64 protein-coding genes and 1 riboswitch (1 of these 65 cut by a window edge) are annotated in these 81,590 nt (G+C 72.4%); of the genes, 49 read left to right on the forward strand and 15 right to left on the reverse strand.

Annotation, left to right across the window (positions count from 1 at the left end; translation table 11 throughout):
* From ACZ4UB_RS22550 to ACZ4UB_RS22580, 7 genes are all read left to right on the forward strand, one after another.
* Positions 1-2,211: the 3' portion of a vitamin B12-dependent ribonucleotide reductase gene (locus tag ACZ4UB_RS22550; RefSeq protein ID WP_354381389.1), read on the forward strand. It extends 678 nt beyond the left edge of the window; only the last 2,211 of its 2,889 coding nucleotides appear in the window; the start codon falls outside the window, past its left edge; the stop codon is at positions 2,209-2,211.
* 183 nt (positions 2,212-2,394) lie between these two features.
* Positions 2,395-3,117, forward strand: coding sequence for a DUF6215 domain-containing protein (locus ACZ4UB_RS22555; protein WP_468072563.1), 723 nt, complete (start codon positions 2,395-2,397; stop codon positions 3,115-3,117).
* Positions 3,118-3,201: 84 nt separating this feature from the next.
* Positions 3,202-4,032 carry an arylamine N-acetyltransferase family protein gene (locus ACZ4UB_RS22560; RefSeq protein ID WP_468072565.1) on the forward strand — a complete coding sequence of 277 codons (831 nt, stop codon included), beginning with the start codon at positions 3,202-3,204 and terminating at the stop codon, positions 4,030-4,032.
* A gap of 33 nt (positions 4,033-4,065) precedes the next feature.
* The gene (locus ACZ4UB_RS22565; RefSeq protein ID WP_354381392.1) at positions 4,066-4,671 is read left to right on the forward strand and encodes a YdbC family protein; all 606 of its coding nucleotides are present in this window, start codon (positions 4,066-4,068) and stop codon (positions 4,669-4,671) included.
* Positions 4,672-4,777: 106 nt separating this feature from the next.
* The gene (locus ACZ4UB_RS22570) at positions 4,778-5,437 is read left to right on the forward strand and encodes a histidine phosphatase family protein (protein WP_354381393.1); all 660 of its coding nucleotides are present in this window, start codon (positions 4,778-4,780) and stop codon (positions 5,435-5,437) included.
* 11 nt (positions 5,438-5,448) lie between these two features.
* Positions 5,449-6,360, forward strand: a complete 912-nt coding sequence (locus ACZ4UB_RS22575; RefSeq protein ID WP_468072568.1) for an ADP-ribosylglycohydrolase family protein — start codon at positions 5,449-5,451, stop codon at positions 6,358-6,360.
* 204 nt (positions 6,361-6,564) lie between these two features.
* Positions 6,565-8,214, forward strand: a complete 1,650-nt coding sequence (locus ACZ4UB_RS22580; protein WP_468072570.1) for a DUF4153 domain-containing protein — start codon at positions 6,565-6,567, stop codon at positions 8,212-8,214.
* A gap of 85 nt (positions 8,215-8,299) precedes the next feature.
* Here the strand turns inward: ACZ4UB_RS22580 and ACZ4UB_RS22585 are convergent, their stop codons facing one another.
* Positions 8,300-9,853 (reverse strand): MFS transporter, encoded by a 1,554-nt coding sequence (locus ACZ4UB_RS22585; RefSeq protein ID WP_468072572.1) that lies wholly within the window; start codon positions 9,851-9,853, stop codon positions 8,300-8,302.
* A 141-nt stretch (positions 9,854-9,994) separates the two neighbouring features.
* On the opposite strand from ACZ4UB_RS22585, the gene ACZ4UB_RS22590 reads away from it, so the two are divergent.
* The 3 genes from ACZ4UB_RS22590 to ACZ4UB_RS22600 are packed head-to-tail and all read left to right on the forward strand — an operon-like array spanning position 9,995 to position 12,105.
* Complete coding sequence (locus tag ACZ4UB_RS22590; RefSeq protein WP_468072662.1) at positions 9,995-10,597, forward strand: TetR/AcrR family transcriptional regulator; 603 nt, start codon at positions 9,995-9,997, stop codon at positions 10,595-10,597.
* A gap of 57 nt (positions 10,598-10,654) precedes the next feature.
* The gene (locus ACZ4UB_RS22595) at positions 10,655-11,365 is read left to right on the forward strand and encodes a ribonuclease HII (RefSeq protein WP_354381397.1); all 711 of its coding nucleotides are present in this window, start codon (positions 10,655-10,657) and stop codon (positions 11,363-11,365) included.
* A 59-nt stretch (positions 11,366-11,424) separates the two neighbouring features.
* Complete coding sequence (locus ACZ4UB_RS22600; protein ID WP_354381398.1) at positions 11,425-12,105, forward strand: hypothetical protein; 681 nt, start codon at positions 11,425-11,427, stop codon at positions 12,103-12,105.
* A gap of 153 nt (positions 12,106-12,258) precedes the next feature.
* On the opposite strand, the gene ACZ4UB_RS22605 is transcribed toward ACZ4UB_RS22600, so the two are convergent.
* Positions 12,259-12,888 (reverse strand): hypothetical protein, encoded by a 630-nt coding sequence (locus tag ACZ4UB_RS22605; protein ID WP_354381399.1) that lies wholly within the window; start codon positions 12,886-12,888, stop codon positions 12,259-12,261.
* 213 nt (positions 12,889-13,101) lie between these two features.
* Complete coding sequence (locus ACZ4UB_RS22610; RefSeq protein ID WP_468072575.1) at positions 13,102-15,261, reverse strand: RecQ family ATP-dependent DNA helicase; 2,160 nt, start codon at positions 15,259-15,261, stop codon at positions 13,102-13,104.
* A 111-nt stretch (positions 15,262-15,372) separates the two neighbouring features.
* Between ACZ4UB_RS22610 and ACZ4UB_RS22615 the strand changes: the two genes are divergently transcribed.
* The 7 genes from ACZ4UB_RS22615 to ACZ4UB_RS22645 all read left to right on the forward strand — a co-directional run bounded on the left by ACZ4UB_RS22615 (position 15,373) and on the right by ACZ4UB_RS22645 (position 25,676).
* On the forward strand, positions 15,373-16,683 hold the full coding sequence (locus ACZ4UB_RS22615; RefSeq protein ID WP_468072577.1) for a DUF4192 domain-containing protein: 1,311 nt from the start codon (positions 15,373-15,375) through the stop codon (positions 16,681-16,683).
* Positions 16,684-16,946: 263 nt separating this feature from the next.
* Positions 16,947-18,914, forward strand: coding sequence for an amylo-alpha-1,6-glucosidase (locus ACZ4UB_RS22620; protein ID WP_468072579.1), 1,968 nt, complete (start codon positions 16,947-16,949; stop codon positions 18,912-18,914).
* A gap of 92 nt (positions 18,915-19,006) precedes the next feature.
* The gene (locus ACZ4UB_RS22625; RefSeq protein ID WP_354381403.1) at positions 19,007-19,756 is read left to right on the forward strand and encodes an NUDIX hydrolase; all 750 of its coding nucleotides are present in this window, start codon (positions 19,007-19,009) and stop codon (positions 19,754-19,756) included.
* A 107-nt stretch (positions 19,757-19,863) separates the two neighbouring features.
* Positions 19,864-21,654, forward strand: coding sequence for an ATP-binding cassette domain-containing protein (locus ACZ4UB_RS22630; protein WP_468072581.1), 1,791 nt, complete (start codon positions 19,864-19,866; stop codon positions 21,652-21,654).
* Positions 21,655-21,791: 137 nt separating this feature from the next.
* Positions 21,792-22,733: a FadR/GntR family transcriptional regulator gene (locus tag ACZ4UB_RS22635; protein ID WP_354381405.1), complete on the forward strand. Its 942-nt coding sequence runs from the start codon at positions 21,792-21,794 to the stop codon at positions 22,731-22,733.
* 391 nt (positions 22,734-23,124) lie between these two features.
* A complete protein-coding gene (locus ACZ4UB_RS22640) occupies positions 23,125-24,729 on the forward strand; it encodes an RNA polymerase sigma factor (protein WP_468072583.1) in 1,605 nt (534 codons plus the stop codon).
* Positions 24,730-24,836: 107 nt separating this feature from the next.
* Positions 24,837-25,676 carry a S1 family peptidase gene (locus ACZ4UB_RS22645; protein ID WP_468072585.1) on the forward strand — a complete coding sequence of 280 codons (840 nt, stop codon included), beginning with the start codon at positions 24,837-24,839 and terminating at the stop codon, positions 25,674-25,676.
* Positions 25,677-25,799: 123 nt separating this feature from the next.
* Here ACZ4UB_RS22645 and ACZ4UB_RS22650 read toward each other — a convergent pair whose 3' ends face one another.
* Positions 25,800-26,033 carry a DUF7455 domain-containing protein gene (locus ACZ4UB_RS22650; RefSeq protein ID WP_385778219.1) on the reverse strand — a complete coding sequence of 78 codons (234 nt, stop codon included), beginning with the start codon at positions 26,031-26,033 and terminating at the stop codon, positions 25,800-25,802.
* 443 nt (positions 26,034-26,476) lie between these two features.
* Between ACZ4UB_RS22650 and ACZ4UB_RS22655 the strand changes: the two genes are divergently transcribed.
* The 3 genes from ACZ4UB_RS22655 to ACZ4UB_RS22665 all read left to right on the forward strand — a co-directional run bounded on the left by ACZ4UB_RS22655 (position 26,477) and on the right by ACZ4UB_RS22665 (position 30,879).
* Entirely contained in the window at positions 26,477-28,597 is a 2,121-nt protein-coding gene (locus tag ACZ4UB_RS22655; protein WP_354381408.1) for a DNA gyrase/topoisomerase IV subunit B, read from the forward strand.
* Positions 28,598-28,771: 174 nt separating this feature from the next.
* Entirely contained in the window at positions 28,772-29,290 is a 519-nt protein-coding gene (locus tag ACZ4UB_RS22660) for a DUF485 domain-containing protein (RefSeq protein ID WP_468072588.1), read from the forward strand.
* Positions 29,287-30,879, forward strand: coding sequence for a solute symporter family protein (locus ACZ4UB_RS22665; protein WP_468072590.1), 1,593 nt, complete (start codon positions 29,287-29,289; stop codon positions 30,877-30,879). Before ACZ4UB_RS22660 ends, ACZ4UB_RS22665 begins: the two co-directional genes overlap by 4 nt.
* Before the next feature lie 33 nt (positions 30,880-30,912).
* Here the strand turns inward: ACZ4UB_RS22665 and ACZ4UB_RS22670 are convergent, their stop codons facing one another.
* Both ACZ4UB_RS22670 and ACZ4UB_RS22675 read right to left on the reverse strand, forming a co-directional pair.
* Complete coding sequence (locus tag ACZ4UB_RS22670; RefSeq protein WP_468072592.1) at positions 30,913-31,623, reverse strand: response regulator; 711 nt, start codon at positions 31,621-31,623, stop codon at positions 30,913-30,915.
* Positions 31,620-33,251: an ATP-binding protein gene (locus tag ACZ4UB_RS22675; protein WP_468072594.1), complete on the reverse strand. Its 1,632-nt coding sequence runs from the start codon at positions 33,249-33,251 to the stop codon at positions 31,620-31,622. Before ACZ4UB_RS22675 ends, ACZ4UB_RS22670 begins: the two co-directional genes overlap by 4 nt.
* Positions 33,252-33,466: 215 nt before the next feature.
* On the opposite strand from ACZ4UB_RS22675, the gene ACZ4UB_RS22680 reads away from it, so the two are divergent.
* The 7 genes from ACZ4UB_RS22680 to ACZ4UB_RS22710 all read left to right on the forward strand — a co-directional run bounded on the left by ACZ4UB_RS22680 (position 33,467) and on the right by ACZ4UB_RS22710 (position 46,562).
* Positions 33,467-37,753, forward strand: coding sequence for a discoidin domain-containing protein (locus tag ACZ4UB_RS22680; protein ID WP_468072596.1), 4,287 nt, complete (start codon positions 33,467-33,469; stop codon positions 37,751-37,753).
* A 67-nt stretch (positions 37,754-37,820) separates the two neighbouring features.
* Entirely contained in the window at positions 37,821-38,831 is a 1,011-nt protein-coding gene (locus ACZ4UB_RS22685; protein ID WP_385778233.1) for a LacI family DNA-binding transcriptional regulator, read from the forward strand.
* Positions 38,832-39,043: 212 nt separating this feature from the next.
* The gene (locus tag ACZ4UB_RS22690) at positions 39,044-40,447 is read left to right on the forward strand and encodes an ABC transporter substrate-binding protein (protein WP_468072598.1); all 1,404 of its coding nucleotides are present in this window, start codon (positions 39,044-39,046) and stop codon (positions 40,445-40,447) included.
* Between the two features lie 85 nt (positions 40,448-40,532).
* On the forward strand, positions 40,533-41,438 hold the full coding sequence (locus tag ACZ4UB_RS22695; RefSeq protein ID WP_468072600.1) for a carbohydrate ABC transporter permease: 906 nt from the start codon (positions 40,533-40,535) through the stop codon (positions 41,436-41,438).
* Between the two features lie 90 nt (positions 41,439-41,528).
* On the forward strand, positions 41,529-42,404 hold the full coding sequence (locus ACZ4UB_RS22700; protein ID WP_468072602.1) for a carbohydrate ABC transporter permease: 876 nt from the start codon (positions 41,529-41,531) through the stop codon (positions 42,402-42,404).
* A 38-nt stretch (positions 42,405-42,442) separates the two neighbouring features.
* On the forward strand, positions 42,443-44,047 hold the full coding sequence (locus ACZ4UB_RS22705) for a glycoside hydrolase family 13 protein (RefSeq protein WP_468072604.1): 1,605 nt from the start codon (positions 42,443-42,445) through the stop codon (positions 44,045-44,047).
* A gap of 82 nt (positions 44,048-44,129) precedes the next feature.
* The gene (locus ACZ4UB_RS22710) at positions 44,130-46,562 is read left to right on the forward strand and encodes a discoidin domain-containing protein (protein ID WP_468072606.1); all 2,433 of its coding nucleotides are present in this window, start codon (positions 44,130-44,132) and stop codon (positions 46,560-46,562) included.
* A 24-nt stretch (positions 46,563-46,586) separates the two neighbouring features.
* On the opposite strand, the gene ACZ4UB_RS22715 is transcribed toward ACZ4UB_RS22710, so the two are convergent.
* The gene (locus ACZ4UB_RS22715) at positions 46,587-47,849 is read right to left on the reverse strand and encodes a citrate synthase (RefSeq protein WP_468072608.1); all 1,263 of its coding nucleotides are present in this window, start codon (positions 47,847-47,849) and stop codon (positions 46,587-46,589) included.
* 70 nt (positions 47,850-47,919) lie between these two features.
* Between ACZ4UB_RS22715 and ACZ4UB_RS22720 the strand changes: the two genes are divergently transcribed.
* Positions 47,920-49,113 (forward strand): citrate synthase/methylcitrate synthase, encoded by a 1,194-nt coding sequence (locus ACZ4UB_RS22720; RefSeq protein ID WP_468072610.1) that lies wholly within the window; start codon positions 47,920-47,922, stop codon positions 49,111-49,113.
* 24 nt (positions 49,114-49,137) lie between these two features.
* Complete coding sequence (locus ACZ4UB_RS22725; protein ID WP_468072612.1) at positions 49,138-50,241, forward strand: CobW family GTP-binding protein; 1,104 nt, start codon at positions 49,138-49,140, stop codon at positions 50,239-50,241.
* A 43-nt stretch (positions 50,242-50,284) separates the two neighbouring features.
* On the opposite strand, the gene ACZ4UB_RS22730 is transcribed toward ACZ4UB_RS22725, so the two are convergent.
* Positions 50,285-52,744: a DNA gyrase/topoisomerase IV subunit A gene (locus ACZ4UB_RS22730; protein ID WP_468072614.1), complete on the reverse strand. Its 2,460-nt coding sequence runs from the start codon at positions 52,742-52,744 to the stop codon at positions 50,285-50,287.
* 187 nt (positions 52,745-52,931) lie between these two features.
* Here ACZ4UB_RS22730 and ACZ4UB_RS22735 point away from each other — a divergent pair, with 187 nt between their 5' ends.
* The 4 genes from ACZ4UB_RS22735 (at position 52,932) to ACZ4UB_RS22750 (ending at position 57,759) form a co-directional block, all read left to right on the forward strand.
* Positions 52,932-54,284 (forward strand): M16 family metallopeptidase, encoded by a 1,353-nt coding sequence (locus tag ACZ4UB_RS22735; RefSeq protein WP_354381424.1) that lies wholly within the window; start codon positions 52,932-52,934, stop codon positions 54,282-54,284.
* 20 nt (positions 54,285-54,304) lie between these two features.
* Positions 54,305-55,672: a M16 family metallopeptidase gene (locus ACZ4UB_RS22740; RefSeq protein WP_468072664.1), complete on the forward strand. Its 1,368-nt coding sequence runs from the start codon at positions 54,305-54,307 to the stop codon at positions 55,670-55,672.
* Positions 55,673-55,932: 260 nt separating this feature from the next.
* Positions 55,933-56,089: riboswitch (cyclic di-AMP (ydaO/yuaA leader) on the forward strand.
* A gap of 12 nt (positions 56,090-56,101) precedes the next feature.
* A complete protein-coding gene (locus ACZ4UB_RS22745) occupies positions 56,102-56,905 on the forward strand; it encodes a M23 family metallopeptidase (RefSeq protein ID WP_468072616.1) in 804 nt (267 codons plus the stop codon).
* A 188-nt stretch (positions 56,906-57,093) separates the two neighbouring features.
* The gene (locus ACZ4UB_RS22750) at positions 57,094-57,759 is read left to right on the forward strand and encodes a GntR family transcriptional regulator (protein ID WP_354381426.1); all 666 of its coding nucleotides are present in this window, start codon (positions 57,094-57,096) and stop codon (positions 57,757-57,759) included.
* A 167-nt stretch (positions 57,760-57,926) separates the two neighbouring features.
* Here ACZ4UB_RS22750 and ACZ4UB_RS22755 read toward each other — a convergent pair whose 3' ends face one another.
* Positions 57,927-58,208, reverse strand: a complete 282-nt coding sequence (locus tag ACZ4UB_RS22755) for an HPr family phosphocarrier protein (RefSeq protein WP_351049747.1) — start codon at positions 58,206-58,208, stop codon at positions 57,927-57,929.
* A gap of 207 nt (positions 58,209-58,415) precedes the next feature.
* On the opposite strand from ACZ4UB_RS22755, the gene ACZ4UB_RS22760 reads away from it, so the two are divergent.
* The 5 genes from ACZ4UB_RS22760 (at position 58,416) to ACZ4UB_RS22780 (ending at position 65,135) form a co-directional block, all read left to right on the forward strand.
* Positions 58,416-61,565: a bifunctional acetate--CoA ligase family protein/GNAT family N-acetyltransferase gene (locus tag ACZ4UB_RS22760; protein WP_468072618.1), complete on the forward strand. Its 3,150-nt coding sequence runs from the start codon at positions 58,416-58,418 to the stop codon at positions 61,563-61,565.
* A 59-nt stretch (positions 61,566-61,624) separates the two neighbouring features.
* A complete protein-coding gene (locus tag ACZ4UB_RS22765; protein WP_354381428.1) occupies positions 61,625-62,233 on the forward strand; it encodes a DUF5998 family protein in 609 nt (202 codons plus the stop codon).
* The gene (locus ACZ4UB_RS22770) at positions 62,233-63,438 is read left to right on the forward strand and encodes an alkaline phosphatase family protein (protein ID WP_468072620.1); all 1,206 of its coding nucleotides are present in this window, start codon (positions 62,233-62,235) and stop codon (positions 63,436-63,438) included. The genes ACZ4UB_RS22765 and ACZ4UB_RS22770 overlap by 1 nt, the downstream gene beginning before the upstream one ends.
* A gap of 108 nt (positions 63,439-63,546) precedes the next feature.
* Positions 63,547-64,197 carry a thymidine kinase gene (locus tag ACZ4UB_RS22775; protein ID WP_354381430.1) on the forward strand — a complete coding sequence of 217 codons (651 nt, stop codon included), beginning with the start codon at positions 63,547-63,549 and terminating at the stop codon, positions 64,195-64,197.
* 176 nt (positions 64,198-64,373) lie between these two features.
* The gene (locus ACZ4UB_RS22780) at positions 64,374-65,135 is read left to right on the forward strand and encodes a hypothetical protein (RefSeq protein WP_468072622.1); all 762 of its coding nucleotides are present in this window, start codon (positions 64,374-64,376) and stop codon (positions 65,133-65,135) included.
* Here ACZ4UB_RS22780 and ACZ4UB_RS22785 read toward each other — a convergent pair.
* Positions 65,101-65,889, reverse strand: coding sequence for a VOC family protein (locus ACZ4UB_RS22785; protein ID WP_468072624.1), 789 nt, complete (start codon positions 65,887-65,889; stop codon positions 65,101-65,103). The two genes, ACZ4UB_RS22780 and ACZ4UB_RS22785, sit on opposite strands and share 35 nt — an antisense overlap.
* 183 nt (positions 65,890-66,072) lie before the next feature.
* On the opposite strand from ACZ4UB_RS22785, the gene ACZ4UB_RS22790 reads away from it, so the two are divergent.
* Positions 66,073-66,939, forward strand: a complete 867-nt coding sequence (locus tag ACZ4UB_RS22790) for a sulfurtransferase (RefSeq protein WP_468072626.1) — start codon at positions 66,073-66,075, stop codon at positions 66,937-66,939.
* A 671-nt stretch (positions 66,940-67,610) separates the two neighbouring features.
* On the opposite strand, the gene sepH is transcribed toward ACZ4UB_RS22790, so the two are convergent.
* Complete coding sequence (gene sepH / locus ACZ4UB_RS22795) at positions 67,611-68,648, reverse strand: septation protein SepH (RefSeq protein WP_354381436.1); 1,038 nt, start codon at positions 68,646-68,648, stop codon at positions 67,611-67,613.
* 528 nt (positions 68,649-69,176) lie between these two features.
* On the opposite strand from sepH, the gene ACZ4UB_RS22800 reads away from it, so the two are divergent.
* Positions 69,177-70,124 carry a hypothetical protein gene (locus tag ACZ4UB_RS22800; RefSeq protein WP_468072628.1) on the forward strand — a complete coding sequence of 316 codons (948 nt, stop codon included), beginning with the start codon at positions 69,177-69,179 and terminating at the stop codon, positions 70,122-70,124.
* Between the two features lie 7 nt (positions 70,125-70,131).
* Here the strand turns inward: ACZ4UB_RS22800 and ACZ4UB_RS22805 are convergent, their stop codons facing one another.
* Together ACZ4UB_RS22805 and ACZ4UB_RS22810 are read right to left on the reverse strand one after the other, a co-directional pair.
* A complete protein-coding gene (locus tag ACZ4UB_RS22805) occupies positions 70,132-71,499 on the reverse strand; it encodes a D-arabinono-1,4-lactone oxidase (protein ID WP_468072630.1) in 1,368 nt (455 codons plus the stop codon).
* Positions 71,420-72,703 (reverse strand): MFS transporter, encoded by a 1,284-nt coding sequence (locus ACZ4UB_RS22810; protein ID WP_468072632.1) that lies wholly within the window; start codon positions 72,701-72,703, stop codon positions 71,420-71,422. Before ACZ4UB_RS22810 ends, ACZ4UB_RS22805 begins: the two co-directional genes overlap by 80 nt.
* Before the next feature lie 171 nt (positions 72,704-72,874).
* On the opposite strand from ACZ4UB_RS22810, the gene ACZ4UB_RS22815 reads away from it, so the two are divergent.
* Both ACZ4UB_RS22815 and ACZ4UB_RS22820 read left to right on the forward strand, forming a co-directional pair.
* Positions 72,875-74,062, forward strand: coding sequence for a ferrochelatase (locus ACZ4UB_RS22815; RefSeq protein ID WP_468072634.1), 1,188 nt, complete (start codon positions 72,875-72,877; stop codon positions 74,060-74,062).
* Between the two features lie 10 nt (positions 74,063-74,072).
* Positions 74,073-74,897 carry an inositol monophosphatase family protein gene (locus ACZ4UB_RS22820; RefSeq protein WP_468072636.1) on the forward strand — a complete coding sequence of 275 codons (825 nt, stop codon included), beginning with the start codon at positions 74,073-74,075 and terminating at the stop codon, positions 74,895-74,897.
* A gap of 137 nt (positions 74,898-75,034) precedes the next feature.
* On the opposite strand, the gene ACZ4UB_RS22825 is transcribed toward ACZ4UB_RS22820, so the two are convergent.
* Positions 75,035-75,214, reverse strand: coding sequence for a hypothetical protein (locus tag ACZ4UB_RS22825; RefSeq protein WP_354381442.1), 180 nt, complete (start codon positions 75,212-75,214; stop codon positions 75,035-75,037).
* A gap of 246 nt (positions 75,215-75,460) precedes the next feature.
* On the opposite strand from ACZ4UB_RS22825, the gene ACZ4UB_RS22830 reads away from it, so the two are divergent.
* The 4 genes from ACZ4UB_RS22830 to ACZ4UB_RS22845 all read left to right on the forward strand — a co-directional run bounded on the left by ACZ4UB_RS22830 (position 75,461) and on the right by ACZ4UB_RS22845 (position 78,979).
* Positions 75,461-76,114, forward strand: coding sequence for a response regulator transcription factor (locus ACZ4UB_RS22830; protein WP_283449645.1), 654 nt, complete (start codon positions 75,461-75,463; stop codon positions 76,112-76,114).
* Positions 76,115-76,119: 5 nt separating this feature from the next.
* Entirely contained in the window at positions 76,120-77,367 is a 1,248-nt protein-coding gene (locus tag ACZ4UB_RS22835) for a sensor histidine kinase (RefSeq protein ID WP_399261711.1), read from the forward strand.
* Positions 77,368-77,750: 383 nt separating this feature from the next.
* On the forward strand, positions 77,751-78,047 hold the full coding sequence (locus ACZ4UB_RS22840) for a DUF4193 domain-containing protein (RefSeq protein ID WP_283449648.1): 297 nt from the start codon (positions 77,751-77,753) through the stop codon (positions 78,045-78,047).
* 11 nt (positions 78,048-78,058) lie between these two features.
* Positions 78,059-78,979, forward strand: coding sequence for a hypothetical protein (locus tag ACZ4UB_RS22845; protein ID WP_468072638.1), 921 nt, complete (start codon positions 78,059-78,061; stop codon positions 78,977-78,979).
* Between the two features lie 82 nt (positions 78,980-79,061).
* Here the strand turns inward: ACZ4UB_RS22845 and ACZ4UB_RS22850 are convergent, their stop codons facing one another.
* Positions 79,062-79,517, reverse strand: a complete 456-nt coding sequence (locus tag ACZ4UB_RS22850) for a DUF3093 domain-containing protein (protein WP_468072640.1) — start codon at positions 79,515-79,517, stop codon at positions 79,062-79,064.
* Positions 79,518-79,575: 58 nt separating this feature from the next.
* Here ACZ4UB_RS22850 and ACZ4UB_RS22855 point away from each other — a divergent pair, with 58 nt between their 5' ends.
* The 3 genes from ACZ4UB_RS22855 to ACZ4UB_RS22865 are packed head-to-tail and all read left to right on the forward strand — an operon-like array spanning position 79,576 to position 81,474.
* Positions 79,576-80,160 carry a PaaI family thioesterase gene (locus ACZ4UB_RS22855; protein WP_468072642.1) on the forward strand — a complete coding sequence of 195 codons (585 nt, stop codon included), beginning with the start codon at positions 79,576-79,578 and terminating at the stop codon, positions 80,158-80,160.
* Positions 80,160-80,696, forward strand: coding sequence for a dUTP diphosphatase (gene dut, locus ACZ4UB_RS22860; RefSeq protein WP_385778296.1), 537 nt, complete (start codon positions 80,160-80,162; stop codon positions 80,694-80,696). The genes ACZ4UB_RS22855 and dut overlap by 1 nt, the downstream gene beginning before the upstream one ends.
* A gap of 1 nt (position 80,697) precedes the next feature.
* Entirely contained in the window at positions 80,698-81,474 is a 777-nt protein-coding gene (locus ACZ4UB_RS22865) for a DUF3710 domain-containing protein (protein ID WP_354381448.1), read from the forward strand.
* Positions 81,475-81,590 lie beyond the last annotated feature (116 nt).

The raw sequence follows: 81,590 nt of genomic DNA on the forward strand, positions 1-81,590 counted from the left end.
ATCAAGTCGGGCGGCGCCACCCGTCGCGCGGCCAAGATGGTCGTCCTGGACGTGGACCACCCGGACGTCGAGGACTTCATCGCGACCAAGGTGAAGGAAGAGGAGAAGATCCGCGCCCTGCGCGACGCGGGCTTCGACATGGACCTGGGCGGCGACGACATCACGTCCGTCCAGTACCAGAACGCCAACAACTCCGTCCGTGTGAACGACGAGTTCATGACGGCCGTCGAGAACGGCACCGAGTTCGGCCTGCGCGCCCGCATGACCGGCGAGGTCATCGAGAAGGTCGACGCCAAGGCGCTCTTCCGCAAGCTGGCCGAGGCCGCGTGGGCCTGCGCCGACCCGGGCATCCAGTACGACGGTGTGATCAACAACTGGCACACCTGCCCCGAGTCCGGCCGCATCACCGCGTCGAACCCGTGCAGCGAGTACATGCACCTGGACAACACGTCCTGCAACCTCGCCTCGCTCAACCTGATGAAGTTCCTGAGCGACGACGGCAAGGGCAACCAGTCCTTCGACGCCGAGCGCTTCGCCAAGGTCGTCGAGCTGGTCATCACGGCGATGGACATCTCCATCTGCTTCGCGGACTTCCCGACGCAGAAGATCGGCGAGAACACCCGCGCCTTCCGCCAGCTGGGCATCGGCTACGCCAACCTCGGCGCCCTGCTGATGGCCACCGGCCACGCGTACGACTCGGACGGCGGCCGCACCCTCGCCGCCTCGATCACCTCGCTGATGACCGGTACGGCGTACAAGCGCTCCGCCGAGCTGGCCGCGATCGTCGGCCCGTACGACGGTTACGCCCGCAACGCCGAGTCGCACAAGCGCGTCATGAAGCAGCACGCCGACGCCAACGCCGTCGCGCCGCGCACCGAGGACCTGGACAACTCGATCTGGGCCGCGGCCACCGAGGCCTGGCAGGACGTCCTGCGCCTCGGCGAGAAGAACGGCTTCCGCAACGCGCAGGCCTCCGTGCTCGCGCCGACCGGCACCATCGGTCTCGCGATGTCCTGTGACACCACGGGCGTCGAGCCGGACCTGGCCCTGGTCAAGTTCAAGAAGCTCGTCGGCGGCGGCTCGATGCAGATCGTCAACGGCACCGTCCCGCAGGCCCTGCGCCGCCTGGGTTACCAGGAGGAGCAGATCGAGGCGATCGTCGCCCACATCGCCGAACACGGTGTGGTCGTGGACGCCCCCGGCCTCAAGCTCGAGCACTACTCGGTCTTCGACTGCGCGATGGGCGAGCGTTCCATCTCCGCGATGGGCCACGTCCGGATGATGGCCGCGATCCAGCCGTGGATCTCCGGCGCGATCTCCAAGACGGTCAACATGCCGGAGACGGCGACCGTCGAAGAGATCGAGGAGATCTACTTCGAGGCCTGGAAGCTCGGCGTCAAGGCGCTCGCGATCTACCGCGACAACTGCAAGGTCGGCCAGCCCCTCTCCGCCAAGAAGAAGGAAGAGGAGAAGGTCGAGGTCACCGCGAAGGCCGAGGAGACCATCCGCACGGCGGTCGAGAAGGTCATCGAGTACCGCCCGGTCCGCAAGCGCCTGCCCAAGGGCCGCCCGGGCATCACCACCTCCTTCACGGTCGGTGGCGCCGAGGGGTACATGACGGCGAACTCCTACCCCGACGACGGTCTGGGCGAGGTCTTCCTGAAGATGTCCAAGCAGGGTTCCACCCTCGCGGGCATGATGGACGCCTTCTCCATCGCGGTCTCGGTCGGCCTGCAGTACGGCGTCCCGCTGGAGACGTACGTCGCGAAGTTCACGAACATGCGCTTCGAGCCGGCCGGCATGACGGACGACCCGGACGTGCGGATGGCGCAGTCGATCGTCGACTACATCTTCCGCCGCGTGGCGCTCGACTTCCTGCCCTTCGAGACCCGCTCCGCCCTCGGCATCCACTCCGCCGAAGAGCGTCAGCGTCACCTCGACACCGGTTCGTACGAGCCGCTCGAAGAGGAGCTGGACACGGAGTCCCTGACTCCGGCGGCCCCGCTCACGGTCGTCCCGGCCGCCCCGAAGCCGGTCGCGATCGTGGAGGTGCCCGCCCCCAAGCAGGCGCACTCGAACGCGGAGCTGGTCGAGATGCAGCTCGGCGTGAGCGCCGACGCACCGCTCTGCTTCTCCTGCGGGACGAAGATGCAGCGCGCCGGTTCCTGCTACATCTGCGAGGGCTGCGGCTCGACCAGCGGTTGCAGCTGACCGGTGATCGCGGCCCCCGCGGGACGCGGGGCGCCACGGAGCGCGTGACATAGCTGTTCAGGGCGGTGGAGCCAGCCAGGCTCCACCGCCCTCGGCGTTTTCCCGTACCGAGTTACCGGACGGTATTTTTATCTGTTCCCCGGGAAACGATCACCGGTTAGGCTCCACCGGCGCGCAACTGGCGTGAACGTCGAGGTGGGGGACGCGGGGGACATGGTCGAGGAAAGTGCCGGATCCAAGAAGGGCATGAGCGCGGGGGCTCAGGCAGTGGCCGCCGTGGTGGTGGTCGGGGGACTCGTGGGGGTCCTGTGGAGCGTGCAGAACGCGGCCGGGAACACGGCCGACGCGAACAAGCCGGCGCGCTGTTCGCCTTCGCGCAGCGCCGCGCCCGCGGCGCCGCAGGTCTCCGGCGCGCAGATGTGTACGGCGCTGAACCGGCCCGACCTGGCCGTATTGCTCGGAACGCCGGGCGAGCAGCCGGTGACCGCCTGGGGCAACGACGGCGTGATCGACCGGCCCGACGGCACCAAGAAGGTCAGCCCCTCGGCGGACGTCCAGTTGAAGACCCACCACGTGAAGCTCTCCTCGTCCGGGGACCGGATGCAGGTGGCCCAACTGGCCGACCTCCTCGGCGGCGGCGTACAGAAGCAGACCGTCCTCGGGCACGCGGCGCTCTTCTCCTCGGACCGGACGCTGTCCCTCACCTTCAACGCGGGCGGCGGCAAGAGCAGCGCGGCACCCGGCGTCATGGCCCGCACCCTGTTGGTCGCCAAGGACGGCAAGGACAGCGGCGGCTCCTTCGAGCTCGTCGTCTGGCGGCAGGACGGGCAGCTGCCCGACGACCCGATGCTGCTCCGGCTCGCGGAGCAGCTGCTCCCGACGGTCCCGGGGTGGAGCGCCGCCTGACCGGGTCAGGTGCGGCGCCAGTGGCATCGTGTGTGCGTGGGGGCGTACCGGACGGGCGCCTTCGGACCGAGGGACGGGGGAGACATGTGGAGCGGTGACGAACTGGATCTGGACGCCTATCTGGCGCGGATCGGGTACGTGGGGGAACTCCGGCCGGACCTCGACACGTTGTTCGGGGTGCACCGGGCCCACACCGCCGCCATCCCCTTCGAGAGCCTGGACGTCCTGCTCGGCCACCCCATCGCGCTCGACGTCAAGAGCATCGAGGACAAGCTCGTGCGCAGCCGCCGCGGCGGGTACTGCTACGAGCAGAACACGCTGCTCGCCGCCGCCCTGGAGCGGATCGGTTTCACCGTCGCCGGGCGCGGCGCGCGCAACAGGACCCGCGGTGACGCGCTCCTGCCCGTCACCCATGCCGTCCTCGTCGTCACCGTGGACGGTGAACCCTGGCTGTGCGACGCGGGGTTCGGCCTCCAGGGGCCGCGCGAGCCCGTCCCGCTGGGCCGGCCGGGCGCCGTGGTGTCCCAGGGGGAGTGGTCGTACGCCGTGCGCGAGGAGGCCGACGGCGTGCTCGTCCTGACCTTCCTGCGCGAGGGTGCCTGGCGGGACCTGTACGCCTTCGGCCCGCAGCCGACCCACCCGGTCGACTACGTCCTGATGAACCACTACAGCTCCTCCCACCCCCGGTCCGCCTTCATCGGGCAGCTCGTCGTCCACCGGCCCGGGGTGCCGGGAGCCGTCCACCGGCTCTCCCTGGTCCGGGGCGAGTTCACGACGCTCCACCCCGACGGGCGGACGGAGCGCCACCCGGTCGCGCCCGACGAGCTGACCGCGCTCCTCGACCAGGAGTTCGGGATCCGGCTGTCCGATCGGGACGCGGGCGAACTGGTACGGATCTACCGGGCCGAGTACTGACCCGGGCCGCGCCGGGCACCGTACGATGGCGCGGTGCTGGTCAAGTGGATTCGCTGCACGGTGACGGACCGACGCGGGTTCGAACGGGGGCAGCGCAAATGGGCGGGGCTGCCGGGTGAACCCGGATTCCGGGGGCAGGGCGGCGGCTGGAGCCGGGGCCGGCAAGGCGTCGCGCACGTCTTCGCGTTCTGGGAGAGCCGTTCCTTCTACGACTCCTTCATGGCGCGCTCGTACGACCGGCTGGCCGCGGCCCAGCACGGCACCTACACCAACCCCCGGGTCACCCTCTTCGACCACCGCTTCGACGTGAAGACCGGCTTCGAACCGCGCTTCACCGACGCCGACGTGGTACGCGTGGCGCACTGCCGGGTGCGGGAGGGGCGGACCGAGCACTTCGCGCTCATGCAGGAGAAGGTGTGGAATCCGGCCATGGCGGGCTCGCCCGGGATGCTGCGCGGGCTCTTCGGAGAGGCGCCCGGGCGGGAATTCCTGGTGCTGTCCATGTGGCACGCGGCGGCCGAGCACGGCAAGTACCGCCAGGAGCGGGTCGAGCGGCTCTCCCTGCGGGCGCAGACCGAGGCCGACGTCGAGGCGCTGACCGGCGACGTCGTGGACCTGGAACCGTCGTGGACCGTCTGAGCCCGGCGCCCGTATGACGGTGTGACCTTAGGAATGTCGCCATGACCACATGCGTGATCGGCGCGCTCCGCTCGTCCGACGGCGATGGCCGGATTAGGGTCGTGGAATGGCACGACCGCGGCGCATCGTCCTCGTCCGGCACGGGGAATCGGAGGGCAATGCCGACGACTCGGTGTACGAACGGGAGCCCGACCACGCCCTGCGGATGACCCGCACCGGGCACGAGCAGGCCGCCGCCACGGGCGAGCGGCTGCGGGCCCTCTTCGGCGACGAGCCGATCAGCGCGTACCTCTCGCCCTACCGGCGCACCCTGCAGACCTTCCGCGACCTGAGGCTCGACCCGGGCCGGGTACGGGTGCGGGAAGAACCGAGGCTGCGCGAGCAGGACTGGGGCAACTGGCAGGACCGTGACGACGTCCGGCTCCAGAAGGCCTATCGGGACGCCTACGGGCACTTCTTCTACCGCTTTGCGCAGGGCGAGTCGGGGGCCGACGTCTACGACCGGGTCGGATCCTTCTTGGAGAGCCTCTACCGCAGCTTCGAGGCCCCGGACCATCCGCCGAACGTGCTGCTGGTGACCCACGGGCTGACCATGCGGCTGTTCTGCATGCGCTGGTTCCACTGGTCGGTGGCCGAGTTCGAGTGCCTGTCCAACCCCCCGAACGGCGACTTCCGGGTCCTGCGGCTGGGGGACGACGGCCGCTACCGGATGGACCGCCCATTTGAACGGTGGACCACACCCGAGCCCTACGACCTGGACGGCTAGAGTGACCCGCGATGACCCCTGAACCCGCTTCCGACCGGCGCTACGCACGCGCCTTGGCCAGCCTCCGCGGGCTGGCACTGGGTGACGCGCTGGGCTCCCAGTTCTTCGTCCCCGTCAACTACCCGCTGCTCAAGAGGCGCGAGCTGCCGTCCGGGCCCTGGCAGTGGACCGATGACACCGAGATGGCCTGCTCGGTCGCCGCCGTCCTCGCCGTGCACGGGCGGATCGACCAGGACGCGCTGGCCACCTCCTTCGCCGAACACCACGACTTCGACCGCGGCTACGGGCCCGCGGTCAACCGCATGCTGCGGCTCGTGCGCGAGGGCCAGGACTGGCGCGAGCTGTCCTCGGCCCTCTTCAACGGGCAGGGCTCGTGGGGCAACGGCGCCGCGATGCGCATCGCCCCGCTCGGCGCCTGGTACGCAGACGACCCGGAGCAGGCCACCCACCAGGCGGAGATCTCCGCCTACACCACCCACCAGCACCGCGAGGCCGTGTGCGGGGCGATGGCGGTCGCCGCGGCGGCGGCGCTGGCGGCGGCGCCGGCCGGACCGCCGACGCCCGGAGAGCTGTTGGACGGGGTGATCGCGCTGGTGCCGCGCAGCGCGGTCGGCGCCGGTCTGCGCCGCGCGCGCGGCATGCTGGACTACGCCGACGCCACCACCGTCGCGGCGGTGCTGGGCTGCGGGCGCCGCACCAGTGCCCACGACACCGTGCCCTTCGCCCTGTGGTCGGCCGCCCGCTCGTTGCAGGACTACGAGCACGCCTTCTGGACGACCGCGCAGGTCGGCGGCGACGTGGACACGACCTGCGCCATCGTCGGAGGGGTGCTGGGCGCGCGCGGCGACGAGGCGCTGCCCGCGGACTGGCTGGCGCGGACGGAGCCCCTGCCCGCGTGGCTCCCGGAAGCCGCGGCGCGCTGAGCGCGACGCGGGTAGGGGTGCGAAACCGGCGCGGAGCCGGCGCGGAGCCGGTAAATCCGCTTCCGTGCGGGGCCGTTGAGGATTGTCACGGTCCTGCCACAGGAGCCTCCCCGATCGACTGAAAGTGCACGTCAGGCCCCTACTCTGACCGCTTCGCCGTCCCCGCGCCGCGTGCGCGGCGGGCGGTTGTCGGGAGGGGATCCAATGACAGAGAACGACGCCGCCAGGGCCGAAGGGGCCGAGGGAGCAGCAGCGCCGCCGACCGTGCAGCAGGCCAGGGCGGCGCAGCACTGGGAACGGCAGCGGTACTGGGAGGCCCAGCAGGCCGCCCGCCAAGCGGAGCGTCTGGCCAGGAAGCAGGCCAGGAACGATGGTTGGGCCAGGGCGCTGCGGCCCGCCGAACTGGCGCCGATCCGCACCGGCACCCTGATCGCCGCCCTGGTGAGCGGTGTCGCCGCGGCCCTGCTGCTCGGTGACGGGGTCGGTCCCGGGCTGCTGATCGCCGCCGTACCCGCCGTGGCCGCGGCCGGCGTCGCCGCGCGCGCCGCGGGGCGTCGGCCGCGCCCCTGGACCCTGGTGTGGGCGGTCGGCAGCCTCGCGCTGCTCGTCGTACCGGCGCTGCGGGAATCGGCCTGGCCGTCCACCCTGGCGATCCTGGCCGCGATCGGGCTCGGCGCCCTCGCCCTCTTCGGCAGCCGGACCTGGCTCGGGGTGCTGCTCAGCCCGCTCGGCTTCCTCGAAGCGGCGCCGACGGGGGTCGGCTGGGCGTGGCGGGGGCTGCTGGCGCGCCGCAGCGGGAACCGCCGGAACTGGTGGCCCGTTGTCAAGGCAGCGGGCGTGGGGCTCGCCCTGCTGGTGGTCTTCGGCGCACTGTTCGCGTCCGCCGACGCGGCTTTCGCCGACGTCCTCGGCGGGCTGGTCCCCGAAGTGTCCGCCGGGGACGGTCCGGTGCGGGTGCTGCTCTTCGCGCTGGGTGCGGTCGTGGCGCTCGCGGCCGCCCGCGCGGCCGGGGCGCCGCTGCGCTGGGACCGGGTCACGCTCGCCCCGGGAAAGCCCCGGTCCCGGGTGGAGTGGGCCCTTCCGCTGGTGCTGCTCAATCTGCTCTTCGCGGGCTTCATCGGCGTCCAGCTCGCCGTCCTCCTCGGCGGCTACGACAAGGTGAAGGAGCGCACGGGCCTGCTCCCCGCCGAGTACGCCCGACAGGGCTTCTGGCAGCTGCTGTGGGCCACCGTGCTCACCCTGATCGTGATCGCCCTCGCGCTGCGTTGGGCTCCGCGGTCGGGCCCCGGGGACCGGCGGCTCGTGCGCGGGGTGCTGGGGGTGCTGTGCCTGCTCACCCTGGTGGTGGTCGCTTCCGCGGTGCGCCGCATGGACTTCTACGTGGACGCCTTCGGGCTGACCAGGCTGCGGGTCTCGGTCGTCACGATGGAGTTGTGGCTCGGGGTGGTGATCGCACTGATCGTCGCGGCCGGCGTCTTCGGTGCGCGGTGGCTGCCCCGGGCCGTGATGGCGAGCGCGGGGGCGACCGTACTGGCCTTCGGCCTGCTGTCGCCGGACGGGATGATCGCGGAGAGCAACGTGAGCCGATTCGAGAAGCAGCACAAGATCGACCTCGCCTACTTCCAGTCCCTCTCCGCGGACGCCGTCCCGGCACTGGACCGGCTGCCCGAGCCCCAGCGGTCCTGCGCGCTCCGCGGGATCAACGACGACCTGGCCGATGCGGGCGAGGTCCCCTGGTACGCGATGAGCCTGGGTGACCGCAGGGCCCGGGAGATCCTGCGGGAGCGTCCGGTGAAGGCCTCGTACGAGACGTGCGCGGCGCTGCGGACGTTCGCGTCCCGGTCCGCCGGCTGATCCGCCGGCCGATCGACAGCCGGTGGCCGACCGGCGGGGGACCGTACGCGCGATCGGTGCGTACGGTCCCCCCCCGGGGGCGGGTTCAGGCCGCCGGGCCGGCCTCCGCGGCCGCGCCGCTCAGGGCTTCCAGGTCGCTCTTGCGCACCCGGATCACCAGCGTCGCCGAGAGCAGGGCCAGGGCGGCCATGGCCACGGCGGCGATGAACGCCGTCGAGATGCCCTGGGCCAGCACCTCGTGCCCCCAGGCTCCGGGGAGGCGGCCGGTCTCCTTGAACGCCGCCAGCTGATCGGGGTCGGCGTGGGCCAGGAAGTCCGGGACCTGCTTCTCGGCCTCGGTGCGGCTCGCGGTGCCGAAGACGGTGACCAGGATGGAGAGGCCGAGCGAGCCGCCCACCTGCTGGCTGGCGTTGAGCAGGCCGGACGCCGCGCCCGCCTCCTTGGGGGCCACTCCGGAGACGGCGGTCAGGGTGAGGGTGACGAAGTTGAGGCCCATGCCGAAGCCGAAGAGGAGCATCGGGCCGAGCACGCCGGACACGTACGAGGAATCCGTCCGGATGAAGGTCAGCCAGGCCAGACCGCAGCCGACCAGCGTGGAGCCGAGGACCATGAAGGGCTTGGGCCCGAAGCGCGGCAGGAGGCGCTGGGAGAGACCGGCCGCGGTGACGATCGCGACGGTCACCGGGAGGAAGGCGAAGCCGGACCTGATCGGGCTGAAGTCCAGGACGTTCTGCACGAACTGCACGATGAAGAAGAACATCCCGAACATCGCCGCGGCCAGGCTGAGCATGATCAAGTAAGTGCCGGCGCGGTTGCGGTCGGCGAACATCCGCAGCGGGGTGATCGGTTCGCGCGCCCGGGACTCGACGAGGGCGAAGAGCGCGAGCAGGACGACGGCGGTGGCGAAGGAGCCGAGGGTCAGGGCGTCGCGCCAGCCGTTCTCGGAGGCCCGGATGAAGCCGTAGACGAGCGAGGCCATGCCGCCGGTGGAGGTGAGCGCACCCGCGAGGTCGAAGCGGCCGGGGTGGCGTTCGGATTCGGTGATGTACAGCGGGGCGAGGACCGCGATCAGCGCGCCGATGGGGACGTTGACGAAGAGCACCCAGCGCCAGTCGAGCCACTCGGTGAGCATGCCGCCGGTGAGCAGGCCGATGGCGCCGCCGCCCGCGGAAACGGCGGCGAACACTCCGAAGGCCCGGTTGCGCTCGGGTCCTTCGGCGAAGGTCGTGGTGATCAGGGCCAGCGCGGTGGGGGAGGCGATGGCTCCGCCGACGCCCTGGAGGGCGCGGGCGGCCAGGAGCTGCCAGGGTTCCTGGGCGAAGCCGCCGAGCAGGGAGGCCAGGGTGAAGAGCAGGATTCCGGCCATGAACACGCGGCGCCGGCCCAGGATGTCGCCGGCCCGTCCACCGAGCAGCAACAGGCCGCCGAAGGTCAGGGTGTAGGAGCTCAGCACCCACGAGAGGTCGGTGGTGGAGAAGGACAGGGCTTCCTGGATGTGCGGGAGGGCGATGTTCACGATGGTGGCGTCGAGGACCACCATGAGCTGGCACGCCGCGATGACGGCCAGTGCCACTCCGGGCCGCCCCTCGCGGTGGGCGGCGCCCGGTATCCGAGGCTTGGCGAGTTGCGGACTTGTCACTGAGGATCCCCCCAAAGTGAAATAGTGAACGCATTCGTTCACTGCGGGTCCACGGTAGGAGCTGCGATCTAGTGAACGCAAGCGTTCACTAAGGCTGAAAACGTGTGCGACCGGTGCGTGGGCCGGGTGGAGGTGGCGACGGTGGTGGGTTCGCGCTGGTCGGTGGAGCCGCAGGGTCGTAGGCGGGGGCCGGAGCTGGATTCGGCGATCCTCGACGCGGCCCTGGAGCAGTTGAGCACCGTCGGCTGGAACGGGCTCACGATGGAAGGGGTCGCCGCGCGGGCCCGTACGGGCAAGGCCGCCGTCTATCGGCGCTGGCCCTCGAAGGCGGACCTGGTCGCGGACGTGCTGCGGGCCGGGCTTCCGCCGCTCGGCGAGATCCCGGACCACGGGTCCGTCCGCGAGGAGCTCGTCGTGCTGTGTCGGGGGATGCGGGACGCGATGACTTCCCGCGCCGGAACCGCTCTTCGCTCCGTTCTTCACGAATGCGACACCGCGAGCGCCGATCGCTTCCATGAGCTGATCAGGACCGGATTCACCGAGCCCTCCCGTCGACGCTTCGAGGACCTTGTGCAGCGCGGAATCGCAAGGGGTGACGTCCGGTCGGACGCCACCGGAGAGTTCGTCGCCGATGTCATTCCGGCTGTCATGATGTACCGATCGAAGGTGTGCGGGAGCGAATGGGGGGACCAAGACATCCGGGAAATGATCGACCAGGTGCTGGTACCGCTGCTCACCACGTGAGCCAGGGCCGGCCCGGGGTGTGCAGGCGGCGCCGGGCGGCGTAACCTTGCTGGCGCCATGCCGTACGAAGCACCCACACACACCGTCGAACGCTCCCTCCGCGCAACCACCGGCGCCAAGGTCGTAGCCGGGGTCGACGAAGTCGGACGAGGCGCCTGGGCCGGGCCCGTCACCGTGTGCGCGGCCGTCACCGGTCTGCGTCGCCCGCCCGAAGGTCTCACCGACTCCAAGCTGATCACCCCCAAGCGCCGCGACCAGCTCGCCGTCGCTCTGGAGGACTGGGTGACGGCGCACGCCCTCGGGCACGCCTCCCCGGAGGAGATCGACGAGCTCGGGATGACCGCCGCGCTGCGGCTCGCGGCGGTGCGCGCCCTGGAGGCCCTGCCGGTGCGGCCCGACGCGGTGATCCTCGACGGCAAGCACGACTACCTCGGCCCGCCCTGGCGGGTCCGTACGGTGATCAAGGGCGACCAGTCCTGCGTCGCCGTCGCCGCGGCCTCGGTCATCGCCAAGGTGTGGCGCGACCGGATGATGGCCGAACTCGGTGAACCGGGTGACGGCATCGAGGACTTCGCCTTCGGCTCCAACGCCGGATACCCCTCGCCCGTGCACCGGGCGGCGCTGGAGGAGCGGGGGCCGACCGCGTACCACCGGCTCTCGTGGTCCTACCTCGACGCGCTGCCGCAGTGGCGTCACCTCAAGAAGGTGCGACGCAGCGAGGAATCGCTAGAACTGGAAAACGGAGGCCAGCTCGGCTTCGAATTCTGATCGCACTCATGTGCAGCCCACCGGTACCTTTCGCACCGGTGTTTGATAGATGTCAACTCATGCCTCTCACCCACGAGGAGCCTCAGATTCACGAGAGTGCCCAGGGTCCCCGCGTCACGCCGGCCGCGAGCCGCACCGCGCAGACCCCCCGCCCCGTACCTGGTCCGCGTCCCGTCGCCGTACCTCGGCCCGGGCGTCCCGGTCCCTCACCCGCAGCGGCGAGCCGCGCGGGCGGTACCCCCAGGCCCGCTCCGCCCGCCCCGCGCGTGCCGCAGCAGGCCACCCCCGGAACCCCGTCCGTCACCCCGGCCGCGCCCGCGGCCCCCACCGCACCGTCGGTCTCCGCCGCGGTGCCGCAGATCCAGCTGATCCCGGCCTCGGCCGAGGGCGCGCTGGACGCGGCCGAAGAGGCCGTGGACCTGCTGCTCGACACCGGCCGTGCGCCGGGCGACATCCTGGTGCTCACCAGCGGCGACCCGCACCCGTGGGCAGCGCACGAGCTGTCCTTCGGTGAGAGCGCGTACTGGGCCCAGCAGGGCCACCGGGACGACGTCTTCTACGCGGACGTGGCGCAGGTGCAGCGCGCCGACGCCCGCCCCGTCGTGGTCTTCGCCGTCAACGGCGGACCGGCCGACGCGATCGTGGCGGCCCTGCCGGCCGCGCTCGCGCGTGCCGGTGCGCTGCTGGTCGTCTGCGGCGACCCGGAGCTGATCAACTCGGTTCTGGGCGCGGGCGTCTGACGTCCCGCACCCACCGTGGGCGAGCAGCGGGGCGGGCCGTCGGCCGGCCCCGCTGAACCCCGCGGCGAAGGGCCCACGGGCCCTCGCGCCGCGGGGCCCACGGCCGTTGCGATCCGGTTCGCGCCGTGCCGGGCCGTGTCGCGCCTCGGGGTCTCAGCGGGCCGCGGTCCGGCGCAGGACCTCGGCCGCGCCCCCGCCGCTGCGCAGGGTCAGCGGCGTCGGATCCGGGACGATCTCGCCGATGCGCAGCGGCCGGGAGTCCGCACTGGGCCGGCGTCCGCCGCGACCTTCACCGAGGACCTGCCAGCCGCCCTGCGTGAGCGTGATGTACGCGCCGCAGCGCAGCCCGTGCAGGGTGCAGGCGTCCCGCAACCCCCACATCCAGGCCCCGTCCTCCTCGGTCCACCGTTCGTCGCCGTCGCGGCAGTAGAGCAGCACCGCCGTGCGCACCGGAGTCCGTCTGCGCAGGTCGTGCGGGAGCACCCGGCGCAGTCGCGCCAACAGCGCGTTGCGGTATTCCCAGCCGTCCGCCGAGCCGGCGCGCTGGACGAACGAGGCGCTGGCCACCAACCGTTCCTCGGGCCCGAGTACGGCGATCACCGCGGTCGAGGGCACCGGGCTGTGCCGGGCGTGCAGTCCGCTGACGATCTCGCGCGGATTGCGCAGCAGGGGGATCCCGGCGGCGGTCCACTCATCGGCTTCCAACAGTCTGCCGTGCCGGCTGGCGCCGCCGATCGCGAGGGTCGACGAGGTGGTCGTGGGCGGGGCGAATCCGAAGGTCACGGTCCTCCCTTCGGGTACGCGCGCTGGTGATGGGCACGGCCGGAGTGCGGGCGCGCCACAGGGCGGCCCTCGAGAGCGCCGACGAGCCGAGCGGGAACACAATTCTCGCGCGGCCCGCGAGCATGCGGCAACGAGCAATTGCCGCCGCGGACCGTAATTGGCTGGTATGCCGTCCATATCCTTGCCCCGCCACGCCGGCGATGACGCATCCGGTCACGGCTGGACGGCCAGTACCAGCGGAAACACCTCCTTCGCACCGGCCCGCCGGAGCAGTCGGGCCGCGACGGCGAGGGTCCACCCGCTCTCCGCGCGGTCGTCCACGAGGAGCACCGGGCCGGGGGCCTCCTCGAGCCTCGCAGCGAGCGCCGGGGGGACGGTCAAGGCCTGGTGGAGTCCGCGCACGCGCTGGGCGCTGTTGGAGGAGGGCAGCCCGAACTCCGGTACCTGGTCGGTGTACTCGAGCGCTCCCAGCAGGGGCATCCGCCCGACCTCGGCGATCCGCGCGGCCAGCGAACCGATCAGCAGGGGCTTGCTCCGCGAGGGAAGCGAGACCACGCCCACGGGGCGCGCGGGCGCGCCCGGCGCCCCGGAAGCCCAGCCGCCGGGTCCCCGTGCCCAGTCGGCGAGCACGGCCACCACGGCCTGGGCGACATCGTCCGGAATCGGTTGGTCGGGCGTCTGCGGCGCCAGCATCGGGCGCAGCCGGTTGCCCCACCCGATGTCGGAGAGCCGGCCGAGGGCCCGGCCCGTCGAGGCCTGCTCGCCCGCGGGGATGCGCCCCTTGAGGTCCACCCCGACGGCCGCCAGACCGGTCGGCCACATCTTGCGCGGGTCCAACTCCACGCCCGGGCGGCCCAGCTCGCCCCGCGCGGTGTCCAGCGCCTTCGAGGACACCTCCACGGTGAAGCGGGCGCCCGCGCAGTTGTCGCAGCGGCCGCAGGGGGCGGCCTCCTCGTCGTCCAGCTGGCGCCGCAGGAACTCCATCCGGCAGCCGGTGGACGCCGCGTAGTCGCGCATCGCCTGCTGCTCGGCGGAGCGCTGGCGGGCCACCCACGCGTACCGCTCCGCGTCGTAGGTCCAGGGCTCGCCCGTCGAGGTCCAGCCGCCCTTCACGCGGTGCACCGCGCCGTCCACGTCGAGGACCTTGAGCATGGTCTCCAGCCGGGTCCGGCGCAGGTCGACCAGGGGTTCCAGGGCGGGCAGCGACAGCGGCCGCCCCGCCTGGGCCAGCACGTCCAAGGTGCGGCGGACCTGCTCCTCCGGCGGGAAGGCCACCGACGCGAAGTACTGCCAGATCGCCTCGTCCTCGCGGCCCGGGAGCAGCAGCACCTCGGCGTGCTCCACCCCGCGGCCGGCGCGACCGACCTGCTGGTAGTAGGCGATCGGCGACGAGGGCGATCCCAGGTGCACCACGAAGCCGAGGTCGGGCTTGTCGAAGCCCATGCCCAGGGCCGAGGTCGCCACCAGCGCCTTGACCCGGTTGGCCTGGAGGTCGTTCTCGGCCTGCTCGCGGTCGGCGTTCTCCGTCTTGCCCGTGTAGGAGGAGACGGTGTGCCCCCGGTGCCGGAGGTACGCCGTCACCTCCTCGGCGGCGGCCACGGTCAGCGTGTAGATGATCCCGGAACCCGGCAGCTCGCCCAGGTGGTCCGCGAGCCAGGCCAGCCGGTGCGCGGCGTCGGGCAGCGCCAGAACGGCCAGGCTCAGGCTCTCCCGGTCCAGCGGGCCGCGCAGCACCAGCGCGTCCGTGCCCGCCCCCGTGCCCAGTTGCTCGGCGACGTCGGCGGTCACCCGGGCGTTGGCCGTGGCCGTCGTCGCGAGCACCGGGACGCCGGGCGGCAGGTCCGCGAGCATCGTGCGCAGGCGCCGGTAGTCGGGCCGGAAGTCGTGTCCCCAGTCCGAGATGCAGTGCGCCTCGTCCACCACCAGGAGCCCGGTGGCGGCGGACAGCTTGGGGAGGACCTGGTCGCGGAAGTCGGGGTTGTTGAGCCGCTCCGGACTCACCAACAGGACGTCCACCTCGCCCGCGGCGACCTCGGCCTGGATCCCCTCCCACTCCTCGGGGTTGGCGGAATTGATGGTGCGGGCGCGGATCCCGGCACGGGCGGCGGCCTCGACCTGGTTGCGCATCAGCGCCAGCAGCGGCGAGACGATCACGGTGGGTCCGGCTCCGCTCGCCCGCAGCAGCGAGGTCGCGACGAAGTACACGGCGGACTTGCCCCAGCCCGTGCGCTGGACCACCAGGGCCCGGCGCTTGTGCGCGACCAGGGCCTCGATGGCCCGCCACTGGTCCTCGCGCAGCCGAGCGGTGCCCGTCGGATCGCCGACGAGACGGGCGAGTACGGAATCGGCGGAAGACCTCAGGTCAGGGTTCATGCCCCCATGCAACCCGATGCCTGTGACATCGCGCCAATGCCGCTCCTGGGCCTGTGGATAAAGTTATCCACAGGGGTTTCCCGATCCGGCCGTGCACGGGACCGTCGAGCCATGACGAAGAACCAGAAACCACGCGACCCGTCCGGTAGCGAGCCCCGCAAGGCGGCGGCCCGCAAGCCTTCCATCAACCACGCGGTGCTCCCCGCCGGGCCGGCCGGCCTGGCGGCCACCGAACCACAGATCACCCTGCGCAGTCCCGCCGAGCTGGCGGACGCGCTGCCCTACCTGCTCGGCTTCCACCCGACCGACTCCCTCGTCATGGTCGCCCTGCACGGCGAGGGCGGCCGCTTCGGAGGCCGATTGAGGGTGGGCATCCCCGCCGACCCGGGGGAGTGGGAGGACACCGCCCGTCAGGTCGCCGACTGCCTGGTGCACGGCAGCGAGCGGCGCGGAGCGAAGCCCGACAGCATCGTGCTCTTCCTGTGCCAGGACCCGCGGGGCGAGGAGAGCGGGCAGCGCGTCATGACCCGGCTGCGCCCGCTCGCCCAGCGCATCCGCATCGCCTGCGGGGCACTGGACGTGCCCGTGCTGGAGGCCCTGTGCGTCTCCGCCGGCCGGTACTGGTCCTACTGCTGCCCCGACGCGCGGTGCTGCCCGGGCGAGGGCACCTCCCTGACCGCGCCGGGCACCTCCGTCATGGCGGCGGCCGCGACCTATGCCGGACTCCGGGTACGGGGTTCGCTCCAGGAGATCGAGGGCCGCCTGGCACCGCTGCGCGGGTCCTTCGCCGACGAGCAGGAGAAGGCCCTGGACCTGGCCGCCACCGCCCTCGTGCCGAAGATCCTGGACGGAGCCACCCGGGAGGAGGTGGGGGCGGACACCCTGGAGCTGGCGCGGACGCTGATGCGGCGGCTCGCCCTCGCCCCGCCCGCCGACGGCGGCCCCTGCGCCGAGGACTGGGACGACGCGCTCCTCGGGCACGGCGAGGCGGCCTCCCTCATCCTCGGCCTCCAGGACCGTGAGATCAGGGACATCGCCGCGGAGTGGATGGAGGACGAGGAGGCGGCCCCCGCGCTGCGTCTGTGGCGCGCCCTCGCCCGCCGCTGCGTCGGCGCCTACCGCGAGCACGCGGCCGCCCCGCTGACGCTGGCCGGCTGGGTCTCGTGGTCCACCGGGGACGAGCCGACCGCCCGCATCGCACTCGGGTTGGCGCTGCGCGCCGATGCCGACTACCGCTTCGCCCAACTGCTCCACCACGCCTGCAACGAAGGCATCGACCCGGAAGGGCTGCGGGAGTGCCTGCGCGCCGAACGGGGACGGCGAGAGCCCCGCCGCAAGCGGGCCGCCGCCGTCACGCGGCCGCCCGGCCGGCCCCGGGCCGGCCGCCGGGCCCCGCGCAGCAGGGCGGGGAGCGAGCAGTGAACCGCCACCGTGCCCCGCGGCGGCGCGGAGCCCTGCACGGGGCGGCCCGCGCAGCGCCCTACGCGGTGGCGGCGCGGCGCGCGGCGCACCGCTGGATCGGTGCGGTGAGCGCCGCGCTGCGCCCCCGAAGAGGCGTCACACGGGCGCAGCCGCCCCCGTGGCCCGTGTCCCGGGCGGGGGTGAGGGCGTTCAGCTGTGGGGTGGCGGGGCCCTGGTCGCGCCGCCGCCCTGCGAAAACGACCGGAGCGCAGACAAGGCGACGCATGTCCCACCCCGTTCCCCCCGCCCGACGGCCCGAGTTGCCGCCCGTGCACGGCGCCCTCATCTGCGTCGCCGCGCCCTGTCTCGTCATCTCGCCCGAGCACGGACAGTTGACCGGCCACGGGATCGACGGGATCTACCGTTCGGGCCGCCGGCTGCTGTCCCGCTGCGTGCTGCGCATCGGCGGCCGTGACCCGGTCGCCGTGCAGGGCCGCAGCCTCGGGGCGGACCGGGCCTCCTTCACCGCGACCGTCCGCATCGGGGCCGAGCCCGGACCGGACCCGGACATCGGGGTGGAGCGGATCCGCCACGCCGACGGCACGGAGCGGATCACCCTGCGCAGCTACACCGCGCGCCGAGTGCGGTTGCCCGTGGAGATCTCGCTCGCCACGGATCTGGCGGAGCTGGCCGCGATCGCCGCCGGGCGGGGCGGGCCCGAGCTGCCCGCCGCGGTGCACGCCGGGGGCCTGCGCTGGAGTGCCGGCCCGGCCCAGGCGGTGACCACGGCGGAGCCCGCCCCCGACGACGCGCTCGCCGCGACCGGCATGCTGCGCTGGCAGCTGGAACTGGCCCCCGGAGAGTCGCGCACCATCGAACTGCGCACGTCCCAGGACCGCGGCGGGAGAGCTCCGGCCGGACAGGTCGCCAACCCCCTCGCCCCGGCCCGCGCCGAGTGCGACGACCCCCGCGTCGACCTCTGGTTGCGCACCGGTCTCGACGACCTGGGCGCCCTGCTGCTCAGGGATTCCGAGGACCCCTCGGACGCCTACGCGGCGGCCGGTGTTCCCTGGCGGTGCGGGCTCGCGCCGGCCGAGTCGCTCTGGGCGGCCCGGATGGCGCTGCCGCTCGGCACGGGGCTCGCCGCCTCGACCCTGCGCGTCCTGGCCCGGACGCAGGAGAGCGGGAAGGGACCCGGAGCCGGGAAGATCCCCGGACCGCTGCGGGGCGCGGGCCCGCAGCTGCCGCCCGGCTGCACCGGTACGGAGGCCACCTTGGCCTTCCCCGTCGTGCTGGCCGAGGCGCGGCGATGGGGGCTGCCGGAGCCCGAGGTGGAGCGGCTGCTGCCGACCGCGGAGCGGTGTCTGGGCTGGCTGCGCGGGGCGTTGTCCGAGGACGGGTTCCTCGCGGACCCCGACCCGGGTCCGCGCCGCTGCGAGACGCAGGCCCATGCCCATCGGGCCGCCCTGCTCGGCGCGGACCTGCTGGAGGGGTGCGGTCGGCCCGGCGCCGAGGAGTGGCGCGAGTGGGCCGCCGCCCTGCGGATCCGGTTCGCGGACGCCTTCTGGCTCGACGGTCCGGACGGCGGGCGGCCCGCGGCCGCCCTGCATCCCGACGGGCGCCCCCTGCCCCGGCTGACCGGAGCCGCGGCGCACCTGCTGGACACCGGTCTCCTCGGTGGGGGCCGGCTGGCCCCCGGCTTGCTGGACCGGATCCGGAGCGAGCAGGTGGCCCGGCTGCTGGGGGCGCCCCCCATGGACTCCGGTTGGGGGCTGCGCAGCATGGCGGTGCGGGAGCCGGGGCACAACCCGTTCGGTCACCACTCGGGCGCCGTGCGGGCGTACGAGAGCGCCGTCGCGGTGGCTGGTCTGGCGGGCGCCGGCTTCGAGAAGGAGGCGGCAGGGCTGCTGCGGGGCCTGCTCGACGCGGCCGAGTGCTTCGGGTACCGGCTGCCCGAGATGTACGCGGCCGAGCAGCGCACGGCGGGCAGCGCCCCGCTGCCGCACCCGGCCGCCTGCCGCCCGGCCGCGGTGGCGGCGGCCGCCGCGATCCATGTACTGACCGCCCTGGCCGGCATCCGCCCCGACGCCCCGGCGGGCACCGTGGCGCTGGCGCCGCTGCCGGGCGCTCCGCTGGGGGAGCTGCGGCTCTCCGGGCTCCGGGTCGCGGGGGAACCGTTCGCGGTCCGGGTCAGTCGGTTGGGCCTGGGAATGGTGGAGGAGGCCTCCGATGCGCTCCAGCTCGGCGTCTGAGCCGCCTCCTTCGCGCCGGCCCGTCACGGAGAAGTGGGGTCCGGGATCACCAAAGCGGTGTTTATCGTCAGGCAGACGACTATGATCGCGGCATGTCGCCCTACGACCCGTCGGCCTTCCCGCCCTTTGCCGTCACCGTCGACCTGGTCGTGCTCACCGTGCGCCGCCACGCGCTCTGCGCGCTGGTCGTACGACGGGGTGAGCAGCCGTTCCAGGGCCGATGGGCGTTGCCCGGCGGATTCGTCCGCGGGGACGAGGACCTGGCGACCGCGGCGGCCAGGGAACTCTCCGAGGAGACCGGACTCTGCGCCCAGGAGTCGGCCGCGAACGGCGACGGGGTCCACGGCGCGCATCTGGAACAGCTCGCCACCTACGGCGACCCCCGGCGGGACCCGCGCATGCGGGTGGTCAGCGTGGCGCATCTGGTGCTGGCACCCGACTTGCCCGCGCCCCGGGCCGGAGGCGATGCCAACAGCGCGCGCTGGGCGCCCGTGGACGAGCTGCTCGCCGCCGCCGAGGAGGTGCCCGCGGGGCTCGCCTTCGACCACACGCGGATCCTGGCCGACGGCGTGGAGCGGGCCCGGTCGAAGATCGAGTACTCCTCGCTGGCCACGGCGTTCTGCCCGCCCGAGTTCACCGTCGGCGAGCTGCGCCGGGTGTACGAGGCGGTCTGGGGCGTGGCCCTGGACCCGCGAAACTTCCACCGCAAGGTCACCGGCACCCCCGGGTTCCTGGTCCCCGCCGGAGGGACGACGACCCGTCAGGGCGGCCGCCCCGCGCAGTTGTTCAGGGCGGGCGGGGCCACCCTGCTCAACCCGCCGATGCTGCGCCCGGAAGTCTGACGGCCCGGCAGTAGCCGGCCCGGCTTCGCGGCAAATCGGACATATCGCGTTATCTTGCTTGTGGTATTCACACTGCCCCACAGTGGTCTCACCCTGCGAGGGAAGCGATGCTCCAGGCCATCGGACTCACCAGTGCACCCCGTCGAGACCTCCCGCCCCTGGTCGACGACCTCACCTTCGAGGCCCGCCCCGGGCAGGTGACCGCCCTGCTGGGCGCGACCGGTTCCGGCAAGACCACTGCGCTACGACTCATGCTCGAACTCGAACCCGGCCGCGGCGTCACCTACTTCCGCGGCCGCCCCCTGCACCGGATCGCACATCCGGGGCGCGAGGTCGGCGTCCTGCTCGGCGACGTGCCCGGACACCCCGCGCGCACGGTCCGCGGACAGCTGCGGATGCTCTGCGCCGCCGCCGGGGTCTCGCCCTCCCGGGCGGACATCATGCTGGACGTCGTGGGCATCTCGGGTCTGCGCGACCAGCGACTCGGCTCGCTCTCGCTCGGGATGGACCGCCGGGTCGGACTCGCCGCCGCCCTGCTGGCCGATCCGTGCACCCTGCTCCTCGACCGGCCCGCCGCGGGACTCTCGCCGCGCGAGCGGAACTGGCTGCACGGGCTGCTGCGCGGGCACGCCGCCCTCGGCGGGGCCGTGCTGTTCACCACGGACGACGCCAAGGAAGCCGCGCGCAGCGCCGACCGGGTGGTCAGCATCGAAGCGGGCCGCCTGGTGGCCGACCAGGAGGCCGCCGACTTCGCCCGGACCCGGCTGCGCCCCAGGGTGGCCGTCCGGACCCCGCACGCGGCCCGCCTGGCCGACGTGTTGGGCCGGGAGGCCCGGGCGGCCCGGCGGACGGTGGAGATCGTCGAGGAGAGCGGCAGCCGCCTCTCGGTCTACGGGAGCAACTGCGCCGAGGTCGGCGAGGCCGCCTTCCGGCACGGCGTGCTCGTCCACCAGCTGGCCGACGAGACCGGCGACAGCGGATCCCCGGTACCCCGCGCGCGCACCGCCGCCTCCCCGGACGCCGGCCCGGACGCCCGCGCGGGGTCGACGGACGGACCGGCGGGTGCCCCCGCCGCCCAGCGGCGCCGCTCCGGCGCCACCCGGCCCCCCTCACCCGTTCGGCGCGTGGGCGGGCCCCTGCGGCCGCTGCGCTACGAGCTGCGCCGGGTCTTCGGCACCGCCACCCCGCTCCTGACGGCGGCCCTCGTGGCGGTCACCTCCGTGGTCACCGCCCTGCTGCTCGCCCGGATCGGCGGAACTCCGCAGAACCGGCTGCTCGCCGCCTGGCCCGCGCTGCTGCCGCTGCCCCCGGCCGCCCTCGGCGCCGGACTGCTCGGCGCCCTGGCCTTCGGTGAGGAGTACCGCTACCCCGCGCTCGCCGCCGACCGCGGCACCGTGCCCCGCAGGCTGGGCCTGCTCGTCGCCAAGCTCGGTGTCTGCGGGGTGCTCGCCCTGCTCCTGGGCGCCCTCGCGGTCATCGTCGACGGGGCCGCCCTCGCTCTGGTCTTCGACCGGGGTCCGCTGCGGCCCCCCGCGCAGTGGGTCGCCCCGGCGGCGGCGTGGGCCGGGCTGCTCGTCGGCTGCGCCTGGGCCGGCGTGCTCGCCTCCGCCGTGTTCCGCTCCGCGCTGGCGGGCCTGGGCGCGGTGGTCTCCGTACCGGTGCTCGTCGTACCGCTGGTGCGCAAGGCGCTCGACGGGCCGTCCGCCTACCCGGCGTCCGGCCTCGCGGGTCGGCTGCGCGGTCTGTCCTGGGCGCAGTGGCCCCCGGAGGCCGACCGGCTCGTGCTCGGCGCGCTGCGGATCATGGCCCAACCCGTGGGCACCGCCTTGGTGTTGTCGCTGGTGGTCCTGTTGTGCGCCTATGGGTTCACCGGACTGCGCGGCAGGGTCCGTTGGTGACCGGTGTGGGGCGAGGTGGCGACGTCGGGAGACCGCCTGAGTCCGCTTCACTCGAACCGGATCGCAACTCCCCGTAAAAGGCCCGGTTCTTTACGATAAGTCGTCAATTGCGTAGGTGGCACCGATCACCCTTTCGTGTGCTTTTCACCAAAGACCTCAAGGGTCGCCGGGACACGGCCGACAAAGGATTCGTGAGTACCCTTGCGCACACCATGATGACCGCCGCCCGCCACGCCGACACCGGCCTCGCCGGCCCGGGCGAACTCGACCGTTACCCCTTTGCCGAGGCCTCCGGCACCGACCGCGTGGGCGTACCCCATTGGGACGGAGCCGACGTCGAGTTGAGCCGGGCGGGCCGTCGTACGGCGGGCAGCCGCGGCCGCGGGCTGCATGGCCAACTCGTCCAACAGCTCGGCCAGATGATCGTCTCCGGTGACCTCGGAGCGGACCGCCCGCTGGTACCCGAGGAGATCGGCCAGCGTTTCGAGGTCTCCCGCACGGTCGTTCGCGAATCGCTGCGGGTCCTGGAGGCCAAGGGCCTCGTCAGCGCCCGCCCCAACGTCGGCACCCGGGTCCGCCCCGTCGCCGACTGGAACCTGCTCGACCCCGACATCATCGAGTGGCGTGCCTACGGTCCGCAGCGCGACGACCAGCGCCGCGAGCTGAACGAGATGCGCTGGACCATCGAGCCCCTCGCCGCCCGTCTCGCGGCCGGACACGGCCGCCCGGACGTCCAGCAGCGGCTCGCGGACATGGTCGAGATCATGGGCCACGCCCTCGGTCAGGGTGACGGGATCACCTTCGCCCGCGCCGACAACGAATTCCACGCGCTGCTCATCCAGGTCGCGGGGAACCGGATGCTGGAACACCTCTCGGGCATCGTCTCCTCCGCCCTCCAGGTGTCCGGCAATCCGATCACCGCCTGCGACCGGCCGAGCGAGACCGGCGTCGCGCACCACGCGCGGATGGTGGAGGCGCTCGCTGCGGGTGACGCCACGGGCGCGGAGGCGGCCATGCGCCAGCTCCTGACGGTCCATCCGGAAGTCGAGCGGGTGGTCCCCGCGCCGCGCGAGCACTGAGGCGCCGGTCGGGCGGACAGCGGCGAGCGCGGGGTGGACGCAGGTCGCCGGGCCCGGTCGGGTCCGGCGACACCGGTGTCCGGGACGGCCGCGAACTCGGTCGTCCGCGACCGGATGACCGGCGGAACCGGTTACCCGTGACCGAACGACCGGCATGGGAACACGCGGGATGTGACTCGGGCCACGAAGATTGGGCGTAACGCTCTGCGAGGTCACGCGATGACCTAAGAGGTGATGGCCGACGGAAGGAACACAGCAGCCGTTCCCGGTGCTGTGCAGCTCCCCAGGCTGTTCCTTGCGCCGCCGGCCGGTCCCCCGTCGGTGGTCGTCGGCTCCGGTTCAGGACCAGGCCGGGGTCGGAAGCCGTTCCCACCGTTCCGAGAGGTTGTTCGTGTCGGCCAGCACATCCCGTACGCTCCCGCCGGAGATCGCCGAGTCGGATTCCGTGATGGCGCTCATCGAGCGGGGCAAGGCCGAGGGGCAGATCGCCGGCGATGACGTGCGTCGGGCCTTCGAGGCTGACCAGATTCCGCCAACCCAGTGGAAGAATGTTCTGCGCAGCCTCAACCAGATTCTCGAGGAAGAGGGTGTGACGCTGATGGTCAGTGCCGCGGAGTCGCCCAAGCGCCCTCGGAAGAGCGTTCCGGCGAAGAGCCCCGCCAAGCGGACGGCCACGAAGACGGTCACGGCGGCGCAGGCGGCGGTCGCCCCCGTCGCCGGCACGGCCCCCGCGGCCGGGGCGGGCGACCTGGAGGAGCCGCAGGCGCTCGCGGAGGGAACCGGGCCCGAGACCGGGTCCGAGGCCGAGGCCGGGGTCGAGCCCCCCGCCCCCGTCAAGAAGGCCGCGGCGAAGAAGACCGCCGCCAAGAAGACCGCGGCCAAGAAGACCACCGCGAAGAAGACCGCGGCCAAGAAGACGGCGGCCAAGAAGGACGGCGACGACGCGGGCGAGGACGAGGCCGCCGAGGGCGCTCCCGGCGCGGCCAAGGGCGAGGAAGGCGAAGAGGAGGAGGGCGGCGAGAACAAGGGTTTCGTGCTCTCCGACGACGAGGACGACGCCCCCGCCCAGCAGGTCGCGGTCGCGGGAGCCACCGCCGACCCGGTCAAGGACTACCTCAAGCAGATCGGCAAGGTCCCCCTCCTCAACGCCGAGCAGGAGGTGGAGCTGGCCAAGCGGATCGAGGCGGGCCTCTTCGGCGAGGACAAGCTGGCGAACTCGGACAAGCTCGCCCCCAAGCTCAAGCGCGAGCTGGAGATCATCGCCGAGGACGGGCGTCGGGCCAAGAACCACCTGCTGGAGGCCAACCTCCGCCTCGTGGTCTCGCTGGCCAAGCGCTACACCGGCCGCGGCATGCTCTTCCTGGACCTGATCCAGGAGGGCAACCTGGGTCTGATCCGCGCGGTGGAGAAGTTCGACTACACCAAGGGCTACAAGTTCTCCACCTACGCCACGTGGTGGATCCGCCAGGCGATCACCCGCGCCATGGCCGACCAGGCCCGCACCATCCGCATCCCGGTGCACATGGTCGAAGTGATCAACAAGCTCGCCCGCGTGCAGCGCCAGATGCTCCAGGACCTGGGCCGCGAGCCCACCCCGGAGGAGCTGGCCAAGGAACTCGACATGACCCCCGAGAAGGTCATCGAGGTCCAGAAGTACGGCCGCGAGCCGATCTCCCTGCACACCCCGCTCGGCGAGGACGGCGACAGCGAGTTCGGTGACCTCATCGAGGACTCCGAGGCGGTCGTCCCGGCCGACGCGGTCTCCTTCACGCTCCTGCAGGAACAGCTGCACTCGGTGCTCGACACACTGAGCGAGCGCGAGGCGGGCGTGGTGTCGATGCGCTTCGGCCTCACCGACGGTCAGCCGAAGACCCTCGACGAGATCGGCAAGGTGTACGGCGTCACGCGCGAGCGGATCCGTCAGATCGAGTCCAAGACGATGTCGAAGCTCCGCCACCCGTCGCGCTCGCAGGTGCTGCGCGACTACCTGGACTAGTCCTACCAGCGGGTACGGGGTCGTACCGGTGGCCGCGCGCGGGTGCGCGCGGCCACCGGTCATTCCACTCTGGGTGCAGTCATGTCCACACAGAGTCAGGAGGCCCTATGCGTCGTCCCTTTGCCCGAGCCATGGCAGGTGCGCTGACCCTCGTGGCGGGCGCGGGCGTGGCCCCGCTGGCCCAGGCGCCCCGTGCCCTCGCGGACGGAGTGGTGATCGGCGGGCAGCCCGCGAAGGTGGCGGACAGTCCCTGGGTGGTGGCCCTGGCCAGCCGTGACCGGTTCGGGCGTACGCGGGCCGGACAGTTCTGCGGGGGCGTGGTCGTCGGCCCGACCAAGGTGCTCACCGCGGCGCACTGCCTGGGCGAGAACGTGCTGGGCGGCCCCGTGCAGTCGGTGTCCGACTTCGTGGTGATCGCCGGCCGGACCGAGCTGAACGCGGGCGACGGCCGGGAGATCGCGGTCAGCGGCGCCCGGGTGAACCCCGCCTACGACCCCTTCACCAATGCCGGGGACATCGCCGTACTGGAGCTGCGCGAGGCCGTGCCCGCCGGGTACGTCCTGCCGATGGCCGCCGGCGGGCATCCGGGCTACGCCCCCGGTGCGGACGCGACCGTATACGGCTGGGGGGACACGAGCGGCTTCGGTGACTACGCGTACGCACTGCAGGCCGCCCGGGTGAAGGTGCTGGCGGACGAGGACTGCGCCCGCGCCTACCCCGGCGACGCGGACGGTCAGTACCAGGCGACCACGATGGTCTGCGCGGGGGCCAGGGAAGGCGGCAGGGATGCCTGTCAGGGGGACAGCGGGGGGCCTCTGGTGGCCCAGGGCAAGCTCATCGGGCTGGTGTCCTGGGGGCGCGGCTGCGGGCGCGCTGACAGCCCCGGGGTGTACACGCGGATCGCCCCGCTGATCGGCTTCGTCGGCGAGGCGGGGCGGCGGGGCTGAGACGGCCCGCCCGCGGGCGGGCCGGGACATGAGGACGGGCGGTCCCCCTGGGTCTCAGGGGTACCGCCCGTTGACCGGCATGCGCCGGTCCTGGCTCGTCGGGATGCGAGGTATAGGCCTGTGTCAGCGGTCCTCGGGGTCGGCCACCGTGGCCGGAGCGGTCGTAAGCCGCTCAGTCTCATCCTGTATTTCCGCGGCGATCTTCTTGAGTTCCGGCTCGAACTTACGCCCGTGGTGGGCGCAGAAGAGCAGTTCACCGCCGCTCAGCAGGACGACGCGCAGGTATGCCTGGGCGCCGCAACGGTCGCATCGATCAGCGGCCGTCAGCGGGGTCGCGGGTGTCAGAACAGTAGTCACGTCGCCTCTTCTCTAGCTCGACGAGCTGTCGTACCAGGGTCAACATCCAACCAGGCCGAAAACGTTCCCGCTCGCGGCTTTTCCTCGAAACTTCCTTCCGAAGCTGGCCGGCTGTTGCCGGTTGGCGGCGAAGGAGCCGTATTGCATTGCTTTACGGTTTCGCGTTGTCTGTCGTTGCTTCTTGCAGGTTCAGCCCTCTCCGGCGAAGGCCGGTTGTTCATGAGGACGTGCCCGAACCCTAAATGGTTCATGCCTGGAAGGGAACGTGATGTTTGCTTCACTCCAACGAGCGATCGAACATCCGTGCGGGCCTGTACTAGGCTGAAGGATCACGAGGGTGGCGTTACATAGGCTCTACCAGGCCTCGATACCCTCTGACCGACACCCGAGCCACCCCTGCGCCCGACCGGGCCAGAAAAGAAATTCAGCGAGGAGCGAACTGCGTGACCGCCGACACGTCCGTGCCTTCCAGCGCGCTGCTGTCCGGAGCAGACCGGGACGGTTCCAACTACACCGCGCGGCACCTGCTCGTCCTCGAGGGCCTCGAGGCCGTCCGCAAGCGCCCCGGCATGTATATCGGGTCCACGGACAGCCGTGGCCTCATGCACTGCCTGTGGGAGATCATCGACAATTCCGTCGATGAGGCCCTGGGCGGCTACTGCGACCACATCGAGGTGATCCTCCACGAGGACGCCTCCGTCGAGGTCCGCGACAACGGCCGTGGCATCCCGGTCGACGTCGAGCCGAAGACGGGCCTGTCCGGCGTCGAGGTCGTGATGACCAAGCTGCACGCCGGTGGAAAGTTCGGCGGGGGCTCGTACGCGGCCTCCGGCGGCCTGCACGGCGTCGGCGCCTCCGTGGTGAACGCGCTCTCCGCCCGCCTCGACGTCGAGGTCGACCGCAACGGCTCCACGCACGCGATCAGCTTCCGCCGCGGCGTGCCGGGGATGTTCACCGAGCAGGGTCCCGACAGCCCCTTCGACCCGGCCAACGGCCTGCGCAAGGGCAAGCGCGTCACCAAGGGCCGCACCGGCACCCGCATCCGCTACTGGGCGGACCGGCAGATCTTCCTCAAGGACGCCAAGCTCACCCTGGACACGCTGTACCAGCGCGCCCGCCAGACCGCCTTCCTCGTCCCCGGCCTGACCATCGTCGTCCGTGACGAGCGGGCGCTGGAGGGGGCCGGCAAGACGGAGGAGACCTTCCGCTTCGACGGGGGCATCAGCGAGTTCTGCGACTACCTCGCCCAGGACAAGGCCGCCTGCGACGTCCTGCGACTGACCGGCTCGGGCACCTTCAAGGAGACCGTGCCGGTCCTGGACGACCGCGGCCACATGACCCCCACCGAGGTCACCCGCGAGCTGGGCGTCGACATCGCCCTGCGCTGGGGCACCGGCTACGAGACCAACATCAAGTCCTTCGTCAACATCATCGCCACGCCCAAGGGCGGCACCCACATCTCCGGCTTCGAGCGCTCGGTCACCAAGACGGTGAACGAGGTGCTGCGCTCGGCGAAGCTGCTGCGCGTGGCCGAGGACGACGTGGTCAAGGACGACGCGATGGAGGGCATGACGGCCGTCGTGACCGTCCGGCTCGCCGAACCCCAGTTCGAAGGTCAGACCAAGGAGGTCCTCGGGACCTCGGCCGCCACCCGGATCGTCGCCGCGGTGGTCGCCAAGGAGCTCAAGGCGTTCCTGACCTCGACCAAGCGTGACGACAAGCAGCAGGCGCGCTCCGTGATGGAGAAGATCGTCGCGGCGGCGCGGACCCGGATCGCGGCCCGCCAGCACAAGGAGGCGCAGCGCCGCAAGACCGCGCTGGAGTCCTCCTCGCTGCCCGCGAAGCTCGCCGACTGCCGCAGTGACGACGTGGAGCGCAGCGAGCTGTTCATCGTCGAGGGGGACTCCGCCCTCGGTACCGCGAAGCTGGCGCGCAACTCCGAGTTCCAGGCCCTCCTGCCGATCCGCGGCAAGATCCTCAACGTCCAGAAGTCGTCGGTCTCGGACATGCTCAAGAACGCCGAGTGCGGCGCGATTATCCAGGTCATAGGGGCGGGGTCGGGCCGCACCTTCGACATCGACGCCGCCCGCTACGGAAAGATCGTCCTGCTCGTCGACGCCGATGTGGACGGCGCCCACATCCGCTGCCTGCTGCTGACCCTCTTCCAGCGCTACATGCGTCCGATGGTCGAGGCGGGCCGGGTCTTCGCGGCCGTACCGCCGCTGCACCGGATCGAGCTGGTCCAGCCCAAGAAGGGCCAGGACAAGTACGTCTACACCTACTCCGACAACGAGCTGCGCCAGACGCTGCTGGAGTACCAGCGCAAGAACATCCGCTACAAGGACGCCATCCAGCGCTACAAGGGCCTCGGCGAGATGGATGCCGACCAGCTGGCGGAGACCACGATGGACCCCCGCTTCCGCACGCTGCGCCGGATCAACATCGGCGACCTGGACTCGGCGGAGCAGGTCTTCGACCTGCTCATGGGCAATGAGGTGGCGCCCCGCAAGGAGTTCATCACCAGCTCGGCGGCGACCTTGGACCGCTCGCGCATCGACGCCTGATCCGCGGTCGGGCCGCCCCGCGGCCCGACCGGGCTCCCGCCACCGCTTCTCCTCGCTCCCTCGTCCGTCCATCACCTGATGGAGTGAAGAGGACCCGGAGACCGGTGGCGAACCCTTCCTTCCGCACATCCTGGGCGGTACGCGGCCACTGAGGCCGCGGACAAGGAGAGCCCGGTGGACAAGCAAGAAGGGCCCGATGCCGGAACGATAATCCGGTACGACGACCCCTGGTACGAGGCCCTCGCCGCGGGGTGGGGCGAGGGCGAGGGCGAGACGGGGGAGGCCGGAGCACAGGCGTCCGGCCCGCGCTCGGCCACCGCATCCGACGACGACGGCCGGCGCGACCCCCGCGCCGCCGACATCTACCTGGAGGTGCAGCGCAGCGCTGCCTTCCAGGAGGTCCGCAGCCGCTACCGGAGGTTCGTCGTCCCGGCCACCCTCGGCTTCCTCCTCTGGTACCTCGCCTACATCGTCGCGGCGACCGCCGCGCCGGGGCTGATGGCCCGACCCGTCGTGGGCGCCGTCAACGTCGCCCTGCTCGCCGGGCTCGGCCAGTTCCTCAGCACCTTCGTGCTGACCTGGGCGTACACGCGCCACGCGCGGCTGCGCCGGGACCGCGCGGCCCTCGACCTGCGCTGGACCGTCTTCGAACAGGAGCGGGGCCAGGAACGTACCCGGGGGGCCCACCGGTGAGCACCGAACACCAGACGCTGGCCCTCATCCTGTGCAGCCTCTTCATCGCGGTCACCTTGGGCATCACCACCTGGGTCAGCCGCAACCGGCACGGCTCCGCGGAGGAGTTCTACGCGGGAGGGCGACTTTTCTCCCCCCTGGAGAACGGTTTCGCCATCGCCGGCGACTACATGTCCGCCGCGTCCTTCCTGGGCATTTCCGGCCTGATCGCCCTCTTCGGCTACGACGGCCTGCTCTACTCCGTCGGCTTCCTCGTGGCCTGGCTGGTGGTCCTGTTCCTGGTCGCCGAGCTGGTGCGCAACTGCGGCCGGTTCACCCTCGCCGACGTGGTCGCGGCCCGGATGAGCGAGCGGCCCGTCCGCATCGCCGCGGGCGTCTCCTCCGTCACCGTCTCGGTGCTCTACCTGGTCGCGCAGATGGTCGGCGCGGGCAGCCTGATCGGGCTGCTGCTCGGCAGTTCGAGCACCGGCGCCCGGACCCTGACCGTGATCGGCGTGGGCGCGCTGATGGTGATCTACGTGTCCTTCGGCGGCATGCGCGCCACCACCTGGATCCAGATCGTCAAGGCGGTGCTGCTGATGGGCGGGGCCGTCGCACTCACGGTGCTCGTCCTGCTCCGCTTCCACGGCGACTTCAACCACCTGCTGACCAGCGCCGCCGCACGCAGCGGCCACGGCAAGGAGTTCCTGAACCCCGGACTGAAGTACGGCGGTGACTGGACCGCCCGCTTCGACTTCATCAGCCTCGGCCTGGCGCTGGTCCTCGGCACCGCCGGGCTGCCGCACATCCTGTCGCGCTTCTACACGGTGCCGACCGCGCGGGCGGCCCGCCGCTCGGTGGTGTGGGCGATCGCGCTCATCGGGGGCTTCTACCTGATGACGATCGTCTTGGGGTTCGGTGCGGCCGCGCTGTTGGGCCCGGACCAGGTGCGGGCCTCCAACGCCTCGGGGAACACGGCCGTTCCGCTGCTCGCGGCCCAGCTCGGCGGAGGGGCCGACTCCACCGGGGGCGCGGTGCTGTTCGCGATCGTCGCCGCCATCGCGTTCGCGACGATCCTCGCCGTGGTCGCCGGGATCACGCTGGCCTCCTCGGCCTCCGTCGCGCACGACCTGTACGCCTCGCTCAAGCGGCGCCACGCGCGTCAGCGCAGCGAAGTGACCGTGGCCAGGGCGGCGGCGGTGGGCATCGGGGCGGTGGCGATCGCCCTCGGGCTGCTCGCCCAGGACCTGAACGTGGCCTTCCTCGTGGGGCTTGCCTTCGCGGTCGCGGCTTCCGCGAACCTGCCGGTGCTGCTGTACTCGCTGTTCTGGCGGGACTTCACCACGCGGGGCGCCGTCTGGTCGGTGTACGGGGGGCTCGTCCCGGCCGTGCTGCTGGTGGTGCTCTCGCCGGTGGTCTCCGGCAGCCCCGACGCGCTGTTCCCGCACGTGAACTTCCAGTACTTCCCGCTGCAGAACCCGGGGATCGTCTCGATCCCGCTCGGCTTCCTGGCGGGCTGGTTGGGCACGGTCACCTCGGCCGAGGCTCCCGACGCGGCCCGCCACGCCGAGACCGAGGTCCGCTCGCTGACCGGCGCCGGAGCGGTGTGACGGCCGGGGGTGTCCGGTGGATCCGGACTCCCCTCAGGGGTGCGCGGTCGGCACCCAGGTGTAGCGGTGCTCCGGGCGGCCGGTCTCCCCGTACCGCAGCGAGAGCCGGACGCGGTCGCTGCGTTCGAGGAGCTTGAGGTAGCGCTGCGCGGTCTGGCGGCTGATGCCCGCCAGGTCGGCGATCTGCTGGGTCGACAGGGGGCCGTCGGCGCTCCGCAGGACCTGGCGGACCAGGTCGGCGGTGGTGGGGGAGTGGCCCTTGGGGAGCTCGTTGGGCGTGGCGGCCCCGGCCAGGGCGCCGAAGATGCGGTCCACCTCGGCCTGCTCGGCCTCGCCGCCCCCGCCCAACGCGCGGCGCAGGGCCCCGTACGCCTCCAGCTTGGCGCGCAGCCCGGCGAAGGTGAACGGTTTCACCAGGTACTGGAGGGCGCCGAGGCGCATCGCGGCCTGGACCGTGACGAGGTCGCGGGCGGCCGTCACCATGATCACGTCGGTCTGGTGGCCGAGCCGGCGCAGCGATCCGACCAGGTCGAGCCCGCTGCCGTCGGGCATGTAGTGGTCCAGGAGGAGCAGGTCCACCGGCTCGTCCGCCGGGCGGGCGGTGATGAACTCCAGCGCCTCGGCGGCCGAGTGGGCCCGCCCCGCGACCGCGAAGCCGGGCACCTTGGCCACGTAGGCCGCGTTGATCCGGGCCACCCGGGGGTCGTCGTCCACGACCAGGACCTGGAGCGGGGGGCCGCTCACCGCAGGGCCTCCGGCAGTTCGACGCGGAACTCGGCCCCGCCGTCGGGTGCCCCAACGACCCGCGCACTGCCGCCCTGGCGCTGCGCGAGCCGGCGTACGAGCGCGAGCCCGAGCCCGCGCTCGCGGTGCCCGCTGGGCAGCTTGGTGGACCAGCCTTCGGTGAAGATCTCCTCGCGCCGGTCGGCGGGCACCCCGGGGCCGCTGTCGCGCACCCGCAGCACGGCGGTGCGGCCCCGGGCGCACAGTTCCACCTCGACCCGGGGATCGGCCGAGCCGACCGCCGCGTCCAGGGCGTTGTCGACGAGGTTGCCGACGATGGTGACGAGGCCGCCCGGGTCGACGAGCCGGTCGGGCAGGAGGGTGGCGGGGGCGAGGCGCAGCGCGACGCCGCGTTCGGCGGCGACGGTGGCCTTGCCCACCAGCAGTGCGGCGAGCAGGGGATCGTGGACCTTCTCGGTGACCTGCTCGGCGGTGCTGCGGTGCACGCCCACGACCTCGGTGAGGAACTCAGCGGCCTCCTCGTGCAGGCCCAGTTCGAGCAGGCCGAGGAGGGTGTGCAGCCGGTTGGCGTGTTCGTGGTCCTGGGCGCGCAGCGCATCGATCAGGCCACGGGTGGAGTCCAGCTCGCGGCCCAGGTGCTCCACCTCGGTGCGGTCGCGCAGGGTGGCGACGGCGCCGCCGTCCTCGGTGGGCATGCGGTTGGCGAGCAGGACGCGGGAGCCCTGCACGGTGAGCAGGTCGCGCCCGGTGACCCGGCCCGCCAGGACGTCGGTGGTCCGGCCCGGGCCGAGCAGCTCCTCCAGGGGGCGCCCGGCCGCGTCCGGGGCGCCGGGGGCGAGGCCGAGCAGCCGTGCGGCCTCGTCGTTGACCAGGCGGACGCGGCCCGCTCGGTCGAGGGCGACGACGCCCTCGCGGATGGAGTGCAGCATCGCCTCGCGCTCGGCGAGCAGCCCGGCGATATCGGAGAAGGCCAGGTCACGGGTCTGCCGCTGGATCCGGCGGGAGAGCACGAAGGCGGCGAGGGCGCCCACCGCCAGCGCGCCGCCGGCGTAGGCGAGCAAGCCGGGGATGGCGCCGACCAGCCGGTCGCGGACGTTGTCGTAGGCGATGCCGACGGAGACGGCGCCGACGATCTCGCCGTCGGTCGCGAGCAGCGGGACCTTGCCGCGGGCGGATCGGCCGAGGGTGCCCTCGTCGATCTCCATGACCTCGCGGCCGGCCAGCGCGTCGGTGGGGTCGGTCGAGACGGGCAGCCCGATCAGTTCGGGGCTGGGGTGGGAACGGCGGATGCCCCGGAGGTCCACGACGACGACGTACTCGGCTCCGGTGGCGCGGCGGATGCGCTCGGCGATGGCTTGGACCCGACCGTCCGGGGTGGGCGGGCCGGACAGCAGGGCCGTGGGCAGGTCGGGGTCGGCGGCGGTGCTCTGCGCGATGGCCAGGGCGCGCCGCATGGCCTGGTCGTCGAGCTGGGAGCCGAGCGGGGCCAGGAAGAGGCCGGTGGCCAGAACGGCGACCCCGGCGGCTATCGCCAGCTGGGTCAGCAGGATCTGGGAGACCGCCCGTCGGGGGCGGCCGAAGCGCCGGGCGCTCGTCGCGCCCGTGGCGCTCGTGAGGTGGGACCGCATGAGTACGAACCGTAGGGCGGCTTCCGCTTTTTAGGAATTTCCATAGGGCACGCAAATTCCTTGCGCTGCTTGCGTGCGGCTTGCGCAAGTGTTTCAGCAGGGAAAGTGTGGTCATGGCGGTAGACGACTGACCAAGGCTCTGCAATTCTCGCACCGCAGTACGCAAATTCCTATGTCACCTGGTTCAGAAAACTCATGTCGAGGGACGAGGACGTATGAGAAGGCACAGCTGGAGATGGCGGGCCCTGGCCGCCCTGATCAGCACGGCCCTGCTGATGCTGGGATGGCCGGCACTGACCGCCACGGCCGCGGGCGGTCCGAACATCGCCGCGGGCAGGCCCGCATCCGCGAGCAGTACCAACGGCTCCTTCACGGCCGCCGCCATCACGGACGGCAACCAGTCCACGTACTGGGAGAGCGCCGGCAGCACCTTCCCGCAATGGGTGCAGACCGACCTCGGCGCCACCACGCGCGTCGACCAAGTGGTGCTGAAGCTCCCCGCGGGGTGGGAGAACCGCAACCAGACCCTGTCCGTCCAGGGCAGCGCCGACGGCACCGGCTTCAACACGCTGGTCGGCTCGGCCACCTACACCTTCGGCCAGGGCAGCGGCAACACGGTGACCATCGGCTTCCCGGCCGCCCAGACCCGGTTCGTCCGGATCGAGATCACCGCCAACACGGGCTGGCCGGCCGCCCAGCTCGCCGAGCTGGAGGTCCGGGCCCCCGGCGAGTCCTCGGACAACCTGGCCCTGGGCAAGACCCTGACCGCGAGCAGCACCACGCAGTCCTACGTCGCCTCCAACGCCAACGACGGCAACCGCGCCAGCTACTGGGAGAGCGTCAACAACGCGATGCCGCAGTGGCTCCAGGCCGACCTCGGTGCCTCGCTGCGCGTGGACCGGGTGGTGCTGCGGCTGCCCGAGAACTGGGGACCCCGCACCCAGACCCTGAAGATCCAGGGCAGCGCCAACGGCACCGACTTCACCGACCTGACCGCCTCCAAGGCCTACGACTTCACCACGGCGGGCGGCAACACGGTGACCGTCACCTTCGACGCCGCCACCACCCGCCACCTCCGGGTCCTCATCTCGCTGAACAGCGTGCAGCCGGGCGGTCAGCTCTCCGAACTGGAGATCTACGGGCCCCCATCCGGGGACACCCAGGCACCGAGCGCCCCCACCGCACTGGCCTACACCGAGCCCGCCACCGGCCAGGTCAAACTCACCTGGCAGGCCTCCACCGACAACGTCGGCGTCACCGGCTACGACGTCTACGCCAACAACCAGCTGCGCACCAGCGTGGCCGGCAACGTCACCACCTACACCGACACCCAACCCACCAGCGCGAGCGTGACCTACTTCGTCCGCGCCAAGGACGCCGCCGGGAACCAGTCCCCGAACAGCAACAGCGTGACCCGCGCCGGTGACACCGGGGACACGCAGGCACCGACCGCCCCGGGCTCCCTGGCCTTCACCGAGCCCGCCGCCGGCCAGGTCAAGCTCACCTGGCAGGCCTCCAGCGACAACATCGGCGTCACCGGCTACGAGGTGTACGCGAACAACGTGCTGCGCACGACCGTCGCGGGCAACGTCACCACCTACACCGACACCCAACCCACCAGCGCGAGCGTGACCTACTTCGTCCGCGCCAAGGACGCGGCGGGCAACCGGTCGGCCGACAGCAACTCCGTCACCCGCAACGGCACCGGGGGCGGCGGCTCCAACCTCGCCGTCGGCAAGGAGATCGCCGGCTCCTCCGTGACCAACGCCTTCGTCGCCGAGAACGCCAACGACAACGACGCCGCGACATACTGGGAGGGCGCGGGCGGCGCCTACCCGAGCACCCTGACGGTCAAGCTCGGAGCCAATGCGGACCTGGACCGGCTCGTCCTCAAGCTCAACCCCGCCAGCAGCTGGGGCGCCCGCACCCAGCGCATCGAGGTGCTCGGCCGCGAACAGGGCGCCTCCGGCGCCACCAGCCTGATCGCCGCCAAGGACTACGTCTTCGACCCGGCCTCCGGCAACACCGTCACCCTCGCGCTGAGCGCCCGCGTGGCGGACGTACAGCTGCGCTTCACCGCCAACAGCGGGGCCGGGAACGGCCAGATCGCCGAGTTCCAGGTCATCGGCGTCCCCGCGCCCAACCCCGATCTGGTGATCACCGCGCTGAGCGCCGCCCCGGCCGCACCGGTCGAGTCGGACCCGGTGACCCTCTCCGCCACGGTCAAGAACAGCGGCCCGGCCGCGGCGGCCGCCACCGCGGTGACCTTCCAGCTGGGCGGCTCGAAGGCGGCCACCGCCAACGTCCCGGCCCTGGCCGCGGGCGCGCAGGCGAACGTCACCGCCTCCATCGGGCCGCGCGACGCCGGCAGTTACCCGCTGAGCGCGATCGTCGACGAGGCGAACACGGTCATCGAGCAGAACGACACGAACAACACCTTCACCGCCCCGCCGCTGGTGATCCGGCCGGTGGACAGCTCCGACCTGGTGGCCGCGGCCGTCAACTGGAGCCCGAGCGCGCCGGCCGTCGGCCAGAACGTCGACTTCTCGGTCACGGTGAAGAACCAGGGCACCGTGGCGGCGGCCGCCGGGTCGCACGGCATCACGCTCACCCTGCAGGACGCGAACGGCGCCACCGTCCGCACCCTGACCGGTTCCTTCGGCGGAGCCCTCGCGCCCGGCGCCTCCTCGGCCCCGGTCGCCCTCGGCGGCTGGACGGCGGCCAACGGCAAGTACACCGTGAAGGTCGTGCTCGCCGACGACGCCAACGAACTGCCGGTCAAGCGCGCCAACAACACCAGCGCCAAGGCCTTCTTCGTCGGCCGCGGGGCGAACATGCCCTTCGACATGTACGAGGCGGAGGACGCAGTGGTCGGCGGCGGGGCGGGCGTGGTCGGCCCGAACCGCACCATCGGCGACATCGCGGGCGAGGCCTCCGGCCGCAAGGCGGTCAACCTCGACGCGACGGGCGAGTACGTCGAATTCACCACCCGGGCCGCCACCAACACGCTGGTCACCCGCTTCTCCATCCCGGACGCCCCGGGCGGCGGCGGCATCGACGCCACCCTCGACGTCTACGTCAACGGGACCCTGAAGAAGGCCCTCCCGCTGACCTCGAAGTACGCCTGGCTGTACGGCGCCGAGGCCTCTCCGGGGAACTCGCCCGGCGCCGGCGCTCCGCGGCACATCTACGACGAGGCCAACGTCCTGCTGGGCGAGACCGTTCCGGCGGGCAGCAAGATCCGCCTGCAGAAGGACACGGCCAACACCTCCACCTACGCCATCGACTTCGTCAGCCTGGAGCAGGCCACGGCGATACCCAACCCGGACCCGGCGGCGTACGCGGTGCCCACCGGATTCGGCCACCAGGACGTGCAGAACGCCCTGGACAAGGTCCGCATGGACACCACCGGCAAGCTCGTCGGCGTCTACCTGCCGCCGGGCGACTACGACACGGCCAGCAAGTTCCAGGTGTACGGCAAGGCCGTGCAGGTGGTCGGCGCGGGTCCGTGGTTCACCCGCTTCCACGCGCCCACCACGCAGGACAACACGGACATCGGCTGGCGGGCGGAGGGCACGGCCAAGGGATCCTCCTTCTCCGGCTTCGCCTACTTCGGCAACTACACCTCACGGATCGACGGCCCGGGCAAGGTCTTCGACTTCTCCAACGTCACCGACATCACCATCGACAACGTCTGGAACGAGCACACGGTGTGCCTCTACTGGGGCGCCAACACCGACCGGATCACGATCAAGAACTCCCGGATCCGGGACACCTACGCCGACGGCATCAACATGACCAACGGCAGCACGGACAACCTCGTCTCCAACAACGAGGCGCGCTCCACGGGCGACGACAGCTTCGCGCTCTTCTCCGCGATCGACGCGGGCGGCGCGGACATGAAGAACAACGTCTACGAGAACCTGACCACGCTCCTGACCTGGCGCGCGGCCGGAGTCGCGGTCTACGGCGGCTTCAACAACACCTTCCGCAACATCCTCATCGCCGACACCCTGGTCTACTCGGGCATCACGGTCAGCTCGCTGGACTTCGGGTATCCGATGAACGGATTCGGCACCGACCCGACGACCTTCGAGAACATCTCGATCCTGCGCTCGGGCGGCCATTTCTGGGGAGCGCAGACCTTCCCGGGAATCTGGATCTTCTCCGCCTCGAAGGTGTTCCAGGGGATCCGGATCAACAACGTCGACATCGTCGATCCGACCTACAGCGGCATCATGTTCCAGACCCAGTACATCGGAGGACAACCGGTCAATCCCATCAAGGACACGATCCTGCGGGACATCACCATCACGGGTGCCAAGAAGAGCGGCGACGCCTACGATGCCAAATCGGGCTTCGGGCTCTGGGCCAACGAGATGCCGGAAGCCGGCCAGGGTCCCGCGGTCGGTGAAGTCGAGATCCACAACCTGAAGACGAGCGACAACGCCGTGGACGTGCGGAACACGACCTCGACGTTGAAGATCAACCAATTGCCGTAAACGGCCCCGCCAAGAGGGCCGAAGACTAGCGCAAGCGACTTGCGTCGCTTGCGCTAGTCTTGCGCTCATGACGCGACGACTTGCTCAGGTAGCGAAGAAGGTGGGAGTCAGCGAAGCCACGGTCAGCCGGGTGCTCAACGGCAAGCCGGGCGTCTCGGACGCGACCCGCCAGTCCGTGCTCACTGCCCTCGACGTCCTCGGCTACGAGCGGCCCACCCAGCTGCGCGGCGAGCGCGCCCGGCTGGTGGGCCTGGTCCTGCCGGAACTCCAGAACCCCATCTTCCCGGCCTTCGCCGAGGTGATCGGCGGAGCCCTGGCCCAGCAGGGGCTGACCCCCGTGCTCTGCACCCAGACCACGGGCGGGGTCTCCGAGGCGGACTACGTCGAGCTGCTGCTCCAGCAGCAGGTCTCCGGCGTGGTCTTCGCCGGCGGGCTCTTCGCCCAGGCCGACGCCCCGCACGAGCACTACCGGCTGCTGTCCGACCGCAAGGTCCCGGTGGTGCTCATCAACGCCTCCATCGAGGACCTCGGCTTCCCCTGCGTCGCCTGCGACGACGCCGTCGCGGTCGAACAGGCCTGGCGCCACCTGGCCTCCCTGGGGCACGAGCGGATCGGCCTGGTGCTGGGGCCGCCCGACCACATGCCCTCCTTGCGCAAGCTCGTCGCGGCCCAGGCCGTCGCCGCGGCGGCGCACACCGAGCTGCCCGCGGCCCACGTCGAGCGGGCGCTGTTCTCCCTGGAGGGCGGTCACGCGGCCGCCTCCCGACTGCTGGACCGGGGCGTCACCGGCATCATCTGCGCGAGCGATCCGCTGGCCCTGGGGGCCGTACGGGCCGCCCGCCGGCGGGGTCTGGACGTACCCCGGCAGGTCTCCGTGGTCGGCTACGACGACTCGGCCTTCATGAACTGCACCGAACCCCCGCTGACCACGGTCCGCCAGCCCATCGAGGCCATGGGTCGGGCCGCCGTTGAGCTGCTGACGGCGCAGATCCAGGGCGCCGCCGTCCAGCCCGGCGAGCTGCTCTTCGAGCCGGAGCTGGTGGTGCGCGGCTCGACCGCGCAGGCCCCCCGCGACTAGACCCCGCCCCCGCGCTCGACCGAAAGGGGCCCCCGTACGTCCATGAGACGTACGGGGGCCCCTTTTTTGCGTCTCGCGACGCACTCGATCAAGTCTGTCCTGTCAATGTATTACGAAATCTGCGCGAGATCTTGCGTTCATCTGTGGCTGGTGGTTGAGTGTGCCGCGCTCGCCCCCACGCACTCCTGCTCGATGCTCGAAGGGGTCCATCGATGAGAAGCAACACCCGCCGCACCGTCGCGGCAGCCCTCGTCTCCGCGCTCGCCGTCACCGCCCTCGCGGCCTGCGGTACGAGCAGCAGCGGCGACGGCAAGCCGGACAAGGCGGCGCCCGGCGCCCCCGCCGACGCCTCCGCGCCACTCGACCCGAACACGAAGGTCACCCTCACCATCGACTGCATGCCGCCCGCGGCGAAGGCGGCCGAGCTGAAGGAGTGGAAGGAGGACGTCGAGGCGTTCAAGAAGATCTACCCGAACGTCACGATCGACGGCCGTTCCACCCCCGGCCAGTGCCTGGAGCCCCCGCGGTTCACCGCGATGCTCAAGGCCAAGTCCCAGCCGGACGTGTTCTACACGTACTTCACGGACCTCAAGCAGGTGCTCGACAACAGCGGGGCCGAGGACATCTCGGCGTACGTCACGCCGAAGTCGGTCCCCGCCCTCGACACCATCGACAAGAACGTCATGAACGTCCTGAAGCAGGACGGCAAGCTCTACGGCCTGCCGACCAGCAACTACACCATGGGCCTGCTGGTCAACCGCAAGCTCTTCACGCAGGCCGGGCTCAACCCCGACACCCCGCCGCGCACGTGGGACGAGGTCCGCGCGGCCGCCAAGAAGATCGCGGCCCTGGGCAACGGCACCGCCGGCTTCGGCGAGTACAGCGTGGAGAACACCGGCGGCTGGCACTACACCGCGACCCTGTACGGCATGGGCGGCGACGTGGTCGGGGCCGACGGCAAGGCCGCCTTCAACAACCCCACCGGGCGCCAGATCGTCGAGAACCTCAAGGCGATGCGCTGGGAGGACGACAGCATGGGCAAGACCCAGCTGCTCAAGTGGGGTGACCTGCAGAAGCAGATGGCCTCGGACAAGCTCGGCATGTTCCTCGCCGCTCCGGACGACATCACGTACATGGTCCAGCAGCTCGGCGCGAAGTACGACAACTTCGGGATGGGCCCGCTGCCCAGCGGCGCGTCCACCCTCTTCGGCGGCAACAGCTACATGATCAAGAAGGGCAGCTCGCCCGACAAGATCAAGGCGGCCGTCGCCTGGCTGAACTTCAAGACCCTCACGGTCGGCAAGGGCCAGTTCGACTTCGCCCGCAGCAAGGCCGACGGCCTCCCGGTCGGCCTGCCGCAGCCCGCCTTCTTCGTCGGCGCCTCCAAGGAGCAGAGCGACGCGCTGAAGGCCGCGAGCGCCACGATGCCGGTCGCCAACTTCAAGTCCTTCTTGGACAATCCGGTGCCGCCCAAGGCCGAGCCGGCCAAGGCCCAAGAGGTCTACAAGGTGCTCGACAAGGTGATGTCGGGAGTCCTCACCAACAAGGACGCCGACCCCGCACAGCTGCTCGGCGACGCCGAGAAGGCGGTCAACCAGGTGCTGGCCAACCAGTAGGGCCCCGGGCGGGCCCGGGGCACCTCCCCGGCCCGGTCCCGCCCGCCCCGCCGTGTTCAGCCCTGCGACCCACCAAGGAGCGGCGATGTCGGCCCCCACCCCGCCCGGATCCCGAGAGGCCTTCGTCCGGGCATTCAAGCGGAACGTTTCCGCCCACGGATTCCTGATCGGCGCGGTCCTCTGTTTCGCCTTCTTCTCCTGGTACCCGATGGTCCGGGAGTTCGTCCTGGCCTTCCAGAAGACCGAGAACGGCGTCACCCGCTGGGCCGGCCTCGACAATTTCCGCTACGTCTTCAACGACCCGAACGTCTGGCAGGCCTGGCGCAACACCCTGCTGTTCACGGGACTCGCACTGCTCCTCGGCTTCGTGGTCCCCTTCCTCGTCGCCGTCGTCCTCAACGAATTCCGCCACGCACAAGGGTTCTTGCGGCTGCTCGTCTACCTTCCGGTGATGATGCCGCCGGTCGCCTCGGTCCTGCTGTTCAAATACTTCTACGACCCGGGATACGGCCTCTTCAACCGGGTCCTGGTCCTCCTCCACCTCCCCGCCCAGGACTGGCTCCAGTCCACGGACACCGCCATGCTCTCGGTGGTCCTCGCCGCCACCTGGATGAACATGGGCGGCGCGACGCTGATCTACCTCGCCGCCCTCCAGGGCATCCCGGGCGAGCTCTACGAGGCCGCCGAACTCGACGGCGCGGGGCTGCTCCGCAAGATCTGGCACATCACCATCCCGCAGACCAAGCTCATCCTCTCGCTGATGCTGCTCATGCAGATCATCGCGACCATGCAGGTCTTCGTGGAGCCGTTCCTGCTCACCGGCGGCGCCGGCCCCGAGGGGTCGACGACGACCGTGGTGGTCCTCATCTACCAGTACGCCTTCAACTTCAACCAGTACGGCGGCGCCGCGGCCCTGGGCCTGTGCCTGCTCGTCCTGCTCGCCGGCTTCTCCGCCGCCTACGTCCGGCTGAGCCGCGACAACGAGAACTGACGCGGGAACCGACCCAGAACCGCCCCGACAACCGCCCCGACAACCGCCCCGAGAACTGACCCGAGACGAGAACGGACCGGAGCCCGAAACATGGCAGAGCGCACGCTGATCCCGCCGGCCCAACTCGGCCGGACCCGGGGCAAGGTCCTCTACTGGACGGTCCTCGTCCTGGTCGTCGTCGGCTTCACCCTCGTCTTCCTCGGCCCGCTCTACTGGATGGTCGCGAACGGCCTCAAGAGCACCGAGGAGTTCGCCGAGGTCCCGCCCACCCTGGTGCCCGGCTCCCTGCACACCGCCAACTACACCAGCGCCTGGAAGGTCATGGACCTGGCCAAGCTGCTCCTCAACACCGTCTACTACGCCTTCGGCGCGCTGGCCTTCCAACTCGTCCTCGACGTCGCGGCCGCCTACTCGCTCTCGCGGCTGCGCCCGATCTTCGGCAAGGCCGTCCTCGGGATGATGCTGGCGACCCTGATGATCCCGGCCACCGTGCTCGTCGTACCGCAGTACCTGACCGTCCTGGACATGCCCCTCATCCAGCGGAACCTGCTCGACACGCCCTGGGTGATCTGGCTGCCGTCCGTGACGAACGCCTTCAACATCTTCCTGCTGAAGCGGTTCTTCGACTCGATCCCCCAGGAGATCCTCGACGCCGCCTCCATCGACGGGGCGAGCGCCCTGCGCACCCTGCGCTCCGTCGTCCTGCCGATGTCCCGGCCCATCCTCGGGGTCGTGTCCATCTTCGCGATCGTCGGCGTCTGGAAGGACTTCCTCTGGCCGATGCTCACCCTGCCGGACCCGGCCCTGCAGACGCTCAACGTCGGCATCTACTCCCTGTCGACGGGCGTGCCCGAGAACCACCTGATCGCGGCGCTCGCCATGGCTTCCGCGCCCACGCTCATCGTGTTCCTGATCTTCCAGCGCAACATCATGAGCGGCCTCACGGCGGGCTCCCTCAAGGGTTGACCACCCTTCTCCCGCCCCGTGCGAAAGGACCACCCCTCGTGGCCGACTTTCCCCTGCCCGCAGCCGCCGCCGACTGGTGGCGCAGCGCGGCGATCTACCAGGTCTACCCGCGCAGCTTCGCCGACGGCGACGGCGACGGTACGGGTGACCTCGCGGGCGTCCGCGCCAAACTGCCCTACCTCGCCGAACTGGGCGTCGACGCCCTGTGGTTCACGCCCTGGTACCTGTCCCCGCTCACCGACGGCGGCTACGACGTGGCCGACTACCGCGCCATCGACCCCGCCTTCGGCACCCTGGACGAAGCGGAGAAGCTGATCGCCGAGGCCACCGGCCTGGGCATCCGCACCATCGTCGACATCGTCCCGAACCACGTGTCCGACCAGCACGCCTGGTTCCGCGCCGCCCTCGCCGCCGGGCCCGGCAGCCCGGAGCGCGAGCTCTTCCACTTCCGCCCCGGTCGCGGCGAGCACGGCGAACTGCCCCCGGGCGACTGGCCCTCGCAGTTCGCCGGGGCGACCTGGACGCGGGTACCGGACGGGGAGTGGTACCTGCACCTGTTCACGCCCGAGCAGCCCGACCTGAACTGGGCCCACCCCGCCGTCCGCCGCGAGCACGAGGACGTCCTGCGCTTCTGGTTCGAACGCGGCGTGGCGGGCGTACGGATCGACTCCGCGGCCCTGCTCGCCAAGGACCCGGCCCTGCCCGACCTGGCCGGCCGCCCCGGCGAGCCCTGGCCCGGCGAGACCCACCCCTACATCGACCGCGACGAGCTGCACGACATCTACCGCTCCTGGCGCGCCATCGCCGACGAGTTCGACGCGATCTTCGTCGGCGAGGTCTGGCTGCCGGACTCCGAGCGCTTCGCCCGCTACCTGCGCCCCGACGAACTGCACACCGCCTTCAACTTCTCCTTCCTCAGCTGCCCCTGGGACGCGGCGCGGCTGCGGACGTCCATCGAGGAGACCCTCGCCGAACACGCGCCGGTCGGCGCCCCCGCCACCTGGGTGCTCTGCAACCACGACGTGACCCGCACGGTGACCCGCTACGGGCGCCACGACACCGGATTCGACTTCGCCACCAAGGTCTTCGGCACCCCCACCGACCTGGCCCTCGGCACCCGCCGGGCGCGCGCGGCGGCCCTGCTGACCCTGGCCCTGCCGGGCGCCGTCTACGTCTACCAGGGCGAGGAGCTCGGCCTGCCGGAAGCCGAGGTCCCGCCGGAGCGGATCCAGGACCCCATGCACTTCCGCTCCGGGGGCCGCGACCCCGGTCGGGACGGCTGCCGGGTGCCGCTGCCCTGGTCCGCCGAACCGTGGCGGAGCCCGTGGCTGCCACAACCGGCCGACTGGGCGACGTACGCCGCGGACCGACAGGCGGGCGACCCGGAGTCGATGCTCAGCCTCTACCGGCGGGCCCTCGGCCTGCGCCGGGCCGCGCGCGGCTTCGGGGCGGGCTCGATGCGCTGGCTGCCCGCGCCGGACGGGGTACTGGCCTTCGCCCGCCCGGACGGCCTGGTCTGCGCGGTCAACCTGTCCGCCGCGCCGGCGCCGTTGCCCGACCACACCGAACTCCTGCTGAGCAGCGCCCCCTTGGACGACGTGGGACTGCTCCCGCAGGACACGGCGGTCTGGCTGCGGACCTGACGCCGCAGCCGGGCCGCCCGCACCACCCCCCGTCCCCGCGCAGCCGCCCGTGCGCGTCCCCACCCAGGGAGAGGTACCCGACATGAGCCCCACGAGCCGCACCACCCCACCGCGGGGCAGGCCGGGGAGCGCCGCGCTCCTCGCCGCCCTGGCCACCGCGGTCCTCGGCGTCGCCGCCACCCTGCCGGTCCTCACCAGCGCCACCCCGGCCGCGGCGGCCGCTCCCGCCGCCCTGTCGCCCCTGGACGTCCAGGGGCGCGGGGCCACCGTCCCCTTCACCGAGCAGGAGGCGGAGCGGGCCGCCACCACCGGGTCCGTGATCGGCCCCGACCGCACCTACACGACCCTGCCCGCCGAGGCCTCCGGCCGCAGCGCGGTCCGCCTGGACGCTGCGGGGGAGTACGTCGAATTCACCCTGACCGAACCCGCCAACGCGATGAACGTCCGCTACTCCGTCCCGGACGACGCGGCCGGTACGGGCATCACGGCGCCCGTGGAGCTGCGGCTGGACGGGACCAAGCTCAAGGACCTCGACTTCACCTCGAAGTACAGCTGGTACTACGGCAGCTATCCCTTCACCAACCAACCCGGAGAGAAGCCGCACCACTTCTACGAGGAGACCCGCACCCTCTTCGGCCGGACCCTCCCCGCGGGCGCCAAGGTCCGGCTCACGCTGGCGCAGACCGCGGCCACCCCCTGGGCGGTGGTCGACCTCGCCGACTTCGAGCAGGTCGCCGAGCCGACGGCCCGGCCCGCGGGCTCGCTGTCGGTGACCGACTTCGGCGCCGACGCGGGCGGATCTGCCGATTCCACGGCCGCGTTCCAGCAGGCGGTGGACGCCGGAGCGGCCCAGTCCAAGGAGGTGTGGATCCCCCGGGGCACCTTCAAGCTCACCGACCACGTGGTCGTCGACAAGGTGACGCTGCGCGGCGCCGGCCCCTGGTACTCCGTCCTCACCGGCCGCAGCGCCACCGACCGGTCCCGCGCCGCCGGCATCTACGGCAAGTACGTGCGCGGCGGCGGGTACGGCGGCCAGATCCGCCCGTACGAGGACAACGGCCCCAGCCGCGGCGTCACGCTGAGGGACTTCGCGATCATCGGCGAGATCGGTGACCGCATCGACGACGACCAGGTCAACGCCATCGGCGGGGCGATGACGGACTCCGTCGTCGACAACGTCTGGATGCAGCGGACCAAGGTCGGGGCCTGGATGGACGGCCCGATGGACAACTTCCACATCAGGAACAGCCGGATCCTCGACCAGAGCGCCGACGGGGTGAACTTCCACTGGGGCGTCACCCGTTCCTCGGTGGAGAACACCTTCCTGCGCAACACCGGCGACGACGGGCTGGCCATGTGGGCCGACACGAAGGCGAACGTCGGGAACTCCTTCAGCCACAACACCGTGGTGGCCCCGATCCTCGCCAACAACATCGCGGTCTACGGCGGCAAGGACATCAGCGTCACCGACAACGTGGCCGCCGAGACCCTGTCCAACGGCGGCGGGCTGCACGTCGGCAACCGCTATCCCGGCGTCACCGCGGGGCAGGGCACCGATGTCCAGGGCACCTTCACGCTCGCCCGCAACACCTTGATCAGGACCGGCAACACGGACTACGGGTGGAACTTCCCGATCGGCGCGCTCTGGTTCGACAGTCGGAACAGCTCCATCGACAAGGCCACGATCGACGTGACCGACAGTGACCTCCTGGACAGTTCCTACGCGGCGGTCCACTTCGTGTCCGGCACCACCAAGGGCGTCCGCCTCGACCACGTGAACATCGACGGGACGGGGACGTTCGCGCTCCAGTTCAACGACCCGGCCGAACTGTCCATGACCAACGTCAGGGCCACCCGGATCGGCTTCGCGGAGCCCGTCTACAGCTGCCTGGGCGCGCAGCTGAAGCTCACCCAGGGCGCGGGGAACTCCGGCTGGAACGGGAAGCTGCCGAGCACCTACTGCGGGCCCTTCCCGCCCGCCAACGACCAGCCGGGACCGGACCCGACGCCCACGCCGACGCCGACCGCCCCGACCCCCACACCGACGCCCACTACCACCCCGACCCCCACCCCCACGCCGACCGCGGACCCGACGCGCAACCTGCTGCGGGGGCGCCCGGCGGCCGAGACCTCGCACACCCAGGGATACGACGCGGCCAAGGCCGTCGACGGCGACCCCGGCAGCTACTGGGAGAGCGCCAACAACGCCTTCCCGCAGTCGCTGACCGCCGACCTCGACGTCCCCGCGCAGGTCCGGCGCGTCGTGCTCAAGCTGCCGCCGCCCGCCGCCTGGGGGGCCCGGACCCAGACCCTGGCGGTGCTCGGCAGCGTCGACGGGACGGCCTTCACCACGCTGGTGGGGGCGCGGGACTACCGCTTCGACCCGGCCTCGGGGAACCAGGTGACCATCAGCGTCCCCGCGGGCGCCGACCTGCGCCGGCTGCGGGTGACGGTCACCGGCAACACCGGCTGGCCGGCCGGCCAGATCGGCGAGTTCGAGGCCTACGCGGGCTGAGCCCGCCCGGCACCGGCCCCCCCGTCACGGCGTCGGCCGTGGCGGGCGGGGCCCGTGGTACAGCCCGCTCGGCCGCATCCGCAGCGGCCGCTCCTGGTACTCCTCCAGCGCGTGCGCGATCCAGCCGGCCGTGCGGGCCACCGCGAACACGCTCTCCCCGGCCTCCGCCGGCATCCCGCAGGACACCGTCAAGACGGCCAGGGCCAGGTCCACGTTCGCGTGCAGGCCGGGGCGGCGGGCCGCCACCGCGCCGACCACGTCCCGGGCTGCCGCCAGCGCCGGCCCGGCCTGCGGCAACGCCTCCAGCCGGGCGAACAGCGCCGTGGCCCGCGGGTCCTCGCCCCGGTAGAGCCGGTGCCCGAGCCCCGGCACCCGCCGGCCGGCCCGCAGGTGGTCGGCCACGACGGGCGCGGCCCCGCCCCGCTCGACCACCTCCACCAGCATCCGGTGCGCGAGCCGTCCGGCCGCTCCGTGCAGCGGGCCTTCGAGCGCCCCGAGCCCGGCCGACACCACCGCGTACGGATGGGCCCGCGCCGAGGCGGCCACCCGCACCGCCAGGGTCGAGGCGGCCAGGTCGTGGTCGATGAGCAGGGCCAGCGCCAGATCGAGCACGTCCAGCGCCACCGGATCGGCCTCCCGCGCGGTCAGCCTGCTCCACAGCTGCCAGGCGAGCGGGCCGGTCCCGCGGTGCGCCCGCCCGACCACCGGCAGGGCGCCGACGAGCGTCGGGATCAGGCAGCGGGCCGAGCCGAGCACGGCCTCCTCGGAGAGGTCGAAGCGCAGGGGGTCCGCCACGGCGGCGGCCGCCGCCGCCACCCGCAGCCGGTCCAGCGGACCGCCGTGCTCCGGCAGGGCCGCCACCGTCCGCCGCGCGGCGGCCAGCATCGGCGCCGGGGCCTCGAACCGGACCCCGTGGCGCAGGACGCCGGTCCAGAGCCACTCGGCGACCTCCTCGTAGGAGTACCGGGCGGCCAGCTCGGTGGCGTCGACGCCGCGGTACCAGTAGTGGTCGTCCTCGATCAGGGTGATGGCGGTGCGGACGGCGAGTTCGCCGCCGGCGGCGGCCCGGGGGAGCGCCGCCTCGCGGCGGGTGCGGCGCGCCAACTCCTCGACCTCCTGCGCGGCGAAGCTGCTGCCGCGGCCCACGGGGTCGCGGCGGCTGGTGAGCTGGCCGCGGCTGACGTACGCGTACACCGTCGCGGGTTTCACCCCTAGCAGCTCGGCGGCCTGCCGGGTGGTGAGCCGTCGCTCTTCGCCCCGGTGCGCGTCGGAAGCTTCGTGATCCATGGATCCCAGCCTACATATATTGATCCGATCAATATTGACAGTGATTCGATCCATCATGGATGGTCGATCCATGGACACCAACGTCAGCACTGCCGCAGGGGCCGCCACCGCGGCCGCGGCCACTCTCGCCGAGGTACCCCGCGGACTCGCCGGGGTCGTCGTCACGGACACCGCCCTCGGCGACGTCCGGGGGCGCGAGGGCTTCTACCACTACCGCCAGTACTCGGCCGTCGACCTCGCCGCGAGCCGCACCTTCGAGGACGTCTGGCACCTGATGTTCCGCGGCGCCCTGCCCGACGCCGCCGGGCGCGCCGCCTTCACCGCCGAACTCGCCCCGCTGCGCCACCTCCCCGCCGACGTCCGGGACGCGCTGCCCGCCCTCGCCCGGGCCACCGCGCTCTCCGGCCCCCTCGCGGGCCTGCGCACCGCGCTCTCCCTGCTCGGCGCGTCCGCGGGCCTGCGCCCGGTCTACGACCTCACCCCCGAGCGCCGGGCCGCCGACGCGCTGGCCGCCTGCGCGGCCGTACCCACCCTGCTCACGGCGCTGCACCGGCTCGGCCGGGGACAGGAGCCGGTGGAACCGCGCGACGACCTCCCGTACGCCGCCAACTACCTCTACATGCTGACGGGAGAGGAGCCCGATCCGGTCCGGGCCCGGGCGGTCGAGCGGTACCTGATCTCCACGGTCGACCACGGCTTCAACGCCTCGACCTTCACCGCCCGCGTCATCGCCTCCACCGGCGCCGACGTCGTGGCCTGTCTGACGGGTGCGATCGGCGCCCTCTCCGGCCCGCTGCACGGGGGCGCCCCCAGCCGCGCCCTCGACACGCTCGACGCGATCGGCACGGCCGACCGGATCGACCCGTGGATCCGCGAGCGGGTCCTGGCGGGGGAGCGGATCATGGGCTTCGGCCACCCCGTCTACCGCACGGAGGACCCGCGTTCGCGGATGCTGCGCGAGATCGCCCAACGGTTCGGCGGCCCGCTCGTCGACTTCGCCGTCGAGGTCGAGCGCCGCGTCGAGGAGATCCTCGCGGAGCTGAAGCCCGGCCGCGAACTCCACACCAACGTCGAGTTCTACGCCGGCGTGGTCATGGAACTGTGCGGGCTGCCGCGCGAGATGTTCACCCCCACCTTCTGCGCCGCGCGCGTGGTCGGCTGGAGCGCGAACGTGCTGGAACAGGCGGCCGACTCGAAGATCATCCGGCCCGCCGCCCGTTACGTCGGACCGACCCCGCCCCAGCCGGTGCCCCCGCTCGACTGACGCGCACGCCCTACCATCGACCGGATGAGCACCAGCGAGACCCAGCACAGCCGCCGGCCCCGGCGGACCGGGCAGCCCATCCCCGTCGTCGTCCTCGCCGGATTCCTCGGATCCGGCAAGACCACCCTGCTCAACCACCTCCTCGCGCACCGCGGGGGGACCCGGATCGGGGTGGTCGTCAACGACTTCGGCTCCATCGAGATCGACGCGATGTCGGTCGCCGGGCAGGTCGGCGACTCGATGGTCTCCCTCGGCGGGGGCTGCCTGTGCTGCGCGGTGGACGGCAGCGAGCTGGACGCCTACCTCGCCAAGCTCGCCGATCCCGCCCACCGGATCGACGTGATCGTCATCGAGGCGAGCGGCCTGGCCGAGCCGCAGGAGATGATCCGGATGCTGGTGGCCGGGGAGAACCCGGACGTCCGCTACGGCGGGATGGTCGAGGTCGTGGACGCCGCGGAGTTCGACGCGACCCGCCTGCGTCACCCGGAGACCGACCGGCACCTCGCCGTCGCCGACCTCGTGGTGCTCAACAAGACCGACCGGGTCGACGCCGCCGAGCGCGCCCGGATCGAGTCCGTGATCGGCGGGCTCTGCCCGGGGATCCCGCTGGTCGCGGCCGACCACGGCCGGATCGACCCCGAGCTGCTCTTCGACCGCCGCCCCTGGACCGAGACGCGCGGCCAGCTCTCCTTCGAGGACCTGCTGGGCGGGGCCGCGGAGGAGGACGGCGACCACGGTGACCACGCCGGGCACGCCCACACCCACTACGAGACGACCGAGTTCGTCACCGACGACGCGCTCTCGCCCCGCCGGTTCATCGACTTCCTCGACACCCGCCCCGCCGGGCTCTACCGGATCAAGGGCTTCGTCTACTTCGGCGTACCGGGCCACGAGGAGAAGTACGAGGTCCACGCCGTCGGCCGGTTCCTGCGCTTCGCCCCGCTGCCCTGGGCCCGCGCCGAACCCCGGCGCACCCAGCTCGTCCTCATCGGTTCCGGCACCGACGGCCCCGCCCTGCTCAACGGCCTGGAGGCCTGCCGCGAGAGCGCCCCGCAGGACGCCCCCGCGAGGAGCATGTGGGGCGTCCTGCGCTACGTCCGCCAGGACGCGGCCGACCCGACCGGCTGAGCCGATCGGGCGGACCGCCGCCCCGGCGCGGCCACCTGCGCCGCTACAGCACCGCTCCGGCCAGCGCGCTCACCGACGCCGGCAGCGTGGTGCCCGAACCGTCGCGGCGCGGGTCCGGCTCCGGCAGCGCGGCCGGAGCGCCGTTGGCCCCCGCCGCCCGGGCCGGGCTGCCGCCCGCCCAGGCCAGCACCAGCACGTCCTCGCCCTTGAGGAAGCGCTGGCAGCGCACACCACCGGTGGCGCGGCCCTTGCGCGGGTACTGGTCGAAGGGGGTGAGCTTGCCCGACTGGACCGAATCGTCCAGGGTGCCGTGCGAACCGGCCACCGTGAACACCACGCCCTCGGCGGCGGGGTCCACCGCCGAGAAGTGGATCACCTTGGCGTTGTCGGAGAGCTTGATGCCCGCCATGCCGCCCGCCGGGCGACCCTGCGGACGGACCTGCCCCGCCGGGTACCGCAGCAGCTGGGCGTCGTCGGTGATGAAGACCAGGTCCTCCTCGCCCGTGCGCAGCTCGACCGCGCCGACGATCCGGTCACCCTCCTTGAGGGTGATGACCTCCAGCTCGTCCTTGTTGGCCGGGTAGTCCGGCACGACCCGCTTGACCACGCCCTGTTCGGTGCCCAGGGCCAGGCCCTGCGAGGACTCGTCCAGCGAGGTCAGGCAGACCACGCTCTCGTCGGCCTCCAGCCCGGAGAGGAACTCCGCGACCGGGGCACCGCCCGCCAGGTTCGGCGCCGCGTGCGTGTCCGGCAGCTGCGGCAGGTCGATCACCGAGAGCCGCAGCAGCCGCCCGGACGAGGTGACCACGCCCACGTCGGCCCGTGCGGTGGCCGCGACCTGCGAGACGATCAGGTCGTGCTTGGAACGGGCCGCGCCCTCCTCGGCGACCGCGAGCGGCTCGCCGGTGACCGTACGGGCCAGCAGCCCCGTCGAGGACAGCAGCACCCGGCACGGGTCGTCCGCGACCTCCAGCGGAACCGCCGTGACCGCCGAGCCCGCCGACTCCAGCAGCACCGTGCGCCGCTCGGTGCCGAACTTCTTCGCGACCGCGGCCAGTTCGTTGGAGACGAGCTTGCGCAGCTCGCTGTCCGACTCCAGGATCCCGGTCAGCTCGTCGATCTCGCCGTTGAGGCGGTCCTGCTCGGTCTCCAGCTCCAGCCGGTCGAACTTGGTGAGCCGGCGCAGCGGGGTGTCCAGGATGTACTGCGTCTGGATCTCGCTCAGCGAGAACCGCTCGATCAGCCGGGCCTTGGCCTGCGCCGAGTTCTCGCTGTCGCGGATGAGCCGGATGACCTCGTCGATGTCGACGAGGGCCACCAACAGGCCCTCGACGAGGTGCAGCCGGTCGCGCCGCTTGGTGCGGCGGAACTCGCTGCGCCGGCGCACGACCTCGAAGCGGTGGTCGAGGTAGACCTCCAGCAGCTCCTTGAGGCCGAGGGTGAGCGGCTGACCGTCCACCAGCGCGACGTTGTTGATGCCGAAGGACTCCTCCATCGGCGTCAGCTTGTACAGCTGCTCCAGCACGGCCTCCGGGTGGAAGCCGTTCTTGATCTCGATGACCAGGCGCAGGCCGTGCGAGCGGTCCGTGAGGTCCTTCACATCGGCGATGCCCTGGAGCTTCTTCGAACCGACCAGGTCCTTGATCTTCGCGATGACCTTCTCGGGGCCGACCGAGAAGGGCAGTTCGGTGACGACCAGGCCCTTGCGGCGGGCCGTCACGTTGTCCACGGAGACCGTCGCGCGGATCCGGAAGGTGCCGCGCCCGTTCTCGTAGGCGTCCTTGATGCCGGACAGGCCCACGATCCGGCCGCCGGTCGGCAGGTCCGGACCCGGGATGAAGCGCATCAGCGCCTCCAGGTCCGCCTCCGGGTAGCGGATCAGGTGCCGGGCCGCGGCGATGACCTCGCCCACGTTGTGCGGGGGCATGTTGGTGGCCATGCCGACCGCGATCCCGGACGCGCCGTTGACCAGCAGGTTCGGGTACGCGGCCGGCAGTACCGCCGGTTCGAGCTCCTGGCCGTCGTAGTTCGGGGTGAAGTCGACGGTGTCCTCGTCGATCGACTCCGTCATGAGTGAGGCGGCGTCGGCCATCTTGGACTCGGTGTACCGCATGGCGGCGGGCGGGTCGTCGTTGCCGAGGGAACCGAAGTTGCCGTGGCCGTCGACCAGCGGCAGGCGCATCGAGAAGGGCTGGGCCATGCGCACGAGGGCGTCGTAGATCGACGCGTCACCGTGCGGGTGGAGCTTGCCCATGACTTCGCCGACGACGCGGGCGCACTTCACGTACCCGCGATCGGGGCGCAGCCCCATCTCGTTCATCTGGTAGACGATGCGGCGGTGCACCGGCTTCATGCCGTCCCGGGCGTCGGGCAGGGCGCGGGAGTAGATCACCGAGTACGCGTACTCGAGGAAGGAGCCCTGCATTTCGTCGACGACGTCGATGTCGAGGATCTTCTCCTCGAAATCCTCCGGCGGCGGGGTCTTCGTGCTGCGGCGGGCCATCGCTGCGCGGCTCCTTAACCATGGTGATGGGGGCTGGGTCTGACGCGGACCATTGTGGCCCGAGGCTCCGACAACGCCGACTCCGACCCAGGAGTGACCCGGGAACTTCTCCAGGGGCCGACGCGCTTGCATACAGTGACAGGTCTGACGGAATTCTCTACATCGCGATCGAAGGGACCACATGCCCATGGGTCACACGGCCACAGCTCAGGCCGGCTCCGGCGGCCTGACAGCGACCGAGCACCGCCTGGCCAACGGCCTGCGCGTGGTGCTCTCCGAGGACCACCTGACCCCGGTCGCCGCGGTCTGCCTCTGGTACGACGTCGGTTCGCGCCATGAAGTCAAGGGCCGCACCGGGCTGGCTCACCTCTTCGAGCACCTGATGTTCCAGGGTTCGAAGAGCGTGTCCGGGAACGGCCACTTCGAGCTGGTGCAGGGCGCGGGCGGTTCGCTCAACGGCACCACCAGCTTCGAGCGCACCAACTATTTCGAGACGATGCCGACCCACCAGCTGGAACTCGCGCTGTGGCTGGAGGCGGACCGGATGGGCTCGCTGCTGGCCGCCCTGGACGACGAGTCCATGGAGAACCAGCGCGACGTCGTCAAGAACGAGCGCCGCCAGCGCTACGACAACGTCCCCTACGGCACGGCGTTCGAGCGGCTGACCGCGCTCGCCTACCCCGAGGGCCACCCGTACCACCACACCCCGATCGGCTCGATGGCCGACCTGGACGCGGCCTCCCTGGAGGACGCGCGGACCTTCTTCCGCACCTACTACGCGCCCAACAACGCGGTGCTGTCGGTCGTCGGGGACATCGACCCCGAGCAGACGCTGGCCTGGGTGGAGAAGTACTTCGGCACCATCCCCGCCCACGACGGCAAGCAGCCGCCGCGCGACGGCTCGCTGCCCGACACCATGGGCGGCCAGCTGCGCGAGGAGATCGTCGAGCAGGTCCCGGCCCGCGCGCTGATGGCCGCCTACCGCCTCCCGCACGACGGCACCCGCGACTGCGACGCGGCGGACGTGGCCCTGACCATCCTGGGCGGCGGCGAGTCCTCCCGGCTGCACAACCGCCTGGTCCGCCGTGACCAGAGCGCCGTGGCGGCCGGATTCGGCATGCTGCGCCTGGCCGGCGCCCCCTCGCTCGGCTGGCTGGACGTGAAGACCTCCGGCGGGGTCGAGGTGCCCGACATCGAGGCCGCCGTCGACGAGGAGCTCGCGCGGTTCGCCGCCGAGGGCCCGACGGCCGAGGAGATGGAGCGCGCGCAGGCCCAGCTGGAGCGCGAATGGCTGGACCGGCTGAGCACGGTGGCCGGCCGCGCCGACGAACTGTGCCGCTTCGCGGTGCTCTTCGGCGACCCGCAGCTGGCGCTCACCGCCGTCGGCCGCGTCCTCGACATCACCGCCGAGGAGGTGCAGGCCGTGGCCGCGGCCCGACTGCGCCCGGACAACCGCGCGGTGCTCGTCTACGAGCCGCTCGCGGCCGAGGACGCCGAGGAAGCCGCCGAGAACGACGAGACCGAAGGGGCGGAGCAGTGAGCGACACCGCAGCCGTCACGATGACCTTCCACCCCCAGCCGCAGCCCGGCGAGGCCAAGCCGTGGGCCTTCCCGGCCCCCGAGCGCGGCGCGCTGGCCACCGGCCTGACCGTGCTGCGGTGCCACCGGCCCGGCCAGCAGGTGGTGGCCGTCGAGATCAACCTCGCGGCCCCGCTGGACGCCGAACCGGCCGGCCTGGACGGCGTGGCCACGATCATGGCCCGCGCGCTCTCCGAGGGCACCGACAAGCACTCCGCCGAGGAGTTCGCGGCCGAGCTGGAGCGCTGCGGCGCCACCCTCGACGCGCACGCCGACCACCCCGGCATCCGGGTCTCCCTGGAGGTCCCGGCCTCCCGCCTGGCCAAGGCCCTGGGGCTGCTCGCCGAGGCGCTGCGCGCCCCCGCCTTCGCCGACTCCGAGGTCGACCGCCTGGTGCGCAACCGGCTCGACGAGATCCCGCACGAGCTGGCCAACCCGCAGCGCCGGGCCGCCAAGCAGCTCTCCCAGGAGCTGTTCCCGGCCACGCTGCGGATGTCCCGCCCGCGCCAGGGCACCGAGGAGACGGTGGCCCGGATCGACTCGGCGGCCGTGCGCGCCTTCTACGAGGCCCACGTGCGCCCGGCGACGGCCACCGCGGTGGTGGTCGGCGACCTGACCGGCATCGACCTGGACGCCGTCCTGGCGGACACCCTGGGCACCTGGACGGGCGGCACCGCCGCGCCGCTCCCGGTGCCGGCGGTCACCGCGGACGACACGGGCCGCGTGGTCATCGTGGACCGGCCGGGCGCGGTCCAGACGCAGTTGCTGATCGGGCGGATCGGCGGGGACCGGCACGACCGGGTCTGGGCGGCCCAGGTGCTCGGCACGTACTGCCTGGGCGGCACCCTGACCTCCCGTCTGGACAAGGTCCTGCGCGAGGAGAAGGGCTACACCTACGGCGTGCGCGCCTTCGGGCAGGTGCTGCGGTCCACCGCGGACGGCACCGGCGCGTCGATGCTCGCCATCAGCGGTTCGGTGGACACCCCGAACACGGGTCCGGCGCTGGACGACCTCTGGAAGGTGCTGCGCACCCTCGCCGAGGGCGGACTGACCGACGCCGAGCGCGACGTGGCGGTGCAGAACCTGGTGGGCGTGGCGCCGCTCAAGTTCGAGACGGCCGCGTCCGTCGCCGGCACCCTGGCCGACCAGGTCGAGCAGGAGCTGCCGGACGACTACCAGGCGCAGTTGTACGCGCGGCTGGCCGAGACGGGCACGGTGGAGGCCACCTCGGCCGTCGTCAACGCCTTCCCGGTGGACCGGCTCGTCACGGTGCTGGTCGGTGACGCCGCCCAGATCGAGGCGCCGGTGCGCGCGCTCGGCATCGGCGACGTGAGCGTCGTCGCCAACTGAGGTCGAACGGACCGGGCGGACCGAGCGACTGGGCGGACCGAACGGGCCGTACAGGACGAACGGGACGTGAACTGACGGCGTCCCGCAAGGGGTTTCGGTGGCTCGTCCACCGGAACCCCTTTTGTCCGTTTGGTGGAGAGGTTGCTTCTATGTCGCGTGACGTAGGTAACAATGGGGCTCGTGTGTTTGGTGATTGCCTGATGATCCGCCTAGCGTCGGCCGTGCTGTCCGTCAGTTGTCACAGCCGCACTCGCGGCACCGGACAGCGATCGCCGAGTCCCCGTCAGGCGCGAGCCTGGGGAGCCGGGGACCCACAGTCCCTGGGGTGAATCGGACCACCTCGCAAGAGGGGGCCCGTAGGAGACCTTCCTGCTCCGAACCCGTCAGCTAACCCGGTAGGCGAGAGGGAAGGAAAGGATCAACCCCTTCATGGCGTTCGGCAGCAGTCGTGCCTCTTCCGGCAAGCACCGTGGTTCCAGCCGTCTGAGCCGGAAGACCGCAGGCGTCGCCGGTATAGCCGCCCTCGCCGCCACCGGCGTCGCGGCCTCCCTCGCTGCCCCGGCCTTCGCCGCGGACAACCACAGCAGCAGCACTCCCCAGGACTCCGGCATGAAGGCCGTCGTCGTCGCCGACGACCTCGCCGGCGACATCGAGGCGCAGGCCGACGCCCAGCGCAACGCCGCCGACACGGCCGCCCTCAAGGCGCAGGCCGAGGCCGAGGCCAAGACGAAGGCCGCCGAGGCCCGGCGGATGGCCGAGGCGAAGGCCAAGGCCGAGCGCGAGGCCAAGGAGCGCGCGGACCGTGAAGAGGAGCGCAAGCGCCTCAACACCTTCGTCCTGCCGCTCGAGGGCTCGTACGTCAGCACCCAGTACGGTGCGGGCGGCAGCATGTGGTCCTCCGGCAGCCACACCGGCATCGACTTCCACGCGGGCGTGGGCAACGTCGTCCGCGCCGTGGGTGCGGGCGTCATCGTCGAGGCCGGCAACGGCGGCGCGTACGGCAACAACATCGTCATCAAGCACAACGACGGTACGTACACCCAGTACGCGCACCTCTCCAGCCTCAGCGTCTCGGCCGGCGAGCAGGTCACCGCCGGGCAGCAGATCGGCCTGTCGGGCGACACCGGCAACGTCAGCGGCGCGCACCTGCACTTCGAGGCCCGCACCGGCCCGTCCTACGGCTCGGACATCAACCCGCTGACCTACCTGCGGGCCCGCGGCGTCGCGATCTGACCCCGCCCGCACAGCAGCTTCCCGAAGGCCCCGGCTCCCCGAGCCGGGGCCTTCGTGCTGTGCGGCGGCGGGCGCGACGGGGAGCGTCCACCGGCCGCTCATTTCCGCCCGTCCTCGGAAAATATCGCGTGTTGCAATAGAGTCGCGAAATGGAATCTGCGGAAACGGTATTCGGTGGAGGTCCGGTCTTGCGAATTCCCGCGCACGCGGTATGTACGGCGATCCGCGACGACATCGTCTCCGGGGTCTTCGGCCCGGGCGCACGGCTCACCGAGGAGCTGCTCGCCCGCCGCTACGGAGTCTCCCGCGTCCCCGTCCGCGAGGCCCTGCGCACCCTGGAGTCCGAGGGCTTCGTCACCACGCGCCGGCACGCGGGCGCCTGCGTCGCCGAGCCGACCGCGCAGGAGGCGGCCGACCTCCTGGAGGTCCGGACGCTGCTGGAGCCCCTCGCGGCGGCCCGGGCCGCCCGGCGGCGCAGCGAGGCGCACCTCAAGGTGCTGCGCGGGCTGGTCAGGTTGGGCCAGGAACGGGCCAGGAGGGGCCAGGGGGAGGATCTACGGGCGCTCGGGGGGTGGTTCCACGAGACGCTCACCCAGGCCTCCGACAGTCCCGGGCTGATCGCACTGCTGACGCAGATGCGGCACAAGATCACCTGGATGTACGCCGTGGACGCCCCGGCGCGGCCCGTGGACTCCTGGGCGGAGCACGGCGCGATCGTGGACGCGGTGGCGCGCGGCGACGCGGAGCGGGCGCGCGCGCTCACCGCGGCGCACGCCGGTCGGGCGGCGGGGGCGCACCGGCTGCGCGTGAGGACTTCGCAACCTGCCGTAAACACGGCGAGCGGCCGACTTTAACAATTCCCGGATAGGAAGGATGGGGAGGATATTCCTGCGGTCGAGTACGGCCCGCTATTTCCGGTACGGAGAATTCCGCACCCTGCGAAAAAGCAGCGGAGCCGTGGCTCCCGGAATGCGGGGGCCACGGCTCCGCCGTGTGTGGTGCGTGGGGTCGGACCCGGGGGTCAGACGGTCTCGGGGAGCTCCTCGAGACCCTCGGCGACCAGCTTCGCCAGGCGGTCGAGCGCGGCGTCCGCACCCTCGGCGTCGGACGCGAGGATGATCTCCTCGCCGCCCTGGGCGCCCAGGCCCAGGACCGCGAGCATGGACGCGGCGTTGACCGGGTTGCCGTCGGCCTTGGAGATCGTCACCGGGACGCCGGAAGCGGTCGTCGCCCGGACGAAGATCGAGGCGGGACGAGCGTGCAGGCCCTCGGCCCAGCCGACGTTGACGCGGCGCTCTGCCATGGTGATGCCCTTCAGGTTCTTACGGTTGTCTAGACCAGTCTCTCACGGCACTCAGAATGCTCGGGCCGACGTTCGACCCCATTCGGCCTGCCGTTGGACCCTCCCCAGCTTGCACCGATGTGCCCCGGCCCGCCTAATGCGCCGCGCGCACGCGGCCCGCCCGTCCCCCGCCCGCCCTCCGTCCGGGACAGGGCCTAGGGTGGCCCCATGACCACCGCGTCGGACCCCTCGTACCCGGCCCACTGGGAAGCGGACGTCGTGCTGCGCGACGGCGGCACCGCCCGGATCCGGCCCATCACCACCGAGGACGCGGACCGCCTGGTCAGCTTCTACGAGCAGGTCTCGGACGAGTCGAAGTACTACCGGTTCTTCGCCCCCTACCCCCGCCTGTCCGCCAAGGACGTGCACCGCTTCACCCACCACGACTACGTGGACCGGGTCGGCCTCGCGGCCACGATCGGCGGCGAGTTCATCGCGACCGTCCGCTTCGACCGGATCGGCTCCGACGGCCGCCCCGCCTCCGGGCCCGCCGACGAGGCCGAGGTCGCCTTCCTCGTCCAGGACGCCCACCAGGGCCGCGGCGTCGCCTCGGCCCTCCTCGAACACATCGGGGCGGTCGCGCGCGAGCGGGGGATCCGCCGCTTCGTCGCCGAGGTGTTGCCCGCCAACGTCAAGATGATCAAGGTCTTCAAAGAGGTCGGCTACGAGCAGAAGCGTTCCTTCGAGGACGGCTCGGTCCACCTCACCCTCGACCTCGAACCGACCGCGGAGTCGCTCGCGGTCCAGCGCGCCCGCGAGCAGCGCGCCGAGGCCCGCTCCGTCCAGCGGCTGCTCGCCCCCCGCTCCGTCGCCGTCGTCGGCGCCAGCCGCACCGGTACCGGCGTGGGCGCCGCCGCCCTGCGCAACCTCCGCGACAGCGGCTTCGACGGACCGCTCTACGCGATCAACCGGGCCGTGACCTCCGACACCCTGCTCGGCGTACGGGCGTACCGCACCCTCGGCTCCATCGGCGAGCCCGTCGACCTCGCGGTGCTGGCGGTCCCCGCCGAACAGGTCCCCGCAGCGGTCGCGGACTGCGGCGAGCACGGGGTGCAGGGACTGGTGGTGCTCTCCGCGGGCTACGGCGAGAGCGGGCCCGTGGGGCTGGAGCGCCAGCGCGAACTGGTGCGCCAAGCGCGCACCTACGGCATGCGGATCGTCGGCCCCAACGCCTTCGGCGTGATCAACACCGCACCGGACGTCCGGCTCAACGCCTCGCTGGCCCCCGCGCCGACCCCCGAGGTGGGCCGGATCGGCCTGTTCACCCAGTCCGGAGCCATCGGCATCGCGCTCCTCGCCGGGCTGCTGCGGCGCGGCGAGAGCCTGTCCTCCTTCGTCTCGGCGGGCAACCGGGCGGACGTCTCGGGCAACGACATCCTCCAGTACTGGTACGACGACCCGGCCACCGACGTCGCCCTGATGTACCTCGAAACCCTCGGCAACCCGCGCAAGTTCACCCGCATCGCCCGGCGCACGGCGGCCGTGAAGCCGGTGGTCGTGGCCAGGGGCGGTCGCCACAGCGGGGTCACCCCGGCGGGCCACGCGGTCCCCGGCACCCGGCTGCCCGACGCCACCGTCTCGGCGCTGCTGCGGCAGGCCGGGGTGATCCGGGTGGACACGGTGACCGAGCTGGTGGACGTGGGCCTGCTGCTCGGGTCGCAGCCGCTGCCTGGCGGGCCGCGGGTGGCGATCCTCGGGAACTCCGAATCGTTGGGCGTCCTGACCTACGACGCCTGCCTGACCGAGGGGCTGCGTCCGTGGCCCCAGCTGGACCTCACGACGGAGGCGACCCCGGAGGACTTCCGGGCGGCGCTGGTGACGGCGCTGGCCGCCGACGCGAACGACGCGGTGATCGTCACCGCGATCCCGGCCGTCGGGCGCCAGGACCTGACGGACGGGCTCGCGGTGGCGATCCGGGAGGCGGTGCGGGAGGTTCCGGGCAAGCCGGTGGCGGTGGTGCACGTGGAGCTGGGGGCGTTGGCCGAGGCCCTGTCCGCAGCCACGAGCCTGCGGCCGGCGCCCCCGTCCACACCCCGCTCAAACGCCGCGGGGGCTGGAGCGTCCGCCTCAAACGCCGGCGGGGCTGGGGCGTCCGCCTCAAACGCCGGCGGGGCTGGGGCGTCCGCCTCAAACGCCGGCGGGGCTGGGGCGTCCGCCTCAAACGCCGGCGGGGCTGGGGTGTCCGCCTCAAGCGCCGGCGGGGCTGGGGTGTCCGCCTCAAGCGCCGGCGGGGCTGGGGTGTCCGCCTCAAGCGCCGGCGGGGCTGGGTTTGGCGCTGCGGGGGCGGGGTTTGGCGCCGGGCAGGGGGGATATCAAGCCTCGCCGGCGTTTGAGGCGAAGACCTCAGCCCCCGCGGCGCTTGAGCGGAGGAGGGAGCCCGCGGCATCTGAGCGGGGGAGGGAGCCCGCGGCGCCTGAGTCGGGGGCGGCGGCCGCGGCGCCTGAGCGGGGGCGGGTGCCCGCGTACCCGGCGGCCGAGCGCGCGGTGCGCGCACTCGCCGAGGCCGTCCGCTACGCGCACTGGCGCCAGGACACCGCCACCCCCGGCCGCGTGCCCGAGTTCGACGACATCGACGAGACCGGCGCGGCCGACCAGCTGGCCGACCTCCTCGCCAAGACCACGGGCGACGCCGCGCTGACCGTCCCCGACGACGCGGCCCGGGAGCTGCTCGCCCGCTACGGGATCCGCGTACGGCCCACCCTCCCCGCCCCCACCCCCGACGCGGCCGCGGCCGCCGCCCGCGCGCTCGGCTACCCCGTCGTGCTCAAGACCACCGCCCCGCACCTGCGCCACCGCGCCGACCTGGGCGGCGTACGGCTGGACCTGACCACCGAGGCCGAGCTGCGCCGGTCCTACGACGAGCTGACCGAGGCCCTCGGCAGCCCCGCCGAGCTGCTGCCGGTCGTCCAGGCCATGGCGCCGCGCGGGGTGGACACGGTCGTCCGGGCCGTCGTCGACCCCGGCGCGGGCGCCGTCCTCTCCTTCGGGCTGGCCGGGGTCGCCTCCGAACTGCTCGGCGACACCGCCCACCGCCTGGTCCCCGCGACCGATCGGGACGCCGCCGAGCTGATCCGGTCGATCCGGACCGCCCCGCTCCTCTTCGGCTGGCGCGGCAGCGACCCCGTGGACACCGCGGCGCTCGAAGAACTGCTGCTGAGGCTGTCCCGGCTGGTCGACGACCACCCCGAGGTGGTCGGCGTCTCCCTGGAACCGGTCGTGGTCGCCACCGAGGGCCTCTCCGTCCTCAGCGCCACCCTCCGCATCGCCCGTCCCCCCGCCCGCACGGACCTCGGGCCGCGCACCCTTCCCAGTTACTAGGCCCCGGTCGGCCAGCGGACCCGCCCGGGCAGGCCGAGGTGCCCCGTACGGGCCTTAGGATGGACCTCATGGCGAAATCCGGTACGACGACCCAGGGGCTGCGCGCGGCGATCGAGCGCAGCGGCTACTACCCGGCCCTCGTGGCCGAGGCGGTGGAGGCCGCCGTGGGCGGCGAGCCGATCTCGTCGTACCTGGTCCACCAGGAGACCACCTTCGACTCCAACGAGGTCCGTCGGCACGTCACCGTCCTCGTCCTGACCGGCAACCGGTTCATCGTGAGCCACACCGACGAGCAGGCCGCCGACGCCGGGTCCCCGTCCCCGTACGCGACCACCTCGACCGAGTCGGTCAAGGTCGCCGGGATCTCCTCCGTGGTGCTCAGCCGCGTCGTCGCCAACCCGGAGTCCTACACCCCGGGCACGCTGCCCCGCGAGGTCGTCCTGACCATCGGGTGGGGCGCGGTCTCCCGGATCGACCTGGAGCCCGCCGCCTGCGGCGACCCGAACTGCGACTCCGACCACGGCTACACCGGCAACTCCACCGCCGACGACCTCAGCCTGCGGGTCAGCGAGGCGGGTGACGGCCCCGAGGCCGTCCGTCAGACCCTCGCCTTCGCGCAGGCGCTCAGCGAAGCCACGGCGGCCACGACCACCCAGGCCGCCCGCTGATGACGTACTCCGCGCAGCAGAACTGGCAGGAGCCGGAGCTGCTGGACCTCTCCGGCGCGCCCGTTCCGCAGTACGGCAGCGGCTCGCTCGCCGATCTGCTGCCGACCCTGGCGGCCGGCCAGGGCGTTCCCGGGCTCACCGCGGGGATCGCCGAGCTGACCCCGGCCGACCGCAACTGCGTGTTCCTGATCGACGGGCTCGGCTGGGAGCAGATCAAGGCCCACCCCGCCGAGGCCCCCTTCCTGACCTCGCTCCTCGGCAGCTCGCGCGGTGGCACCGGCCGCCCGATCACCGCGGGCTTCCCGGCGACCACCGCGACCTCGCTGGCCTCCGTCGGCACCGGGCTGCCGCCCGCCGTGCACGGCCTGCCGGGCTACGCCGTGCGCAACCCGGCGACCGGCGAGCTGATGAACCAGCTGCGCTGGAAGCCCTGGACCCAGCCGAAGACCTGGCAGCCGTACCCGACCGTCTTCCAGCTGGCCGACGCCGCCGGGGTCGCCACCTCGCAGGTGTCCTCCCCGGACTTCCAGCACACCCCGCTCACCAAGATCGCGCTGAGCGGCGGCAGCTTCCACGGCCGGATCACCGGCGAGGACCGGATGGACCTCGCGGCCCTGCGCCTGGCCGCCGGCGATCGCTCGCTCGTCTACACGTACTACAGCGAACTGGACGGCGCCGGGCACCGCTTCGGGGTCGACTCCGACGCCTGGCGCGGCCAGCTGATGTACGTGGACCGGCTCGTCCAGCGCCTGGCCGAGCAGCTCCCGCCGCGCTCCGCGCTCTACGTCACCGCCGACCACGGGATGGTCGACATCCCCTTCGACGAGGACGCGCGCATCGACTACGACGAGGACTGGGAGCTGGGCGCGGGCGTGGCCCTGCTCGGCGGCGAGGGCCGGGCCCGGCACGTGTACGCCGTTCCGGGCGCGCAGGCCGACGTACTGACCGTGTGGCGCGAGGTGCTCGGCGACCGGTTCTGGATCGCGAGCCGTGAGGAGGCGCTGGAACTGGGCTGGTTCGGCCCTCCCGGAGCCTGCGACGAGCGGGTGCTCGGGCGGATCGGGGACGTCGTCGCCGCGGCCCACGCGCAGGTCGCCATCACCGCGTCCCGGACCGAGCCGAACGAGTCCGCGCTCGCGGGCATGCACGGTTCGATGACCGCGGCCGAGCAGCTCGTCCCGCTGCTCGAAGTGCGCACGCCCTAGCGGTCCCGGCCACCCCCGGCCGTCCTACTGCGCCTCCCGCTTCCCGCCTCCGGCCTGTCCCGCGTTCCGCCTCCCGCCCTCCCGATCTCGAAAGGTCCCGTACTTCGCATGCCCGAGCTGGCTTTTTTCTCCGGAACCATGGACTGCGGGAAGAGCACGCTGGCGCTCCAGATCGGGCACAACCGTTCGGCCCGGGGGCTCCAGGGCGTGATCTTCACGCGCGACGACCGCGCGGGCGAGGGCAAGCTCTCCTCCCGCCTCGGGCTGGTGACGGAAGCGGTCGAGGCCTCCGAGGGCATGGACCTGTACGCCTACGTGGTCGCCCAGCTCTCCAAGGGCGGCAAGGCGGACTACGTGATCGTGGACGAGGCCCAGTTCCTGGCGCCGGAGCAGATCGACCAGCTGGCCCGCATCGTCGACGACCTCGACATGGACGTCTTCGCCTTCGGCATCACCACGGACTTCCGGACCAAGCTGTTCCCCGGCTCGCAGCGCCTGATCGAGCTGGCGGACCGCGTCGAGCAGCTCCAGGTCGAGGCCCTGTGCTGGTGCGGCGCCCGCGCCACGCACAATGCCCGCACGGTGGCGGGGGAGATGGTGGTGGAGGGCGAGCAGGTGGTCGTCGGCGACGTCAACCGCTCCCCGGAGGTGGTCGGTTACGAAGTCCTCTGCCGTCGCCACCACCGACGCCGCATGACGAGCTCCGCGGCCCACGCCGGCGCCCTCTCCCCGGACGTCCTCCCGGTCCACCCCGCCTGACCCGTCACCGCTGCTTCCCCCGCGACCCGGGCCGTGGAGGGCGTCGCGGCCGACCTATCATGCGGTGATCATCACGGCATGGGGGGCGGCGCGTGAGCGCGTACACGGGTGGGAACGGTAGCGGTGGCAGAGCCGGGGGCGACGGGCGGCGGCGGGGGTGTGTCGGCTTTCTGCTGTTGCCGTTCCACCTCGCGGGGCGGGTTCACCGGCCCACCCGGCCCGACCGGCTCGTGGACCCGGCCATCGAACGGGCCCAGATCGCCCGTTCGCTCATCGGGCTGTTCGCCACTTTCTGGCTGCTCTACTCCTACCCCGTCAAGGATTCGGCCAAGGGCCTGCTGGAGGAGCGGCTGGTCGAACTGATCATCAGCGCCGGCCTGTTGTTGGTGCTCGCCCCGCTCGTGATCGGTGCGTTCGTGTGTTGTGCGCGGCCGCCCGGTCCGGCCTTCTACCGGCGCAGGCTGCGAGGGCCGCTGATCTCGTTGGGCGTGCTCCTCGCCAGCGCCCTGGTGTTCTGGGCGGGAGTGCTCCAACAGGGGCTGACGACCACGATGTTCGGGGCCGGCGCGCTCGGCATGCTGCTGGCCCCGATCCTCGGGTTCGTCGCGCTCTTCTCCTTCCCCTTCACGCTCGCGTCGGCCGCGCTCGCCGTGCACCACGCCTTCCGCACGGCCGACGTCCACGAGGTGCTGCCGCCGCTGATCTCACCCGTCCTGGTGTGGGGGCTGGCCGTCGTACAGGTCTTCGACGACGGGCCCGTCGACGCCCCGCTCCCCGTCCGGATCCTCTTCCTGCTCGGGCCGCCGCTGTCGGTGACCGCCCTGTCCGGCTGGGAGCTGCGCCGCTTGCGGGTGCGGTACGGGATCACCCTGCGCGCGGCCCTGGGGCGGACCGCGCCCGGGGTCAGCCCGCGGACGCGCCCGGCCGGACGAGGCTGAAGACCGCGCCCTCCGGGTCGGCGACCAGCGCGAGCCGGCCGAGCGGGGCGTCGTACGGGGCGTCGAGCACCCGGCCGCCCAGCTCCACGACCCGCGCCGCGGCCGCGTCGGGGTCGGCGACCTCGAAGAAGGTCATCCAGTGCGCGCCGCGCTCGTGGGGCAGCGCGCGGCCGACGCCGTGCACCGAGGCGACCGGCCGTCCGTGCAGGTGCAGGGTCAGGCGGTCGAGGTCGGGTTCGTCCGCGGCCTCGCCGTCGTGACCGAAGACCGTCTCGTAGAACTTGCCGACGGTCAGCGTCTCCTGCGTGATCAGCTCGTTCCACATCGGCGTGCCGGGGCCGCCGGCCGTCCCGGCGCCCATGTGGCCCTCGGCCTGCCAGATGCCGAAGATCGCGCCCGCCGGGTCCGAGCAGATCGCGACCCGGCCGGCGGCGCCCGCGTCGAGCGGCCCGACCGCGACGGTGCCGCCGCAGGCGCGGATGGCCTCCGCCGTCGCGTCGGCGTCGTCCGTGGCGAGGTACGTCGTCCAGGCCACCGGGAGCTGACGGTCCGACGGCATCTCGCCCATGCCCGCCACCTCGTGGCCGTCCAGCAGCGCCCGGACGTACGGTCCGAGCTGCGCCGGACCCGGGGCGTACTCCCAGCCGAACAGATCGGCGTAGAAATCCTCGGTGGTTCCGAGGCTGTGCACCATCAGGCTCACCCAGCACGGTGTGCCGGGAGTGCGCCGCGTCGCTCCCGCTGCCTCGGTCATGTCAGGTTTCTCCTCCGTCGTACCGCGCCCCGTGTCGGGGCTGATGTTTCCATCCGCGGCACGCTCGCGCGCCCCGACCGGGCCGCTTTTCCGGGTGCTGCGACAGAGATGACCGAAACACCACGGCCCGTCGATGTCCGGCTTGTTACGTGGGCCGACCGGGTGGGGAGGAGGATGTCCCGCATGACTGTGAAGCCCGTGAACTCCGCGATCCTCTCCGCGTCCGCCTTGATGGCCGAACTGGCGGGGGGTCGGCCGCCGGTCCTCCTCGACGTGCGGTGGCAGCTCGGTGGGCCCCGGCTGCGCGACGCCTACGCCGCCGGGCACCTGCCCGGTGCGGTGTACGTCGATCTCGATCAAGAACTCGCAGGTCCCGCGGGGTCGGGCGGTCGGCACCCGCTCCCGGATCCGGAGGCCTTCGGGGCGGTGATGCGGCGGGCCGGGGTCTCGGCCGGGACGCCGGTGGTCGTGTACGACGGGGGTCAGGGCTGGGCCGCGGCCCGGGCGTGGTGGCTGTTGCGCTGGACGGGGCACGGGGACGTCCGGGTCCTGGACGGGGGACTGGACGCGTGGACGGCGGCCGGGGGTGCGGTGACGGCCGAGGTCGTGGTCCCGGTGGAGGGTGATTTCAAGCCAAACCCGGGTGCGGAGGGTGGGGTGGGGCTGCTGGACGCCGACGGGGCGGCGGCGTTGGCCAGGGCCGGAGTGCTGCTGGACGCGCGGGCGGGGGAGCGGTACCGGGGGGACGTCGAGCCGATCGACCGGGTCGGGGGGCACATTCCGGGGGCGCTGTCGGCGCCGACCTCGGAGAACGTGGGGGCGGACGGGCTGTTCCTGGCGCCGGACGTGTTGCGGGCGCGGTTCGCGGGCCTCGGTGCGGGTGAGGAGGGGGTGGCGGTCGGCGTGTACTGCGGGTCGGGGGTGTCCGGGGCGCACGAGGTGCTGGCGCTCGAGGTGGCGGGGATCGGGGCCGCGCTGTACGCCGGCAGCTGGTCGCAGTGGTCCGCCGACCCCGCCCGGCCGGTGGCCACGGGCCCGACCCCGCAGTAGCCCCAGCGGCCCTCGGCCGCGCTCCCCGGCCCCGCCTCAACCTCCGGCGGGGCCGGGGTGGGCGCGCCCGGGCCGTGCCCCGACCTGCCCCGGCGGGGCTTGACCGGGTGCGTCCGGGCTGCGCGCCGCGATGCCTCCGGCGGCGCCTCAATCGCCGGCGGGGCTGGGGTGGGTGCGTCCGGGTTGCGCCCCGGGGTGCCTCCGGCGGCGCCTCAATCGCCGGCGAGGCTGGGGTGGGTGCGCCCGGCTTGCGCGCCGACCTGCCCCGGCGGGGCTGGGGTGGGTGCGTCCGGGCTGTGCGCCGACCGGCCTCCGGCGGCGCCTCAAACGCCGGCGGGGCTTGATTGGGCGCGCCCGGGTTGCGTGCCGTCCTGCCTCCGGTGGGGCAGGGGTGGGCGCGTGTGCGCTGGGGTGCCTCCGGCGGCGCCTCAAACGCCGGCGGGGCTTGATTGGGCGCGCCCGGGTTGTGCGCCGTCCGGCCTCCGGCGGGGCTGGGGTGGGCGCGCCCGGGTTGTGCGCCGTTCTGGCTCCGGCGGGGGTGGGGGCGGCTCGGTTCTGGCGTGGACGGGGTCGGCCCATCGAGCCTCGCCGGCGTTTGAGGCGCCGCCGGAGGCGGGATGGGCCGAGGGCCTGGACGATGGGTCGGGGTCCATCGAGCCTCGCCGCCGGGGTTACTCCTGTTTCTTGCGGCGGGTGCCGAAGACGATTTCGTCCCAGCTCGGGACGGCGGCGCGGCGGCCGGGGCGGACGCCGTCGGCCTCCGCCTGGCGGTCCGTCGTGCCCGTCAGCCGGTCCCGGTGCCCCGCCACGGTCCGCGGCATCAGGACGTCCGCGTACGCGGCCCCCGCACCCGTGCTCGCCGAGGCGGCGGGCGGTTGCTCCGCCACCGGCTCGTCCGGCTCCGGCGGCTCGACGGCGGACGGACGCTCCGGGACGACCAGGTCGCCCCGGAAGCTCGGCACCGCCTCCAGCAGGCTGGTGAGCGAATCCCGCTCCTCCTCCGGCTCCGGCGGGGGCGGCGGCGCGGGCCGCTCCATCTGCCGGTCCAGGGCGCGGTCCAGCGGCCGGTCCCGCGGCAGCCGCGCGATCCTCGGCACGAAGGGGAAGCTCGGCTCCGGCGTCGCCGGCAGGTCGTCCGACTCGCCGATCAGGGAGCGGGCCTCGTCGTCCACGGCCACGACCAGGCGGCGCGGGGGATCGTAGCTCCAGCTCGCGGAGTGCGGTTCGGCCGCGACCCGGTAGACCAGCAGGACCTCCCAGGTGCCGTCGTCGCGGCGCCAGGAGTCCCACTGGACGGAGTCCTTGTCGGCCCCGCGCAGCGTCAGCCGCTCCTGCACGGCCTCGCCGAGCTGGGGTCCGGTGTTGGTGTTCTCGCCGGGACGTCGCACGGAGGTCTTCCGGGCCCGCTCGGCCATGAACGCGCGCTCCGCGAGCACGGGGCCCTCGAAGCGGCGTACCCGGTCGACGGGGATGCCCGCGAGTTGAGCGACCTCCTCCGCGGAGGCACCGGCTCGTATCCGGGCCTGGATGTCGCGGGGGCGGAGGTGGCTCTCCACCTCGATCTCGATCTGGTTCAGGCGCGCGCGGTCGTTGCGCACGGCTGCCCGCAGCCGCTCATCGATCGGAAGGGTGTACTCCGTGCTGTCCGCAGCTTTGAGCACCAGTCGTGTGCCGTCATTGGAGACGGCCACGACACGCAGTTCGGGCATGGGGACCTCCCGGGTGGTGCCTGCCGACGTCACGTGCGTCGCTGCTTCCGCTAGTCGAGTGTGGCCTGCCCGGGTGCAGCCTGCCACAACCTTGCCGAGTTCATCCGGCGTGTCGGGCATGCGCCCTTGATCGCCGTTATGGCACGGTTACCTGTTGGCCACACACAGTGACCAGTCAGTCACTCTGCGCATCAGGAATCCGTGAGATTCCGTGGCATTGCCGGTTTCGAGCGCCGATTCTGCACCAGCCGGCCCCCTCTCCCGAGTCCGGACATCCGAAAGGAAGGACGGCCCCAGGGCTCGCCACAGTACTCCATTCGGGCCATGCGGGTGGACCGCCGCGCCGCCGAACTTGTCCAGGGCGGGGGGAGTTGAAAAGCCGTACTTCCGTACGCGCCTGGACCTCCTTCCGTTTTCAGGTGTCTTGCTTCACAGAATCACCAGAAATGGAACTATCTGTTTCGCTCGGGTGTCAGTAACTGCTGGAAGCACTGAAACGGACGGGATCCGGGCACGCAGAGGATGGGGATGGGTCACAAGACGACGCGGGGCATGGAGACGCTGGAGTCGATCGGGGGTGTGGAGGCGCCGGAGAAGAAGAAGCTGGATCTGAGTGCGGCTCAGGTGGCGGGTTCCTCCCTGGCCACCGTCGCGGCCGCGCTCCTCGCGTCGAAGCTCGGCGTGTACGGGACGATCCTGGGCGCGGGCGTGGTCAGCGTCGTCGCCACCGCGGGCGGTCCGGTGATCGGCCATCTCTTCCGGCGCACCGGCGACCAGTTGCGCGAGACCGCCCGGCCCCGGGCGCGGCAGGTGCCCGTCCTGGACGGGGACGCGTACGGCGGGGCGGGCGACGGTCGCGGTCCCGGAGCCGACGGGGCGCCCACCACCGTCATGCCCGCGGCCGGACCCGGCGGGGTGGCCACGACCGTCATCCCCGCCGTCGGACCCGGCGGGGTGCCCACGACCGTCATGCCCGCCGTCGGGCCGGGGGCCCCGCCGGACGAGGAGTTCACCCGGGGGACCGTCCACGGCACCCGGGTCCGCGGCTGGAAGCGCACGGCGGTCGCCGCGGGCACCGCCTTCGCCATCTCGCTGGGCGGCATCGCGGCGTACGAGGCGCTCTCCGGCGATTCGGTCGCGGACCGGCCCCTGTACACCGCGGTGACCAGCGGCTCCGGGAGCGGCGAGAAGAAGCAGGACCCGCCCGCGACCCCCGACGGGCAGCGCGGCCCGGGCGGCGGGGAGCGCCGGCACGACGAGGGCCCCGGGGCCGGGAGTTCGCCGAGCCCGTCCCGGTCCCACGGGGGCCAGGACCCCGGCCCCGACCCGAGCCCCTCGCACTCCGGCGGCCCGTCGCCGAGCCCCGACCCCTCGCGGTCCAAGGACCCGACGCCCACGCCGACGCCCTCCAAGTCCACGCCGAGCCCGGAGAAGTCCACGCCGCGGGGCGGCGGGGGCGGGGCGACCCCCTCCTGACCCCGGGTCAGTCGCCCAGTACCCGCCGCAGGTAGTCGTTGGCGAACACCCGGTCCGGGTCCAGTCGGTCCCGGAGCGCGGTGAACTCCCCGAAGCGCGGGTAGGCCCGCGAGAAGTACTCCGCGTCCCGGGTGTGCACCTTGCCCCAGTGCGGACGCCCGCCGTGCGCCGTGAAGATCTGCTCGGCGGCGGTGAAGTAGGCGTGGTAGGGCGTGCCCCTGTACATGTGCACCGCGATGTACGCGCTGTCGCGGCCCGAGGCGGTCGACAGGGGTATGTCGTCCGCCGGGGCCGTGCGCACCTCCACCGGGAAGCTGATCCGCAGGCCGGAGCGGTCGACCATCGTCTTCAGCTCCCGCAGCGCCTCCACGACGCGCTCGCGCGGAAGAGCGTACTCCATCTCGACGAACCGCACCCGGCGGGGGCTCGTGTAGACCTTGTACGGGATGTCCGTGTAGGTGCGCGCCGACAGGGCGCGGCTGGCGATCCGGGCGATGCCGGGGATGGCCGCGGGGACCGCGCGGCCCAGGGAGTTGACGACCTGGAAGATCCCGTTGGAGAGCAACTCGTCCTCGACCCAGGCGCTGACCGCGCCGGGCGGGGCGGCGGGGCCCTGGCTGCGGTTGTTGCGCTTGGTGTTGCAGTTGCCGGTGTGCGGGAACCAGTAGAACTCGAAGTGCTCGTTCTCCGCGAAGTGCTGTTCGAACTCGGAGGTCACCCGGTCGAAGGGCATCGGCTCCTCGCGGGCCGTCAGGAAGAACAGCGGCTCCACGGCGAAGGTGAGCGAGGTGACGACGCCCAGCGCGCCGATGCCGAGCCGGGCGGCCGCGAAGACCGCGCGCTCCTCGTCGTTCCCCTTCTCCGAGCAGGTCAGCACCCGACCGTCCGCCGTGACCAGCTCCAGCGCGCGGATCTGCGCGGAGAGCGAGGCGGAGTCGCGGCCGGTGCCGTGGGTGCCGGTGCTGGTCGCCCCGGAGACGGTCTGCTCCATGATGTCGCCCATGTTGGTGAGCGAGAGGCCCTCCCGCGCCAGGGCGAGGTTGAGGTCCTTGAGGGCCGTGCCGGCCGCCACCGTGACCGTCCCGGCGGCCCGGTCGATCTCCCGGATCCCGGTCAGGGCCTGCGGGCGGATCAGGACGCCGTCGGTGGCGGCGGCCGAGGTGAAGGAGTGGCCGGTGCCGACCGCCTTCACCCGCAGGCCGTCCGAGGCGGCCCGGCGGACCGCCTCCTGGAGCTCCCCGACCGAGGTCGGGGTCACGACACGGGCGGGTGTCGCGCTGACGTTGCCCGCCCAGTTACGCCACGCTGCGGTCGGTGCCGTGCTGCTGCCCGGCCGGCTCCTGCCTGCTGTCCGCGCCGTCGGTGTGTCCGCCATCGCTAGAGGGCTCCTCCCCTTGCGCCGGCCTCATCAGCCGGCGGTAACCCGCGAACGCCACCGCCGCCGCGGCGCCCCCCGCCGCGATGGAGACGACGTAGCCGCTGCGCGCCCCGGAGGCGTCGATGACCCAGCCGGCCACGGAGGAGCCGACCGCGACACCGACCGCGAGTCCGGTGCTGATCCAGGTCATCCCCTCGGTCAGCTTCGCGCGCGGTACGTGCGCCTCGATCAGGGCCATCGTGGTGATCATCGTGGGAGCGATGGCGAGACCCGAAACGAAGAGCGCCACGGCCAGAAACGGAAGGTTCCCGGCCAGTAGGAGGGGGATCATACTCACGGCCATCGCACAAATGCCCAGCACCCACCGACGTTCGGCCTTGCCCTTGAGGTGCAGCAGGCCGAAGGTGATGCCCGCGAGGCAGGAACCGAGCGCCCAGACGGCCAGGATCACGCTGGCGAGGGGCTTGTGCCCCCGCTCGTCCGCGAAGGCCAGGGTGGCCACGTCGATCGAACCGAAGATCGCCCCCGTCGCGACGAAGGTGCCCATCAGCACCTGGAGGCCGGGGGAGCGCAGGGCGGAGGTCCGGTCGGTGTGCTCGTCGTGCGGGTGCGGCTCGGGCTCGGTGGCGCGCTGCGCCGTCAGCCACCACACGCCCACCAGCAGGCAGACCGCGGCGAGCAGCGGGCCCGCCTCGGGGAACCAGGTGGTGGACAGGCCGATGGCGATGATCGGGCCGAAGATGAAGCAGATCTCGTCGACCACGGACTCGAAGGAGTACGCGGTGTGCAGGCTCGGGGTGTCCCGGTAGATCGCCGTCCAGCGGGCGCGGATCATCGAACCCACGCTCGGTACGCAGCCCGCGAGGGCGGAGAAGACGAAGAGGGTCCAGTCCGGCCAGCCGTTCGCCGCGGCCAGCAGCAGCCCGGTCACGGCGAGGACCGCGAAGAGGGTGGCGGGGCGCAGCACCCGGCGCTGGCCGTACCGGTCGACCAGTTTGGAGACCTGGGGTCCGACCGCGGCGGCGGAGAGGGCGAGGGTGCCGGTGAGCGCGCTGGCGAGCCCGTACCGCCCGGTTATCTCGGAGATCATCGTGAGGATGCCGACGCCCACCATGGACAGCGGCATCCGGCCTATGAAGCCGGCGGCGCTGAACCCCTTGCTGCCGGGGGCGGCGAAGATCGCGCGGTAGGGACTGGGCAAGGTGCCCTCCGTAAGGGACGTCGGTGGCCCATACAGGTTACGACCGTCGGTGCGGTACCCGCAGGGGGAATCAAAAGGGACAACTTAGGCTGACCTTACCTGCGTGGAGCGGCGAGTTCGACGGGCGAGGTCGTTTCCCGGGCGGCGAGGGCGGGTGGCAGGATTCGAGGCATGTCAGACCAGCACCCCGCCGCCGCCCGCCCCACCGGTACCGGGCCCGCGCCCGCCGGCCCCGCCGCGCCCTACGACGCCCTGCTGCTGCTGTCCTTCGGCGGCCCGGAGGGCCCGGACGACGTGGTGCCCTTCCTGGAGAACGTCACCCGCGGACGCGGCATCCCGCGCGAGCGGCTGAAGGAGGTCGGCAAGCACTACTTCGGCTTCGGCGGGGTCAGCCCGATCAACGGGCAGAACCGCGAACTGCTCGCCGCGCTGCGCGAGGACTTCGCCGCGCACGGACTGGACCTGCCGGTCTACTGGGGCAACCGGAACTGGGCTCCGTACCTGGACGACGTGCTGCGTGAGATCGCCGTCGACGGGCGCCGCCGCGTCGCGGTACTCGCCACCAGCGCGTACGCCTCGTACTCCGGGTGCCGGCAGTACCGCGAGAACCTCGCCGACGCGCTCGCCAAGGTCGAAGCGGAGGGCCTGGAGCGGCCCCGGGTGGACAAGCTGCGGCACTACTTCAACCACCCGGGCTTCGTGCAGCCCATGATCGACGGGGTGCTCGCCGCGCTGGAGTCGCTGCCGCCGCAGGTCCGCGCGGGCGCCCACCTGGCCTTCACCACGCACTCCATCCCGGACTCCGCCGCCGATGCCTCGGGCCCCGTCGCGGACCACACGGAGCACGGCGAGGGCGGCGCGTACGTCAAGCAGCACCTGGACGTCGCGCGCGTGATCGCGGACGCGGTCCGGGCCGGGACCGGGGTCGAGCGGCCCTGGCAGCTCGTCTACCAGTCGCGCAGCGGCGCCCCGCACACGCCCTGGCTGGAACCGGACATCTGCGACCACCTGGAGGCCCTCCACGGGGCCGGCGCCCCGGCGGTGGTCATGGTGCCCATCGGCTTCGTCTCCGACCACATGGAGGTCCTGTACGACCTCGACACGGAGGCCACCGCCAAGGCGGCGGAGCTGGGACTCCCGGTGGCCCGCTCGGCCACCGTGGGCGCCGATCCGCGCTTCGCGGCCGCCGTGCGCGAGCTGCTGCTGGAGCGGGCGGCGGTGGAGCGGGGCGAGCCGGTGGAGCGCTGCGCGCTCGGACTGCTCGGACCGAGCCACGACCTGTGCGCGGTGGGCTGCTGCCCGGCGCGCGCGCCCCGGCCCGCGGCCGCGGGCGCCGACAGTCCGTACGCGGACGCGTGAGGAGCCTGCTGTGACCGCTGAGATCCCCGGCACCCCCGGTGCCCCCGTACTCGACGAACTGCTGGAGCTGGCCCTGGAGGCCGCCCGGCGCGCCGGCGCGCTCCTCAAGGACGGCCGCCCGGCCGACCTGGCGGTGGCCACGACCAAGTCCAGCCCGATCGACGTCGTCACCGAGATGGACATCGCGGCGGAGAAGCTGATCACCGGTCTCCTCGCGGAGCGCCGGCCCGCGGACGGGATCCTCGGCGAGGAGGGCGCGGACACGCCCGGCACCAGCGGGGTCCGGTGGGTCGTGGACCCGCTGGACGGGACCGTGAACTACCTCTACGGCCTGCCCAGCTGGGGTGTCTCGATCGCCGCCGAGTACCGGGGCGAGACGGTCGTGGGCGTGGTGGCCGCGCCGATGCGGGGCGAGACCTACCACGCGGTGCGGGGCGGCGGGGCCTGGACGGGCGGCGTCCGCCTGTCGTGCAGGCCGGCCGCGCCGCTGGACCAGGCCCTGGTGGCGACCGGGTTCGCGTACGTCCAGACGCGGCGCGCGCACCAGGCGGAGGTGGCCCGGCAGATCGTGCCGCTGGTCCGGGACATCCGGCGGGGCGGGTCGGCCGCGCTGGACCTCTGCGACGTCGCCGCGGGCCGGCTCGACGCCTACTACGAGCGCGGGCTGAACCCCTGGGACCTGGCGGCGGGGGACCTGATCGCCCGCGAGGCGGGGGCCCTGACGGGCGGCCGCCCGGGGCGGCCGGCCTCCGGGGAACTGGTCGTGGCCGGTTCGCCGGCCGTCTTCGCCTCGCTCCAGCCGCTGCTCGACGCGGCGGGGGCGTGGCACGACTGAGCTCCGCCGGCCGAGCGGTGCCCGCTTGAACGCCGTCCGGCCCCGGCGCGGAGCGCGCCGGGGCCGGACGGGACGGTCGGAGGGGGTGCGGGTCGGGGGCCGGGGCGCAGGCCCGGGCCGGTGGGCCGGTGGGTCGGTCAGGCGGCGGAGACGGAGACCTGTACCTGCACGCCGTGCTCGGCGGCGAGGCGCTGGAGGTCTTCCAGCTCGGCCTGCTCGACCTCCGCGAGGAAGTCGTCGCCCGCCTCGCGGGCCCGCCTGAGGTCCGTCTGCGTGCTCCTGATGCGCTGCAGGAGACCCGCGGTGAATGCGTCCATGGATGCGCCCCTTCTACGTGGGTCGGCGGCGGCGAGCACGAGGCGCGCCACTGGCATGGAGTGATCGGGGTGTTCTGACGTCCTCCCCGGCACCCTGGGCGCAGAAACCTCGTCAGGCCGGGGAATCCCCGGTCACCCCCCGCCGGAGCGGCTCAGGGGCGCCTTACAGCCGGTTTACGGCTGAAAGGGGCAGGATGGACGACGCAATACACGTGTGCCCTGAAGGGCTCGGAGGAAGGAAACGACGTGCGCGTACTCGTCGTCGAGGACGAGCAGCTGCTCGCCGATGCGGTGGCCACCGGACTGCGCCGCGAGGCCATGGCGGTGGACGTCGTGTACGACGGCGCGGCCGCCCTTGAGCGCGTCGGTGTGAACGACTACGACGTGGTGGTGCTGGACCGGGACCTCCCGCTCGTGCACGGCGACGACGTCTGCCGCAAGATCGTCGAGCTGGGCATGCCCACCCGGGTGCTCATGCTGACCGCCTCGGGCGATGTCAGCGACCGGGTCGAGGGCCTGGAACTGGGCGCCGACGACTACCTGCCCAAGCCGTTCGCGTTCACCGAGCTGACCGCCCGGGTGCGCGCGCTGGGGCGGCGTACGACCGTCGCGCTGCCGCCCGTCCTGGAGCGGGCCGGCATCAAGCTGGACCCGAACCGGCGCGAGGTGTTCCGCGACGGCAAGGAGGTGCAGCTGGCGCCGAAGGAGTTCGCGGTGCTGGAGGTCCTGATGCGCAGCGAGGGCACCGTGGTGTCCGCGGAGCAGCTGCTGGAGAAGGCCTGGGACGAGAACACCGATCCCTTCACCAACGTCGTGCGGGTGACCGTCATGACGCTGCGCCGCAAGCTCGGCGAGCCGCCGGTCATCGTGACCGTGCCGGGCTCCGGATACCGGATCTGATGAGGATGGCCTCGTCTCCGGCGCCGCCATCGGCGCCACCGAAACCGACCTGGGACCCCGGCCAGCCCGAGGGTCCCTTCCCTTGGCTCAGGCCGACGATCCGCATACGCCTCACGCTGCTCTACGGCGGCATGTTCCTGATCGCGGGCATCCTGCTGCTCTCGATCATCTACCTGCTGGCCGCCCAGGCCCTGCGGGAGGGCAACGGCCTCCCGTTCAAGATCGTGGGCGGGACGAAGGTCGAGGTCTCCAGCAGCACCTGTCCCGGCGTGCAGTCGATCGAGCAGTCGCTCGACCGCTTCAACCAGGTGATCACCGAGTGCGTCAACGTTCAGCGCAAGCACGCGCTGGACGACCTGCTCAGCCGTTCGCTGATGGCCCTGCTGGGCCTCAGCATCATCGCGTTCGCCTTCGGCTACGCGATGGCCGGCCGGGTGCTGTCGCCGCTCGGCAAGATCACCCGGACCGCGCGGCGCGTGGTCGGATCGGACCTGACCCGGCGGATCGAGCTCGACGGGCCCGACGACGAGCTGAAGGAGCTGGCCGACACCTTCGACGAGATGCTCGACCGGTTGGAGCGGGCCTTCACCGCCCAACAACGCTTCGTCGCCAACGCCTCGCACGAGCTGCGGACCCCGCTCGCGATCAACCGGACCCTGCTGGAGGTGCACCTCTCCGACCCGGGAGCACCGGTGGAGCTCCAACAGCTCGGCAGGACGCTGCTGGCCACCAACGAGCGCAGCGAGCAGCTCGTCGAGGGCCTGCTGCTGCTCGCCCGCAGCGACAACCAGATCATCGAGCGCAAGCCGGTGGACCTCGCCGAGGTCGCTTCCCGGGCCCTGGACCAGGCGCGCGTCGAGGCGGCGGGCAAGGGCGTGGAGATCCGCGGCGAGCGCGCGCTGGCGGTCGTACAGGGCAACGGCGTGCTCCTGGAGCGGATCGCCCTCAACCTGGTGCAGAACGCCGTCCGGTACAACGTGCCGGAGGGCGGCTGGGTCGAGGTCACCACCGAGGTGCAGCACGGCCAGGCGGTGCTCCTGGTATCGAACACGGGTCCCGTGGTTCCCGCGTACGAGATCGACAACCTCTTCGAGCCGTTCCGGCGGCTGCGCACCGAGCGCACGGGCAGCGACAAGGGGGTCGGACTCGGCCTTTCCATCGCGCGCTCGGTCGCCCGGGCGCACGGCGGCCGCATCCACGCGGAGCCGCGCGAGGGCGGTGGCCTCGTGATGCGTGTCACTTTGCCCATCTGAGACTTCATGCCCGTGTTCGCTCTTGGCTGAATGAAAGAGCGGCCACGGGGGTGGATTCTGTGTGATCGATCACAGTGCCGAGTGGGGGTCCCTGTACGTTCGGTGACCCCTGGGGCGGCCGGAAAGCCCGGGAAGTCCGGGTTTCCGGCCCCCCTGATGGCGGGAAATACACGGGGTGGCGCTCGTGCAAGGCGACCCCCGGACCGTGTACGGTCCCGGTCGTCATCCCAGCTGAACGCCGCCCATGGCGAGCGGCTGGGTGTCGATTGAGTAACAGACCTTGATGTGAGGCAAAATCTCCGCCTCAGGTCGGGCACAAGTCCGGCCTCTCGCGCGTTACGTGCGCTGAGACACCGCTAAATCCCAGAGGGGGAGAGCGAAAAATGGCAACGGACTACGACACCCCACGCAAGACGGACGACGACGTCGACAACGACAGCATCGAAGAGCTGAAGGCTCGTCGTAACGAGAAGTCGTCCTCGACCGTCGACGTCGACGACTTCGACGCCGCGGAGGGCATGGAGCTCCCCGGGGCGGACCTCTCCAACGAGGAGCTGGCCGTCCGGGTCCTGCCCAAGCAGGCCGACGAGTTCACCTGCACCAACTGCTTCCTGGTGCACCACCGCAGCCAGCTGGCGCGGGAGAAGAACGGCCAGCCGATCTGTCGCGACTGCGACTAGGAGCGTCGGCCGTGACGGGCTCGACGCCTTTTCGCAGGCTCCGCCTGCGAAAACAGCATGATGATCCGGTGGAAACGCACGAGGGGGCCACGGACCCGGCAACGGGTCCCGAAGCGCCCGGCGTGCCCGCCTTGCCCTCCGGGGCCGGAGGACTTGAGCCCTCGGCCACGGAGGCTGCCGAAGAGCCGCGGCGAGCCGCTACGGCCCGTCGGCTGGCCGCCGTCAAGAACGGGGTGCGCAAGGGCGGTGAGGGAGTCAGGGCCGCGGCCCTCTTCATCACCGACCGGATCATCGAGAACGCCCCGCGCGTTCCGGTGCGGGACCTCGCGACACTGCGCGCGCAGTTCCCGGACCTGGGTCCCGATCAGCTTGCCGACAAGCTGATCGCGGGCGCCGCCAACGCCAGCTCGACCGTCGGTGCGGGGATCGGTGCGGCGGCGATGCTGCCCGTGCCGCCCGCCATGCCGGCGGAACTGGCCGCGGAGATCACCGGTGTCGCGGCGATCGAGTTCAAACTGATCGCCGAGCTCCACGAGGTCTACGGCCTGCGGCCGCCCGGCACGCTGAAGGAGCGCAGCCTCGGCTACCTCACGGCGTGGACGGAGGAGCGGGGCGTGGACCTCTCCCGGCCCACCACGCTCAACGCCGCCCTAGGCGGCCAGATGAAGCGCGAGCTGCGCCAGCAGATCATGAAGCGGATGGTGCGGAACCTGCCGAACCTCATGCCCTTCATGGTCGGCGCGGCCGTCGGCGCGGTGATGAACCGCCGCGATACCCGCAAACTCGCCGAGAAGGTCCGCAGCGACCTGCGCGGCCGTGCCGTGCCCTGGAGCGCGCTCGCACAGCTGCCGCCCCTGGAGCAGCCCCTCCAGCCCCTTCCCGAGGCCACCAGGGCCGCCCTGGAGGGTCCCGGAGAGAGGCCGCACGGCTGAGGCGCCAGGGACCACCGGGATTCCCGTGCCGAGCGAGGCGACCGAGGCGACCCGATGGGTCGCGCCGGCCGGCCCCCGCGACCTACGAGCGGGCCGCCCGCAGCGCCGCCGCCAGTGCTTGCGGCTCCCGCGTCGAGACGTACACGTACGGCGTCGGGTCCGCGGGGTCGGTGACCTCCACGCGGACCGCCGTCGGCACGTAGCTGCGCATCAGCATGAAGGCGCGGTCATCCGCCTTGTACGTCCGCCAGGCGAGCGCCTCCTCGGCGTCCAGCACCTCGGGTTCCCCGAGGGCCGACACCGGGATCCGGGCGTCCCCGACGCTCAGCGCGCCGTTGACCACGCGGACGCGGGCGGACCCGTACGAGCTCACCCACGCCCCGGCCAGCGCCGTCCCGCCGACCAGCCCCGCCAGCAGCGGCAGGGTGCCCAGCGGCAGCAACATCAGCGCGCACGACAGACCCAGCAATACGGAGATGGCCCACCAGGCGCGGGGGGCGGTCAGTCGTTCGTCGTGGTGCGCGGGGGAGGGCTGCATGCCTCCAAGCTTGGCACGGGGCGACCCGTGGCCGGTGGCGCGGGTAAGGTCTGCGCCTGTGAGTGGACGAAACACAGCGTTGACGCCTCCCCCCGATGCCACGGCGCCGGTGCGGCACCCCGATGCCCCGGCACCCGGTGAGCTCCTCGGTGCGCACTACGAGCACTGTTTCGGCTGTGGCGAGGGGCAGCCGCACGGGCTCCACCTGGAGGCCAGGGCCGGCGAGGGCGTGCGGGTCACCGCCGAGTTCACCGTCAAGCCCGCGCACCAGGGCGCCCCGGGCCTCGCCCACGGCGGCGTGCTCGCCACGGCGCTCGACGAGACCCTCGGCTCCCTGAACTGGCTGCTGCGCGTGATCGCGGTGACCGGGCGGCTGGAGACCGACTTCGTGCGGCCCGTGCCCGTGGACACCGTGCTGTACCTGGAGGCCGAGGTCACGGCCGTCGCGGGACGGAAGATCTACTCCACGGCCGTCGGTCGGATAGGCGGCCCGCAGGGTCCGGTCGCGGTCCGTGCCGAGGCCCTGTTCATCGAGGTCAAGGTCGACCACTTCATCGACAACGGACGACCCGAGGAGATCCGGGCGGCGATGGCCGACCCGGACCAGGCCAAGCGCGCCCGCGCCTTCGAGGTGAACCCCTGATGTCCCAGAACTCCTTCGCGCCCGTCGACGTGCTGATCCGCCGCGTCGACCCCGAGGTGCCCCTGCCCGCCTACGGCCACCCCGGTGACGCGGGCTGCGACCTCGTCACCACGCGGGCCGCGGAACTGGCTCCCGGCGAGCGGGCCGTGCTGCCCACCGGCGTGTCCATCGCGCTGCCCGACGGCTACGCCGCCTTCGTGCACCCCCGCTCCGGACTGGCCGCACGCTGCGGGCTCGCCCTCGTGAATGCCCCGGGGACGGTGGATGCCGGGTACCGTGGGGAAATCAAGGTGATCGTGGTCAATCTCGACCCGCGCGAGAGCGTACGGTTCGAGCGTTTCGACCGCATTGCCCAGCTGGTTGTCCAGCGGGTCGAGAGGGTGCGCTTCCACGAGGTGGCGGAGCTTCCCGGCTCGGCGCGGGCCGAGGGGGGTTTCGGCTCCACCGGTGGTCATGCGGCCGTGGCCGGAACCGGCGCTGGTCAGCAGGGTGGGAATGGCTACGCTTCGGTCGTAACCGACCGGGAAGGACAGTGACGTGTTCGGACGTCGCAAGAAGAACGACTCCGTCAATGACGGGAGCGCGGCCGAGCAGGTCGACGGCATCGGGGCCGAGGGCCAGGACGTCGCCGACGACTCCGCCGCGAGCGAGCCGCGCAGGCTGAACCTGCCGCCGGCCCCGCGTCCGGACGGCCCCTGGGACGACTCCGAGGTCTCGGCTCCGGCCGAGGGCCGGGTCGACCTCGGCGGCATCCTCGTACCGGGTGTCGAGGGCATGGAACTGCGCGTCGAGGTCGCCGGGGACGCGATCGTCGCCGCGACCGTCGTGCTGCACGACAGCGCGGTGCAGCTGCAGGCCTTCGCCGCGCCCAAGAAGGAAGGCATCTGGGGCGAGGTCCGCGAGGAGATCGGCGCGGGCATCACGGCCCAGGGCGGCATCATCGACGAGGTCCAGGGCCCGCTGGGCTGGGAGCTGCGCGCGCAGGTCCCGGTTCCGCTGCCGGACGGCCAGACCGGCGCCCAGCTGGTCCGCTTCGTCGGCGTCGACGGTCCGCGCTGGTTCCTGCGCGGTGTGATTTCCGGCCAGGGCGCGGTGCGCCCCGAGGCCGCCGGGGTGCTGGAGCAGATCTTCCGCGACACCGTCGTGGTCCGCGGCGAGGGCCCGATGGCCCCGCGCGACCCGATCGTCCTGAAGCTGCCGAACGACGCCCAGATGGTGCCGGACGGCGTGCAGACGGAGGAGCAGGAGGGCTCGCGCTTCTCCGGCGGCATGGGCCAGCTGGAGCGCGGACCGGAGATCACCGAGGTCCGCTGAGCAGCGGGCGGACGCCTTCACGGCCGTGGGGGGGGGGGGGGGGGGGGGGGGGGGGGGGGGGGGGGGGGGGGGGGGGGGGGGGGGGGGGGGGGGGGGGGGGGGGGGGGGGGGGGGGG

It is taken from the genome of Streptomyces sp. NPDC028419, assembly GCF_055565515.1.

Coding starts and splice junctions, on each gene's coding strand:
- ACZ4UB_RS22720 (WP_468072610.1), top strand. CDS start 47,920: ATGGACACCAACGTCAGCACTGCCGCAGGGGCCGCCACCGCGGCCGCG.
- ACZ4UB_RS22675 (WP_468072594.1), bottom strand. CDS start 33,251: ATGCGGTCCCACCTCACGAGCGCCACGGGCGCGACGAGCGCCCGGCGC.
- ACZ4UB_RS22755 (WP_351049747.1), bottom strand. CDS start 58,208: ATGGCAGAGCGCCGCGTCAACGTCGGCTGGGCCGAGGGCCTGCACGCT.
- ACZ4UB_RS22630 (WP_468072581.1), top strand. CDS start 19,864: ATGCTCCAGGCCATCGGACTCACCAGTGCACCCCGTCGAGACCTCCCG.
- ACZ4UB_RS22710 (WP_468072606.1), top strand. CDS start 44,130: ATGAGCCCCACGAGCCGCACCACCCCACCGCGGGGCAGGCCGGGGAGC.
- ACZ4UB_RS22770 (WP_468072620.1), top strand. CDS start 62,233: ATGACGTACTCCGCGCAGCAGAACTGGCAGGAGCCGGAGCTGCTGGAC.
- ACZ4UB_RS22840 (WP_283449648.1), top strand. CDS start 77,751: ATGGCAACGGACTACGACACCCCACGCAAGACGGACGACGACGTCGAC.
- ACZ4UB_RS22645 (WP_468072585.1), top strand. CDS start 24,837: ATGCGTCGTCCCTTTGCCCGAGCCATGGCAGGTGCGCTGACCCTCGTG.
- ACZ4UB_RS22745 (WP_468072616.1), top strand. CDS start 56,102: ATGGCGTTCGGCAGCAGTCGTGCCTCTTCCGGCAAGCACCGTGGTTCC.
- ACZ4UB_RS22570 (WP_354381393.1), top strand. CDS start 4,778: ATGGCACGACCGCGGCGCATCGTCCTCGTCCGGCACGGGGAATCGGAG.
- ACZ4UB_RS22595 (WP_354381397.1), top strand. CDS start 10,655: ATGCCGTACGAAGCACCCACACACACCGTCGAACGCTCCCTCCGCGCA.
- ACZ4UB_RS22785 (WP_468072624.1), bottom strand. CDS start 65,889: ATGACCGAGGCAGCGGGAGCGACGCGGCGCACTCCCGGCACACCGTGC.
- ACZ4UB_RS22695 (WP_468072600.1), top strand. CDS start 40,533: ATGTCGGCCCCCACCCCGCCCGGATCCCGAGAGGCCTTCGTCCGGGCA.
- ACZ4UB_RS22625 (WP_354381403.1), top strand. CDS start 19,007: ATGTCGCCCTACGACCCGTCGGCCTTCCCGCCCTTTGCCGTCACCGTC.
- ACZ4UB_RS22800 (WP_468072628.1), top strand. CDS start 69,177: ATGGGTCACAAGACGACGCGGGGCATGGAGACGCTGGAGTCGATCGGG.
- ACZ4UB_RS22715 (WP_468072608.1), bottom strand. CDS start 47,849: ATGGATCACGAAGCTTCCGACGCGCACCGGGGCGAAGAGCGACGGCTC.
- ACZ4UB_RS22700 (WP_468072602.1), top strand. CDS start 41,529: ATGGCAGAGCGCACGCTGATCCCGCCGGCCCAACTCGGCCGGACCCGG.
- dut (WP_385778296.1), top strand. CDS start 80,160: ATGTCCCAGAACTCCTTCGCGCCCGTCGACGTGCTGATCCGCCGCGTC.
- ACZ4UB_RS22815 (WP_468072634.1), top strand. CDS start 72,875: ATGTCAGACCAGCACCCCGCCGCCGCCCGCCCCACCGGTACCGGGCCC.
- ACZ4UB_RS22790 (WP_468072626.1), top strand. CDS start 66,073: ATGACTGTGAAGCCCGTGAACTCCGCGATCCTCTCCGCGTCCGCCTTG.
- ACZ4UB_RS22725 (WP_468072612.1), top strand. CDS start 49,138: ATGAGCACCAGCGAGACCCAGCACAGCCGCCGGCCCCGGCGGACCGGG.
- ACZ4UB_RS22685 (WP_385778233.1), top strand. CDS start 37,821: ATGACGCGACGACTTGCTCAGGTAGCGAAGAAGGTGGGAGTCAGCGAA.
- ACZ4UB_RS22765 (WP_354381428.1), top strand. CDS start 61,625: ATGGACCTCATGGCGAAATCCGGTACGACGACCCAGGGGCTGCGCGCG.
- ACZ4UB_RS22775 (WP_354381430.1), top strand. CDS start 63,547: ATGCCCGAGCTGGCTTTTTTCTCCGGAACCATGGACTGCGGGAAGAGC.
- sepH (WP_354381436.1), bottom strand. CDS start 68,648: ATGCCCGAACTGCGTGTCGTGGCCGTCTCCAATGACGGCACACGACTG.
- ACZ4UB_RS22735 (WP_354381424.1), top strand. CDS start 52,932: ATGGGTCACACGGCCACAGCTCAGGCCGGCTCCGGCGGCCTGACAGCG.
- ACZ4UB_RS22850 (WP_468072640.1), bottom strand. CDS start 79,517: ATGCAGCCCTCCCCCGCGCACCACGACGAACGACTGACCGCCCCCCGC.
- ACZ4UB_RS22575 (WP_468072568.1), top strand. CDS start 5,449: ATGACCCCTGAACCCGCTTCCGACCGGCGCTACGCACGCGCCTTGGCC.
- ACZ4UB_RS22805 (WP_468072630.1), bottom strand. CDS start 71,499: ATGGCGGACACACCGACGGCGCGGACAGCAGGCAGGAGCCGGCCGGGC.
- ACZ4UB_RS22610 (WP_468072575.1), bottom strand. CDS start 15,261: ATGAACCCTGACCTGAGGTCTTCCGCCGATTCCGTACTCGCCCGTCTC.
- ACZ4UB_RS22825 (WP_354381442.1), bottom strand. CDS start 75,214: ATGGACGCATTCACCGCGGGTCTCCTGCAGCGCATCAGGAGCACGCAG.
- ACZ4UB_RS22690 (WP_468072598.1), top strand. CDS start 39,044: ATGAGAAGCAACACCCGCCGCACCGTCGCGGCAGCCCTCGTCTCCGCG.
- ACZ4UB_RS22835 (WP_399261711.1), top strand. CDS start 76,120: ATGGCCTCGTCTCCGGCGCCGCCATCGGCGCCACCGAAACCGACCTGG.
- ACZ4UB_RS22740 (WP_468072664.1), top strand. CDS start 54,305: ATGACCTTCCACCCCCAGCCGCAGCCCGGCGAGGCCAAGCCGTGGGCC.
- ACZ4UB_RS22600 (WP_354381398.1), top strand. CDS start 11,425: ATGCCTCTCACCCACGAGGAGCCTCAGATTCACGAGAGTGCCCAGGGT.
- ACZ4UB_RS22620 (WP_468072579.1), top strand. CDS start 16,947: ATGTCCCACCCCGTTCCCCCCGCCCGACGGCCCGAGTTGCCGCCCGTG.
- ACZ4UB_RS22730 (WP_468072614.1), bottom strand. CDS start 52,744: ATGGCCCGCCGCAGCACGAAGACCCCGCCGCCGGAGGATTTCGAGGAG.
- ACZ4UB_RS22560 (WP_468072565.1), top strand. CDS start 3,202: ATGTGGAGCGGTGACGAACTGGATCTGGACGCCTATCTGGCGCGGATC.
- ACZ4UB_RS22615 (WP_468072577.1), top strand. CDS start 15,373: ATGACGAAGAACCAGAAACCACGCGACCCGTCCGGTAGCGAGCCCCGC.
- ACZ4UB_RS22580 (WP_468072570.1), top strand. CDS start 6,565: ATGACAGAGAACGACGCCGCCAGGGCCGAAGGGGCCGAGGGAGCAGCA.
- ACZ4UB_RS22760 (WP_468072618.1), top strand. CDS start 58,416: ATGACCACCGCGTCGGACCCCTCGTACCCGGCCCACTGGGAAGCGGAC.
- ACZ4UB_RS22680 (WP_468072596.1), top strand. CDS start 33,467: ATGAGAAGGCACAGCTGGAGATGGCGGGCCCTGGCCGCCCTGATCAGC.